The 113,311-nt window shown below is 60.2% G+C and carries 107 protein-coding genes and 3 pseudogenes (1 of these 110 only partly in view); 47 read left to right on the forward strand and 63 right to left on the reverse strand.

Annotated elements, in window-relative coordinates:
• Positions 1-143 precede the first annotated feature (143 nt).
• A complete protein-coding gene (locus tag FHT77_RS12975; RefSeq protein WP_183755415.1) occupies positions 144-1,100 on the reverse strand; it encodes a LysR family transcriptional regulator in 957 nt (318 codons plus the stop codon).
• 98 nt (positions 1,101-1,198) lie between these two features.
• Here FHT77_RS12975 and FHT77_RS12980 point away from each other — a divergent pair, with 98 nt between their 5' ends.
• Positions 1,199-2,026, forward strand: coding sequence for an SDR family NAD(P)-dependent oxidoreductase (locus tag FHT77_RS12980; protein ID WP_183755416.1), 828 nt, complete (start codon positions 1,199-1,201; stop codon positions 2,024-2,026).
• Between the two features lie 134 nt (positions 2,027-2,160).
• On the opposite strand, the gene FHT77_RS12985 is transcribed toward FHT77_RS12980, so the two are convergent.
• Positions 2,161-2,673: an N-acetyltransferase family protein gene (locus FHT77_RS12985; protein ID WP_312859747.1), complete on the reverse strand. Its 513-nt coding sequence runs from the start codon at positions 2,671-2,673 to the stop codon at positions 2,161-2,163.
• An 88-nt stretch (positions 2,674-2,761) separates the two neighbouring features.
• On the opposite strand from FHT77_RS12985, the gene FHT77_RS12990 reads away from it, so the two are divergent.
• Positions 2,762-5,707, forward strand: coding sequence for a PAS domain S-box protein (locus FHT77_RS12990; protein WP_183755417.1), 2,946 nt, complete (start codon positions 2,762-2,764; stop codon positions 5,705-5,707).
• Between the two features lie 74 nt (positions 5,708-5,781).
• On the forward strand, positions 5,782-6,078 hold the full coding sequence (locus FHT77_RS12995; RefSeq protein WP_071224919.1) for a hypothetical protein: 297 nt from the start codon (positions 5,782-5,784) through the stop codon (positions 6,076-6,078).
• Between the two features lie 349 nt (positions 6,079-6,427).
• On the opposite strand, the gene FHT77_RS13000 is transcribed toward FHT77_RS12995, so the two are convergent.
• The 7 genes from FHT77_RS13000 to FHT77_RS13030 form a co-directional block, all read right to left on the reverse strand.
• Entirely contained in the window at positions 6,428-7,513 is a 1,086-nt protein-coding gene (locus FHT77_RS13000) for a patatin-like phospholipase family protein (protein WP_183755418.1), read from the reverse strand.
• Between the two features lie 154 nt (positions 7,514-7,667).
• Positions 7,668-8,417, reverse strand: a complete 750-nt coding sequence (locus tag FHT77_RS13005) for a 2OG-Fe(II) oxygenase (protein ID WP_183755419.1) — start codon at positions 8,415-8,417, stop codon at positions 7,668-7,670.
• On the reverse strand, positions 8,414-9,499 hold the full coding sequence (gene ada / locus FHT77_RS13010; RefSeq protein WP_183755420.1) for a bifunctional DNA-binding transcriptional regulator/O6-methylguanine-DNA methyltransferase Ada: 1,086 nt from the start codon (positions 9,497-9,499) through the stop codon (positions 8,414-8,416). Before ada ends, FHT77_RS13005 begins: the two co-directional genes overlap by 4 nt.
• Positions 9,500-9,733: 234 nt before the next feature.
• Complete coding sequence (locus FHT77_RS13015) at positions 9,734-10,183, reverse strand: ester cyclase (RefSeq protein WP_183755421.1); 450 nt, start codon at positions 10,181-10,183, stop codon at positions 9,734-9,736.
• A 204-nt stretch (positions 10,184-10,387) separates the two neighbouring features.
• Positions 10,388-11,002 carry a YceI family protein gene (locus FHT77_RS13020; RefSeq protein WP_183755422.1) on the reverse strand — a complete coding sequence of 205 codons (615 nt, stop codon included), beginning with the start codon at positions 11,000-11,002 and terminating at the stop codon, positions 10,388-10,390.
• Between the two features lie 39 nt (positions 11,003-11,041).
• Positions 11,042-11,887, reverse strand: coding sequence for an arylamine N-acetyltransferase family protein (locus FHT77_RS13025; RefSeq protein WP_183755423.1), 846 nt, complete (start codon positions 11,885-11,887; stop codon positions 11,042-11,044).
• A gap of 56 nt (positions 11,888-11,943) precedes the next feature.
• Positions 11,944-12,405: a cupin domain-containing protein gene (locus tag FHT77_RS13030; RefSeq protein WP_183755424.1), complete on the reverse strand. Its 462-nt coding sequence runs from the start codon at positions 12,403-12,405 to the stop codon at positions 11,944-11,946.
• A gap of 288 nt (positions 12,406-12,693) precedes the next feature.
• On the opposite strand from FHT77_RS13030, the gene FHT77_RS13035 reads away from it, so the two are divergent.
• Entirely contained in the window at positions 12,694-13,179 is a 486-nt protein-coding gene (locus tag FHT77_RS13035) for a pyridoxamine 5'-phosphate oxidase family protein (protein ID WP_183755425.1), read from the forward strand.
• Positions 13,176-14,543 (forward strand): GAF domain-containing protein, encoded by a 1,368-nt coding sequence (locus tag FHT77_RS13040; RefSeq protein ID WP_183755426.1) that lies wholly within the window; start codon positions 13,176-13,178, stop codon positions 14,541-14,543. Before FHT77_RS13035 ends, FHT77_RS13040 begins: the two co-directional genes overlap by 4 nt.
• A gap of 57 nt (positions 14,544-14,600) precedes the next feature.
• Here FHT77_RS13040 and FHT77_RS13045 read toward each other — a convergent pair whose 3' ends face one another.
• Positions 14,601-14,795 (reverse strand): hypothetical protein, encoded by a 195-nt coding sequence (locus FHT77_RS13045; RefSeq protein ID WP_016555129.1) that lies wholly within the window; start codon positions 14,793-14,795, stop codon positions 14,601-14,603.
• Positions 14,795-14,962, reverse strand: coding sequence for a hypothetical protein (locus FHT77_RS13050; RefSeq protein WP_183755427.1), 168 nt, complete (start codon positions 14,960-14,962; stop codon positions 14,795-14,797). Before FHT77_RS13050 ends, FHT77_RS13045 begins: the two co-directional genes overlap by 1 nt.
• Before the next feature lie 132 nt (positions 14,963-15,094).
• Between FHT77_RS13050 and FHT77_RS13055 the strand changes: the two genes are divergently transcribed.
• On the forward strand, positions 15,095-15,451 hold the full coding sequence (locus FHT77_RS13055) for a DUF982 domain-containing protein (RefSeq protein ID WP_183755428.1): 357 nt from the start codon (positions 15,095-15,097) through the stop codon (positions 15,449-15,451).
• 4 nt (positions 15,452-15,455) lie between these two features.
• Positions 15,456-16,493: a hypothetical protein gene (locus FHT77_RS13060; protein WP_183755429.1), complete on the forward strand. Its 1,038-nt coding sequence runs from the start codon at positions 15,456-15,458 to the stop codon at positions 16,491-16,493.
• Between the two features lie 61 nt (positions 16,494-16,554).
• On the opposite strand, the gene aspT is transcribed toward FHT77_RS13060, so the two are convergent.
• Entirely contained in the window at positions 16,555-18,246 is a 1,692-nt protein-coding gene (aspT, locus tag FHT77_RS13065; RefSeq protein WP_183755430.1) for an aspartate-alanine antiporter, read from the reverse strand.
• Between the two features lie 50 nt (positions 18,247-18,296).
• Positions 18,297-19,922 carry a bifunctional aspartate transaminase/aspartate 4-decarboxylase gene (locus FHT77_RS13070; protein WP_183755431.1) on the reverse strand — a complete coding sequence of 542 codons (1,626 nt, stop codon included), beginning with the start codon at positions 19,920-19,922 and terminating at the stop codon, positions 18,297-18,299.
• Positions 19,923-20,391: 469 nt separating this feature from the next.
• Between FHT77_RS13070 and FHT77_RS13075 the strand changes: the two genes are divergently transcribed.
• From FHT77_RS13075 to FHT77_RS13095, 5 genes are all read left to right on the forward strand, one after another.
• Positions 20,392-22,641, forward strand: coding sequence for a DUF3141 domain-containing protein (locus FHT77_RS13075; RefSeq protein ID WP_183755432.1), 2,250 nt, complete (start codon positions 20,392-20,394; stop codon positions 22,639-22,641).
• 56 nt (positions 22,642-22,697) lie between these two features.
• On the forward strand, positions 22,698-23,666 hold the full coding sequence (locus tag FHT77_RS13080; RefSeq protein WP_183755433.1) for a phosphate acetyltransferase: 969 nt from the start codon (positions 22,698-22,700) through the stop codon (positions 23,664-23,666).
• A gap of 4 nt (positions 23,667-23,670) precedes the next feature.
• Positions 23,671-24,843 carry an acetate/propionate family kinase gene (locus FHT77_RS13085; protein WP_183755434.1) on the forward strand — a complete coding sequence of 391 codons (1,173 nt, stop codon included), beginning with the start codon at positions 23,671-23,673 and terminating at the stop codon, positions 24,841-24,843.
• A gap of 36 nt (positions 24,844-24,879) precedes the next feature.
• Complete coding sequence (fabI, locus tag FHT77_RS13090; RefSeq protein ID WP_183755435.1) at positions 24,880-25,662, forward strand: enoyl-ACP reductase FabI; 783 nt, start codon at positions 24,880-24,882, stop codon at positions 25,660-25,662.
• A gap of 188 nt (positions 25,663-25,850) precedes the next feature.
• A complete protein-coding gene (locus FHT77_RS13095) occupies positions 25,851-26,777 on the forward strand; it encodes a hypothetical protein (protein ID WP_183755436.1) in 927 nt (308 codons plus the stop codon).
• Between the two features lie 53 nt (positions 26,778-26,830).
• On the opposite strand, the gene FHT77_RS13100 is transcribed toward FHT77_RS13095, so the two are convergent.
• The 6 genes from FHT77_RS13100 to FHT77_RS13125 form a co-directional block, all read right to left on the reverse strand.
• Positions 26,831-28,609, reverse strand: a complete 1,779-nt coding sequence (locus FHT77_RS13100; protein WP_183755437.1) for a hypothetical protein — start codon at positions 28,607-28,609, stop codon at positions 26,831-26,833.
• 210 nt (positions 28,610-28,819) lie between these two features.
• Entirely contained in the window at positions 28,820-29,959 is a 1,140-nt protein-coding gene (locus FHT77_RS13105; protein ID WP_183755438.1) for an AI-2E family transporter, read from the reverse strand.
• Positions 29,960-30,012: 53 nt separating this feature from the next.
• Positions 30,013-30,849, reverse strand: coding sequence for a polyphosphate kinase 2 (gene ppk2, locus FHT77_RS13110; protein ID WP_183755439.1), 837 nt, complete (start codon positions 30,847-30,849; stop codon positions 30,013-30,015).
• Positions 30,850-30,883: 34 nt separating this feature from the next.
• Positions 30,884-32,554: a SulP family inorganic anion transporter gene (locus tag FHT77_RS13115; protein WP_210280895.1), complete on the reverse strand. Its 1,671-nt coding sequence runs from the start codon at positions 32,552-32,554 to the stop codon at positions 30,884-30,886.
• Between the two features lie 101 nt (positions 32,555-32,655).
• On the reverse strand, positions 32,656-33,813 hold the full coding sequence (locus FHT77_RS13120; protein ID WP_183755441.1) for an HlyD family secretion protein: 1,158 nt from the start codon (positions 33,811-33,813) through the stop codon (positions 32,656-32,658).
• Complete coding sequence (locus tag FHT77_RS13125; protein ID WP_183755442.1) at positions 33,813-34,154, reverse strand: DUF3302 domain-containing protein; 342 nt, start codon at positions 34,152-34,154, stop codon at positions 33,813-33,815. The genes FHT77_RS13120 and FHT77_RS13125 overlap by 1 nt, the downstream gene beginning before the upstream one ends.
• A 293-nt stretch (positions 34,155-34,447) precedes the next feature.
• Here FHT77_RS13125 and FHT77_RS13130 point away from each other — a divergent pair, with 293 nt between their 5' ends.
• The 3 genes from FHT77_RS13130 to FHT77_RS13140 are packed head-to-tail and all read left to right on the forward strand — an operon-like array spanning position 34,448 to position 37,239.
• Positions 34,448-34,762, forward strand: a complete 315-nt coding sequence (locus tag FHT77_RS13130) for a hypothetical protein (protein ID WP_183755443.1) — start codon at positions 34,448-34,450, stop codon at positions 34,760-34,762.
• 46 nt (positions 34,763-34,808) lie between these two features.
• Positions 34,809-36,269 carry a DUF3300 domain-containing protein gene (locus tag FHT77_RS13135; RefSeq protein WP_183755659.1) on the forward strand — a complete coding sequence of 487 codons (1,461 nt, stop codon included), beginning with the start codon at positions 34,809-34,811 and terminating at the stop codon, positions 36,267-36,269.
• Positions 36,270-36,303: 34 nt separating this feature from the next.
• Complete coding sequence (locus tag FHT77_RS13140) at positions 36,304-37,239, forward strand: DUF2950 domain-containing protein (protein WP_183755444.1); 936 nt, start codon at positions 36,304-36,306, stop codon at positions 37,237-37,239.
• 90 nt (positions 37,240-37,329) lie between these two features.
• Here the strand turns inward: FHT77_RS13140 and FHT77_RS13145 are convergent, their stop codons facing one another.
• Both FHT77_RS13145 and FHT77_RS13150 read right to left on the reverse strand, forming a co-directional pair.
• Positions 37,330-37,782: a tetratricopeptide repeat protein gene (locus tag FHT77_RS13145; protein WP_183755445.1), complete on the reverse strand. Its 453-nt coding sequence runs from the start codon at positions 37,780-37,782 to the stop codon at positions 37,330-37,332.
• A gap of 19 nt (positions 37,783-37,801) precedes the next feature.
• Complete coding sequence (locus FHT77_RS13150; RefSeq protein ID WP_183755446.1) at positions 37,802-38,776, reverse strand: MBL fold metallo-hydrolase; 975 nt, start codon at positions 38,774-38,776, stop codon at positions 37,802-37,804.
• A 301-nt stretch (positions 38,777-39,077) separates the two neighbouring features.
• On the opposite strand from FHT77_RS13150, the gene FHT77_RS13155 reads away from it, so the two are divergent.
• From FHT77_RS13155 to FHT77_RS13180, 6 genes and pseudogenes are all read left to right on the forward strand, one after another.
• Entirely contained in the window at positions 39,078-39,827 is a 750-nt protein-coding gene (locus FHT77_RS13155; protein WP_409527452.1) for a sigma-70 family RNA polymerase sigma factor, read from the forward strand.
• Positions 39,824-40,627, forward strand: a complete 804-nt coding sequence (locus FHT77_RS13160; protein ID WP_246719825.1) for an anti-sigma factor family protein — start codon at positions 39,824-39,826, stop codon at positions 40,625-40,627. The genes FHT77_RS13155 and FHT77_RS13160 overlap by 4 nt, the downstream gene beginning before the upstream one ends.
• 65 nt (positions 40,628-40,692) lie before the next feature.
• Positions 40,693-41,165 (forward strand): annotated as a pseudogene (locus FHT77_RS13165) (BON domain-containing protein).
• Positions 41,166-41,515: 350 nt separating this feature from the next.
• Complete coding sequence (locus tag FHT77_RS13170) at positions 41,516-42,958, forward strand: amidohydrolase family protein (protein ID WP_183755447.1); 1,443 nt, start codon at positions 41,516-41,518, stop codon at positions 42,956-42,958.
• A gap of 14 nt (positions 42,959-42,972) precedes the next feature.
• Positions 42,973-44,019: an AI-2E family transporter gene (locus tag FHT77_RS13175; RefSeq protein ID WP_183755448.1), complete on the forward strand. Its 1,047-nt coding sequence runs from the start codon at positions 42,973-42,975 to the stop codon at positions 44,017-44,019.
• Between the two features lie 136 nt (positions 44,020-44,155).
• Positions 44,156-45,040, forward strand: a complete 885-nt coding sequence (locus tag FHT77_RS13180) for a DUF2971 domain-containing protein (RefSeq protein WP_183755449.1) — start codon at positions 44,156-44,158, stop codon at positions 45,038-45,040.
• A 73-nt stretch (positions 45,041-45,113) separates the two neighbouring features.
• Here the strand turns inward: FHT77_RS13180 and FHT77_RS13185 are convergent, their stop codons facing one another.
• The 4 genes from FHT77_RS13185 to FHT77_RS13200 all read right to left on the reverse strand — a co-directional run bounded on the left by FHT77_RS13185 (position 45,114) and on the right by FHT77_RS13200 (position 50,042).
• On the reverse strand, positions 45,114-45,830 hold the full coding sequence (locus FHT77_RS13185) for a GntR family transcriptional regulator (RefSeq protein ID WP_183755450.1): 717 nt from the start codon (positions 45,828-45,830) through the stop codon (positions 45,114-45,116).
• Positions 45,831-45,976: 146 nt separating this feature from the next.
• Complete coding sequence (locus FHT77_RS13190; protein WP_183755451.1) at positions 45,977-47,449, reverse strand: amidohydrolase family protein; 1,473 nt, start codon at positions 47,447-47,449, stop codon at positions 45,977-45,979.
• Positions 47,439-48,635, reverse strand: coding sequence for an amidohydrolase (locus FHT77_RS13195; protein WP_183755452.1), 1,197 nt, complete (start codon positions 48,633-48,635; stop codon positions 47,439-47,441). Before FHT77_RS13195 ends, FHT77_RS13190 begins: the two co-directional genes overlap by 11 nt.
• Before the next feature lie 42 nt (positions 48,636-48,677).
• Positions 48,678-50,042, reverse strand: coding sequence for an amidohydrolase family protein (locus FHT77_RS13200; RefSeq protein ID WP_183755453.1), 1,365 nt, complete (start codon positions 50,040-50,042; stop codon positions 48,678-48,680).
• A 160-nt stretch (positions 50,043-50,202) separates the two neighbouring features.
• On the opposite strand from FHT77_RS13200, the gene FHT77_RS13205 reads away from it, so the two are divergent.
• The 7 genes from FHT77_RS13205 to FHT77_RS13235 all read left to right on the forward strand — a co-directional run bounded on the left by FHT77_RS13205 (position 50,203) and on the right by FHT77_RS13235 (position 59,064).
• Positions 50,203-51,774 carry an ABC transporter substrate-binding protein gene (locus tag FHT77_RS13205; protein ID WP_183755454.1) on the forward strand — a complete coding sequence of 524 codons (1,572 nt, stop codon included), beginning with the start codon at positions 50,203-50,205 and terminating at the stop codon, positions 51,772-51,774.
• Between the two features lie 204 nt (positions 51,775-51,978).
• On the forward strand, positions 51,979-52,944 hold the full coding sequence (locus FHT77_RS13210) for an ABC transporter permease (RefSeq protein WP_183755455.1): 966 nt from the start codon (positions 51,979-51,981) through the stop codon (positions 52,942-52,944).
• Positions 52,944-53,843: an ABC transporter permease gene (locus FHT77_RS13215; protein WP_183755456.1), complete on the forward strand. Its 900-nt coding sequence runs from the start codon at positions 52,944-52,946 to the stop codon at positions 53,841-53,843. The genes FHT77_RS13210 and FHT77_RS13215 overlap by 1 nt, the downstream gene beginning before the upstream one ends.
• Entirely contained in the window at positions 53,843-55,567 is a 1,725-nt protein-coding gene (locus FHT77_RS13220; RefSeq protein WP_183755457.1) for an ABC transporter ATP-binding protein, read from the forward strand. Before FHT77_RS13215 ends, FHT77_RS13220 begins: the two co-directional genes overlap by 1 nt.
• A gap of 12 nt (positions 55,568-55,579) precedes the next feature.
• Positions 55,580-57,022, forward strand: a complete 1,443-nt coding sequence (locus FHT77_RS13225) for an amidohydrolase family protein (protein ID WP_183755458.1) — start codon at positions 55,580-55,582, stop codon at positions 57,020-57,022.
• Positions 57,023-57,093: 71 nt separating this feature from the next.
• Entirely contained in the window at positions 57,094-57,813 is a 720-nt protein-coding gene (locus FHT77_RS13230) for an aspartate/glutamate racemase family protein (protein ID WP_183755459.1), read from the forward strand.
• 27 nt (positions 57,814-57,840) lie between these two features.
• A complete protein-coding gene (locus FHT77_RS13235) occupies positions 57,841-59,064 on the forward strand; it encodes a cyanate transporter (protein WP_183755460.1) in 1,224 nt (407 codons plus the stop codon).
• Positions 59,065-59,094: 30 nt separating this feature from the next.
• Here FHT77_RS13235 and FHT77_RS13240 read toward each other — a convergent pair whose 3' ends face one another.
• The 8 genes and pseudogenes from FHT77_RS13240 to FHT77_RS13270 form a co-directional block, all read right to left on the reverse strand.
• A complete protein-coding gene (locus FHT77_RS13240; protein ID WP_183755461.1) occupies positions 59,095-60,033 on the reverse strand; it encodes an alpha/beta hydrolase in 939 nt (312 codons plus the stop codon).
• Entirely contained in the window at positions 60,030-60,599 is a 570-nt protein-coding gene (locus FHT77_RS32235; RefSeq protein ID WP_409527453.1) for an ATP-binding cassette domain-containing protein, read from the reverse strand. Before FHT77_RS32235 ends, FHT77_RS13240 begins: the two co-directional genes overlap by 4 nt.
• Before the next feature lie 83 nt (positions 60,600-60,682).
• Positions 60,683-61,654 (reverse strand): annotated as a pseudogene (locus FHT77_RS32240) (ATP-binding cassette domain-containing protein); the annotation flags it as partial.
• A gap of 3 nt (positions 61,655-61,657) precedes the next feature.
• On the reverse strand, positions 61,658-62,491 hold the full coding sequence (locus tag FHT77_RS13250; RefSeq protein WP_183755462.1) for an ABC transporter permease: 834 nt from the start codon (positions 62,489-62,491) through the stop codon (positions 61,658-61,660).
• A gap of 13 nt (positions 62,492-62,504) precedes the next feature.
• Positions 62,505-63,461, reverse strand: coding sequence for an ABC transporter permease (locus FHT77_RS13255; RefSeq protein ID WP_183755463.1), 957 nt, complete (start codon positions 63,459-63,461; stop codon positions 62,505-62,507).
• 11 nt (positions 63,462-63,472) lie between these two features.
• Positions 63,473-64,978, reverse strand: a complete 1,506-nt coding sequence (locus FHT77_RS13260; protein ID WP_183755464.1) for a carnitine 3-dehydrogenase — start codon at positions 64,976-64,978, stop codon at positions 63,473-63,475.
• A 70-nt stretch (positions 64,979-65,048) separates the two neighbouring features.
• Positions 65,049-66,602, reverse strand: a complete 1,554-nt coding sequence (locus FHT77_RS13265; RefSeq protein ID WP_183755465.1) for an ABC transporter substrate-binding protein — start codon at positions 66,600-66,602, stop codon at positions 65,049-65,051.
• 209 nt (positions 66,603-66,811) lie between these two features.
• The gene (locus FHT77_RS13270; protein ID WP_183755466.1) at positions 66,812-67,705 is read right to left on the reverse strand and encodes a 3-keto-5-aminohexanoate cleavage protein; all 894 of its coding nucleotides are present in this window, start codon (positions 67,703-67,705) and stop codon (positions 66,812-66,814) included.
• A 93-nt stretch (positions 67,706-67,798) separates the two neighbouring features.
• Here FHT77_RS13270 and FHT77_RS13275 point away from each other — a divergent pair, with 93 nt between their 5' ends.
• Positions 67,799-68,755: a GlxA family transcriptional regulator gene (locus tag FHT77_RS13275; protein WP_183755467.1), complete on the forward strand. Its 957-nt coding sequence runs from the start codon at positions 67,799-67,801 to the stop codon at positions 68,753-68,755.
• 43 nt (positions 68,756-68,798) lie between these two features.
• Here the strand turns inward: FHT77_RS13275 and FHT77_RS13280 are convergent, their stop codons facing one another.
• Complete coding sequence (locus FHT77_RS13280; RefSeq protein WP_183755468.1) at positions 68,799-69,527, reverse strand: ROK family protein; 729 nt, start codon at positions 69,525-69,527, stop codon at positions 68,799-68,801.
• 164 nt (positions 69,528-69,691) lie between these two features.
• On the opposite strand from FHT77_RS13280, the gene FHT77_RS13285 reads away from it, so the two are divergent.
• Positions 69,692-72,100 carry a glucan 1,4-alpha-glucosidase gene (locus tag FHT77_RS13285; protein WP_183755469.1) on the forward strand — a complete coding sequence of 803 codons (2,409 nt, stop codon included), beginning with the start codon at positions 69,692-69,694 and terminating at the stop codon, positions 72,098-72,100.
• A 39-nt stretch (positions 72,101-72,139) separates the two neighbouring features.
• Here the strand turns inward: FHT77_RS13285 and FHT77_RS13290 are convergent, their stop codons facing one another.
• The 8 genes from FHT77_RS13290 to FHT77_RS13325 are packed head-to-tail and all read right to left on the reverse strand — an operon-like array spanning position 72,140 to position 80,198.
• Positions 72,140-73,072 carry a dihydrodipicolinate synthase family protein gene (locus tag FHT77_RS13290; RefSeq protein WP_183755470.1) on the reverse strand — a complete coding sequence of 311 codons (933 nt, stop codon included), beginning with the start codon at positions 73,070-73,072 and terminating at the stop codon, positions 72,140-72,142.
• A complete protein-coding gene (locus FHT77_RS13295) occupies positions 73,069-74,037 on the reverse strand; it encodes an ABC transporter ATP-binding protein (protein ID WP_183755471.1) in 969 nt (322 codons plus the stop codon). The genes FHT77_RS13290 and FHT77_RS13295 overlap by 4 nt, the downstream gene beginning before the upstream one ends.
• The gene (locus FHT77_RS13300; protein ID WP_183755472.1) at positions 74,038-75,051 is read right to left on the reverse strand and encodes an ABC transporter ATP-binding protein; all 1,014 of its coding nucleotides are present in this window, start codon (positions 75,049-75,051) and stop codon (positions 74,038-74,040) included.
• 5 nt (positions 75,052-75,056) lie between these two features.
• Complete coding sequence (locus FHT77_RS13305) at positions 75,057-75,974, reverse strand: dihydrodipicolinate synthase family protein (protein ID WP_183755473.1); 918 nt, start codon at positions 75,972-75,974, stop codon at positions 75,057-75,059.
• Positions 75,975-75,994: 20 nt separating this feature from the next.
• A complete protein-coding gene (locus tag FHT77_RS13310; protein WP_183755474.1) occupies positions 75,995-76,870 on the reverse strand; it encodes an ABC transporter permease in 876 nt (291 codons plus the stop codon).
• 2 nt (positions 76,871-76,872) lie between these two features.
• Positions 76,873-77,832 carry an ABC transporter permease gene (locus FHT77_RS13315; protein WP_183755475.1) on the reverse strand — a complete coding sequence of 320 codons (960 nt, stop codon included), beginning with the start codon at positions 77,830-77,832 and terminating at the stop codon, positions 76,873-76,875.
• 54 nt (positions 77,833-77,886) lie between these two features.
• Positions 77,887-79,470 carry an ABC transporter substrate-binding protein gene (locus tag FHT77_RS13320; protein ID WP_183755476.1) on the reverse strand — a complete coding sequence of 528 codons (1,584 nt, stop codon included), beginning with the start codon at positions 79,468-79,470 and terminating at the stop codon, positions 77,887-77,889.
• Positions 79,467-80,198: a FadR/GntR family transcriptional regulator gene (locus FHT77_RS13325; protein ID WP_183755477.1), complete on the reverse strand. Its 732-nt coding sequence runs from the start codon at positions 80,196-80,198 to the stop codon at positions 79,467-79,469. Before FHT77_RS13325 ends, FHT77_RS13320 begins: the two co-directional genes overlap by 4 nt.
• Before the next feature lie 446 nt (positions 80,199-80,644).
• Between FHT77_RS13325 and katG the strand changes: the two genes are divergently transcribed.
• Positions 80,645-82,819 carry a catalase/peroxidase HPI gene (gene katG, locus FHT77_RS13330; protein WP_183755478.1) on the forward strand — a complete coding sequence of 725 codons (2,175 nt, stop codon included), beginning with the start codon at positions 80,645-80,647 and terminating at the stop codon, positions 82,817-82,819.
• Between the two features lie 335 nt (positions 82,820-83,154).
• On the opposite strand, the pseudogene FHT77_RS13335 reads toward katG, so the two are convergent.
• Positions 83,155-83,343: pseudogene (locus FHT77_RS13335) on the reverse strand (DUF3175 domain-containing protein); the annotation flags it as partial.
• 80 nt (positions 83,344-83,423) lie between these two features.
• Between FHT77_RS13335 and FHT77_RS13340 the strand changes: the two are divergent.
• A complete protein-coding gene (locus FHT77_RS13340; RefSeq protein WP_183755479.1) occupies positions 83,424-83,675 on the forward strand; it encodes a BON domain-containing protein in 252 nt (83 codons plus the stop codon).
• A gap of 43 nt (positions 83,676-83,718) precedes the next feature.
• Here the strand turns inward: FHT77_RS13340 and FHT77_RS13345 are convergent, their stop codons facing one another.
• The 4 genes from FHT77_RS13345 to FHT77_RS13360 form a co-directional block, all read right to left on the reverse strand.
• Positions 83,719-83,868 (reverse strand): hypothetical protein, encoded by a 150-nt coding sequence (locus FHT77_RS13345; protein WP_183755480.1) that lies wholly within the window; start codon positions 83,866-83,868, stop codon positions 83,719-83,721.
• Between the two features lie 433 nt (positions 83,869-84,301).
• Positions 84,302-84,784 carry a ProQ/FINO family protein gene (locus tag FHT77_RS13350; RefSeq protein WP_183755481.1) on the reverse strand — a complete coding sequence of 161 codons (483 nt, stop codon included), beginning with the start codon at positions 84,782-84,784 and terminating at the stop codon, positions 84,302-84,304.
• Positions 84,785-85,065: 281 nt separating this feature from the next.
• Positions 85,066-85,422, reverse strand: coding sequence for an RT0821/Lpp0805 family surface protein (locus FHT77_RS13355; protein ID WP_114713645.1), 357 nt, complete (start codon positions 85,420-85,422; stop codon positions 85,066-85,068).
• 177 nt (positions 85,423-85,599) lie between these two features.
• On the reverse strand, positions 85,600-86,493 hold the full coding sequence (locus FHT77_RS13360; protein ID WP_183755482.1) for a LysR substrate-binding domain-containing protein: 894 nt from the start codon (positions 86,491-86,493) through the stop codon (positions 85,600-85,602).
• A gap of 129 nt (positions 86,494-86,622) precedes the next feature.
• On the opposite strand from FHT77_RS13360, the gene FHT77_RS13365 reads away from it, so the two are divergent.
• On the forward strand, positions 86,623-87,327 hold the full coding sequence (locus FHT77_RS13365; protein ID WP_183755483.1) for an SDR family oxidoreductase: 705 nt from the start codon (positions 86,623-86,625) through the stop codon (positions 87,325-87,327).
• Between the two features lie 69 nt (positions 87,328-87,396).
• Here the strand turns inward: FHT77_RS13365 and FHT77_RS13370 are convergent, their stop codons facing one another.
• From FHT77_RS13370 to FHT77_RS13380, 3 genes are all read right to left on the reverse strand, one after another.
• A complete protein-coding gene (locus FHT77_RS13370) occupies positions 87,397-88,185 on the reverse strand; it encodes a DUF481 domain-containing protein (RefSeq protein WP_183755484.1) in 789 nt (262 codons plus the stop codon).
• Positions 88,186-88,388: 203 nt separating this feature from the next.
• A complete protein-coding gene (locus FHT77_RS13375) occupies positions 88,389-89,846 on the reverse strand; it encodes a CHAD domain-containing protein (RefSeq protein ID WP_183755485.1) in 1,458 nt (485 codons plus the stop codon).
• Positions 89,847-90,007: 161 nt separating this feature from the next.
• On the reverse strand, positions 90,008-90,754 hold the full coding sequence (locus tag FHT77_RS13380) for a sulfite exporter TauE/SafE family protein (protein ID WP_183755486.1): 747 nt from the start codon (positions 90,752-90,754) through the stop codon (positions 90,008-90,010).
• A gap of 97 nt (positions 90,755-90,851) precedes the next feature.
• Between FHT77_RS13380 and FHT77_RS13385 the strand changes: the two genes are divergently transcribed.
• Positions 90,852-91,736: a LysR family transcriptional regulator gene (locus FHT77_RS13385; protein WP_183755487.1), complete on the forward strand. Its 885-nt coding sequence runs from the start codon at positions 90,852-90,854 to the stop codon at positions 91,734-91,736.
• Positions 91,737-91,763: 27 nt separating this feature from the next.
• On the opposite strand, the gene FHT77_RS13390 is transcribed toward FHT77_RS13385, so the two are convergent.
• The 3 genes from FHT77_RS13390 to FHT77_RS13400 all read right to left on the reverse strand — a co-directional run bounded on the left by FHT77_RS13390 (position 91,764) and on the right by FHT77_RS13400 (position 93,851).
• Entirely contained in the window at positions 91,764-92,642 is an 879-nt protein-coding gene (locus FHT77_RS13390) for an aldo/keto reductase (protein ID WP_183755488.1), read from the reverse strand.
• A gap of 124 nt (positions 92,643-92,766) precedes the next feature.
• Positions 92,767-93,048: a hypothetical protein gene (locus FHT77_RS13395; RefSeq protein ID WP_183755489.1), complete on the reverse strand. Its 282-nt coding sequence runs from the start codon at positions 93,046-93,048 to the stop codon at positions 92,767-92,769.
• Positions 93,049-93,053: 5 nt separating this feature from the next.
• Positions 93,054-93,851: a thioredoxin family protein gene (locus tag FHT77_RS13400; protein ID WP_183755490.1), complete on the reverse strand. Its 798-nt coding sequence runs from the start codon at positions 93,849-93,851 to the stop codon at positions 93,054-93,056.
• Positions 93,852-93,973: 122 nt separating this feature from the next.
• On the opposite strand from FHT77_RS13400, the gene FHT77_RS13405 reads away from it, so the two are divergent.
• Together FHT77_RS13405 and FHT77_RS13410 are read left to right on the forward strand one after the other, a co-directional pair.
• A complete protein-coding gene (locus tag FHT77_RS13405) occupies positions 93,974-95,194 on the forward strand; it encodes a helix-turn-helix domain-containing protein (RefSeq protein ID WP_183755491.1) in 1,221 nt (406 codons plus the stop codon).
• 9 nt (positions 95,195-95,203) lie between these two features.
• Complete coding sequence (locus FHT77_RS13410; RefSeq protein ID WP_183755492.1) at positions 95,204-95,836, forward strand: PQQ-binding-like beta-propeller repeat protein; 633 nt, start codon at positions 95,204-95,206, stop codon at positions 95,834-95,836.
• A 43-nt stretch (positions 95,837-95,879) separates the two neighbouring features.
• Here the strand turns inward: FHT77_RS13410 and FHT77_RS13415 are convergent, their stop codons facing one another.
• The 4 genes from FHT77_RS13415 to FHT77_RS13430 are packed head-to-tail and all read right to left on the reverse strand — an operon-like array spanning position 95,880 to position 99,548.
• On the reverse strand, positions 95,880-97,022 hold the full coding sequence (locus FHT77_RS13415; RefSeq protein WP_183755493.1) for an ABC transporter permease: 1,143 nt from the start codon (positions 97,020-97,022) through the stop codon (positions 95,880-95,882).
• Entirely contained in the window at positions 97,019-97,969 is a 951-nt protein-coding gene (locus FHT77_RS13420; protein ID WP_183755494.1) for an ABC transporter ATP-binding protein, read from the reverse strand. Before FHT77_RS13420 ends, FHT77_RS13415 begins: the two co-directional genes overlap by 4 nt.
• Entirely contained in the window at positions 97,966-98,931 is a 966-nt protein-coding gene (locus tag FHT77_RS13425) for an HlyD family secretion protein (RefSeq protein ID WP_183755495.1), read from the reverse strand. The genes FHT77_RS13420 and FHT77_RS13425 overlap by 4 nt, the downstream gene beginning before the upstream one ends.
• Complete coding sequence (locus FHT77_RS13430; protein ID WP_183755496.1) at positions 98,928-99,548, reverse strand: TetR/AcrR family transcriptional regulator; 621 nt, start codon at positions 99,546-99,548, stop codon at positions 98,928-98,930. Before FHT77_RS13430 ends, FHT77_RS13425 begins: the two co-directional genes overlap by 4 nt.
• A gap of 439 nt (positions 99,549-99,987) precedes the next feature.
• Between FHT77_RS13430 and FHT77_RS13435 the strand changes: the two genes are divergently transcribed.
• Both FHT77_RS13435 and FHT77_RS13440 read left to right on the forward strand, forming a co-directional pair.
• Positions 99,988-100,644: a hypothetical protein gene (locus FHT77_RS13435; RefSeq protein ID WP_183755497.1), complete on the forward strand. Its 657-nt coding sequence runs from the start codon at positions 99,988-99,990 to the stop codon at positions 100,642-100,644.
• Positions 100,645-100,867: 223 nt separating this feature from the next.
• Positions 100,868-101,626 carry an adenylate/guanylate cyclase domain-containing protein gene (locus FHT77_RS13440; protein WP_183755498.1) on the forward strand — a complete coding sequence of 253 codons (759 nt, stop codon included), beginning with the start codon at positions 100,868-100,870 and terminating at the stop codon, positions 101,624-101,626.
• Between the two features lie 152 nt (positions 101,627-101,778).
• Here the strand turns inward: FHT77_RS13440 and FHT77_RS13445 are convergent, their stop codons facing one another.
• Positions 101,779-102,039, reverse strand: a complete 261-nt coding sequence (locus FHT77_RS13445) for a YMGG-like glycine zipper-containing protein (protein WP_016555051.1) — start codon at positions 102,037-102,039, stop codon at positions 101,779-101,781.
• A 186-nt stretch (positions 102,040-102,225) separates the two neighbouring features.
• Here FHT77_RS13445 and FHT77_RS13450 point away from each other — a divergent pair, with 186 nt between their 5' ends.
• Positions 102,226-102,540 carry a DUF2934 domain-containing protein gene (locus FHT77_RS13450; protein ID WP_183755499.1) on the forward strand — a complete coding sequence of 105 codons (315 nt, stop codon included), beginning with the start codon at positions 102,226-102,228 and terminating at the stop codon, positions 102,538-102,540.
• Between the two features lie 139 nt (positions 102,541-102,679).
• Here the strand turns inward: FHT77_RS13450 and FHT77_RS13455 are convergent, their stop codons facing one another.
• The 3 genes from FHT77_RS13455 to rpsU form a co-directional block, all read right to left on the reverse strand.
• The gene (locus tag FHT77_RS13455) at positions 102,680-102,937 is read right to left on the reverse strand and encodes a DUF982 domain-containing protein (RefSeq protein ID WP_183755500.1); all 258 of its coding nucleotides are present in this window, start codon (positions 102,935-102,937) and stop codon (positions 102,680-102,682) included.
• 140 nt (positions 102,938-103,077) lie between these two features.
• Positions 103,078-103,272, reverse strand: coding sequence for a hypothetical protein (locus tag FHT77_RS13460; RefSeq protein WP_183755501.1), 195 nt, complete (start codon positions 103,270-103,272; stop codon positions 103,078-103,080).
• A gap of 60 nt (positions 103,273-103,332) precedes the next feature.
• Positions 103,333-103,569: a 30S ribosomal protein S21 gene (rpsU, locus tag FHT77_RS13465; protein WP_016555047.1), complete on the reverse strand. Its 237-nt coding sequence runs from the start codon at positions 103,567-103,569 to the stop codon at positions 103,333-103,335.
• A 798-nt stretch (positions 103,570-104,367) separates the two neighbouring features.
• Here rpsU and FHT77_RS13470 point away from each other — a divergent pair.
• Positions 104,368-105,453 (forward strand): DUF3095 family protein, encoded by a 1,086-nt coding sequence (locus tag FHT77_RS13470; RefSeq protein WP_183755502.1) that lies wholly within the window; start codon positions 104,368-104,370, stop codon positions 105,451-105,453.
• A gap of 114 nt (positions 105,454-105,567) precedes the next feature.
• Here the strand turns inward: FHT77_RS13470 and FHT77_RS13475 are convergent, their stop codons facing one another.
• Positions 105,568-106,074 (reverse strand): MarR family winged helix-turn-helix transcriptional regulator, encoded by a 507-nt coding sequence (locus FHT77_RS13475; protein ID WP_183755503.1) that lies wholly within the window; start codon positions 106,072-106,074, stop codon positions 105,568-105,570.
• Positions 106,075-106,221: 147 nt separating this feature from the next.
• Here FHT77_RS13475 and FHT77_RS13480 point away from each other — a divergent pair, with 147 nt between their 5' ends.
• The 3 genes from FHT77_RS13480 (at position 106,222) to msrB (ending at position 108,591) form a co-directional block, all read left to right on the forward strand.
• Positions 106,222-106,617, forward strand: coding sequence for an organic hydroperoxide resistance protein (locus FHT77_RS13480; protein ID WP_183755504.1), 396 nt, complete (start codon positions 106,222-106,224; stop codon positions 106,615-106,617).
• 124 nt (positions 106,618-106,741) lie between these two features.
• On the forward strand, positions 106,742-108,028 hold the full coding sequence (locus tag FHT77_RS13485; protein WP_183755505.1) for an epoxide hydrolase family protein: 1,287 nt from the start codon (positions 106,742-106,744) through the stop codon (positions 108,026-108,028).
• 80 nt (positions 108,029-108,108) lie between these two features.
• Complete coding sequence (gene msrB, locus FHT77_RS13490; RefSeq protein WP_016555041.1) at positions 108,109-108,591, forward strand: peptide-methionine (R)-S-oxide reductase MsrB; 483 nt, start codon at positions 108,109-108,111, stop codon at positions 108,589-108,591.
• Positions 108,592-108,623: 32 nt separating this feature from the next.
• Here msrB and FHT77_RS13495 read toward each other — a convergent pair whose 3' ends face one another.
• Positions 108,624-109,574, reverse strand: coding sequence for a LysR family transcriptional regulator (locus tag FHT77_RS13495; RefSeq protein ID WP_183755506.1), 951 nt, complete (start codon positions 109,572-109,574; stop codon positions 108,624-108,626).
• Positions 109,575-109,670: 96 nt separating this feature from the next.
• Here FHT77_RS13495 and FHT77_RS13500 point away from each other — a divergent pair, with 96 nt between their 5' ends.
• The 4 genes from FHT77_RS13500 to FHT77_RS13515 form a co-directional block, all read left to right on the forward strand.
• Positions 109,671-110,546 (forward strand): dioxygenase, encoded by an 876-nt coding sequence (locus FHT77_RS13500; protein ID WP_183755507.1) that lies wholly within the window; start codon positions 109,671-109,673, stop codon positions 110,544-110,546.
• On the forward strand, positions 110,543-111,604 hold the full coding sequence (locus FHT77_RS13505) for a maleylacetate reductase (protein ID WP_183755508.1): 1,062 nt from the start codon (positions 110,543-110,545) through the stop codon (positions 111,602-111,604). Before FHT77_RS13500 ends, FHT77_RS13505 begins: the two co-directional genes overlap by 4 nt.
• 32 nt (positions 111,605-111,636) lie before the next feature.
• Positions 111,637-112,920 (forward strand): ABC transporter substrate-binding protein, encoded by a 1,284-nt coding sequence (locus tag FHT77_RS13510; protein ID WP_183755509.1) that lies wholly within the window; start codon positions 111,637-111,639, stop codon positions 112,918-112,920.
• 62 nt (positions 112,921-112,982) lie between these two features.
• Positions 112,983-113,311: the start of an ABC transporter ATP-binding protein gene (locus tag FHT77_RS13515; RefSeq protein WP_183755510.1), read on the forward strand. 391 nt of this gene lie beyond the right edge of the window; only the first 329 of its 720 coding nucleotides appear in the window; its start codon is at positions 112,983-112,985; its stop codon lies off the right edge, out of view.

Genomic DNA, 113,311 nt, shown 5'->3' on the forward strand with positions numbered 1-113,311 from the left:
GGTCGTCTGCTTTCGGTTCGAAGTGGTCATCCGGCCGTTAGAGCATAGAGAAGATTGAAGCGATCGACTTCCAATATGCGTCTGCGTTACCTTCACTCGACGGCGGTCGCACGTCGAAGAGGCGCGCAAACTCGTCCGTTCGCTCAAACGACAACCTTTGCTTCTCGTGATAGGCCAGCATCGGGACCTGATCTGACGGCATCAATGAACGCTCGCAGGGCAGGCGCCATCTGCCGCTGCTGCGGGTAGCAAACAAACCAACCCGGGAACGGTGCGGACCAAGCTTCGAGGCAACTGACTAGCCGCCCTTGCCCAATATAATCCGCTACCGTGTCCTCGACCGCAAATCCTATTCCTACCCCTTGAAGCGCAGCATTCAACGCCGTCTCCTTGTCGCTCAAGATGAGGGGACCGTTGACGGCGACGCTGAACCACGCGTCGTTTTCGAAGAATTCCCAGGCATAGGGCGCCTGATGTCCAGGCCAGCGCCACCGTACGCATCGGTGGTGGACAAGGTCACGTGGATGCTCGGGGCGACCATGCTGGCTGAAATAGTCGGGTGTCGCGACAGCCAGTTGCCGCAATTCGGGCCCCAGACGGACGGCGACCATATCTCGTTCGATGACCTCGCCGATCCTCACCGCGACATCATAGCCGCCAGCCACAATGTCAACCGTCTCATCATCGATCGTGATGTCCAGCACGATGTCGGGATAGCGTTCGGCAAAGCTCTTGAGGATTGGTTGGATATGCTTCTGCGCGGCCGAGCGGAACGCGTGCACACGGACAGTGCCTGCCGGCCGCTCGCCAGCAATCCTTGTCTGTGCGAGGGCGTCCCCCAGTTCGAACGCCGCCGGTCGCACCCGTCGGAAGAGGTTCTCGCCAACCTCCGTCAATGACACGTTGCGCGTCGTTCGGTGAAGAAGGCGCATTCCGACCCGCTTCTCGAAGCTGCGGATCATCTGGCTGAGTGCCGACGGCGATACGCCGAGCACCTCAGCGGCACGGCTGAAACTCAAGTATTCGGCAACGGCGATGAAAGCGCGCATTTGGTTGTAGTCGTTCCCCGCCGGGAGCCTGTCTGCCAACATGTCTTGCATTGTTAAGTCCACCTAACAAGGACATTTACTTTTTTGCGGATTATACAGCGCCAGGCGGTGTGGCAAGCTCCTTCCTACCGAAAGCAAAGGAGCATTTCATGACCACTTGGTTCATTACCGGCATTTCACGCGGGCTTGGAAAAGCGCTGGCCGAGGCAGCGCTGGCAAAGGGCGATACTGTCATTGGCACGGTCCGGGGAACCGATCGGCCGGTAGAGGACGGTTCGGGTCGTTTGCACGTTCTTTCAGCCGACCTGAGCGATGGTGGGACCGCGGAGACTGTCACCCGCCAGGCGTTTGAGATCGCGGGTCAGATTGATATCGTCGTCAATAACGCCGGTTACGGCCTGCTTGGCGCGCTCGAGATGGCCGCCAACGAGGATGTCACAAGACTTTTCGCCGTCGACGTCTTCGCCCCATTTCGCATCATCAAGGCTTCCCTGCCATATCTGAGAGCGCAGGGACGTGGTCACATCATCAATATAACGTCCGTCGCAGGCCGCGCGCCCGGTGTCGGGACCGCGATGTACTCCGCCGCCAAGGCAGCCCTTGAGGGCATGTCCGCAGGTCTTGCCTCGGAGGTCAAGCCTTTTGGCATTAAAGTCACCGCGGTCGCTCCGGGTGCCTTCCGAACCGATTTCCTGTCGGCCCACTCAATCCGCAAGAGCGACGCCGCCGGTGAAGCCTACGCTGAAACAATCGGGAAAAGTTCGGCGGCCTTTGACGCTGCCGATGGCCGGCAGGCCGGCGATCCGGTCTTGGCCGCGGAGGCGATCCTGGAACTCGTGAACTCTGACAACCCTCCTCTTCATCTCCTGCTGGGAAGCGATGCTCTGCGTCGCGCACGAAGCAAAATCGATCAGGTCGTCGAGGAGATCGACGCATGGGAGGCCATCACACTGCGCACTGATTTCGTAGAGGCATAAAGAGGCAGTTTCAACCCGATCCGCCATGTAACGCATGGCGGTACAACAAATAGTTCGCCCGTGCTCAAGTGGAGGGCGACGAAGGCCGCGACGTCACTCGTGTCGCGCTCCGTCAGCGGCTTTGGAATTGCGCCTTAACGGGTGGAGAGCGGCGGGGGAGGTGGCGGCGCGGTCGAGCCAGGACCGAGCGAGCGCTGAACCATAGCACTGTCTGCCCAACGGCCGTAGCGATAGGCGACTCCGCGCAGCAGGCCGACGCGAACGAAATTGAACCGTTCGTGCAGCATGAGCGAAGCAGTGTTCTCGGCGTCGATATAGCCAATCATCTGCCGGAAGCCGGCGGCGGCACAAGCGTCGATCAGGTCGTGCATCAGCAGGCGACCGATGCCTTGGCCGAGGTGGTCGTGATGAACATAGATCGAGTGCTTGACGGTGTGGCGGTAGGCAGGTCGCTTGCGAAACAGGACGACGTAGGCATAGCCTACAACCGCGCCGTCCTTGATAGCGACACGATGCGGAAAGCGGCGGCTCTTCAAGTTCCTGCGCCGCTCGCGCAAATCGTCCGGCTGAGGTGTGTCGCCGTCGTCGTTTGGCTTGATCCGTGCTGCCCAGCGCGGAATTGCGATCCGACTTCTCGCCTGCCTCACGAAGTCTTTGAGTGACGCCCCGTTCGCTCAGGAACTGCGGAACCATTTGGAGCAAGTAGCGTTGTATATCGTTTCGATGGGGGACTTCATGGTTACGGAGGCTTGCTCGGTTCTCGATGCTCAGGAACAGCGCGCCGCTTGGAAGGTTTTTGATGAAAGCGAGGCGCATTATCGTCGGATTTTCGATGGTGCCCATGTTGCATTGTGGGATCAGGACTTCTCTCGCCTGGTAGCACGATTGGAAGAGCTTCGCGCAGACGGGGTTGACGACATACGTGGCTACTTTCAAATGCATCCCGAAGCGACAGCGGATGCGGTCAAATTGGTTCACGTGCGAGACGTAAATGTCTACGCCATGGAGCTCTTCGAGGCTCACGACAAAGTCGAGCTTACCGGTGATCTGGGCGCAACTTTCCTCCCAGAAACGTCGGAAGTTTTCCTCGACGAGATCGTCGCCCTCTGGGAGGGCCGCAAGCGCTTTGAGAGCGAGGCTCATGTCCGTACGCTCAAAGGGCAGCATCTCGAGATCCTCCTGACGATCGCCTGGGAGGGCAAAAACTGCGAGCATTCGCTTGTCAGCATTCTCGATATTTCCCGGCAAAAGGCGGTACAGCGACGCTTTCAAACGCTCAACAATGTAGCGCACATTGTGTCGAGCGACCTCGAACTGGAACGAGTTGTCCAGGCAGTGACTGACAACGCAACGAGCCTCTCGGGTGCCGAATTCGGCGCCTTTTTCTACAATCTCAATGACGCAAAAGGCGAACGATTGACGCTTTACACGCTCTCAGGGGCGCCGAGGGAAGCGTTCGAGAGGTTCGGAGTGCCGCGTAATACAAGCGTCTTTGAGCCTACCTTTCGCGGGGAGGGCATCGTTCGCTCTGACGACATCAGGAAGGACGCGCGTTACGGGCACAACGAGCCGCATCACGGCATGCCCAGGGGACACCTACCAGTCGTGAGATACTTGGCGGTTCCGGTGGTATCACGCAGTAGCGAAGTCCTGGGCGGTCTTTTTTTCGGCCATAGCCGGCCGGGTGTCTTTACCAAGGAAACTGAGGAGATCGTGGCCGGGATCGCTCCACATGCTGCGATGGCAATTGATAACGCCCGCCTCCTGCGCACCGTTCAAAATGAACTTGAGCATCGCCAACAGGCGGAACTCGCGGCCCGGCGGCTGGCTTCTATCGTGGAGTCTTCGCAAGATGCAATCATCAGTAAGGGCCTCGACGGCATCATTACGAGTTGGAATCAAGGAGCCGAACGGCTGTTTGGTTACACGGCCGCGGAGATCGTTGGAAGACCGGTTACAACGTTGTTCCCCGATGAGCTGATTGCTGAAGAGGCGGATATCATCGATCGCATCCGACGCGGTCAGCGGATCGAGCACTATGAAACCGTTCGCGTGCACAAGGACGGAACGCCTGTCGACATCTCGCTCACCATCTCTCCCGTTAAGGATGCGGAGGGTCGGATTGTCGGCGCGTCGAAGATCGCCCGCGACATCTCCGATCGGAAGCGCGCCGAGGAAGCTTTGGCGCAGCGAACGGCGGAGCAGGCGGTGCTCCATCGCATGACGGACCGCCTGTATCACGGGTCAGAGCTGCAGCTTGCCTTTGATGCTGCCCTCGATGCAATCACTAGCGCGTTGGGATGCGCTCGAGCGTCGATCTTGCTTTTCGATGACCAGAAGGTGATGCGCTTCGTCGCGTGGCGGGGCTTGTCACAGGCATACAGGCACGCTGTCGGCGGCCATTCCCCATGGACGGCAGAAACAACCGATGCGACGCCGATGTATGTGTCGACCCTCGACGAGGCCGATCTGACAGCGGAGTTGCGAGCGACTATCGAGGCGGAGAAGATCGGCGCGCTCGCATTCATCCCCTTGTTCGGTGAGGGGAGGGTGATTGGGAAATTCATGGCCTACTACGACCAACCGCATACGTTCAGCACGGAGGAGGAAACTGTCGCCGTAGCGATCGCTCGGCAACTCGGCTTCGCCATACAGCGGGTTAGTTCCGAGCAAAGCCGCCTACGTGCGGAAGAAGAACTGCGGGAGAGTGAGCAGCGACTGCAGTTGGCCCTTGAGGCTGGAGGTATGGGCGCTTGGGAATGGGATCTCACCTCTGGCAAGATCATCTGGTCGCCAGGATTGGAGTTGATCCATGGACGTCAACCTGGTTCTTTCGACGGGTCGTTCTCTGATTTCAAGCGAGACATCCATCCGGAGGATATCGCCGAGGTCGAGTCCGCTATCCATACCGCCGCGGCGAAACGAGAGCCCTATCACGCCATTTACAGAGCGCTGCTTCCGGATGGAGAGCAACGGTGGCTGGAAGCCTTTGGTCGTTGCTTCGAGGAAAGCAACGGCGCGCTGAAGAAACTTAGTGGCATTTGCATGGACATTACTGCGCGAAAGCAGGCCGAAGAGCAGCGAGAGATACTCATTGCCGAGCTCAGCCATCGTGTAAAGAATACGCTCGCTACGGTCACTGCTATTGCGCGGCAGTCTTTCTCCTCCAGTGCAAGGGAGGACTGCCGCTCCTTCGAGGCCCGGATCAGGGCACTTGCCCAGACACATGGAAGGCTTGCTGAGACAGAGTGGTCCGGCGTGTCGTTGCGGACCATCCTTGATGACGAGCTATCACCCTTCCGGCGCGAGGACGGCCAAAACATACGTATGGCTGGTCCACTCGTTTCCCTACCGCCAAAGCCCGCTCTGGCACTTGGTCTCGCCTTCCACGAACTAGCCACCAATGCGGCAAAGTATGGCTCGTTCAGTGATGCGAGTGGTTATGTTTCGGTCGACTGGGAACTGCACGACGACGGGTTGCGGATCCAGTGGACTGAGCATGGCGGACCTTTGGTCGATCCACCGACGCGGTCGGGATTTGGCCGACTACTGCTAGAAAAGATCCTTGCCGCTGATCTGAACGGAAAAGTGGACATCGAGTACGACAGGCAAGGAGTTCGGTGTTCATTGTCGCTGCCGGTTCGCGATCGTCTCCAAAGCCGCCGGCGAGCAGCGGGTTAGGGTGTATTGTGCCGAAGTCTAGCGATACACCACGGCGAATACTCCTAGTCGAAGACGAGGCGATCCTCGCCCTGATGCTCGAGCAGGATGTAGTGGAGGCCGGCTACGTGGCGGTTGGCCCGTTCCGAGATCTCGAGACTGCTTTTCGTGCAGCCATCGATGAACCGTGCGACGCCGCGATCCTCGACATCAATTTGGATGGTGAAAGGTCGTATCCCGTTGCCGAGGAACTGGCAAAACGGGGCATCCCTTTCCTATTTCTCAGCGGATATGGGGCCGAAAGCATGCCTGAGAAATTCCGAGGTTGCCTGCGTCTTGCAAAACCCTACGACCCCGTAGATATCGTGCGGATGTTAGACCGAATTGCTTAGCGCCCCCAATGGTCAATCGAGTTTGCTTAGCGCTACTGCTTTCGGGCCGTCAGAATGATCCGAAGAGATTTCCGATCGTGATCACGGCGACAAGGGCGACAAGCGCACTTGCGATAGCCGCCATAGCGAGATCGACATAACCGTCCCCCCGCAGACCGCCAAGAGCGTTACCACCGCACCGTTATGTGCGAGACTGTCCAATTGGCAAGCAAGGGCTCGCCAGCGAGCCGTGCAGCCAGCATCGCGCAAAACGGCGCCAGGAGAAGGATACTCCAGCCGCGATACGCGAGCGCGACCAAGACACCAAGGGCAACCAGGACGCCAACGACATCATGACGGTTCCTAGCGCCTATTGCAGAACCGTATCGAGCAGACTTTCAATATCGAAGGTCGCCCGCGTCCCAATATCTGCCCCATGCAGCGCTAGAAATTCGTGCGCGGTTGCTTGCCCTTCTTGCCGGAGCATGGATAGAAACTCCCATTCGCCATTCATCTTGGATGACGCGTTCAATTCCGCCATGCTCGGCGGCGTGGCTATACGGTGGAGCCGGACACTCGACCATTCCTTTGCCCAGGCAATCTCATCCGGTGCAACGCCGCTCTCCGAAAGCATCCGCTGAAGTATGGCCATCGCTCGCAGTTCCTTCTTCAGGCTGGAGTTGAATGAGATTTCGTTGACGCGGTTAAGAATTTCACGCGCGGTTTTGGGAACGCCTGCGCGCTCGACCGGATTGACCTGAACAAGCACGAGGTCACGCGCCGCACTCTCGCGAACCACCGGCGTGAGAAGCGGATTGCCTGAGAAGCCGCCATCCCAATAAGGATCGCCGTCTATTTCGATCGCCTGATGCACCATCGGCAAGCACGCGGATGCCAGCACGACATCGGCGTTCAGTTCAGCGTTGCGAAAGACCCGTGGCAGACCCGTCCGCACGTTGGTCGCGTTGATGAACAGTTTGATGGGAGAGTGTTTCAGAAGCTCGAAATCAACACTTTCCTCGAGGATATCCCGAAGCGGATTGATATTGCCCGGATTGATCTCATAGGGCGAAAACAGCCGACTCATCACGTCGAAGAAAAGATAGGCCGGGGAATTGTCGAGCGACCAGTTGCCGGTCAACACGTCAAGTGCGGTGCGTTGAAACGGGCTGAAGCGCGCAACCTCACTGACGCGGCTCCAGAACGCCTCCAGCGCCAATTTTGCCCCCGTCTCTCCATCCACTGCAAAGCCGTGGGCAAGGACGACCGCATTCATCGCCCCGGCGGATGTGCCGCTGATGCTTGAAATGATAAGTCCGGGCTCGTCGATAATCCGCTCAATGACCCCCCAGGTGAACGCGCCGTGCGCTCCACCACCCTGCAGGGCGAGATCAATAGCGATTGGCTCTTTGCCGGATCGCGCGGGGCGAGAATTGCTGCGTGGTCTTGGCGGCATACGGACCTTCCCATTTCAGCATCTCTACCCTATGGCGATTATTGCAGCGCAGCAATAGGCAATTCATAGGAGTTCTGTCGCAGAAAGTCAGATGTAAGCGTTTTGCATTCGCAACGATCGCTGCCGTTGACGGGCCGCCGCCGGAATTGTGAGATCAACGCGCGTCGTGAAAGATGATCCCAACGGTGTGACGCATGCCGGAGCGCACACGGCTGACACCATGGCGCAGGTTTACGCGGTAATTCCCCTTGGTGCCCTGGACCGGTCGATTGTGGACAGCGAAGGCGACAGCGTCGCCCTGGCGAAGCGGTACGACCTCGACGCGGCTCTGCATGCGCGGTCGTTGTTCGGTCAGTGCAAATTCGCCGCCTGTGAAGTCACGGCCCGGCTCTGCGAGCAGGATCGCCACCTGGATCGGGAACGCGAGGTCACCGTAAAGATCCTGGTGAAGGCAGTTGAAGTCGCCTGGGACATACTGCAGCAAAAGCGGTGTCGGGCGCGTCTGCCCGGCGTCGTGGCATTGCTGCAGGAATGCGGCGTGTTCGTCTGGAAACCGCTGCTCCAGTCCCATTCGCTCGTTCCATGCGTTGGCGACAACGGCAAGGCGGGGATACAGCGCCGTGCGGATGCCGCCGATGAGATCGGGCAGCGGATATTTGAAATAGCGATACTCACCCTTCCCGAAGCCGTGCCGCGCCATGATGACATGGCTGCGGAAGTGGCTTTCGTCGGGATAGAGCGACGCAATGTTGCTGCATTCGTCGGGCGTGAGAAGGCCGGGAAGGACGGCGCAACCGAAGCCGTCGAGTTCGTCGGCAAGCGCTGTCCAGTCGTAGGCGACAATTCGTGCTTCCGCGGATGCAACCGTTGAGGCCGGTACCATGTCGATCGCGTTCTTGTTCATGCCTTCGCTTCCTTCTGGATGAGGGCACGCTTGCGCTCGATGCCCCAGCGATAGCCGGCAAGCGCGCCAGTGCCGCGCACGACGCGATGGCAGGGAATGGCCACCGCGATACTGTTTGCAGCGCAGGCACCGGCGACCGCCCGGGTGGCGCGCGGCGCGCCGATACGGCGGGCGATTTCCGAATAGGACACGCGCTCGCCGACCGGAACCTCCTGCAAAGCTTGCCATACCCGGCGTTGAAACGCCGTGCCGCGAACGTCGAGCGGCAGATCGAGGCCGATGCCGGGATTTTCGACGAAGCCGCAGACCTGGGCGACCAGCGCCTCGTAGTCGCGGTCCATGCCGATCAGGCGCGCCTTCGGGAAACGATCTTGAAGATCGCGAACCAGCGCGTCCGGGTCGTCGCCGAGTAGGATCGAAGCCACGCCCTTCGTGCTGGACGCCACCAGGATCGCGCCGAGATAGGATTGGCCGACTGCAAACTTGATGTCCTCGTTGGTGCCGCCGTCACGATACCGGGTCGGCGTCATGCCAAGCATGCCGTTCGATTTCTCATAGAAGCGGCCACTGGAATTAAAGCCGGCGTCGTACATCGCTTCGGTGACGCTCGTCCCGGTCTCGAGGCCTTCACCCACTTTTTTGGCGCGCTGGCCAACCGCATAGGCCTTCGGGGTCAGCCCCGTCGATGCTTTGAACATGCGATGGAAATAGCTCGGACTGCGATCGACAGCAGTTGCCAGATCCTCCAGCGAGGGCTCTCCCTCGCTGTCCTCGATGATCCGGCAGGCCTTCGCGACGAGCGTGGCCTTCTCGCGTTCGAGTGTAGGACCGTCGGGATTGCAGCGCCGGCAGGCCCGGAAGCCGGTCGCGCGGGCGCTTTCGATCGTGTCGTGCAGGGTGACATTCTTCGGGTTCGCCGTGCGCGACGGGCACGAGGGCCGACAATAGACGCCGGTCGTCGAAACCGAGTACCAGAGCTGACCGTCGGCGGACTTGTCGCGAGTGACAATACGCGCCCAGCGAGGATCGTCCGCTACAAGCGGGTGCGACGTGCGAAGGGTTGGCGCGGGGCGGATGTTCATGTTCATGGTTTCTACCCGAATTCGTTCCAGATCGACCGTGCCTTGGATCCGCAAGGGGCCACACTCCGATCCTCGCTCTCGAATGAAACAAAAACCACCCGGATCTTGCGCAGGTTGTCGACAGAGCGCCTGGCTCGCTTGGAGGCGAACGCAGATGAGGCTCGCACAGGGGCTGTGCGAGCCTTGGTTCTCCTGACCAAGATTAGCAGCCACGTGGGCTAGCGCTGTCAGGTTTCAGGCCTTATCGATCAGACCGAGCTGCATCATTGCAGTCAGGCCATCGTCGAGACCATTTTCCTCGACGATCATGCCATCGACGACCTTCAGCACGGTCTTGCCAGTGAAGCGCATCTTGCGGCCGGTTGCGGCTGGCAAGCCGCCGAGAAGGAAGTCATCAAAGGCCGGGCCGGTGTGCGTGCCGCCGCCTTCCCACTGGCCGACGACATAGTCGCCCTCGGCGATCAGGTCGGCGGTGCCCCAGAAGTTGAGATCGGGGAAGGCGGCTCGGAAGTCGGTCATGAACGCCTTGATGTCCTCGCGGCCGCGGCGCGGTTCATGCAGGGAATATTGCAGGAGCATGTCGGGTGCCGCGATGTCATCGACAACAGCAAGATTGACCTCCTTGCCCCAGAATTCGGTGAACCAGCGAACCACGACGGCCTTGTTGTCCTCTTCCTTGCGCATGGGAAGTCCTTTCTTCAAATCGTGCGATCATCGAAACCACTCGATGACCTGATGAAAGGGATATTTGAGCTTTCCGGCGACCAAACTCCGGTTCTTACCTTCGAATTGGAAACGGATGTGCTGGGCGATCCCATCAAAGGCGAAAGGTGCGCCCGCCCAGTGAAGAGATGCAGATCCGGCCGGACCTGCATCGCATTCGTTTCACTAGAATGAGTGATCAGCAGGCACCATCTGCGTTTCGATGGCGATGGTGATGATGTCGCCGAGTTCGGGGATTGCGAAATCCAGTCCCCATTCGCTGCGGCGGATCCTGCCGGTTGCCGAGAAGCCGATCTTCGGGACACCCATCCTTGAGTGCTTGGCCATCGAGCCGTTGAAGGTGACGTCGAGTGTTGCCGGGTGTGTCTCGCCGCGAAAGGTGAGGAGGCCTTCGACAGTACCCGTGTTCTCGCCGGTCACGTGGATCGTCCTGGAAACGAAAGTGATCGGCTTGGCTGCCAGGAAGGTCTCCGCTGTGCCGATTTCCGCGTCGAAGTCGACCTTCTCCGGCCAGGGATAGTCGGTGCGGACCGAGAGCGGATCGATCGCAACCGAGAGCGTGGAGGTTTCCGGCTGTTCCGGCTTCCAGTCGAGTCGCGCATCGACTTTGGTGAATCGCGCGGTGTAGTGCGACAGGCCGGAGTGGTCGAAGGACCAGCTGAGACTCGAATGCGAGGGGTCGGTCTTATAGGTCCCGGTCGGCGCCGGATCGGTGGCCACGGCAAGGGCGAGCGTCGTGCTCAAACCAAGAGCAAGGGCGAATGTTGTTATGCGAAGCATGGATGTTTCCTCGGATGTGGGATGATGCGGGGCATCGGCTCAAGCCGCCTTGTCGCGGCTGATGGCCTGGAGGCGCTCCCAGACGTGACCGGGTTGTGGGATCTCGAGATCGAATACGGTTTCGAACGTGTCGGAGAGATGCTCGGCGCTCGTGATGCGCTGCTCGGTGACGCTGTTCGCCGTCACATGGCTCAGACGGTCGTTCTGAAGTGCGACATAACCGTCCGCCGTGTGACGCAGGACCGCGAGTGCATTTGTGAAGGGGGAGCCTGGATCCTGCATCAGCCAGCCATGCGTTGCGACCATTGCGGACTCGTCGCTATGGTCGGCCTGGAAATCGAAGCTTTTCGCGATGCCGCGCACATGGTTGTTGAAGCGGAGCCAGCCGTCATCCGTTGGCATAATCGAGAAGTCGAAGCCGCGCTGGCTGAATGGTCCTGCGGCGAGTGGCACCGGCTCGATGATGGCGTCCGCCACGCCGACTTCGGCAAGATAGGGCCGATCGAGGTCGATACGCAGCGTCAGATGATTGCCGATGGCGATGTCGCCGAGCCTTTCCCGGTCGACGCCGCCGCACAGGCGGGTCACGCGGAAGCCAAGTGCGGCAAGCGCGGCACCGAAGAGGCCGTTCATTTCGTAACACCAGCCGCCGCGCCGCCGTTCGACCATCTTGGCGAAGGCCGCAGCCGGTGTGATCGTTGAGGGCCATCCCATGAAGGCGTCGAGCGCCTCCCATGTAAAACTCATGAGATGGGCACGGTGCAGCTGCGATAGGCTTCGGATGTCAAGACGCGACGGCCGCTCGACCGCGATCCGGGTCAGATAGGCATCGAGCTGCATGGCTGTCAGGGGCATAGCGGTTTCGTTCGAAGGCACGTGTGTCATCCTTCGGTATCCTTTCAATGGACCGTTGTTCAGTTCCGGTGTTGTGCTTGGGGTGGTCAGGCGACCTCGCGGTCGTCGTCGGGCGGGAAGGCCAGACCGAAGTCCTTGGCGACCGAGGCGATCTGCTCGGGTGTTTCGGGTTTGCAGAGCTCGACGATCGGAAAGAAGCTTTCGAACCCGCCCGGTGTGACGACGCCCATGAGGCGGCCCTCCGTCTTCCCGACGTTGCGAAAGCGGTGCGGCACGCCGCGCGGCAGTGCGATGCAGCCGCCTTCGGCAAGTTCGATATAGTCGCCGCCGCACCAGAAGCCGAAGCGCCCGCTAAGGACGCGGAAGAACTCGTCCTCGCGCTCGTGTATATGCAGTGGCGACCCTTCGCCGGCCTGCAAATAGGCCTCGTACATGCCGAGGGAACCGCCAGTGTTGTCCGCCATCATGCGGATCACATACTTACCGAACGCCATTGCTCGCGTCCCATGCCTCGGCGGCGAAACCGCCGCATAGGTAAAATTTTTCATCTTGCTCTCCAGGTTCGGAATGCATCGATCGTCGATGCTTTCACTGTTGCGGCAGGACGCAGAAATCCGAGCCTCGCTCCGACTACGGGGGCGCGGTGCCAATGTCTTTTGCCCGGCCGCACGAGGCCGCCGATGGCGTGCAGATGACAATTGTCCGGGCCGTCCAGCCTGTACGGCATTTCTATAGCGCACCGCGAAAACCGGCGTTCCTAAATGAATGTGCAAGCCATGCCGAATATCCTAAAAGTTTGCTAAGAAGATCGGGGATGCGCGCAATGGGGGACGTTAGTGAGGTTCGACGACAGGCTTCTCGATTTTTTCAATCGGCCGCTGATGTGCATTATCGCCGCGGCTGACGAGACCGGCCGTCCTTCGGCGGGACGCGGTGTCGGCTTCCATCCCCTGGAAGACCGCGAGACAGTCGACGTCATCTTTTCCGCCTGGCAGTGGCCACGGCTCGAAGCCTGTATCCGGCAGACCGGGCGGCTCGCTGTCACCTTCGTCAGCCCGTCGGATTATGTCAGTTTTCAACTGAAGGGGACCGCCCAGATGCGGGAGATGGAAACACCCGACCTCGATCGCGCCGACCGCTTTATAATGGCAGCGACGGACGAGCTGGAATCCCTCGGGGTGCCGCGGCGCCTTATCGCTCCATGGTTGACGGCACGAGAGGCGCGTGTCGCTCGGCTCATGATCAGTGAAATCTACATTCAGACGCCCGGCCCGCTCGCGGGCATGTTGGCAGGCACGCAGACCGGCGCGAGGTCTCAATGAATCTGCGGCTTTCCGATCTTTCCGCCTGCTTCGAGGGCGTCATCCCGTCCATCATCGCCACGGCGTCGGCCGATGGCATGCCGAACATCTCCTATCTATCGCATGTGGTGCGGGTCGATGAGGAGCATGTCGCGCTTTCCAACCAGTTCTTCGCCAAGACGGCGGCGAATGTACGCGCCAATCCCAAGGTCACACTGATCGTGGTCGACGGCTTCACCGGCGATCAGTTCCTGCTCGACATCGGTTTTGTTCGTTCCGTTGATACCGGTACACTGTTCGACAGGATCGCCCGCCAGCTCAAGGCGAGTAGCGCGCAGGTCGGCATGTCCGATGTCATGCGGCTCAGAAGCGCCGACATTTTCCGAGTGCACGGAATAGAAAAGGTTCCATCGCCGGCGGAAACAGGCTCACCCGCGACGGGCCGCGCGCCCGTCAGCCTTCCCGCCCTTTCTGAGGCGATCAAGGTCATCGAGCGACAGGCGGAAGCCGATGAGATCATCGACAGTCTGCTCGGCGGCGTCCAGCGCGTCCTCGGATACGATCATGCGCTCGTGCTCATCCACGACAGCCATCGTGGCTGCCTCATCACCACCGGTAGCATAGGCTACGAGCGCTCGGGTCTCGGATCGGAAATCGCCGGCAGCGAGGGATTGATCGGCGCAGCTGCGACGAGCGGCCAGACGATCAAGGTTAGCGACATGAGCCGCGTGCGCCGGTTCGGAGAGGCGATCGGTCTGGAGGCAGAACGGACCGAAAATGCCACGCGTACTGTTGCTTTCCCGCAATTGTCGACGGCCATGAGCCAGATCGCCATTCCCATGACCGCCCAAGGAACGGTGACAGGTGTACTCTTCATCGAGAGCGCCGAGCGCCTCGCCTTCCGCGAAGAGGACGAGGCTGCTCTCGAAATTCTGGTTGGACAGGCGGCCAGCGCCCTCAGGGCCAGCGAGCGGGAAGCGGCGGCGGCCGAATTGAAGCCGGCGGTCGGCATGCCCGAGTCTGTTATCGCCGGGCGGGAAGTCCGCGTCGTCCATCACCGCTTCGACGACAGTGTGTTCGTCGACGGAACCTACATAGTGAAGGGCGTTGCCGGGACCTTGCTGCGCCTGATGCTCGATTGGCATTTAAGCGACGGCAGGACCGAATTCACGAACAGAGAAATGCGGCTTGCGGTCGGTTCCCGGATGCCGGAGATCAAGGACAATCTTGAAACCCGGCTTCTGCTGCTGCGTCGCCGACTCGACGAAAAGCAGGCGCCCGTACGCCTCGTCCGCGTCAGCAGAGGCCGCGTCAGGCTGAAGGCGGAAGGACCGCTCATCCTCGAGGTCACCGCCTCCGACGAGACGACCTTCGAGAGGCTCTAGCCGGTCGGCCAATCCTTTCAAGGCGTAGGTCGATCTCAGTTGACAAACTTTGCATGCTCATTTGCGTTCAAACTGAGGAGCCCAACCGCGCGTTATGCCCCGGCTCATGGCGCTCTTGGCCAGTGACAGTTGCTGCCGCAAGTGCCTGATGTCCTCAAGCAGTGTGGCAATCGTCGCATTCACGTCGTCGTCATGCCAGGCGAGGGCTGCCTGCACTTCGAAATCGACGTCTTCCTTGGCCACGGGCAGCATCAGTGTAAATCCAAGCTCAGTTGCTGGCCTTTCACAACGGGCAGGGGGCGACCGATCTCGATGTTGCCAAATACGCGTTTGCGGCGTTCGGCATCGCGTTCGCGCTCAGCCTTACTCGCGGCTACGGCTGCCAGGGCATTTGCAATGACTTGCTCTGTATGGGTCATAGGAGCCTCCATGGGAATGTTCTTATTTTGTTCTAATTCAATCAAAAGTCAAGGACGTGCGGGCTCAGTGCTCTGGACGAAAGCGAATCGGCTTCCATTTATCAATACGGAAAAGTCAAGGGAGTTAGGGGCATGGTTGGCGAAATCCCCGTCTTTATCAGTCCGATGGACGTCGAAATTGAAGGCAACGGCCGATATCGACATGCTGATACAGTCGCAGATCTCGCCGCCATGCTCCTAAGCAGCAAATGGCCGAAAAGCCGTCCGTCGTTTCACAGCGCTCTGATGGCGTCCCTGGAGGCGATGGAATTTTACACTGACGCAGCGACAGCTCGGGCAGCTTTCGTAATTGCGGCGCACGAAGCGGGGCTTCGCGTTCTTCCGGACGACGGAGAAAAATCGCAAAAGAACTACCCAAGAAATGATGAGCAACGCCCCAGAGCGCGTGCCGGGGGGAAGGTCCGCCCTTTAGAGGACGGCCCAAGGTAAACAGATGATTGCCGCTCCTCGACGGTACACGCGATGGCGGCCGCCCTTCATCGCAGTGACGCTAGCGCTGTTCTTTTTTACCTGCGGATTGCCAAAAGTTACATTCGCAGATCCCGTTACCGATGATGGTCGCGCTTTGATAGCAGCTATACGGGCGAACGATTTTCTTAGCGCTCGCGAAATCTTACGCCGCGGGAATATCGACGGAAATGGATTTGCCGATGGGCGTTTTAAGCGAAGTTTTGTAAAGGAAGCTCTACAGGCGCAGGCTGATGACCGTATGGTCGATCTATTGCTGGAGAACGGCGCGGACCAGAAGGGATGGGACTATTTCGCAGGTCGCGCCTCAGGCGCTTACGTGGTGGCCGTCGGGGGCGTCAAAAGGCGCGGTGCTGATTCGACGGTTCGGATCATCAGGGCGCTAAGAAGCAAAAACTTCGACCATATTCGTGGTGTAAAGGAGAACATCAGCCTCCTTTCGATTAATGGGCTTCCCTATCCAGATTTCGTCTCCATTGTTGACGAGCTGTCCGGCGATGGAATTGACCTGAAGGGTGAGTTTCGTAACGGGACGCTCAAAATGGTGCGAGTTTTCGATACTGGCGTTGAGACCACCTGGCCGTATCTTCTTAAAATCATTGATGTGAATGAGGCCGATGCATGGGGAAATACCATTATGAGCGTTTACGCTGGGGCCAGTTGCACGGTGGAGAGCTGGCAGCAAGACGATCCTGTTTGGTTTTGCAACGAGGATCCTGCCAGGTTGAGGAAAATTGAAATTGCCGCCCATTCGCCGGGGTTTAAGGGAGACACACTTCTACAAAAGGCCGGTGGCTGGACCACGTTCGACTATCTAGACTTCACATCTGGCCAAACTGGGAGTTGCTTCAGCCTCCCACGCGAGATCAGTCCGGTTCAGGACGAAATTCGGGACTTCGTGAAATCCACCTTCTCCGGAGAACTGGCGCAGTGGACACCGGTGAACGACCCGTCATGTTCGGTACGCGGTTCGACCGTCGTTTGCAAATGCCTGAGGCCGTAAAAAGTTGCTCAGTGCATGGGTCCGCTATGCCGCTTAGCTCGGATACCGCGCGGGTCGCCAACTAGCCAAGCAGCATAACGACGACCATGCCCCAGATCGTCAGCAGCGTGTTGCCGATGGCGTATGTCACGGTATAGCCGAGGGCCGGAACCTGGCTTTTCGCAGCGTCGGTAATCATGCCAAGGGCCGCGGTCGTGGTCCGGGCGCCAGCGCAGGCGCCGAACAGGATGGCCGGGTCGAACTTGAACAGATATTTCCCGGTGTACATCGCGAGGATCAAGGGGATGGTGGTCGCGACGACGCCCCAGAGGAACAGGCTGACGCCGAGCTCCTTGAGACCTGCGACGAACCCGGGCCCGGCGGTAAGGCCGACGACCGCGATGAAGACGTTCAGGCCCACCGAATTCATGAACCACACGGTCGACGATGGAATCCGACCGAATGTGGGGTGCACCGATCGCAGCCAGCCGAAGACAAGGCCCGAGATCAATGCGCCGCCGGCGGTCGAGAGGGTCAGCGGTATGCCCGCAACATTCAGGACGAACGCGCCGACGAGCCCGCCCAATACGATTGCAGCGCCGATGAAGGCGACATCGGCGACGTCGGTGGCTCGGTCGGCATAGCCGATGTGTTTGGTGGCGGCCGCAATGTCCTTTGAGCGGCCGACGAGTGTCAGGATGTCGCCGCGGTGCAGGACGGTGTCGGGCAGGATGGGGATGACGACCGCGGTAGCGCCGCGCACAATCTTGCGCAGGAATACACCACGCGCGGCTGGCGACTTGGCAATCTCGGAGAGCTTCTTGCCATCGATCTCCTTGCTGGTAACGAATACGTCGACGCCTTCAGCTGGGACATTCTGCAGTTCGGGATCGTTGACTTCCTCCGCTTCGTGACCAAGCACGTTGACCAACACATCGGTTGGACCAACCACGGCAACGACATCGCCAGCTTGCAGAACCGTATCGGCCGTCGCCTCCTGGATCACGCCGTCCCGACGGATGCGCTCTACGAAAACCCGTGCGTTTGGGATAAGCGCCTCAGCCTTCGCGGCCGTCAGGCCAACCACGGGCCCACCGGGCTTGATCCGGTATGCGCGCAGTTCGAAACGGTGCCAGGCCGAACCTGCCCCACCAAGTTCTGCCGCGGCGCTGTGGCGGGTTTCATAGTCCTTGCAGGCGGCGACGAGGTCGATTCCAAGAAGTCTTGGACCGACAAGCGCGAGAATGACTGCCGATCCCGCCGTGCCGAAGATGTAGGTCACCGCATAGGCGATGGGCATCGCGTTGAGCGTCGCAGTTACTTGGTCGGGCGGTAGGCCGGCGCGGTTTATCGCGTCCGTCGCTAGGCCCATGGAGGCCGAGATCGTCTGAGACCCGGCATAAAGACCGGCCGCGGAACCGATATCATAACCCGCCAACATCGCAAGGATCACCGGAACGGCAAGGCAGTAGATGCAGACGATCACCGAAAAGGCAGCCTGCGGCAGGCCATCGGTTGCGATGCCACGCACAAATTGCGGGCCGACGCCGTATCCTACCGCAAAAAGGAACATGAGAAAGAAGACCGATTTTACGTTCGGCGACACGGTAATTCCGAGCTGACCAATGACCACGGCCGCAAGCAAGGTCGAGGTGACGGCCCCAAGGCCGAGACCCTTATAGGTGAACTTTCCGACGAAGTAGCCGATCGCAAGCGATAGGAAGATCGCGATCTCGGGATATTTTCGAAGCGTTTCGGCGAACCATTCGAACATGACGGCGTGATCTCCTGAGTAGAACTATGCGACGGAGTGTTCGTCGCCCGCTAGGGCTGCGCCAATTCGCCCTTTGACGCGCGATAGGCCTGTAGATAGCCGCGCGCAACCGCGCGTATTGCGCGCCCGATCGAGTCGTAAGCCTCGTCGGGTAGGTTGGCGAACGATACGCGCACCGACCAGTTGGGGGCATCGAAGCCCGATCCGTTCAGAACCACGATGCCGTGGTCTTCGGCGAGCTTGAAGGCGATGTCGAGCGGATGGACGTTCTGCTTGACCCAGTCGGTCACCTCGTCGCCGACATACTTCCGCGCCCAGAATTCGTAGTCGATGATGCCGTAGTAGCGGTCGAAATAGGGGCGGGCGTGAAACTCAATCCCCATCCCGTTCATCAGTTTGTCGAAGCGCCGTTGGCAGATGGCCATGCAGGCCTTTTGATAGATCTTGTCCTCGTCCATCATCTCGACGAGGCCGAACAGCGACATCATCACCTGCTGCGGCAGCGACAGGCCGGCGGTGTGGTTCAACGCTACATCGCGGCTGTCAGCGACGATGCGATCGATGAATTTGATCTCTCGCGGATGCGGAGTGAGTGCCTTGTAGCGGGCGTCCATCAGCTTCTGGGCAGATTCCGGCAGCGCGCGGATCGCCTTGTCGAAGATGTTGTCCTGGGCGACGGCGACGACGCCTAGGCGCCAGCCGGTGCAGCCGAAATACTTGGAGTAAGAATAGACGCCGATCGTGTTGTGCGGCAGATGACCCATCACCGACTCGAAGTTCGGCACGAAGGTTCCGTAGACGTCATCCGTCAGGATCATTAGATCCGGGCGTTTCGTCTTCACGAATTTCACCAGACGTCCCATCGACTCGGGATCAAGCGCAACAGCCGACGGATTGCCGGGATTGACGATGAACAGCGCCTTGACCGACTTGTCCTCGAGCGCTTTCAGGTCTTCATCGGTGAGCTGGAAACGGTCCTCAGCCTCCGCCGAAACGTGGACCTGTTTTAGCGCGTAATCTTCGAGATGCGGCATTTCGAGGTAAGGCGTAAAGATCGGCGTGACCAGCGCGATCGTGTCGCCGGAATTCAGCAGCCGGGCGTTTTTCAGCGCCTTGAAGATATAGCACATGGCCGCGGTGCCACCCTCGACCGGGTATAAGTCGAATTTCGCGCTCGGACGATGGCCGGCGCACATGGCCCACATCAGGTATTCGTGCGTGATCGCTTCGTTGTGGACAAGCGCACGGTCGGGGACGGGGTAGTGGTCCCCGATGATTGAATCCGTCAATTCATTGACGAATTTGTCCGGCTCGAAGGCGAATTTCTTGATGGCAAAATCGACGACCGCCTCAAGCGTGTCCGCGCCGGGGGTATCAGGGTCGCCCTTGCGTTTCTGCACCCAGGCTTTCAGGCGGCTGTAGCAACCATCCGTCGGAGGCATGCCTGCGAGACCAGCTGCTTCGTCATAAGAGACCCGCTTGGCTTCGGTGAGCGCGAACTGCCCGAGCAGGAAGAACGCCTCGCGCGCCCGCGTTGCGATCCAGTTCGGATTGCCTCGCCCGGCGTTGAGATAAACGCGCCCTGCCTTGTCGGCCTGCGCCAGGCGGATCAATTCGTCCTTGATCTCAAACGGGCTAAGGTCCTCGAACTTGGCGTAAATACCAGCGTCTGGCATGACCATTCCTCCCCGTCACGCAGCGCTCGCCAATTGCGTGGACGCCGCCGTTGTGCTTACGTTCGGGGGATAATCGGCCGAACTCTCCCGACATGGAAGTAAGTTACGCCGCAAGGAAGAGTAGAATCCTGTAATCTACGCACACTTCACCCCTTTTTCGTAAACCCATTATGAATGGGTGCGAGAACCAGCATTGATGTGTCACGAACGTGCGCCCGACAGCGCTGGCGGCCGATCGACACTTCGTTCCGGATGAAGTCGCCCGCCGCTCCGGTGATATCTGCTCACCAACAGCGTATACTACCGTAAGATACGTAGGTGCAGCCGTCGGGCGCTGTTATGCTGCAACTGCTAACAAACAGGTGGCTGGCCGCCGGGCAGTTCCTTCACAGAGCGGACGCAGATCGAGAATATCATTCAAGCATAGATCTTCGGTCTCTCGCTGAGAGCGTGAATGAGGAGATTTGGCATGCGGTATCCTTCCTATCTTCCGAAAGCCGATTTCGCCGCTCAATTCGGTCCTGCCGGCTTCTTCTTCGATTACGCCTTGGATGCTGCCCAGCGTAGCGTGCTGTTCTGGGATGTGATGCGAAAGCGCGGCAATCAGTATCGGACCCATGCCGAAGCGACGGCTCCGCACGTACTGAGCTTCACGCCCGAGATTGTCCTCGATGGGCGCTCCCTCGAGAAACCCGTCAACTACGCATTGGCTCGGATCATTCCTCCCACTGGGATCGAGGTCGACGAGATGCGCCGGCCGTTCGTGGTCGTGGATCCGAGGGCCGGACACGGGCCGGGCATTGGCGGGTTCAAGGCGGACAGCGAAATCGGTGTCGCGTTGCGAGCCGGGCATCCCTGCTATTTCATCGGCTTCCTTCCGGAGCCTGTCCCGGGGCAGACGATAGAAGACATTACGCTTGCCGAAGCCGTGTTTCTGGAGAAAGTCATCTCTTTGCATCCGCAGGCCGACGCCAAACCCTGTGTGATCGGAAATTGTCAGGCAGGCTGGGCGGTCATGATGCTGGCCGCAATGCGGCCTGAGTTGTTCGGCTCGATCATCATTGCCGGGGCGCCGCTGTCTTATTGGGCGGGTGAGCGCGGCAAATACCCGATGCGCTACACCGGCGGGCTGTTGGGCGGTACCTGGCTCACCGCGCTCACGAGCGACCTCGGCCACGGAACCTTTGACGGCGCCTGGCTGGTACAGAATTTCGAAAACCAGAACCCGGCCAACACGCTCTGGACCAAGCAATATAACCTCTACTCGAAGATCGACACCGAGGCGCCGCGCTATCTCGGCTTCGAGGAGTGGTGGGGCGGACATGTTAGCCTGAACGCGGAGGAGATCCAGTTCATCGTCGACGAACTCTTCGTCGGCAACAATCTCGCCGCCGGTCGCATCGAGACATCGAAGGGGGAGGCCCTAGATCTTCGCAACATTCGCGCCCCGATCGTCGTCTTCTGCTCGAAGGGGGACAACATCACGCCGCCCGCACAAGCGCTGGGCTGGATCTTGGACCTTTATGACGATGTGAACGAGATCCGGGCGCACGGGCAGACGATCGTTTACACCGTCCATGAAACAGTCGGCCATCTCGGCATCTTCGTGTCGGCGAGCGTCGCACGCAAGGAACACGGGGAGTTCTCCAGCAATATCGACCTGATCGATGCGCTGCCGCCCGGTCTTTATCAGGCGATCTTCGAGCCAAGGACCGATGAGACCATCGGCGGGGATCTCGTTGAAGGCGATTGGATCATGCGCTGCGAGACAAGAACGCTCGACGACATCCGTGCGCTTGGTTGCAATGACGCCGAGGACGATCGCCGTTTCGCGACTGTTGCAAAGGTGTCGGATATCAACCTCTCGCTCTATCGTACTTTCCTCCAGCCTGTGGTCCGCGCGATGGTGCCCGAATGGACGGCGAACCAATTGCGCGACGCGCACCCGCTCCGGTTGCAATACGAACTGTTTTCTGACGTCAATCCATTGATGGCGCCGATTGCGGACCTTGCCGTCGGCGTAGAGGACGAACGGCGTCCGGTTGCCGCGGGCAATCCCTTCCTGGCGTTGGAGCAGGCATTCTCCCAGCAGATTGTTGCGGGGCTGGAGGCATGGCGTGAAGGAATGGAGGCGCTAAGCGAAGCGACGTTCCTCTCCGTCTATGGCTCTCCGCTTTTGCAGGCAGCCGTCGGGATCGATCCGTCCGACACAAAGCCGCATCGACGTGCGAGCAAGACCGGCTTTCATCGTCAGGTCCTCCAGACAAGAGTCGACGAACTCAAAGCGCAGATCGGCAATGGTGGCCTTCGCGAAGGCCTGGCGCGCAGTCTGCTCTACGTCGCCATGGCAAGCGGCGCAGCCGACGAGCGTGGGTTTGCTGCGATCCGTCGGATGCGCAACGCCGAGGACGGAATGCCGGCAATGACGCTGGCCGAGTTCAAGGCGTTGATCCGCGATCAATTCCTCATGCTGGTGATCGATGAGGAAGCTGCCGTTAGTGCGATCCCCCGTCTGCTGCCGGCAGAAGCGGATGTTCGCCGCGAAGCCTTGTCGTCTCTGCAGCAGGTCTTGAACGCGCGCGGGGCCCTTTCGGAAGAAGCCGAGCGGCGCTGGCAGAGAGTTATCGGGCTCTTCGACCTCTCCGGCGAGCCGCTTGCCGGACCCGCATCGGAGCCGCGGAAGCCGACGCCCCTCAAGGCAGTCAGGCGCGCGAACTGAACGAGAGCCAACTACCGTCGAGCTTGTACTCGTCCTTCAACATGGAGCATGTGCAGATGTCGGATCTGGACAACATCGGGGAAGAAGCCGGGCGTCACGAGAAATATGAACGGCTGGTCGCAAAGGCAAAGCAGGTGCCGCAGATGCAGACGGTTGTCGCCCATCCTTGCGACGAGACATCGCTGCGTGGAGCGGTCGAGGCGGCCGAGGTCGGGTTGATGCGCCCGATCCTTGTCGGGCCAGCAGAGAAGGTGCAAGCGGTCGCCCAGTCACACAACCTCGATATCTCGCCATTCGAACTGGTCGACACACCGCATAGCGACGCAGCGGCGGCGAAGTCGGTGGAGATTATCCGGGAAGGTGGCGCCGACCTCCTGATGAAGGGAAGCCTGCACACGGATGAGCTCATGCGGGCGGTGGCCTCATCCACGACGGGGCTACGGACGGCACGCCGGATCAGCCACGTCTTTGTCATGGATGTTCCGCACTACTCGGAGACCTTGTTCATTACCGACGCGGCAATCAATATCGCGCCGGATCTCGATGCCAAGCGGGACATCATTCAGAACGCGATCGATCTGTTCACGCAGATTGGTCTGGGAGTGCCACGAGTGGCAATCCTTTCGGCTGTCGAAACAGTGACGTCGAAGATCCCTTCGACCATCGACGCAGCAGCGCTTTGCAAGATGGCCGAGCGTGGGCAGATCACCGATGGCATTCTCGACGGGCCGCTTGCTTTCGACAACGCGATCGACCCGGAAGCGGCACGGATAAAGGGCATCCAGTCGCCGGTCGCCGGCCGCGCGCAGATCCTGGTCGTGCCCAATCTCGAGGCAGGCAATATGCTGGCGAAGAACTTGACCTTCCTCGCAAGGGCGGACGCTGCGGGCATTGTTCTCGGCGCCCGTGTGCCGATCATCCTGACATCCCGGGCGGATTCGGTCCGGGCGCGTCTTGCCTCCTGCGCCGTCGCAGTCTTGCTTGCCGATGCACGCCGCCGCACAGCACCGATACAGGGTAGTTGATGCCATGGATACCATCCTCGTCGTGAATGCCGGTTCGTCGAGCCTGAAATTCGAAGTGTTTTCGGTTGCGAGTTCGCTGGTGCGGCTGATCAAGGGCCAGATGGAAGGGATTGGCACGTCGCCACACCTCACCATCAAGAGCGCCGGCGGCGAGCGGTTGGCGAACGAAAACTATCCGCTTGACGCTGTTCCCGACCTGGTGGCGGCGATGCGCCTGGTCGGCGAGTGGCTGCGGCAGCGGCAGGAGGGGCGACTGATCGCGGTCGGTCATCGCGTCGTCCATGGCGGTCCGAACCATTCACGTCCGGCGCGGATCGACGCGACGTTGCTTCGCGAGTTGGAGCAGTATGCGCCGCTGGCACCGTTACATCAGCCCAACAACCTCGCGCCTATCCGCGTGCTTTTGGAACGGCAACCCGAGCTTCGGCAGGTCGCTTGCTTCGACACGGCCTTTCATCGAGGCCACGACCCGATGACGGATCACTATGCTATTCCGGCGCATTATTTCGAGGAGGGTGTTCGGCGCTACGGTTTTCACGGGCTGTCTTACGAATATGTGGCCGGAAGGCTGACGGACATTGCACCTGCTGTCGGAAAACGACGAGTTATCGTTGCCCATCTAGGGAGCGGCGCATCGATGTGCGCGTTGCACCAGGGTGTGAGCATCGAGTGCACGCTCGGCTTTACTGCACTCGACGGCCTGCCCATGGGCACGCGATGCGGCCAGATCGATCCCGGTGTGCTGCTCTATCTCCTTCAGCAGCATGGGATGACGGCACCGCAACTGCAGGACCTGCTTTACAAGGAGTCAGGCCTCAAGGGGCTTTCCGGCAGCAGCAACGATGTTCGCGACCTGCTTGCCAGCGACGAAACGGGCGCAAGGCTCGCGCTTGACCATTTTGTCCACCGCATCGGCCTCAATGCCGGCGCGCTGGCAGCCGCACTCGGCGGGCTGGACGCTTTTGTGTTTACCGCTGGTGTCGGTGAAAATTCGCCGGTGATGCGTGCACGGATTGCAAAGAAGCTGGAATGGCTTGGCGCGTCGGTCGACCCGGCGCGGAACGAGGCCGGCGAGCTACTTGTCTCCAGCGACGACAGCAAGGTCGCCATCTATGTCGTGCCGACTGACGAAGAACTGATGATTGCGCGCCATACGCTGGCGCTGATCGCGGCCTAGGCGGCGCACTGGACGCTTAAAAGGAGAGGGGTGGATATGATTCCAGAAGTAAAGGCCAAGCTTCTCGAAGGAAAACGCGGGCTGGTGGTCGGCATTGCCAACGACCAGTCGATCGCGTGGGGCTGTGCCCGAGCATTTCGCGCCTTGGGCGCGGAACTCGCGGTGACCTATCTTAACGACAAGGCCAAGCCTCATGTCGAGCCGCTGGCCGAGGAGCTCGAGGCGCCCATTGTTATGCCGCTCGATGTTGCCGTGCCCGGACAGCTCGAGGCCGTCTTCGACCGTATCTCGGAGCAATGGGGTGAACTCGATTTCGTCGTGCATTCGATTGCATTCTCGCCGAAGGATACGCTGCAGGGACGCGTCGTAGATGTGCCGCAGGATGGCTTCCTGAAGACGATGGACATCTCCTGCTGGTCGTTCATCCGCATGGCGCATCTTGCCGAGCCATTGATGAAGCGCGGCGGCACGCTGTTCACCATGACCTATTACGGCAGCCAGATGGTGGTGAAAAACTACAACGTCATGGGTGTGGCCAAGGCTGCGCTGGAAAGCGCCGTCCGCTACATAGCCGCTGAACTTGGGCCGAAGGGTATTCGTGTTCATGCCATCTCGCCAGGTCCCTTAGCGACGAGGGCAGCCTCCGGTATCCCGGAATTTGACGAGCTGTTGAACAAGGCCCAGGAAACGGCCCCAACGCGCAGCCTCGTCTCGATCGACGATGTCGGTATGGCAACGGCCTTCCTGGCCCATGACGCCGCGCGCCTGATCACTGGCGATACCATCTACATCGACGGCGGCTACCACATTATCGATTGACCGATCGAGGTGAATCTCAGGAATTGTACTGGGAGTTGCTGCTTGATCCTTGCGGGCCTCCCGGGAATCGACTTCAACTATGCGGAGCTACCGAGTGGACGTTGCGAGTTTGTTGCCGCTTGCTCGGATACCGTGCGTTCCAAACTGGTTAGATGCAGCGTACTTGCAGTTGCTTACGGGAGGAAGCAATGAGTTCGCCGGGTGGACAAAATCTCTCACCCGAACCCGCAAGGGTCCGGGATCAACTCGACCGCATCTTGTCGAGCGCAGAGTTCCAGGTTCCGGATCGCAGCCGAAGGTTTCTAGCGTACATCGTCGACGAAGCCTTGGCGGGGCGGCTGGAGAATCTGAGAGCCTATGCCATTGCCCAGGCTGTCTTCGGCCGTGATGCCTCCTTTGATGCGCAAAACGACCCGGTCGTTCGTATCGAGACCGGGCGTATTCGCCGCGCGCTGGAGCGTTACTATCTGGTGGCCGGGCAAAGTGATCCCATCCAGATTACCATTCCCAAGGGCAGATACGTACCGAGTTTCATTTCGGGCCAGCTGGACGTCGGACCGGAAACCCGTTCGATGCGAGCCGAGCCCGCGGTGGCGCAAGAGAAGCGCCGCCTTGCGTATCGCGAACTGGTGCTGCCGATTGGGTTGCTGGTTGTCGTTTTTGCAGTAGGCGTCTTCGCGCTGATCCGTCCAATCGAAGGATTGTTCGCTTCGCTTCGCCCCATATTCGTCGCGACTTCGCCTGATCGCGATGTATTGCGACCGCAGATCGTCGTCGAGCCTTTGGTCGGCATAGGTCGGGGCGATGGCGACGCGGATTTTGCCAAGGGGTTGACCGACGGAATTATCGTGCAGCTGACAAAGGTCAACTCAATCGCGGTTAAGGCGTTAGGGACAGACACCTCTCTCGCTGCAGGTCAAGCGCGGCTCTTTTTGCAAGGTAGCCTAGAGACAGAGAATGGCCGGCTGCACGTCCAAATTCGGTTGGTTGATCGAGCCGACGGAGCCGTGGTCTGGACGGGCGCTTATGACAACACTCTTCGCGAAGGCGGCATCCTCGACATCCAGGATGAGATCGCACGGAAGGTTGCCGATGCGATATCCATGCGGCAGTAATCAGAAGGCGGACGGAAGGCCCCTGCCGGAGGGCGTCCAAAACGAGTCCGCCGTCAACCTTGCCCCGCAGGTTCTACTACGATACCCACGGCTCGTAGACCCCTGAAAAATCTCTCCTGATCCTCCGGCCGTTGCAGGCGCAAGGAGACCTCCCGGCGGATGTCCTTCATCAATCCTGGTGCGTGGGCACTCAGCCAATTCTCTTCCTGCTTGGCGTCGGCTGTTTTCCCGGCTGCGCCGAGGATCGAAAGCAGCACGAGATGATGCATGGGATTGTATTCCAGGTCGGACATGCGAGACCAAAGTTCTGCCGCCTGGATGTCGTTTCTCATGAGGGCGCACAATGCCATGCCGATTTCATAGTATCCCTTCGGTCCCACACCCCGGTTGACAACGTTCGAAATCAGCTCGCAGCCCGATGCCCATTTCCCGGACATCGCCAGTCGCAGACCGTATTCGCCCGCGACTTCCGTGTCGTTGGGGTTCACGGCGTAGGCGGCTGCGCCCGCCTGCAGCGCCTTGTCGATGTCGTTTCTGAAGAAACTTACCAGCATGAGAGCCTGAAGGACGCGCGCGTCGTTGGGGGCGAGCGATGCTGCTGTCTCCGCGGCGGCAGTGGCGAGTTCCAATGTTTGGGGTGTGGGCGACGTGCCGAGCTTGTAGCGAAACCGCATTTCATCCAGATAGGTCAGAGACAGCAGTGCCCAGGAAGCGGCACTCTTTGGAAACATTTCCGTCGCTCGCTGGAGGCAATCGCGCGCTGCTTGGTGACTCTGAGCATCCATCGACCGGCGATAGCTGTAGTAGGCTAGTCTGCAGGCATAGGCATCAGCACTTCCAGCCTGGGGTTGCTGGACGATTGTGTCGGTGTCGGCCCTAAAGACCGCACCGTATGGCTCAGCGACGGCGCTGGCGATCTGTTCGGCAGCGTAAGCCTGAATCTCGAGTTTGCCCTGCACGCGAACATCCGCATCGTAGTTGTTGGCCCAGATTACAACCCCGTCTGACTGACGTACTAGCCGAGCGGCGAGCCGCAGCCTGTCCCCGTCGAGCTGGACATTGCCCTCTAAGCCATAAGCGGTCTGGCTTCGCTCTTCGGTCTTTGACGAATCCGCAATCACGACGATGTCATCGAACTTCGCGAGCTTGCCGATGATTTCGTCTCGCAGGCCATGCGCGAGGTTGGCGGCGGTGCTTGAAAGGCCGCCGCCGTCGAACGTCTCGACAATGATTCGCGGTTCGGATGGTATTATTGGCGATGTTCCAGACGGATCATTGCCGAACAGCGAAAATGTCGGCGTGAGGAAGACATGAAGCGAGGTGGCTCCGACCAGCAAAGCAGCGCCCAGCGTCAGGCCCATCAATTGTTGACGGATGGGGCGTCCGACCTGGGGAAGCGACCGCTCAGTCTCGTCCTGTTCCGCAGATGGCGTCGAACCGACGGGCGCCGTCTGCAACGTCGGGCTTGGCGGGCAATCAGTATACTCGAAATACGGCCTGTATCCGCCCTTCGGTATGGTGATCGTTACGCTGTCCATCTGTCCGGCGACGAGGTAGTAGCGTTCGAGGGCCCGTCGAACGCGACCAGCTTCGATCCTGACAACGGGATCGTTTTGGGCGTCGAAGTTGACTTGGCGCCCGAAAACCTCGTTGGCAATCGTGAAGGCCTTCAGGAACTCCGATCGTCCCTCCAAGGTCTCGTTTATGATGAATTCCAGAAACCTCCGACCTCGCTCCGGCGAGTGGAACTCTTCGCTCGAGAGTATTCGTTCAAGTTGCTGGTAGACTTCCTCGGCCGTCGGCCTCATTGGCTTGATTATTGCGCTGCTCATGATGACGCCCTAACGAGATCACGCAAATATTTAGCTACATCTGATACTAGCGCATAACTACCGAAGGCTGCAACCGCTGCGTCAGACCCATCCTGAAATGGTTGCCTGCCGATAGCACGGGATACAACAAGCCGACACGTAGCGCTGCAGGCTTCTCGGCGTTTTGCAGAGAATGGTGCACCGAGCCGCGCGGCGCTGTGCTGGCAGGTGTCAATCTACCTTCGCGCGCTCCGGGACTGTTGGAGAACTCATCGCTGCATCTGGCGCCTCCGAAGGCCAAGCCCAGGCACGCAGCAACTCATAGAAGACGCTGAGGACGATCGGTCCTAAGAACAGGCCGAGCAGGCCATGGGAAAGGGTTCCGCCGATGACACCGATGAGGATTACCGGCATTGGGGTCGATAGTCCCCGAGACATCAGGATCGGCTTCAAGACGTTGTCGACCACCGTGATCGGGATCGCCACGACGGTAAAGGCAAACGCGATCGACGTCGGCCAGGAGAACCATGCCCAGACGATGGCCGGGATAAGGACAAGACCCGGGCCAAGTTGCATCAGGCAAAGCATGAACACGAGAAATGTCAGGGCTCCGCGCGCCGGGATATCGAAAAACGCGAAACACAGGCCGCAGAGGAGTGTCTGAAGCAGTGCAACACCGATGACTCCGCGCGAGACGTTGCGAACGGTTGATCCCGCCAGCCGCGCGAAGCCCACACCCCTCTCACCGCCAATGCGGCCGGCTAGTACCTGAATGGTTGAGGCGAGGCGGGGAGACATGGTGAGGAAGATGCCGGAGAGAATGATGGAAGCAACGAAACTCAACACTCCACCGCCGATCGACGCAAGCTTGGCGAGGATAACACCCATCACTTCGCGAAGAGGCGCCTGGAACTTCATGATCGCCTCAGCGAGATTGCCTGCCACCTGGTTCCAGCCGGCATAGAGGCGCTCGCCGACCACAGGCCAACCGCGTATTGCTTCCGGCGCTGCGGGCAGCGTGAAATTGTCGGACTTCAATTGAGCCACGAGGTCCTGCGTCGCGTCAGCGAAATTGACGGCGACCAGCGCCAGCGGTGCGATGATCAGCACAAGGCAAGCGATGACGATAACCGTGGCCGAAAGCACGGGCCGATCCCCGAGCAGCTTGGACAGGCCATTGAACAAGGGAAAGAGCGCCACCGCAAGGATCGCCGACCAGATGACGATCAGCGCGAATGGCGCAATCAGTTGCAGGCTCCAATAGGCGAAGAGCCCAATGATGCCGATCCGAACCAGGTCGCTGACCCGGGCTTCCACTGAAATCTGCGCGGGACTGGCTCCAATCGCGGTCCCGCTCGTCTGTTGCTCCATCGTGTGTGCCTATCCCAAGAGTTTCGCCAGGACGTGGCCGAATGGATCAGGCGTCATCGCGTCGTCTCCGGCACGATGTTTCTAAGGCTCTGATCCTCCATGTAATTCGACGGCCGCTTCTGCCGTTTGCCGAGATCCGGTGCTTGGAACTTTACCCGCTCGTAAGGGATCGACTGCAGGATGTGAGAGATGCAGTTGATCCGGGCGCGCTCCTTGTCGTCGGAAGGCACGATCCACCATGGCGCGTGGTTGCTGTCCGTCATCCGCAGCATCTCGTCGTACGCCCGCGTATAGTCCCACCAACGCTGGTAGGACTCCACGTCCATTGGGCTGAGCTTCCACTGTCTGACCGGATCATCGATCCGACGCTTGAAGCGGCGTTCCTGTTCTTCCTCGCTGACGGTCAAGAAGTACTTCAGCAGAATGACGCCGCTTTCGACGATCGCCGCCTCGAAGCGGGGCGCCAGTTCGAGGAAGCGCTGCGCCTTCTTCTCGCTGGCGAAGCCCATCACGCGATCAACACCGGCGCGGTTGTACCAGCTGCGGTCGAAGATCACGATCTCGCCGGCTGCCGGCAGGTGCGCAATATAACGCTGCATGTAGATCTGGGATTTCTCGCGATCGGTGGGTGCGGGCAAGGCGACGACGCGGAATACGCGTGGACTGACCTTCTCGGTGATCCTCTTGATCATGCCACCCTTGCCGGCGGCGTCACGGCCCTCGAAGATAATGACGATGCGGGCGCCCGACTTCTTTACCCACGCCTGCAGATGCGACAGTTCAATCTGCAGCCGCTTGATCTCCTTGTCGTAGTCCCAGGACTTGGCCTTCTTGTGTTTGCCTTTGCGTTCCGCTGAAGCCTCTTGTTTCACATCGTATGCTTCGTCCATCGTTCCCTCCATTGTTCTATGTCGCTGAGCACTTTCACTGTTCTGCAGAATTGCCTATCAGCGCGCGCAACGCCTCTTCCCGACCATTGAAAAGATTATGGGTGCCGATCTTCTTGATGACGCCGGCACGCTCGAGGACGTCGCGGCTTTCCTGGCTGAGATCGGCGATGGCAAAGACGATGTTCCGTTCCGCCAAGGCATCCGCCACGGCATCGAGCGCGACGGCGCCGGTGCTATCCACGTGCGTGATCGCACTGGCGTCGAGAACGAAGCACTTGGTTCCGGCGGCGAGCTCCTTGGCAACCGTTGTCAAGCGCGTGCGTACATAGTCGGCGTTGTAAAACAGGATGTTGCCCTGGATCGCGAAGACGGCAGCGCCTTCGACAGGGCGAGCATCCGGGAAGCGAGTGAGGTCAAAAAAACCGTGCCGACCTTCAATGTGGCCAAGGAGGCCGTCGCGCGGAAACATCGTCTTACGCAGGAGGTAGACGAAGGTAGCGGCCACGGCGACGACCACGCCGTTGAGGACGCCGAAGCTGATCGCGCCCCACATGGCGATCAGCGCAAAGACGAACTCCATGCGACTGATGTGCCAGATCTTCTTGAGTTCCTGAACGTCGATCAGGCTGATGGCTGCGGTTGCAAGGATGGCAGCGAGTGCGGGGATCGGCAGGATCCGCAGGGCGCTGTGGAGGAATACAAGAGCTGCAACCAGAGTGGCGGCGGAGACCAGTCCCGCCAGTTGGGAAACGCCGCCGGTCGACAGATTTATGGCGGTTCTCGAGTCCGACATGCTGATGGGAAATGAACCGAACAGACCGGGTGCAATGTTGGCTGCGCCGAGGCCTATCAGTTCCTGGTTCGCATCGACTTCTTCGCCGGTGCGCGATCCGAAGCTTCGCGCGGTTACGATGCCTGCGCCGAAGCTCACGAGAAAGATCACAGCCGAACCAAGAACGAGCTGACTAAGCGGCATCTGATGGACTGCCGGCAGGGAGAAGCTCGGGAAGCCACTTGGAATATCGCCGACGACGGCCATGCCGTGTCTGCGGAAGTCGAAGAGCGCGGAGAGAACGACGGAAATAACAACCACGAGAACAGGACCCGGGATCTTGAGGTCCAAAGCCTTCACGATCCAGAGCAGCGCGAACATAGCGAGTCCGAATAGAAGTGACGGCCAATGGATCAAGGCGGCCTTGCTGAGAATCTCGACGACCGGCGCAAGGAGACCGTCGGATTCGATCTTTACTCCGGTGAAACGGCTGATTTGTCCGACAAGGATAGACAGCGATACCCCTGCAAAGAAGCCGACCAAGATTGGACGTGACAGGAAACTCGCGAGGACACCGAGCCGCAGCAGCTTTGCCAAGATGCAGAACACGCCGACGCCAAGGGCGAGGGCCGAGGCGATAGCGACGCGGTCGACGCTGGCGGCCGCAGGCTCGGCTGCGATGATCGCTGCCATCGCCGCGGCAAGCACCGTCATCGTGGCGGCATCAGGGCCAACGATTAGAAGCTTCGAGGGACCGAAGATTGCGTAGGCGATCGGAGCAACGATGCTGGCATAGATGCCTGTCTCCGGCGGCAGGCCGGCAATCGCGGGATAGGCAATGGCGCTCGGCAAGCCCACCGCAGCGATCGACAACCCAGCTGGGATATCGCTACGAAGCCAGTCCTTGTTGAAGCCGGCTAAGCCGCGCAACATTGGTAGGCTGCCTATCACCTCGGGCTCCTTTGTTTTTTTGTAGTCTCCGAGAGTCTGGCCGGCCGCCACACTCAAGCGGCGACCGGAAAAGTTGATGCGTATTAATGTTCGAGGAAGACGTAATTCATCCAGCTGCTCATGCGCAGCAGGACCTTGCGCAAGACGGCAACGTGGTGCCAGTAATGTGTGTAGACGGCAACTTCGGCGACGACGCCTCCGGGCAGTTGGTACCCGTCGGTGCTTTCCAGGAGTTCGATGCGCGCCAGCGTTTGTCCCGGTGAAACTCGTTCGGGTGATTGCGGATCGATCAAGGCGCCGCTCGGCTGCAACTGGCCCTGCGCCATAACGTCGATGACCTCCTGGACGCGCGCCTTGAAGATCTTGCCGGGTACCGCTTTGAAGGCCACCTCGGCATCGTCGCCGACGCGTACGCGCTGGAGCGAGTTCTGGATGAAGGCGGCTGCCAGCATTCGATCCTCGCTGTTGATGAAGACCATCACCGGCCGCAAGGGCAGGGGATTTGCCATCATGCCGGGCCGGAGAAAGACCTGCGTCACATAACCGTCGCTTGGTGCCCGGACGGTGGTCTGGTCGAGGTCGTATTCGGCGTTGAGCAACTCGGCCTGCAGTCGTGCCACAGTGGGGTTTGTGCCGTTGATCTCCGATTCATAAGCGAGTTGGGCTTGTGCCGCCTGTGCGCGCGCCGTATCGACGGCGGCCTCGGCCGTCAGGTAGATGCCGCGCCGGTTCTCGACTTCCAGTTCAGAGTACACGGCGCCCCTGCCGCTCGACTTCGCGTTTTCGTTCGAGGCCTGGAATTTCTCAAACGCCTGCAACGACCTGTCTCTTGATGCTTCCGCACCAGTTACGGCCGAGTTGGCGGCGTCCAGAGCCGCCTTCAGTTGCAGGACAGTTTGCTTGGCTTCAGCAAGCGACGCCTTTTTCTGATCGACGGTATATTGGTAGGGGCGAGGATCGATCCTGAAGAGGACGTCGCCCTTCTTCAGCGGAGCGTTTGGCGTGACGGGTACTTCCACGACCTGACCGCCGACCGTCGGAATGACCGGAGCGGAGGTAAAATAGATGCGCCCGTCGCTGGAATAGGGGTGGTTGTAGCTCATGAGCAGCAACAGGGTGGAAATCAGGAAGATTCCGCCGAGAACTGCCGTTGCAAGCGTCCACTGGTTCACGGGAATGCGGAAGACCTTGAAGATCACCCAACAGATTGCGGCATAAGTGAGTATGAGGAGCAGATCCATCAGGCGTTCTCCTTCTCCGGCGACTGCGCCTCGAGTTCCGCGATCCGCGCGTGAAGGCGCGCAATTTCGGCATTGGCTTCGGCCTCGGGGGACAACTTGCCATCCGTCCGTATCCCCCAGCCGCGATCTTCGCGGTAGAGCGTGGCCCAGATGAACAGGAAGGGCCAGATTGCGTGCAACGTGAACAGGCTCACCCAACCGGCAACATGGATGGCGTCCTGGTGCGGATGGTTTCTGGCCTTGGCGATTAGATGCGGAATGTCGTGGATGGCAATCACCGCATAGAAGAGGGTGACCACCACGAAGACCAACACTCCCAGTGCAAAGTAGTCGAGAAACACGGTCCCTCCTTTTCGGCTGTTTGCAGCGCCCATCCGGTCACAGCCGAGGACGGAATACTAGACGTACTTTGGGGTAAAGGCCCGTAGCATCGCGTAACCTCTATCGAATCCGCAGGTTCACCGCTGCTGGAGACAGTTCTCGGGCGGCTGTCATGCTTGGCTGCGGGGCAGAAAATGTCCCTCCAGGTCGAAGGCCATCACGCCGTAGGATCGCGTAAGTTACGCTTACGCTCCCGGCAATCGTTATATGATGCCGCCATCTGCTTGACGCGACTACGACAGCGGGGGGCGGCATGACGTCGGGAGAAAGCAATTCGGCAGAACTGTCCGCGCTCGCGATCGCCGAGGCGCATTTTTCGGGGCAGGTCGAGCGGGTGCGGCAGTTGTTTCGCGCAAGCGAAACCTTTCGCAGCATGTGTGAAGACCTGGCCGCCGCTGCCGAGACATTGGCGAATGTGGACGGTCTTCCGGATGACGTGAGGGAAGCTCGGCGCCAGGAATATGCGAGCCTTGTCGAGGCGCTTGTCGCCGAGATCGGCGAGGCGCTGTCCCAATCGAAAATCGTGACGCTCAGTCGATGGGGCCTGGCAAAGCCCAAGCTGCGGTAGGTCTGAACATTCAATCGAAGGTTTCATGCAAGGAGGTCAATGCGTGATGAAAGCAAGATCCTTCAAGCTGCTTGCGGGGCTTTCTGCCCTGGCAATCATCTCGATGCAGGCGGTGCCGCCGGTCTATTCGCAGACTGCGACGCCCACGCCGAAGCCTGCGGCGACAGAGACGACCGCGCCGACGCAGCCTCAGCCGGAGACGGATCTCCTCTCCGAGGACGAAATGGAAGTGCTTGTGGCGCGCATCGCGCTTTATCCGGATGAGCTGGTAGCCGCGATCTCGGCTGCCTCGCTGTTTCCGCTGGAGATTATCGAGGCGCAGCGTTTCCTCGAGGCGAAGAAGAAGGACACCAACCTCAAGCCGAAGGACGACTGGGACGGAAGCGTCATATCGCTTCTGAACTACCCTGATATCGTCAAGATGATGAGCGAAGACCTCGATTGGACGCAATCGCTGGGGGATGCGATCACCAACCAGCAGAAGGATGTGCTGATCGCCATCCAGCAGCTTCGTGACGAAGCGGTGGCGAAAAATGTCATCAAATCGGACGACAAGATCACGGTGGTGACAGAGAACGAGAACGTCGTCATTCGGCCGACCAATCCGGAGAAAATCTATATTCCGCAATATCCGCCCGAAATGCTCTACGAGCCGGGCTATGCGGTCGAGCCGATCTCCTATTATCCGAACTCGTATGACAACTATTATTATCCAGGCGCAGCGTTCTTCGCTGCAGCCGTTACGGGCATTGCGTGGGGGGCCATCGTCAACTGGGACGATTGGGGCGTATGGGGCGGCAATTGGGGCGGCGACCTCGATCTCGACTGCAACAACTGCTTCAACGACCGGAATTTCAGCGGCAAGGTCAACTGGAACGACGTCGACTGGACCAAGGTCGATCGCAGCAAGCTGAACATCGATAGAAATCAACTTGCGAATATCGACCGCTCGGCGATCAAATCCAGCCTGCAGTCCGATAACCGCAACCAGCTAAAGAACAAGGTCAGCGACCGGCAGGCAAATCGTGGACAGGGAACCAGAAATGTCAGCGCTCGCGCAGACGACATCCGCAAAAGCACGGCGGAGGGCCTGAAGCAGCGACCCGGTGCGGGAGATCGTGCCGCCACCCGGCCAGGGGCGGCGCGTCCCGATGCTCGCCCCGGCAACGTGGCCAATCGTGTGGATGCACGTCCGGGGAATGCGGCCAATCGGCCGGGTAACGCTGCCAACCGTCCGTCAAGGCCGGCAGCCAAGAACAGGTCAAGTGCGCCGAAGATGGCGGCGCGGCCCGACAACCGTTCGCGCCAATCGAGCGCCCTCGGCAATGTCCAATCCGGCCGGCGTGAGGCGGTGGCTTCCAGGCGAGGCGGACAGAGCATGGGCGGCGGGCAGCGCGGTGGTCCACGTCCCTCTGCCCAACGCTCGCGCCCGATTCCCCATGGCGGCGGCGGCCGTGGTGGTGGTGGTCGTGGGGGCGGCGGTCGCGGCGGCGGCGGTCGGCGATAGGGTGTCCAGCTATTCAGATTTCCGGAGATAAACCATGAGACTACAGTTGAAATTGATCCCGCTGTTGCTCGGAACGGCTCTCTCCCTGGCCTGGGCGGCCCCATCGATGTCCCAGGGTCAGACGAATCTTCAGGAATTCGAGGCCGGCACGCCGCCGGCCTTCGATGACCCAGCAGCGGCGCTCGAACAGCTCAAGACCGTGTTGGGCGCCAATGACGTTGGCGGCTTGGCTAAACTTCTCGGGCTGGATGCTGCCAAGCTGCAGGCCAGCAACGAGGCGATGATAAGCTACGCAACGATCCGCGAGGGTGCTGCACGACAACTGAAATTGCAGGACCTCGGCGATCGAAAAGTTGTTCTGATTGGTGACATCCTGTGGCCGCTGCCCTTTCCCCTGTCGAAGAACAAGGACGGCAAATGGGCATTCGATACGGAAGTCGGCCTGCAGGAGATCGTCAATCGACGCGTTGGCCAGAATGAACTCTCGACGATCCAGACCATGCATGACTATGTGAATGCCCAGTACGCCTACGCGCAAATCGACGAGGACGAGGACGGTCTCTTCGAATTCGCACAGAAGCTGATCAGCACTCCGGGACAACGTGACGGCCTCTACTGGGAGCCCGGTGCCTTTGACGAAGAAAGCCCGGCCGGGCCGCTGATAGAAACCGCCGCCTTCAGCAAGGCGAAGCGTGGCGAAGGCTATTACGGCTACCGCTATCGCATCCTGACCGCCCAGGGCCCCAACGTGATCGGTGGAAAGCAGAGCTACATCGTCAACGGCAACATGACGGGCGGCTTTGCGTTGATCGCCTGGCCAGTCACGTATCGTGTGACCGGGGTTCAGACCTTCATCGTCAACGGTGCCAATATCGTCTATCAGCGCGATCTCGGACCGGAAACCGAACAACGCGCCGCGGCGATCAAGGAGTTCAACCCCGACGACAACTGGACGGTCGTGCGGGACTGAAACCGCAGAACTACGGAGCACGCGCCCGTCCCCACTCGCAATCCTGAAAGCAGGCGGCTTGTCCGCCCGCTCTCATGCTCGTTTGATGGGTCAGTTACCGTACTTCGTACTGATCGCCTTTTGTAGGTCTTCGAGCTCCTCGCAACCGCCAGGGCAGAGTTCTTTCAACAATGCCACCTGCTCCTCGGCTTTGGGTAGGTCGCCTGTTTCGACATAGAGCTCGCCGAGATATTCGCGTGCCGCCCTGTGGTCGGGCTGCAGCTCCAGTGCCTTCGTATAGTAGGTCAGCGATGTCCTGTAGTCGCCGGTCTTGCGAAGCGTGAATCCCATCAGATTGTAAACATCGGCCTGCTGGTTGTTGTCGGCGAGGTCGCGAAGCTCGGCGAGGGCGCCAGCATAGTTCCTGGCTTCAATCTTGGCACGTACCGAGGTCAGGTCAGGAGCCGTCGCGGATTCGATGTTGTCGACAGCAAAGGCCGGGAATGTCGTAAGGTAGACGGCTGCAGCGCAGAAGTGGGCGAAGCCTGAGAGCATGCGTTTCATGTTAGTCTCCTTTGAGCCTTTAGGCATGGATTGTCGGAGTAAAGCCGTAGGCGCTTCCGTCCTTGACGAAGGTGCCTGAGCCAGGGAAGGGGAAGTGCGATCCGCAAATGGCGATGTCGTCGGCGATGATGCGGTCGATGAGGCGACGGCGCGTATCGATTGCCATCGGCCCGTCCTGATCGTAGCTGCCCTGCCATTCGGGATGGGGAGCGAGCAGCGCCGGCACGTACATTATGTCGGCGGAAACGAGCAGTTGCTTGTCGCCGGAGGCAACAAGGTAAGTGGAATGGCCTGGCGTGTGACCCGGCGCCGCGAGAAGCCGGACGCCGGGCGCAACCTCCGCTCCGTCGTCAACGAGTTTCCAATTTTTCCATTTGGGAAAGACATCGGCGATACGCTTGCCTGCCGGCTTGCGGCCTTCGGCGAGTTTTTCGACCCGACCAGGCTCTGTCCACCAGTTGTATTCCACAGCATTGACCACGATCTCGGCGTTCGGGAAGACTGGCGTATTGGTTTCCTTTTCCATCAGGCCCCAGACGTGATCGGGGTGGAAATGTGAGAGCATGATCGTATCGATGTTCTTGTAATCGATGCCGGCGGCAGCCATGTTTGCCGGCAGGTGCGTGGCATTGCTTTGCCATTGGCCGACGCCGGAGCCGGCATCCATCATGACAAGATGATCGCCGAGCTTCAGGACGACGACCGTCAGCGGAATCGGCATGAATTCGGTGGTAAGCCCCGCGTTTGAGAGCGCCTGTTTGGTATCGTCGATCGAGGCATTCTTGATGAACTTCGGATCGTGCGGTTTTTTCCAGATACCGTCATAGATCGCCGTGACCTCAACATCGCCGACCTTGTATTTGTAAAAGCCGACTGCTGGCTCCAGCGGCGTTGCGCCGAGTGCCGGCAGGACGAATTCGAGCTTCGACGAGAGGCCGAAGGCCGCAGCGGCGGCTGCCGATCCCAGGACAGCGCGACGTGACATGGTGAGCATGAGCATGCCTCCTCTTGTTGATGGCATTTCGGGTAGCGAAGGCCGCAGGCAAAGTGCTGCCCATCGCTAACGAACTAGATCGGCTCTCCTCGGTGCTTATTCCCGGTACTGGACTGTGGTTTCTCAAGTGTCTGGAAATGTTGAGAAGTTTTTGCCACCAGCGGCTGATGTCCTTCCACGGGCAAATAAAATCGGTGCAGCGGTGGAATAAACACGTGCGGCGGAAGGTCTTGATGGCAGATGGCCGCATTGCGTGGATGTGGGTGTCGCGCTTAGAATCCCTTGCTGCTGAGGCTGGAAAATGATGACCGACGCCCAGACCGCCTATTCATCGGAATCAGACGACGTGTTGGGATGGTTGGCCCTTCGGCGGTCTCAGACGCTATCGTCACCATTTGCGGTGCTTCATAAAGCTGCAATGCAGCTCTTTCACCTGATGGCTCCGGCAAGGGTGGGTGCAGAGCAGAACGCATCCAACGCCGAAGCGAGTGCGCAGCACGAACTCATGCAGCGCTTCCAGCAGACGATCCTTCCCCATCTTGACGCGGCCTACAATTTCGCTCGCTTTCTAAGCCGCGACGCGGATGCAGCACAGGATATCGTTCAGGAGGCGTTCCTGCGCGCTTACCGCAGCTTCGGCGGATATCGCGGCGGCGACCCGCGTTCCTGGCTCTTTGCCATCGTCCGGAACTGCTGTCACGCTTGGCGCCAGCAGGATCGGCGCAAAGCGCGGTTCGAGCGGCAGCTAAGCGATGGCGGCGGCGCGGACGCCGACGACATCGCAGAGGACGAGATCGCCTCGGAGGAGGACACGCCGGAAACGGCGACGATCCGTCGTAGCGAGCAGCAGCGTGTGCGTGATGTCATCAACGGCCTCCCTGAGGCAATGCGGGAAGTCCTTGTTCTGCGCGAACTGGAAGATCTGTCCTACCGGCAGATCGCCGACGTTATCGATGCGCCCGTTGGGACCGTCATGTCTCGGCTTGCTAGAGCGCGGCGCGAATTTGGCGAGGCTTGGGACCAATGCGATAAAGCCGGGGTAGTCAGATGAGCGACGAAGCCGATCAGAAGCACTGCGAATGGCGCACCATGCTGCACGGCTTTGCCGATGGCGAGCTTGATTCCGATCGTGCGGCGCGGTTCGAGGAACATCTGGCCACCTGCTCGGATTGCAAAGCGGAGATTGAAAGGGTCCGGGCTATAAGACAGATCATCGATCAGGACGGCGTCAAATGGCGACCACCGGATGGATTGCACTCACAGGTCATGTCGATGCTGTCCTTCGAGCATGGGGCGTTATCCAGTCTGCCGCTAGGACGGCGGTCGGGCTGGCGTCAGGCTCTCGATTTCCTGCGGTTATGGAGTTTTGTCCCATCGCTGGCCGCACTTGCAGCAAGTCTGATAATCTTTGCGAGCGTGCCGTCCCCGACCTTGCTCTTGCAGGATCAGATTTTGGCAAGCCATGTTCGCTCGATGATGGCCGATCATCTGACCGACGTGCAGACGTCAGACCAGCACACGGTCAAGCCTTGGTTCAACGGCAAGATCGATTTTTCGCCACCGGTCACCGATCTTTCAAAGGACGGCTTCCCGTTGGTCGGGGGGCGTGTCGACTACATTGGCGGTCGAGCCGTCGCTGCCCTTGTTTTCCGACGTCATGGGCACGTCATCAACCTCTTCATCTGGCCGGTTGTGTCGTCCACGCAGGCCGCGGATGTGCTTGATGGATACAACATGGCTCTGTGGTCGGACGGCGGTCTCGCCTTCTGGGCGATTTCCGACGTCGCGTCCGGCGATCTTGCCGAGTTCGAGAAACTGTTTAGGGCGTCGACGCACGTCGGTACGGAGTGACACCATCCCTAAACCATTTCCAGGCCGATGAGTTTCTCCCAGAAGCTCAACCGGCGGAGATCATCATGCCTGGGAAGGATAAAGAACTGTCGCGTGAAGAAGATTATCGCGATTTTGAGGAGCGCAATATCGACGACGGCTGGCCTTATGCCGACAAGGGACAGACGGGCGCCGATTCGGCAAACGGTGCCTATGGCGAAGCTTCTGGGCGAGAACCCAACAGCGGCTTCCGGGTGGATGGCGTCGATGAGGATGGCAACGAGAATCCTCTCAGGGACTCGCTACGCCCCGGGCTCATCGACCGCGACGACAGCGATGAGCTGGAAGCGAAAGTGGCGGAAAACCTAGAGAACATCCCCGACGTTGATGTCGGCGGCATTGAGGTTCACGCAGATGGCCAACCCTCGAAGGAGAGGTCGAAACAATCGGAATGGCCCGGAAAGCCGAGCTCGCAGCGCTTGCGGTCGAGGGCGTGCATCATGTCCGTAACAAGATCGAAACAACCGGGGTCGACTCGCATATTCCCACTGACAATTGATACAACGGCAGTTGAGCTTGTGATCGCTTGCCCTTGTCAGTCACTCGAATGGACGCCTTTCACCAGGCGTTCATAAGTTGACCTTCGTCTTTCCTACAATCTTGATGTCGGCCAATGTCGTGCCGACACGCCGTCCCTGCACGTCTACATGGAGATTGCGCAGGCGGATTGTTCCGCTGTCAAGTTGACGATTCACGCGTCGACAACCAGCGTTTCAGGCGCTTGACGATCGGCAAAGATATCGCGGGCATCTTCGAGACCAGACTGCGCCACTCACGTGTAGCGTCCGCTCATATACAATGTTAGGTTCCTAGCCATAGTCGGGGTGCCGCTGGTTAGGAGGAATGCGAATGTTCCGATTGGGCAGAAAGTATCGACACCTTGTTCATGACGCCGGTTGCGGCTGCGCAAATCCGTTTCTGCAGCGACGATCTGGCTATCTCAGCGACTATTCGCGACGAACCTTTCTGGCCGGGATCGGATCGGCCACGGTTGCCGGGATGCTTCCCGGCGTGGGTAGCGCACAGACGCCAGCGCCACCGTCCCGGCTACTTCTTACTCAGGTGCGGCTGTTCGATGGCAAGTCGGATACACTGCAGACGGGCGTTCAGGTGCTGGTCGAAGGCAACAAGATCTCTGCCATCGATAAAACCAACAGTGCACCGCCTTCTGATGCAACGATCATGGAATGCGGTGACCGCGTTCTGATGCCAGGTATGATCGATGCGCACTGGCATACGATATATGCCGCGGTGCCGCTGCAAACATTGATGGTCGGGGATCCAGGCATCATTTTTGCGTCTTCAACAGCCGAAGCAGAGCGCACCTTGATGCGAGGCTTCACGACCGTGCGGGACCTGGGCGGACCCGTCTTTACCTTCAAGCAGGCAATCGATGAAGGCACTATTCCGGGACCTCGAATCTTCCCCTCAGGGGCGATGATTACAACGTCCGGCGGTCACGCCGACCTGCGCAAACCATTCGAAATACCTGCACGAGATGGTCAACTCAGCCTCAGTGAAATGATGGGTAGCTCGGCTATTGTCGACGATGTAGGCGACCTGAAACGACGCGTGCGTGAACAGCTTCTCCAGGGCGCCTCACAGATCAAGCTCGTCGGAGGGGGAGGCGTTTCGTCGCCCCGCAGTCCTCTAGACATGACCACTTTCAGCGAGGACGAAATTCGGGCGGCAGTCGATGTGGCGCGGGACTGGAATACTTACGTCACCGTTCACGCTTACGCGCCGAAGACAGTGCAGCGCGCCCTCGTCGGCGGAGCGGCGTGTGTCGAGCATGCGCATCTGATGGATGAAGACACGGCAAGGATGTTCGTGGACAAGAACGTCTGGCTGAGCACGCAGCCTTTCCTGACCATGGACGATGCGGCCTCACAAACTGGCCCGGGTGCGGAGCGTATCAAGCAACTATTTGCCGGAACCCCTAAGATCTACGAGTTTGCGAAGAAACATGGCATCAGGACCGCCTGGGGTTCCGATGTGCTCTTTTCTCCGGCGCTGACGCCCCGCCAGAATACCATGCTGACCCATCTCGCCAACTGGTATACCAATGCCGAGGCGTTGCGCATGGCGACGTCCGGTAATGCGGACCTTCTGGCGCTTTCAAGTCTGCGGACGCCTTATGGCGGCAAACTCGGCGTTATCGAAGAAGGGGCGTTTGCCGATATCCTGGTTTGGGACGGCAATCCGCTTGATGACCTGCAGATGATCGAAGATCCGCAAAAGAATCTGAGTGTCGTCATCAAGGACGGACGGATATTCAAGAACACACTCTAGGCTATGAGGAAGCGATGCGGGAAAGTGGCGAGAGGGCGGTTTCCGCAACCTGGGTTCTGATTGCGGTACTCCTCGTCCTTGCAATGCTGCCGATGGCAAGGACTGTCCTTGCTCCGCTGACGTTTGCCCTCTTGGTGATTGCTCTTCTCTGGCCTGTACAGCAGAGGATGCAACGGATCGTTCCACGCTACGTTGCGCTCCTTGTGAGCCTGCTTGTTGTGGTACTGGCCTTTGTGGTGTTCGCGTGGATTGTGGCATGGTCCTTTGGGCAGGCGGGGCGGTGGGTCATAGCCGATGCCTCCCGCTTCCAGCAGCACTATGAAGAAATCCGTGCCTGGCTAGAGGACAAGGGCATAGCCGTTGCGGTGCTCTCGGTCGACAGCTTTTCAACGACCTCCATTCTACGCGCCGTTCAGACCGTGAGCAGCCACGTCAACAGCGCCTTGAGCTTCTGGCTCATCGCGCTGACGTACGTTGTGCTTGGGATGATGGAGGTCGAGGATTTTGCCCGCAGGATTGCCGCGATGCGAAGCCAGTCGGCGAGAGAGCTCCTACTGAACGGGAGCCGAGAAACAGCACAGAAACTTCGCCGCTACATGTCAATCAGGACGGTGATGAGCATCGCAACTGGTCTGCTTGTCTGGATCTTCACACGCGCACTCGGTCTGCCCCTCGCCGAAGAATGGGGTATCATAGCGTTCGCGCTCAACTACATCCCGTTTGTCGGTCCGCTCGTGGCAACGTTGTTTCCCACGATGTTTGCCCTCATCCAATTCGACAGTTGGCAGTCGGTATTGGCGGTCTTCATCGGGCTGAATCTCATACAGTTCGCCGTCGGTAGCTACATCGAGCCACGCGTCTCAGGCAGTGCGCTGTCGCTTTCTCCTGTTATCGTGTTGTTTTCAGTATTCGCCTGGGGCTATCTCTGGGGAGTATTCGGCGCGTTCATTGGCGTGCCGATCTCGATCGCCTTGCTGACGTTTTGTCGTCACCATCCCTCAAGTCGGTGGGTCGTTGAGCTGTTCGGAACGGGCCGCGACGGTAACCCGCGACCGCCGTAGGGTAAGATTTGGCGATCCTGTCTTTAGGTGTCTTGATTGTCTCTGGAAGATCAACCGGTGGGTTCGCTGGTGATAGGCGGATGCCTATCTGTATTGTAGACGAGTAGCGTGGTTATGCCTTAACGGAGCTCGACCTATGCCAAACCTGATCGAAAGTCACCTTGCCCTTTTGCCGGAATCCACCGGGAGGGCCACAGCAACTTTGCAGCCGCGTCTCTTCCACTACACAACGCTTCAGGGCTTTATCGGTATTGTCGGCTCGAAAATGATGTGGGCGACAAATATTCATTACCTCAATGATTCAGAGGAGTTCGTCTACGGCCTTGGCTACCTGAAAACGGAAGCCGAGACCCGCGCAAAGGACGCGTCCGCTGGACATCAGGCCGTATTGCTTCGGGTCGCCTCTCTCGTTGACTACTTCAAGCAGGGATATGTCTACACGGCATCCTTTGCGGAGGACGACGATCTGCTCAGCCAGTGGAGGGGATATGGTGTTGGAGGAGGCCTATGTCTGGGATTTTTGGTCCGCGACCTGCAAAAGATTGCGGAGCGGTCGGGCTTCCGCCTCATCAAATGCATCTATGAGCAGAGCCAGAAGGCTGCGCTCGCCAAGGAGTTCATAGATCACTCCTTAACGGCGATCGATGCCACCACTGCCTTGGGCAATGAGCGGGTCGAAGAGTTGGCAAACCAGATCGTCACCCGCTACCAACAACTCGCCTGTGCGTTCAAGGATCCTTCGTTTCGCGAGGAGTGTGAATGGCGCATTATTTCCAAGTTTGTGCCGGTTGACCACGAATCCGTGAAAGTCCGCGGGACGGCAACGATGCTGGTGCCGTACTTCGAGGTCGACCTCGATCTGGGGCAAGATGATCGCGGACGAACGAACATCGGAATTGACACCTTGATTGCCGGCCCGAGCCTGCAGAAGGAGCGAATTCTCCAGGCGGCTTCGATCGCCACCAAGCACTTGACCATTGAGGCTTCAAGGCCGTCAGAGATTCCATACCGTTCGCTGTAATCGCACTTTCTTCTGGATATGATCGCGGGCGGTGACGGCTGTTGAACCCTTCCGCGCTGGCGCCTTGCCTGCCTTACAATCCCTCTTCCCTCGCATACGCCGCAAGCAAATCGGGGAAATCCTTCTCCGAGTTGCCTTTGAGCAGCGCCCGAGTGGTGATGGCATCGATATGATGCCGCATCAGCGAGCAGGCCTGTTCCCGCTCACCCTTGTCGAGGGCGGCGATCAGTTCCCGGTGCTCCGACACCGCGCAGTCAGGCGAATGCGGACGCCCGTAAAGCGACAGGATCAGCGAGGAGCGCGAAACCAGTTCGGTGACGTAGCGCAGGAGCACATCGTTTTCCGTCAGCTTGGCCAGCAGCACGTGAAATTCGCCCGCCAGCTGGATGGACGCCGACGTGTTGTTGGTGCGTGCCGCGTCCTCCGCATCCACATGGGCTTCGAGCTGTCGGATCTGCTGCGGGGTCAACGTCCCGATCAACGTGTCGACAACCAACGTTTCGAGCGCCTGACGCACCGCGAAGATATGGCGAGCGTCCTCGAGACTGGGCTGTGCCACGCACGCCCCCTTGTGGGGGCGCAACTCGATCAGGCCTTCGCCGTTAAGCCGGGCGAGCGCTTGCCTGACGATGGTGCGGCTTACACCAAGCCGCTCGCCGATCGAGTCCTCTGGCAGCTTTGTGCCGGCCGCAAGCGCCTGATCGAGGATCGCACGCTTCAAGGTGCGGTACACGGCATCGGACTTGGATACCGCCGATTTCTGATTCTTATCGCGAAGTGTCGAGGCCATGACCGTCCTAATCTAAAATCCAAGCGTGCAATGACGTAAAGTGTGTGCAGACCCAGAGAATGGGGACGCTACCACTGCGTCGTTGAGCACGTAAAGGCATGGAGCGGCAGGATTGTCCTCGCTCATCCCAATGATCCCAGCGTTTTTCATGCCCGTAGCCTCCGATAGGTCGGAGGAAAGATCTCGTCGACCGAGGGATGACGCCAGGTTCGCTCGGGATAGCGCGCAACGAGGCGGTTAAATTGTGCTTGCGCGCGCTGATGTGCCGCCTCGAAGTCGAAGCCCGGGATTCGGCCTTCCGCCATCACTGTGCGCCCATTGATGATGACGGTGTGGACGTCGCGCCCGCATGCGGACGTCATGAGGCACGCGATGGGGTCGATGATCTGTCCGAGCCGATCGTTCGACAGGTCAAAGACGACGATATCCGCCGCGGCGCCAGGTTGCAGCCGCCCAAGATCAGGGCGGTGAAGTGCGTCGGCGCCGCCGATTGTTGCTGCATCGTAGAGGTCTGCCGACCTCGGCGTGTCGATTTCACCTGCCATTACGCGACCGAGCATCAGGCCGAGCTGCATGTTCAAGATCATGTCGGGTGGCCAAGTATCGGTGCCCATGCCGATCCGCAAGCCGCTCCCGCGGAGACGGGAAAAATGATCAAGGGCGGCTCCATGTCTTGCCATCACCAGGGGACAGTGGACCAGCGTTGCGCCGGCTCCGGCGATGATGTCGAGATCGTTACGATCGGCGTGGGTCCCATGCGGCAGCAGCGCTCGTTCGGAGAGAAATCCGATCTGCTGGAGCCAGCTCGCACTCGTCATGCCGAAGCGACGCCGGATTGTCTCAACCTCGAATGATGACTGGCAGCAGTGAAGGCGAACCGGCACATCAAGATCGCGTGCTGCCTCTGCCGTTCTCCTCAGGAGTTCGGCTGTCCAGAACTCGATCCGATCAGGCGATAGCATCGTGCGGACGAGTCCGCCGCTGCGGTTTTCGTGCGTGGCACAGAACTCGATTGCTGTCTTGAGCCCTTCGACGCCGCGAAGTTCGTCTATCTCGACGACGATACTGCCGTCGGGTTCGACGACGGAATGACCTGCCCGAAAGGCCGGCCCGAGATAGACGCGAAGTCCCAGGGATTCCGCCGCCTCGGCCGCCGAGGAGAATTCAGCCGCGGTTTCGTTCCACTCGCGGTAGAACAGCGAAGCGATGGGAAGCGCGGTGGTGATGCCGTTCCGGATCAGTTGGGCGAAAGCATACCGCTTCTGAAACGCCAACTCTTCGGGGTCGAGCATCTCGACTGGCCCCGCATCGACGTAGTCGCGCGGCCAGACGCGCCCCTTCTTCCAGCCGGGCTGATGATCGAGGCCGAGCACGCCGGTATCGAGATCCGAAAGCGCGTCCAGGTCGATAAAACCCGGACCGATAAGGGCCATGCCGTGGTCGATGCGGCGCGCGACCGGGCCTTTGTAGTGATGACCGACAAAGACGATCCGGCCATTATCGTAGACGACTTCACCGTCCTCGAAAAGGACACGGCGGCCGTTCTGATGCCCGACGACCCAGCGTGCAGTCAAAAGCGTCGGGCCGGCCTCTTTGGTCCTCCATGCGTCATTCGACATTCGGCAGTTCCTCGCTCATCACGCCGTCACGCACGACGACCCGTCCGCGACGGATGACTGTGCGCTTCTGCGGCGTCAGTGCGACCGCTTCGGCGAGCGTTTGGGCTCGAACGAGCACAAGATCACCCCGGCAGCCCGCGGAGAGGCCGTAGTCCGCCAGTCCAATACCTTCGGCGCCACCGAAAGTGCAGACGCTCGCCGTGTCCCTGAGGTCCGCGTCGTTGGTCATGCCGTTGCGTTGGGCAAGATATTTGGCGCGCTCCAGCATGTCGCCGTTGCCCCACGGCTCCCAGGTGCCCTGGATACCGTCGGAGCCGGAGGCCATGATGACACCGGACTGGCGCAGGATGCGGAGTGGCAATGCCGGCGCCGACGGGCTTCCGACTGTCATCACCGCTATACGCTCCGCTGCCAACGCATCGATGAGCGAACGCTGCCGCTGGCTGTCGAGCATGCCCAGGCAATAGGCGTGGCTCACCATCACCCGGCCCTGCAGGGAAAGTGTGCGCGTACGCTCCAAGATCAGTTCGAGACAAAAGGCGCCCAAATCTCCCGGTTCATGCAAATGAATGTCGATTGGCTTCTGATAGCGTTCGGCAAGCGCGAAGATTGCGTCGAGATGGCGCACGGGATCGCGGTCGATGCTTGCCGGATCGATCCCGCCGACGACGTCGGCTCCGGCTTTCAGCGCCTCTTCCATCAGTGCAAGCGTGCCCTCGCGAACCAGCATGCCGCTTTGCGGGAAGGCGACAATCTGCACGTCGACAAGGTCCTTGAATCTGTCGCGGGTTTCGATGACGCCCTCGATATTGGCGATGCCGATTTCCGTGTCCACGTCGACATGGCTGCGGATGTGCATGACTCCGAACGCCAAAGTCTGCATGATCTGGCGTGCAGACTGGCGGCGCGCATCGATGCCAAGCTCCCGCTTGGCCCGCCGGTCGGCCAGAATCCGGTCGTTGCGGGTCGGGCCGACACTGTTCTCGAACCAGTCCATGCCAACCAGGGTTTTGTCGAGGTGGGCGTGTGCCTCTACAAGACCGGGCAGGGCAATATAGCCGCTCCCGTCGATTTCAATCGCCGGCTTCTGCGCGGAGTTCTGCGCAAGCCAACCGTCACGGATATAGAGGTCAGCCGGTGCGCCACCGAATGGTCTGACGTTGCGGATAAGAATGTCTGCGGTCACGGTCGTCTCCCTGGTCTGCCTGCCATCGCCGATGTTGCCCCTTCAGGCAAGCTGCGCTCGTCCCATCATCGTCCGGAAAGCCCTACCTGCACGATCGAGGATCGCGTCCTCGTCATGATCGACGAGCTTGCGTGAGCGCATCAGAACACGACCACCAACGATCGTTGTGTCCACGTCAGCGCCGTTTGCGAAGCGGGCGATCCTCTGCACGGGATGCACAGGTGGCCAGAGGTGTGGTTGACGCATGTTGACGAGGATGATGTCGGCGCGCTTGCCGGGCTCAAGTGAACCGATTTCGTGCTCCATCGATAGTGCTCGCGCGCCCTCGATCGTTGCCATTTCGAGCACCTGCATCGGCGGCAGCACACGGTCGTCTCGGAAATGCCGTGCATGGTAGCGATGAGCCTGAAACATGTTCCGGAACATATCGAACGAACGGTCGGGGGCGGCGGCATCCGTGCCCAGCGACACGGTGATCCCTTGCTCGATCAACTCCGGGGCAGGGCAGCGACCGGATACCGACATCAGTGCGCTCGGATTGTGGGCCACCTTCGCGCCGCTCTGCTTCAAGACGGCGATGTCTTCCTCTGTCAGGTCGATGCAGTGGGCAAGAAGCGAGCGTTCGTCGAAAAGCTCTAGCGCAGCTGCATTGGCAGCAATGGAGCCGGAGCGATGACCGTCTTGAACGAGCAGTGTACTCTTCTCGCGTGCAAGATCTCGCAACTGTCGTGACAGATTGTATACAGTTTGATTCTGCAACTCGCCGGCATCGAAGACGGGAAGGGACATTGCAATCCGGATGCGATCGTCGCGTTTTGCCCACTCCTCGGCTAGCTCCGCGCATACGGCCAATTGCGCCTCGGTAGAGACCGGGGTCTCAACGAACGCATCCCCGGTGTATGTGCGATAGACATGCGGTTGCGGTCGGTTTGGCCCGATGGCGAGGACCTCGCGCACACCCATGTCGAGGATCGTGGCAAGATGAGCACGGGCGGCTTCGGGTGCCTCCGTGCGCATGATATCCGGGCCGCCGCCGAAGAGGAGCGCGGCCGTAGTGGTCCCGCATTTTATCCGCTCCAGGGCCGATAACGCCGCTTCGGCGGCCCAGAATTCGGTATCCGTTGCCTGCGCGTAGACGCGTCCGGTCGCCTCCATCCATTGTTCAGAGCCATTGCCCAGCCCTTTGGTCAAGGTGTGGCCGGCATGCGCATGCGTGTCGATGAGGCCGGGCATGACCACCATGCCCGTGGCGTCCATGCGTTCAGCGTCCGCGGGCGCGGCGATCCCGCCGTCCGATATGACCGAGATCCGTCCGTCTTCGATCAGCAGATGTGCCTTTTCCAGGACGCGCCGTTCCGGATCCATGGTGATGACGACACCATTCTCGATCAGCAAAACCTTCGACATTGCGACTCCTCCCTCAAGAATATTTGCGAGCATTTTGTACACAATCAAGCAAAATCGAATATTGGCGCTTGATATTGTGCACATCATATGTACTTTAATGATCGGGAACAATCGTATCCAATAAAATGACAAATATGTATACCAAAAATGGGAGACTGATGTGAAAGACTATCTGAAGACCCTCCTGGCAGGGTTGGTAATCTTGGTGCCATTGGCGACGCCGTCGCTTGCAAAGACCCTGCGTTGGTCGTCGGCGGGCGATGTCATCTCGTATGATCCGAACGCGCAGGTCGACAGCTTCACGCAGAGCGTGCACCACATGGTGTTCGATCCACTGGTGCGTCGTAACAAGGATCTCGTGCTCGAGCCCGCGCTCGCAACGTCATGGGAAGTCGTCGAGCCGACACGTTGGCGCTTCCATCTTCGCCAGGGCGTGAAGTTCCATGAAGGGCAGACCTTCAACGCTGACGATGTCGTCGCCACGATCCAGCGCCAGATCGATCCGGGCGCACGCAACCGCGAGAACCTCTCCGCCGTCATCGGCGTCGAGAAAGTCGATGACTACACGGTCGATCTGATCCTGCGCGGCCCCTATCCGCTTCTGCTGAACGATCTCGCTGCGATCTACATCATGAGCAAGCCGTGGATGGAGGAGCACCAGGCGCTGAAGCCCGGCAATGCCTCCACCGGTGTTACGACCTATGCCAGCAACCATGCCAACGGCACCGGCGCCTTCAAGCTGGTGACCTACGAGCCTGATTCTCGTTCCGTCTTTGCCGTCAACGAAAACTGGTGGGACAAGCCGCAGCATAACCTGACCGGCGTCGAGTTCCGCCCCATCGCGTCGGACGCAACCCGCGTTGCCGCTCTGCTTTCCGGCGAACTTGATATGATCGCGCCGGTTCCGTTGCAGGACATCGACCGGATCGGCAGTACTCCGGGTCTGAAGGTGGTCGAGAACCCGTCGCTGCGCGAGATCTTCCTCGGCTTCAATTTCCGGCCGGAACTGCATGCCGCACCCGGCAAGCCCAATCCGCTGCTCGACGTGAAGGTCCGCCAGGCTCTCTGGCACGCGGTCGACGTCAATGCGATCCAGAAGCGATTGATGCGTGGCAAGTCACGCGTCTCCGGCATGCTCGTGGCCCCCGAAGTCACCGGTTACGATCAGTCGATCGACGTGCCTTTGCCCTATGACGCGAAGAAAGCGAAAGCTCTGCTGGCGGAAGCCGGATATCCTGACGGTTTCAAGGTCGGCTTGGCCTGCCCGAACGACCGCTACATCGCCGACGAGCAGATCTGCCTGGCGATCGCGTCCATGTGGGCCAAGGTCGGCGTGCAGGCGGATGTCGCTGTCGAAAGCAAGACGACGTATTTTCCGCGTATGGATAAGGGCGATCTCGACGTCTACATGCTCGGCTGGGCCTCCCTGCCTCCGATGGACGGCTATAGCGTCCTGCAGGCGCTGCTGGCGACCAACGACGGCAACTACGGCGGCAGCAACCCTAACGGCCTTTCCGACGCAAAGATCGATGCCCTGACCAAGTCAGCGTCTGTCGAGCTCGATGAAGGCAAGCGCGTCGGCATGCTGAAGACCGCCTTCCAGATCGCCCATGACCAGGCGTTTTACCTGCCGCTGCACCAGCAGCCGGTTGCCTGGGCGATGAGCGACAAGGTGGAGCTTCCGCAGTTCGCTGATGAGTACGTGCGCCCCTGGTTCGCACAGCTGAAGTAAGCCAGCCGCTTCCGTGATCCCGAGTGACGCAAGGACCTCGGGATCACGCGTTGAATTGGGTGATAAGCCCAATCCAATGGGACGACGCACCATGGCGTTCGTCAGGCCGGTTCGATCCGTTCCGCGCTCGGACGAGGGAACGGAATACGCAAAGCAGCGCAGTTTCGCCGATCGGCCGAGCGCGCTCCTGCAAGGTACTTTCTGATGTTCAGGATTCTATCGGTAAGGCTGCTTCAGGCCATTCTGGTGATGGTGGCCGTCACGGCCATTGCTTTCATCATGTTCCGGTTCGTCGGCGATCCTGTCGCCGCGATGGTTCGGGAAGGCGCAACCCAGGCCGAGAAGGACGCGCTTCGCGCCACCCTCGGCCTCGACAAGCCGCTCGTCGTGCAATTCATCGAGTTTGTCGGTCGGGTGCTGCAAGGTGACTTCGGCACGAGCTTCCGTTACCAACAACCGGTTGGTGTTCTGCTGCTGAGCCGGCTTCCGGCGACGCTGGAACTCGTGCTTGTCGCCACCGTCATGTCGCTTGCGGTCGGCATCCCCCTCGGTGTCGTCTGTGCGCTGAAGCCGAACGGTTTCTGGTCGCGGCTGACCCAATCGCTGACGCTTGTGGGCATTTCCATGCCGACCTTCGTCACCGGGTTGCTGCTCATTCTCATCTTCGCGGTCAATCTGCGCTGGCTGCCCTCATCGGGGCGCGGCGATCTCGTCGATCTCGGCTTCTGGCAAACCGGCTTCCTGACGATCTCCGGCTTGAAGTCCCTGATCCTGCCGTCGATCACGCTCGCCCTGTTCCAGTTGACCCTGATCATGCGTCTCGTCCGCTCCGAGATGATCGACGTGCTCTCGTCGGACTACATTCGTTTCGCCTTCGCGCGCGGACTACCGCGCTCTCACATCTATGGGCGTCTGGCGCTGCGCAACGCGCTGATGCCTGTCGTCACCGTGACGGGCCTGCAGATCGGCCAGCTCATCGCCTTCGCGATCGTCACGGAAACGGTGTTCCAGTGGCCCGGCATGGGCCTGTTGTTCACCAATGCCGTTGGCTATCCGGACATTCCCGTTCTTTCGGCCTACCTGCTGTTTGTCGGCTTCCTGTTCGTGCTGATCAACATGGTCGTCGACATTCTCTACACCTTCATCGACCCCCGCTTGAGGACACGATAATGGCCACGCAAGCTCGTCTACTGCATAGGCTCCCGCCGGTTTCCGTGATGATTGCCTGCCTCGTTCTGGCGATCATGCTGGTGCTTGTGATCTTCGCGCCGATAATCGCGCCAATGGATCCCCGCGATGTCTCGTCCTACTCGCTGATGGACATGGAAATCCCGCCGATCTTCATGGAGGGCGGCGACCCGCGCTTCCTGCTCGGCACGGACAACCAGGGTCGCGACCTGGTTTCCGTCATCCTCTTCGGCCTGCGGATCTCGATCCTCATTGGTATCGGGGCGGTGTTGTTCGCTGCTGCCGTCGGCGTCGCGCTCGGCCTGATCGCGGGCTTCTTCGGCGGCCTTGTCGACAGCATCGTGATGCGCATTGCCGATATTCTCGTCAGCTTCCCGACGATCCTCGTCGCGCTTCTGATCAGCGGTATCGCACGCGCACAGCTGGACGCAGATACCGTTCTGACCTGGGCGCCGCTCATCCTGATCGTCGCGATCGCGATCAACGAGTGGGTTCAATATGCCCGCACAGTGCGCGCCTCCAGCATGGTCGAGATATCGAGGGACTATGTGCGCGCCGCCAAGGTCATCGGTCTGCCGCCACGCCGCATCATGCTGCGCCATATCCTGCCCAACGTGATGAGCTCGGTGATGGTCATTGCGACGATCAATCTCGCCGGCGCGATCCTGACGGAGGCGACATTGTCGTTTCTCGGCGCCGGCATGCCACCGACTTATCCGTCGCTCGGCACGCTGATCCGCATCGGCAATCAGTTCCTGTTCTCCGGCCTGTGGTGGATCGCCGTGATGCCGGCCACTGTCCTCGTCATTCTCGTTCTGGCGGTCAACATCATTGGTGACTACCTGCGAGATCGCTTCAATCCCAAACTGATGGCACGCTGATGAGAAACGCAACGCAACCTGTCCTGGAAATCAGGAACCTGCGGGTCGAATATCCTCTCGCCAACGGTGAGACCCTCGCAGCCGTCAACGATGTCAATCTGACGATCGAGCCCGGCGAAATTCACGCCTTGGTCGGTGAGTCCGGTGCCGGCAAGACGACAGTCGGTAACGCGCTGATGGGCCTCCTGCAGGCTCCCGGCAGGATCGCATCCGGCTCGATCGCCATCGCCGGCAAGCCGATCGATGTTCGTACCGGTCGTACCGCTGGCATCATCCCCGGCCGCGATGTCGGCGCGATCTTCCAGGATCCGATGACGAGCCTCAACCCGCTCTTCACGGTCGAGAGCCAGCTGTGCGAGGGCATGCTGACCCATCTGAAAATCGGCCGGCGAGAGGCACGCGCCAAGGCCCTCGACCTCATGAAGGCCGTTGGCATTCCGGAGCCGGAGCGCCGGCTCGGCAGCTATCCGCATCAGCTGTCGGGTGGCCAGCGGCAACGTGTGGTCATCGCCACGGCGCTCGCCTGCGATCCGCAACTGATCGTTGCCGACGAGCCGACGACGGCGCTCGATGTCTCTGTGCAGGCTCAAATCCTTAGGCTGATCCGCGATCTCGCCGACGTGCGTCGGGTGGGTATTCTGCTGGTCACGCACAATATGGGCGTGGTTGCAGAGATCGCCGATCGCGTCACGATCATGCAGAACGGCCATATCATCGAAAGCGGACCAGCACGCGATGTGCTCACATCGCCGAAGGCGCCCTATGCTCGCACCCTGATATCGGCCGTGCCCCCGATCGACACGCGGCTGAAGCGTCTGCCGGTTCCGAGCGAGGAGACCGAAACCACGCTCAAGGCCCGCGAGGCGGTCCGCACGAAGAGCACAAGCCGCGGCGGCGCCAAGCAGACAGACGTCGTTCTCGACGTTCGTAACATGTGTGTCGAATATGGCAGCCGTTCCTTTATGCCTGGCAGCAAGTCGTCTGTCTTCCGTGCGGTCAAGGACGTCTCATTCGATGTCAGGCGAGGCGAGATCTTCGGCCTTGTTGGCGAATCCGGGTGTGGCAAGACCACTGTCGCCAATACGATCGCCGGGCTTGTTACCCAAACGTCCGGTAAGATCGAGTTCCAGGGCACAGAGCTTGGCGCGCGCCGCGACAAGTCGGTTCGGCAATCACTGCAGATGGTGTTTCAAGATCCGTACTCCGCGCTCAATCCGCGGCTGCGGATCAACGCCGCCATCGCTGAGCCGATCCTGTTCTACAAGCTCGCCTCGACAGCGGAAGAGGCGCGCCTTGACGCGAAGACTCTGCTGCAAGCGGTCGGTTTGCCGGGAGACGCCGGTGCCCGGTTCTCGCATGCCTTTTCGGGAGGACAGCGGCAACGCATAGCCATCGCAAGAGCGTTGGGGCCGTTGCCATCCATGCTGATCTGCGACGAACCAACCTCGGCACTCGACGTCTCGGTCCAGGCGCAGATCCTCAATCTCCTCAAGGATCTGCGTGATCTCGCCGGCCTCTCTATGCTGTTCATCAGTCACGATCTGGCGGTGATCCGCCAGATGTGCGACCGGGTAGCCGTGATGAAGGCGGGAGAGATCGTCGAGTTGGCCGATACGGAGACCCTGTTTTCGGCACCGCGACACGACTACACGCGCGAACTTTTGCGCCTGGCTCCTTCCCTTGATCGCATTCTCTCCAAAGAGAATGCCGTCGCCAGTCTGTGAGAGTTTGAAGCAATGGCAGACATTCTGATTAGAAACGGCACCGTGATCGCCATCGACAACGAGCGGCGGATCATTCCCGATGGGGCCGTGGCCATCGAGGGCGACCGCATCGTCGCTGTCGGCCCCTCGGAGGAGGTTGCGAGGGATCATCCGGCGCGGGAAACGATCGATGCCGGTGGTATGGCAATCATGCCCGGGCTGGTCGACAGCCATGCGCATGCCGGGCATGGCCTCATCAAGACGATGGGCGGCGGGCGAAGCGACCTCTGGTATCGCGCATGCCAGGGCGCCTACACGGTCGGTTCGACGCCGGAATTCTGGTTTGCCGAGGCGCAGCTTGCCGCCTTGGAGCGCTTGCGCTTCGGTGTGACGACGGGCGTTTCTTTGCTCGGCGGCGGCGATTCTGTCATGCGCACCGATGAGCCGGTATACGGCGACGCCCATATGGAGGGCGTGCTTGGCGTCGGCACGCGCTCGGTCGTTGCCGTCGGCACGACAAGGCCCCCGCATCCTCTGACTTATGCGCGCTGGGAAGACTCCGTTCGCTTGGACCATGCTGTCTCGTTCGAACAGCAGCTATCAACGTGCCAAACCCTCGTTGATCGCTGGCATCGCACTCACGAGGATCGTCTGCATGTCGCGCTGCTGACGCCAACGCTGCATCAGGAACACCTCGATGCTCGCGGCGCCGAGGATGCGATCGCGCAATCGCGCAAGGTCAAGCGCCTGGCAGACGAGCGCGGTTTGCTCTTCACCCAGGACGGTCATACCAGAGGCAGCGTTCGCATAGCTCGTGAGATCGGGATTCTCGGGCCGCGCACGCTTCTCTCTCACGCCACAGGACTTGATGACGGCGAAATCGCAATCTGCGCAGAGACAGAGACGCGCATCGTTCACAATCCAAGCGCGGTTGCTTCTATCCTGGCTCGCTGTCCGGTTCCCGAGCTTCTCGATGCCGGTGTCGTCGTTGCAATAGGCTCCGATGCGACGGCGCCTGATCGTTCGGCGGACATGTTCCGGCACATGCAGCAATGCATGCATTACCATCGGACCCATTTCCACGATCCGAGCTGGCTACCGCCGGGCAAGGTCCTGGAAATGTGCACGATCGATGCGGCACGCGTTCTTGGTCTCGACCATGAGATCGGATCGCTGGAGCCCGGCAAGAAGGCGGATATCATTCTCGTCGATCTGCGGCGCCCACACCTCTATCCGGCGAACATGCCGGAGTTCCGGGTGACCTATTTTGCCAACGGCAACGATGTCCACACCGTTCTGGTTGGCGGTCGCGTGCTGCTCCGCGACCGCAACCCCGTGGGCATTGACCAGGATGCCGTTCTCGATGCCGCGCAGCGCGAGACAGAGCTGTTGATCGACCGGTTGGGGCTGCGGGATCTCTTGGTGACACCTGACATGTTCTGGCGCCACAGCCGCGATACCAGCCTCATCGAATAGGGCGCCCCGGCAGTCCGTTCGACGGGTTGGCGACGGCAGTCTCCGGCTTGAGCGACATCAGGAATTCTCTCATGACACGCATCGGCATTATCAATCCCAACTCGACATCGTCCATGACGACCGCCATCGGCGCTGCGGCCTTTAGGGCCGCGCATAAGACGACTGAAATCATTGCTATGCAGAACGATCGGGGCCCGGCTTCCATCGAAGGCGCCGTCGATGGGGCGAGGGCTGTCCCCGGCCTTCTCGATTGCATTGAACGGGCCGAACGCAGCGGCGCGATGGATGCCTATATCATCGCCTGTTTTGACGACACCGGCCTTGATGCCGCGCGCATGCTCACCCGCAAGCCGGTGATTGGCATCGGCGAGGCTGCCGCGCGGATCGCCGCGATGATTTCCAGGCGCTTCACCATCATCACGACGCTGCCGGTCTCGATCCCTGTGCTTGAAGACAATCTCGTTCGCTACGGCCTTGCATCGGTTGGAACGGTGCGGGCGAGCGGCATTCCGGTGCTGGGACTGGAGGCGGATCCGAGTGCGGCACTCTCGACCATAGGCGAGGGGATCCGTGATGCGCTTCGTGTGGACCGCTCCGGTGCGATCGTTCTGGGATGCGCCGGTATGGCCGACATGGCGCAGCAACTATCCGACCTTCATTCGCTCCCGGTGGTAGAAGGCGTATCCGCGGCGGTCCGACTCGCGGAGCTGCTGACAAGCCTTGGATTACAGCCGCGAGCGACTCCACACGGCGCTACCCTACATTGCAGTCACGATGTCGGCCCGAGGTAAACCGTCTTTGCACTATTGGAAGATCAAATGCTGAAGGTCACCCAGGCTGCCGGCGATCGGCATTGGCCGATGCTACTCCTTGTCATGTTGATTGCAGTGAACCTGCGGCCGTTCCTCACCGCGCCGGCGCCGGTCGTTGCGAATATCGTGGCCGACACCGGAATGGGCTACAGCATGCTTGCGATGCTGACCTTGTTGCCGATGTTGCTGATGGGCGTCGGCGCATTCGTGGCGCCTGGCATCCAGGCTGCGATTGGCACACGCCGCGGCATCCTTGCCGCCCTCGCGTTGTTGACGGTAGGCTCTCTGCTGAGGCTCGTCGCACCCGGGGGCCTTTCGTTCATCCTGACGGCGGCGCTCTGCGGCGTCGGGGTGGCATTCATTCAGGCCGCGTTCCCCGGCATCATCAAGGCAAAATTCCCGGGCAGCGTGCCTGCTGTCACCGGCCTCTATTCGGGTATGCTCATGGGCGGTGGCGCGGTCGGCGCGCGGCTGACGCCGGCCCTCGTCGACAGTGGATACGATTGGCGGACCGCGCTTGCCTGGCTGGCGGTACCCGCTGCGATCGCATTTTGTGTGGCATTCCTTGTGCTGTCGGACTCCAAGGCGTCCAAACCCGACAAGGATCTGACAGGTCTGTTGCTGCGCCGTCCGCGCACCTGGACATTGATGATCGCGTTTGGTCTGGTAAACAGCGGGTATTCGTCGATGGTCGCTTGGCTCGCGCCCTACTATCAAGCGCACGGCTGGTCGAACGCTGAGAGCGGCAATCTGGTCGCGATCATGGCGGTCAGCCAGGCCGTCTCAGCCCTTCTTTTGCCCAACCTGGCGCGCCGCAGCATCGATCGCCGCGGCTGGTTGCTGCTGACACTTCTGATGCAGGCCATCGGTTTTGCGGGGCTGGCATTTCTTTCGGGAATGCTGCCGGTCCTGTGGGTGGCGATTTGCGGCGCTGGGCTCGGGGGAAGTTTCTCCCTTGCCATTGTCACGGCGCTGGATCATCTGCCACGGCCGGCGCAGGCCGGCGTTCTCGTCTCGCTGATGCAAGGAGGTGGCTTTCTGATTGCATCGCTTGGACCCTTTGCCACATCCTTCCTCCACGGCATGACCGGCAGCTTTGCCAGCGGGTGGATCATGCACCTGGCGTGCCTCGTGGTCGTATTTGCTCTCTACGCACGCTTCAGTCCCCGGAGCTATGAGGATGCCATCGGCCCGACTTTTCCGGCCCATGCCAGCATTGGCTCGACATAGGACCGGAGGCGTACTCGCAGCGAGCCTCGCCTAACCGGCAAAGTCGGGCGTGAGGGAAACGTTCTTTGCCATCTCTTGTAGCGCGCGGCAGATTTCCTCGAATGCAACGCGAATTCGGCGGCTCATGATGCGGCCGCGCAAATAGCCGTGCACGAGTTGCTGGTGGTTGCGCCAATCGGCATCGACGCCTGCGGCTATCAGGCGCTCGACATAGACCTTCCCGTCGTCGCGCAGCGGATCGACATCAGCGGTGAATACCCGTGTTCGCGGCAGGCCCGAGAAGTCCTTTGCCTCGAGAGGCGATACTTCCTCCAACTCCTGATCCGATGGCTGCTCGGAGCCGGAATAGGCGGCGCGATAGCCCGCAAGATCGGCAGTGCGCAGCAGCGGCGCTTCCGCGTTCTCTAGGTAGGACGGCCAGGAGTGGTCTCCTCCGAGGCCGGGATAGATCAAGAGCTGCGCTATCGGCATCGGGCCGGTGAGGCGCCGCATGCGCAGGGCGAGCGCCGCGCAGAGATTGGCGCCGGCGCTGTCGCCGACCGTAATCAGTCGCGGCGTTTTCACCGCAAGATGACGCCAGACCGTTTCAACGTCATCGATCTGAGCGGGATAGCGGTGCTCCGGCGCAAGACGGTAGTCGACGGCGGTCAGATGCATGCCGGTGCTGCTTGCGATTTCGGCACAAACGTCGTCGTGGCTTTCCAGGGAACCGACGACGAATCCGCCGCCATGACAATAGAGTATTGAAGGCCGGCTATCGCTGGCATGAGCCGGTATGTAGTGCCGCACCGGGACATGATTGACGGTGGTGTCGATGACGCTGATATCCGTGGGACGAGGCTGGCGAAAGACAGCACACATCGCATCATAATGGCGGCGGTTGTCCGCGGCCGAAGCGACATTCGAATCCGCGGGATAGGATGCTTCCGTTTTGGCGATGAAGGCCAGGATTTCAGGGTCGTCGATCATTTCGGAGATGCTCCTGCTTCCAGGCGGCGGGTCAGCCAATCCGGATCCATGTCCGGCACCGAGGCCAGCAAGGTCTTTGTGTAGGTTTGCGCCGGCCGTTGCAGCACATCCCTGACCTTCCCCTGTTCGACAACCCGTCCGCCTTGCATGACGGCGCAGTCGTGCGAAATGGCGCGAACCGCCGCCAGATCGTGAGTGATGAACAGGTAGGAGACGCCGGTCACTTCCTGGATCTCTCTCAACAGCCGCAGTATGCCTTCGGCGACGAGCTGATCCAGTGCCGACGTCACTTCATCGCAGATGATGATCTTGGGTTCGGCCGCCAAGGCGCGCGCAATGCCGATGCGTTGCTTCTGCCCTCCTGATAGCTCTGACGGAAGGCGATCCGCGAACTTGGCGGGGTCGAGCTCCATCCGGTGCATCAGTTCGTCAACCTTGTGGTTCCGTGCCGCGCCCGTGAGGCCGAGATAGAATTCGATCGGCCGGCCGATGATATCACGGACCCGTTGGCGCGGATTGAGCGCGGTGTCGGCGTTCTGATAGATGATCTGGATTTGCCGCAACATATCCCGGCTGCGTTGCTTGAAGCCGGGGGAAGAGGTTGCCCATCCAGCAACACCTGGCCGCCGTTAGGCTCTAGAAGGCCAGCCACGACGCGAGCAGTGGTGGATTTGCCTGATCCGGATTCGCCAACGAGTGCAAGCGTGCGACCGCGATGGAGTTCGAGGCTAACATCCTGTAGTACCTTCAATCTGCCGTAGGATGCTATGACGGAGTCGATCTTCAACAACGGCTGGACGTCGATTGCCGGCGAAGGTTTATCTTCCGCCTCCATCGAGCGGACTGACCACAGGCTCTTGGTATAGGCTTCCGTCGGCTCCGCGAGCATGTCGCGTGTGGATTGGTCTTCCACCTCGCGTCCGTGCAAAAGCACTTTAATTCGATCCGCCATTTGCGCCACAACGGCCAGATCGTGGGTGATATAAATCGCCGCCGTACCGAACTGGCGGACTGCATCGCGGATCGCGGCCAACACTTCGATCTGCGTGGTCACGTCGAGCGCCGTTGTGGGCTCGTCGAAGATGATGAGATCAGGCTTGCAGGCCATCGCCATCGCGGTCATGGCGCGCTGCAACTGGCCACCGGAAACCTGATGCGGGTAACGCCAGCCGATGATGTCGGGTTCGGGCAATCGCATGCGGCGGTAGAGGTCGACGGCCTGCCGTTCCGCGTCATGCCTGGTCAGAAGGCCGTGTGCCACCGGCGCTTCGGCATATTGATCGATGAGTCGATGCGCTGGGTTGAAGCTCGCTGCCGCCGACTGCGCAACATAGGCGATGCGCCGGCCCCGAAGCTTGCGCAGGAAGGTTTCGCTGCGGCCGACGAGTTCCTCTCCATCGAAACAGACCGAGCCGGCGCTGATACGACAGCCGTTGCGGGCATAGCCCATGGCCGCAAGTCCGATCGTCGACTTACCGGCGCCGGATTCGCCAATCAGGCCCAGCACTTCGCCTCGCCTCAGATCGATATCGACACCATGGACGATCTCGGTCCACGCACCGTCGATCTGTGCTTCCATCTTCAGGCCGCGAATTTCCAAAAGCGGTTTTGCGTTGCCCATCGTCTAGTCCTTCAAGCCGCTGGAGCGATGCAGCATCCAATCGACGACAAAGTTGACCCCGACTGTGAGCAGCGCGATGGCCCCGGCCGGCAACAGCGGCGTGATGTCGCCGAAGCTGATCAGGGAGGCCGTTTCCTTGACCATGCTGCCCCAGTCCGCAGTCGGTGGCTGCAACCCGAGTCCGAGGAAGGACAGGGCAGAAATGCTCAGGAAGACGAAGCAGAAACGCAGGCCGAATTCCGAGATAAGCGGCGGAAGGATGTTGGGCAAAATCTCACGACGGATGATCCACCATAGGCTCTCGCCACGCAAATTCGCCGCTTCGACGAATTCCATGACGACCACGTTCATCGAAACGGCACGTGTCAGACGAAAGACGCTGGTCGAGTCGAGAATGGCGATGATGAGTATCAGATTGACCATTCCGGTGCCGAAAATGGTCAGCAACAACAACGCAAAGATCACCCGCGGTATCGCCATGATCACATCGACGATGCGCGACAACACCTCATCCGTCCAGCCTCCCAGAGTCGCGGCCAGCATTCCGCCTGCGCCGCCGATCAGGAAGGCGAGGGCGGTGGTCACGAACGCCACGCCGATCGTATTGCGGGCACCGAAGATCAGCCGGGACAGCATATCGCGCCCCAGGCCGTCGGTTCCGAGCACAAACATGGAACTCCATGGTTCAAACTCGCCGCCGGCAACTTCAGCTTCGCCGTAGGGAGCAAGCCACGGCGCAAAGACCGCGACGACGATGTAGAAGGCGATGATAAGAAGGCCTAGACGCGCCGACCATGGGACGGTCGAGAGGCGGAGCGATTTTACAATGGCAGTCATGCGTACTCCCTCCTCATCGCGGATGCAGCAAGCGCGGATTGGTCGCGATCGCGATGATGTCCGCAAACATGTTGAGGAAAATGTAGATCGCAGCGAAGATCAGACAGCAGCCCTGAACGACCGCGAGATCGCGTTTGGCAGCGGAATCGACGAGCAACTGTCCCAGGCCCGGATAGACAAAGACGACCTCGACCACCAAAACGCCCGTTACGAGATAGGCGAGGTTGAGCGTAACGACCGTGACGATCGGGGCGAGCGCGTTGGGCAGGGCGTGACGGCTTATCACCTTGAAGCGCGATTGTCCTTTCAGCCGCGCAGTCTCGATATAGGGGCTGGCGAGCAGGTTAATGATCGACGCTCGTGTCATCCGCATCATGTGTGCGGCGATGACAAGGGTGAGGGTAATGGCCGGCAGGAAACAGATGTAAAGCCGCTCAATGAGCGAGGTCGTGGCGTCCACGGTGGCGAGCGATGGGAACAGGCTCGTTCGCACAGCCAGAAACAGGATGAGGATATAGGCGACGAAGAACTCCGGAAAGGAGATCGAGGTCAACGTCAGGAGGCTCGAGAGGCGGTCGAACAGGCTGTTGCGCCAGAGGGCGGCCAGAAGTCCCAGCGTCAGTGACAGGGGAATGGCAAGTGCTGCAGCATAGGCGGCGAGAAACAGCGTGTTGCCAAGCCGCCCGGCGATCAGTTCCCCCACCGGGCGGTTGTTGGCAAGAGACATGCCAAAGTCGCCGGTGGCGACGCCGCCTAGCCAGTGCACATAGCGCATGACCACTGGCTGGTTCAATCCGAGCTGTTCGCGCAGGGCCGCAAGCGTTTCTGGCGTTGCGCTCTGGCCGAGCAGCTGCTGAGCGGCATCGCCCGGAAGAAGTTCGATCGCGAAGAAAATGATGATCGATACCAGGAAGAGCGTCAGCAGACCGGTCGAAAACCTCTTGAGTATCAGCTTCGGTATGGGCCCCATTGTGATATCCCTTAGCTGGCGGCGGCGGATTCCATCATGATTTCACGCACCGGCTTGCCTGCATAGGCCGGAGCCTCCAGATGCCGATGGTGTTTCCACACCTCTCCCAATTTGATCGATAGAGTCAGATCCATCGGCGCCGCGGTGGACTTTGCGGTATCGACGTGCAGGAGCATGTGCTCGCCGGTCGCCAGGAGTTCGTCCTGGGGGCCGCCGTAGAGTTCGTGCACGATTCTTACTCTCTTTTGGTCGAAGCCGAGCAGCAGCGTTTCTACACGCAACGGCGCTCCCATCTTCACTTCGCGCAGGTGCCTGATGTGCGTCTCGACCGTGTAGAGCGAACGGCCGCTGGCCAGATAATGCTTGTTCATGCCGATAAAGTGCAGGAAGGCATCGGTTGCGTCCCCGAAGACCTGCAGATAGCGGCTTTCGGTCATGTGGCCGTTGTAATCCACCCAATCCTCCCGAACGCGATCGGCGTGCAGCGCCAAAGGCTTTTCCGGATCGACCGTTGACTGACGCGCGTGGCTGTGTGCTTTGGCATAGAGCGCGGACTCGTATTCCTTGAGGAGGGCGCCAGCGCCCCAGTCGTTGCCCTTCAATGCCTGCATGATGGCGACGAGATTGTCGTCGCGAATGCGCTCGAGTTCGCGGATGCTGTGCTTGCCGGATTGGGCATCCGACTGCGCGGCGATGATATCGATCAGTTCGTCGGTCAGATCGGGGACGTCCATAAGCTTCGTCCAGGGCCATTTCAGCGCCGGGCCGAACTGGCTCATGAAATGGCGCATGCCGGCCTCACCACCCGCGATACGGTACGTTTCGAACAGGCCCATCTGCGCCCACCGAAGCCCGAAACCAAAGCGGATGACGTCATCGATTTCCTCAGTCGTCGCGACGCCGTCATGGATCAGCCACAGTCCTTCGCGCCACACCGCTTCTAGAAGCCGGTCGGCGATATGGGCGTCGATCTCCTTGCGGACGACGAGCGGTTTCATGCCGATGGCGGTGAGGAAGGACTTGGCACGATCGAGATTGTCCGGCGATGTTTGGCCCGGTACCACTTCGACCACCGGAAGCAGATAGACAGGATTGAAAGGATGGGCGACGAATAAGCGCTCCGGCGTTGCGAAGCCCTCGATGAGTTCCGTCGGCTTGAACCCCGAGGTGGACGACCCGATCAACGTACTTTCTTTGGCGTGCTTCTCGATTTCAGCATAGACCTTGCGTTTCAGATCGAGCCGCTCCGGCACACTCTCCTGCACATAATCGGCATCGCGAACTGCTTCTTCGATGGATGATACGAAGCTCAAGTGGCCCTTCGGCGCCATGGGAGCGAGGGTCAGCTTGCGATAAGCGCGTTCGGCGTTGGCGAGAACTTCTCCCACCAAGCGTTCGGCCTGCGGATGCGGGTCGAAGACCTTGACATCGTAGCCGTTGAGCAGAAATCGAGCGATCCAGCCGCCGCCTATGACGCCGCCACCGATCGCTGCGGCGGATTTCACCGTGCCAGTCATGTTCACCTTGCCAGATTTGAGATGGAGCAGGCGCCGCCCTCCGGACGGCGCCGACAATCAATGAAGAGCCTTAAGCGGCGCTCCACCAGCGGTCGATCAGCTTCCAGCCGTCGAAGAAGCGGTTCGACGCCAGCTTTCCATGCGCAACCTTGTCGTTGCGGGCATCGATATAGTTGCTGAACATCGGAATGATCGCGCCGCCGTCATCGCTGACGAGTTGCTGCATCTCGTGATACATCTCGCGGCGCTTGTTTTCGTCGAGGCTGGAGCGCGCCTCGAGAAGAAGCTGGTTGAAGCGGTCGTTGGACCAATGGCTTTCATTCCAGTCCGCGCCTTTTGCATAGACCAGCGAGAACATCGAATCTTCGGTCGGCCTGCCGTTCCAATAACCGGTGACGAATGGCTTCTTCAGCCACACGTTCGACCAATAGCCATCGTCGGGCTCGCGCTTGACGTTGATGTCGATGCCGCATTTTGCGGCACTCGCCTGGAACAGTGTCGCGGCGTCCAAGGCGCCGGCGAAGGCGGCGTTTGCCGCCGAAAGCTCGATCTTCAACGTATCGTGGCCAGCCTTCTTGAGGTGGAACTTGGCCTTGTCAGGGTCATAGGCGCGTTGCGGCAGATCGGCGGCGTAGAAGCGGTTGGCTGGTGCGATCGGGCTGTCGTTGCCGAGGTGACCGTGGCCGCGGAGGATCTTCTGCAGCAGCTCCTCGCGATTGACGGCGTATTTCAGCGCCAGCCGCACGTTCACGTCCTTGAACGGCTCGCTATCGCACCACATGGGCCAGAGGTAGTGGGCGGTGCCAGTCACCTCTTCAATGGTAATGCCGGCCTTCCGCTGCAGCAGCGGCAACGTCTTGATCTCGACGCTGTTGATGACGTCGACCTGGTCCGTCAGCAGGGCATTCTGGCGGGCGGTTGCGTCGTTGATCGTCAGCAACTCGACCTCGTCGAACCAGGCGTGATCGGTCTTCCAGTAGTCTGACCGGCGCTTCAGCTTGATGCGCACACCGGGCTCGTGCGATTCCAGCGTGTAGCCGCCCGTACCGACGCCGGACTTCCAATCCAGCGTACCATCGCTGTTGGCCGGCATGATGACGAACTGATACTCGGCCGTCAGGAACGGGAAGTCGGCATTGCCGGATTTCAGTTCGAAGACAACGGCCTCGCCGTCCTTGCGGATATCGACGACCTCCGAAAGGATCGCCTTCGCGCCGGAGGTCGAATCCTTGGCGCGGTGATGATTGAAGGAAGCGATGACGTCTTCGGGTGTCAACGGCTTGCCGTTGGAAAACGTGACGCCCTTGCGAAGCTTGAACGTCCACACCTTGGCATCGGGACTCGGATCAATGCTTTCGGCAAGTTCCGGCACGATCTTACCGTCGGCATCGACTTCGGCGAGGTTGTTACAGACACCGCCCAGCATGGCCGTCACGACGGGGCCGGCTGCATAGGTCGCCGGATCGATGGAGTCGGAGGTGGCGCCGCCGGAATGGCCGATGCGGAGCGTCCCGCCGCGTTTCGGCGACGATTGAGCATGGGAGCGCGAGGGTATTGCGGATATGAGCGCCGCAGCTGCAGTCGCCTGCAGCAGGCCTCTTCTGGTCATGGAATTCTGAGACATTGTTGTTCCCCTTTTTTGCTTTCTCATTCATCGATTGACAGGCTGCTGGTCACGCACCTCCTTGTCTGGATCGAAGCAGATGGAAAGGGGATACAGGTCGCGGCAAGGCAAGCGCATAGCCAAGTTCCGGCCGGCGGCACCGTAAGCCGCAGCCAAAATTCTCCGCTGTCCTGCCCGCTTCAGTCAAATCAATCGGTCCTGCCTCATTCCTACCAACGCTTCTTCAGTTTCAATTTCTCTCGCACATCCTGGGGCCTCAGAACGTTAACGTTCATTGCCGAAAGGATCGAAACGGCACGCTCCACCAGCTGACCGTTGGAGGCTAGGACACCCTTTGAAAGAAAGAGATTGTCCTCCAGACCGACTCTGACATTTCCACCCGCGAGTGCCGCCATCGCAACGTAGGGCAATTGATTTCGGCCGATGGAAAATGCGGAGTAGGTCCAGCCCGCAGGGACATTGTTGACCAAGGCCATCAGCGTGCCGGGATCGTCAGGCGCGCCGTAAGGGATGCCCATGCAGAGCTGGATCATCACTGGATCGTCGATCAGCCCTTCCTTGACCAGCTGCTTCGCAAGCACGAGATGGCCGGTGTCGAAGACCTCGATTTCCGGTTTGACGCCAGCCGCTTGGATGCGGGCTGCCATTGCCCGCAGCATGCCTGGCGTATTGGTCATCACATAATCGGCCTCGGCAAAGTTCATCGTGCCGCAGTCCAGCGTGCAAATTTCTGGCAACAGTTCCTCGACATGGATAAGCCGCTCGGTCGCGCCGACTATATCCGTTTGCTTCGGATTGAATGGCAGCGGCTGTTCCGCGGAACCGAGTACCAGATCGCCGCCCATGCCGGCTGTCAGGTTGAGGACGACGTCGACTCCGGAATCCCGCACCCGCGCGACGACTTCGCGGTAGAGAGCGGGATCCCGCGAAGGCGCACCCGTTTCAGGGTTGCGCACGTGAATGTGAGCGACAGCCGCACCAGCCTTTGCGGCCTCGATGCTAGCCTCGGCAATTTGCTTGGGAGTTACCGGGACCCTGTCGCTCTTGCTGACGGTGCCGCCTGAACCGGTGACTGCGCAGGTAATGAATACGTCCCAATTCACGGTGCGGCCTCCTAACTCGATGAGGCCACTATACGAATTGCCGCCCTGCGCTTATTGGCATAAACTGCCAAAGAGTTTGCAGGAATTGACAGAATGGGTTTGAGCTGTGGCTTTCTGATCTTCGACGGTTTTTCCAATATGGTGTTGGCCAGCGCGATCGAGCCGCTGCGCGCGGCCCGCGACTATGCGGGCCCTAATACGTTTGCGTGGCGGTTGCTGTCGTCCGAGGGAATGGATGTCCGCAGCTCGAGCGGTCTCCTCATGCGGTGTGACGGCGAGATCGAGACCGCCCTTGATCTCGACATCCTGTTCATCGTTGCGGGATACGGCGCACGCGAACACGCGCAGAGCTCGATCTTGAGGCGACTGCAGCGTCTGAGCAGGTCTATCGGCATCGTTGGTGGGCTCGACTGCGGCGCCTGGCTGCTCGCGCAGGCAGGTCTTCTGAGCGGTTACCGAGCGACGATACACTGGCAGGATCTTTCGCAATTCGCCGAGATCCATCTTGATGTTGAGGTGACGTCGGACCGGTTCGTCATCGACCGAAACCGGATCACCGCCGGCGGCGCCACAACAGTGGTCGATCTCATGCTCAAGCTCATTGGTGATCATGGCGGTGGAGCGCTCGCCTTCGATGTTTCCAACATGTTCGTTTACGATGCCCGATTGCGGGCTCCCGAGGAGCGGGGGGCGCGCAGCCTTTCCTTGGCAACGCGCGTTCCGCAGCTTCTAAAAGCCGTCGCCTGCATGCGCGCGCATGTCGAAAGCCCGCTCAGCCTCGACGCGATCTCGGATGCGACCGCGACGTCTCCGCGTACGCTGGCCCGGCTCTTTCAGCGAGAGTTCGGGATGGCCCCCGGCCACTACTATCAAAGCATCCGGCTCGACGTCGCACGCAGCCTTGCCGAGGAAACGTCGCTCGCCGCGCACGAGATCGCCGCGCGTAGCGGCTTTGCCTCGGCGGCATCTCTCTCCAGGGCCTTCAGTGGTCACTTCGGATCGACACTGCGGGAGACGCGGCGCAACCGGCGAGGCGCGCCACCCAATTGAGCGGCGAGAGGCCTTGCTCGCCCGGTCGCTCGAAGCCCCTGACTCAAATTCGCAGGCTGTCATCCAGCCAAACCCGGAAGCCGCCACGGAAGGCGTTGTCGTTGTTGCCGCGCCGGCACTTCGGCGGCAGTTCCTTGAGCCGATCGACATTGCCGCCGCCGATGACGATGTAGTCAGGCAGCAGCGCCGCGCTTAGGCGATCAACGACATCAACGACCGATTTCCGCCACTTGCTCTTGCCTCGACGCTTCAGTCCTCGCTCGCCAACATAGTCTTCGAAGGTCGCCTTGCGGTAGGGCATGTGCGCCAGTTCCAGAGGCATGCAGACATTCTCGGCGATGATGGCTGAGCCCAAGCCGGTGCCCAAGCCGAGGAAGAGCATCCGGCCGTTTTCATAGCTGCCGATTGCCTGCATCAAAGCGTCGTTGACCATTCGGACCGGCCGGCCGAGGGCGGCTTCGAAATCGAAATCCTTCCATCCCGGCCCGAGGTTGAAGGGATCGGCCGCGGCACGATTGGCGGCGACGGGACCGGGGTAACCCATCGTGACAACGTCGTAGTGCCAGTCGTGGGTAAGATCGCGTAGCGCACCTACCATCTTGGTCGCGGTCATCTGATCACCGGAATCGACCGCGCGTCGTTCGCTGCCGCTGCTGAGTTCGACTTTCACGTGCGATCCGCCGATATCGACGGCAAGCACAGTGCGGCCGGCCGGCGCTTTGGCGTGCTCGCGCTTCCGTTCGGCTGCAGATGTGTTGACGGTGTCTGCCATATCTTTGCGCTCCTCTGCCGGCCTATGCTCTCATCCCTGCCGCACCACGTATCGGGGCAAGATCGGCAGCTTCTGTCAAGCGCCGGGCGAAAATGCGGTGTCGCTTGATTTAAACGCCAGGATGGCTCACTGAAAAGAGCGCACACTAAGCGGAGGATCATCACTTGACCTTTCCGAGCTTGCCTCCCGGTTCCATCGACCCACCCGGCGCTCCCGGGATCGAGCCGCGCTGGACCTCAAGTGACAAGAGCGCGGTCGGCACCGCCGTCGGCCCGGCAAGTCCCGTTTGGTTCACGGCAAGCCACGGTATCCTCAACGAGATCTATGCGCCGCGGCTGGATATGGCCTGTGTCCGCGATTTCGGCTTCATCGTGACAGGCGATGGTTACTTCTCAGAAGAGAAGCGTGATGCCGATCATCGGGTGCAGGCAATCGAGGATGGCGTCCCGGCCTTCCGCCTTATCAACACCGCCCGCGATGGCCGTTATCGCATCACCAAAACGATCCTTACTGATCCTGAGCGCGAGGTGGTGCTGCAAGAGTTACGCTTCGAGGCGTTGATCGGCGGCCTCTCCGACTACCAACTGCACGCCCTCGTGGCGCCGCATCTCGTCAACGGCGGCGCCGACAACACCGCCTGGTGCTCCGATTTCAAGGGCAGGCCGATGCTTTTTGCCGAGGGTTCTGGCCGAGCGCTTGCGGTTGCCGCTTCGGTGCCTTGGCTTGCGCGTTCGGCCGGGTATGTCGGTTTTTCGGATGGCTGGCAGACGTTGTCGCGGGGCGAAGGGCTGAAGGAGGAGTATCGCTGTGCCGTGTCCGGCAATGTTGCGCTATCGGGGACGCTCGACCTGCAGGCGGGCCAAGGGCGGATATTGGTCGCCATCGGTTTCGGCGCGGAGCCGGAGGAGGCTGCTTTCCGTGCCGTCCTCAGCCTGGAACAGGGTATCGAGCCGGCGCTGAGGTACTATCAGAGCGGATGGCGGGGGTGGCAGGCCGGCCTGCTTGCGTTGGACGAGCCTCATGATCCCAACCAGTTGAACCGTTACCGGGTCAGCACCAGCGTGCTCGCCAGCCACCGCGACGATGCCTCCGGCGCCATTATCGCGAGCCTTTCCATCCCCTGGGGCTTCAACAAAAGCGACGACGATCTCGGCGGGTATCATCTGGTCTGGACACGCGATCTGGTGGAAACCGCGGGAGGGCTGCTTGCCGCTGGCGCCAAAGCCGATGCGCGGTCGGTGCTCGACTATCTCTCGGCGATCCAGGAGGCGGATGGCCATTGGGTGCAGAATGCCTGGCTCGACGGCCGACCGTATTGGAACGGCATCCAGATGGACGAGACGGCCTTTCCTGTCCTGCTTTACGACATGCTTCTTCGCGCCGGCGTGATCGGTTTGTCGGAGACAGGCAGATACGTGGCGATGATCGAGGCTGCTGCGGCCTACATCGTCACCAACGGTCCTGCCACCCAGCAAGATCGCTGGGAAGAGGATGCTGGCTACTCGCCCTTTACGCTGGCCGTCGAGATCGCGGGGTTGCTCGCGGCGGCCGATGCGATGGAAGCGGCCGGACGGTTGCCTCAAGCGCAATATTTGCGGGAGGTGGCGGATGGTTGGAACGAGCGCATCGAGGAGTGGACCTATGCCAGCGATACGGAGTTGTCGCGCCGACTTGGCATCGACGGCTACTACGTTCGCATTGCCACCGCCGCGGAAGACGTCTCCTCGCTCGGCCGGGACTTTATCCCGATCCGCAATCGCGACGATGGCAAGGCCGTGCTCGAAGCAGACCTTCTTATTAGCCCGGACGCGCTTGCCTTGGTGCGGTTCGGACTTCGCGCCGCCGACGACCCACGCATCCTAGGCACGATCGCGGCGATCGATGCCGAGTTGCGACGTGACCTGCCAACCGGATCCTACTGGTACCGGTACAACGACGACGGCTACGGGGAGCGCGTTGGTGGTGCCCCGTTCGCTGGCCGCGGTGTCGGGAGGCTTTGGCCGCTTTTGACCGGCGAGCGCGCCCATTACGAACTTGCCGCCGGACGACGCGGTGAGGCGCAACGCCTCTTGGCAGCGTTGGAAGCCTCGGCAAGCGATGGTGGACTGCTGCCGGAGCAGATATGGGATAGCGACGACGTGCCGGAGCGCGAGCTCTTTCTCGGTCGTCCGTCCGGCAGCGCCATGCCCTTGGTCTGGGCTCACGCGGAACATATCAAGCTCCTGCGCTCGATCCGCGATGGCGTCGTCTTCGACATGCCGCCTCAAACATTTGCCCGGTATGTCGCAGCAAAGCTCGGTCGTCCGCCATTCGCATGGCGCCTAAACGCCAAGCGCACCCGTATGGCTGCCGGCCGCAAACTGCGGATCGAACTGCCCGAACAGGCCCTGGTGCATTGGTCTACCGACGGTTGGGCAACCGTTATCGACAGTCATGCCCACGATACGGGTTTTGGCACCTATGTCTGCGACCTGCCGACGGAAGGGCTGAGTCCAGGCACAATTCTGTTCACAATCTTCTGGACGAACACCCAGCGGTGGGAAGATGCCGATTTCAAGATCGATGCGGTTTGAGCGCGACCGCCCGTCCGTCACGGCCGCATTTGGCTCCGCTCAATCGAAGAGTTCGGGCAGTTCCGCTCGCGCGATCCGTCTTAGACGCTCGGCTTCGGCTTGATCGATAGAGCGGTATGGCCATCGGAGCTTCGGTCCAACCGGCCCCCAGCCTCCGATCGCGCACAGCAACTTGTCGAGGGCGGCATTCGAGTAGCCTTGCGCTTGGCGGAATGGAACGATGTGGTTATCCATGAACGCGCAAATGCGTTTCTCGATTGCTAGCGCGGCTTCGATGTCTTCCGCCATCAAATCTGTCCACCACTGGGCGCCTTGCGGGCTGAGGCAGGCCACGTTGGAAAAGGCGCCTGCGGCAACGCCGTGGCTCATGCCGGTCGCGAGATGATGGCCAGGCACAAAGAGCGCGAACTCGGCAAGGTATTCGCGGGCGGCGGCATACCAATCGGCGTCGCCATCGGCGAGCTTGATACCGACGACGGCAGGCGATGGGCCACAGACGGCGGCAAGTTCCCGCGGCGTCAGAACCCGCTTGGCATGTGGCGGATTGTAGAGGATCAAGGGGGTCCCCTCGGCGCGGTCCGTCGCGCGTCTCAGGAAATCGATTGCCTCAAGATCGGTGACCGGCCACCAGTCCGGCAGAATGATCTGGATCGCCAGCGGCTTCAGCGCGGATGCGCGGGCAACGCGTGACAGAGCGATGTGCGGATCCGGCTGGCATGCGCCGATCACGAATGGCATGCCGGCACTCGTGCAACGCTCCGCGAGGATAACCTGGATCCGCTCGAACTCGACGTCCGTCTGATTGTGGAACTCGCCGGCCGTACCGTTCGAATAGATGCCGCCGACCCCGGCTTTGATCAGGATGTCGATCTCTTCGCCGAGGGCAGCGAAATCGATCGCGTCGTCCTCCACGATCGGGAGAAGAAGGCTTGCCCAATTGCCGGCGATTGAATGTCGTCTCTGCGTCGTCAAGGCATGGCTCCCAAAGGTATATCGTCGCGAATGCACGCCTTGAGGTGCCCCGGCGCGACTTCCCGCAGCTCAGGAACGGCCTGGCTGCAAGCTTCGATGGAATGCGGACAGCGGGTGCGGAAAACGCAGCCGCTCGGCGGATTCGCGGGGCTCGGGATTTCACCCTTCAGTACCTGCCGCTGGCGTTTGGCACCGACATCGGTGGAGGGGATGGCGGACAGTAGCGCGCGCGTATATGGATGCCGTGGCCGGGCGTAAAGTTCGCTGCTCGCCGCGATTTCCATGATACGGCCGAGGTAAAGGACGATCACCCGGTCACAGATATACTCCACGACCGCAAGGTCGTGCGAGATGAACAGCATGGTCAGCCCAAGCCGCTGCTGCAGATCGCGCAGCAGGTTTATGACCTGCGCCTGGATGGAGACATCGAGCGCCGACACCGGCTCGTCGGCGACAATCAGTTCCGGGGCCAGTGTCAGCGCGCGCGCAATGCCGATGCGCTGACGCTGCCCGCCTGAGAACTCGTGCGCGTAGCGATTAATCGCTTCTGCCGGCAAATCGACCTGCTCAAGCGCCACACGGGCGCGTTCGAGCCGTTCCCGGCGGGTTCCGATGCGCTGAATTTTCAGGCCTTCGGTCAGGATCTCGCCGATGGTCATGCGCGGCGAGAGGCTGGCAAAGGGGTCCTGGAAGATATACTGCATCCGCGGACGCATGCGTCGCATCGCCGTGGATGAAAGCCCCGTCAGATCGACGCCATCAAAATGCACGTTGCCTGATGACGGCTCGACCAGGCGAAGGACCGAGCGGCCGATTGTCGTTTTGCCGCTGCCGGATTCGCCAACCAGCCCAACGACTTCGCCCTTACCGATCTCGAAGGAAATGTCCTTCAGGATTGTCAGTTGCGTGCCGTGGGAAGTGTAGCTTTTCGACAGGTCGCGAACGGAAAGCAAAGGCTCGGTCATCTAAATCTCCCGCCACCGAATGCATCGGCTCTTATGAAGCGGTCCAACGGCTTCAAGCGCCGGCACCGCCTTGCGACAGGCCTCGATCGCAAATTGGCAACGCGGTGCGAAGGTGCAGCCAGAAGGCATGTTCATCAGGCTCGGAACGACGCCCGGAATGGCTGCGAGTTTTTCCCCCGATTGTTTCATCCGTGTCGCATCGCCAAGCCGCGGCATCGAGGCGAGAAGGCCCTTCGTGTAGGGGTGTTTTGGATTGCTGAAGACCTCGTTGACCGGGCCTTCCTCGACGATGCGGCCGGTGTACATAACGGCGACGCGATGGGCGATCTGGGCGACGACGCCGAGATTGTGGGTGACGAACAGCATTGCCATTCCGCGCTCGCGCTGAAGCATCAGCAGCAGGTCGAGGATCTGCGCCTGGATCGTCACGTCGAGTGCGGTTGTCGGCTCATCCGCAATCAGCAAGGTCGGGTCGCAGGCAAGCGCCATGGCGATCGTCGCACGTTGGCGCATGCCGCCGGACAGCTCGTGCGGATACTGACGGGCCTGGCGCTTGGCATCTGGAATCCCGACGTTTTCCAGCAGCGAAATGGCAGTGGCCATTGCCGCTTTCCGGCTTGCTCCGCGATGAATGCGAATTGGCTCGGAGATCTGGTCGCCAATCGTATAGACGGGGTTGAGGCTGGACATCGGCTCCTGAAACACCATGCCGATGTCGTCGCCGCGAATGTCGCGCATCTCGTCTTCCGTTAGCGAAACCAGATTGCATCGGGATCCGTCCTTTCGGCGAAGCCGGATGCTGCCTGCCGCGATCGATCCAATGTTGCGGGTCAGAAGGCGCATGACGGAAAGGCTGGTCACCGATTTGCCCGAACCGGATTCTCCCACCAGGGCCACGGTCTCCCCCGCGCCGACGGTCAGGTCGACATCGTTGACTGCCGTGACATCGCCTCCGCGAATGCGGAAGATGGTCTTGAGGCCCTGAATGGAGAGGATCGGTTCGGCTGACTGCATATTGGTCACCCAAGCAGACCGGTTGCGCGCAGGATCTCGTTGATCCTGGCGGTCTCGGCTTCATTGAGCGCAGTGCGCGGGCGCGGCATGACCGCGCTGTCGATGATACCGAGGCTCTTCATGGCAGTCTTGAAGCCACCGATGCCGGAGGCGCCGCCGCTGACGCGGCCCTGGGCAACCCAGACGATTTCGAAGAGGCGGCAGAGCCGCTCCTGCTCCTTGCGTGCGGCGACCCAGTCGCCACGCTGGGCGGCGTCCCAAAGGCGCACATAGCCGTGAGGATCGACATTCGCGATGCCCGGAACGACCCCGTGCGCGCCCATCAGCAAGGCATTGTCGACGACAATCTCCGAACCGGTCATCAGGAACACATCCGGCCGATCAGCGAGATCGAGCAGGGCATAGCGGAAGTTGCCGTCATCGCCGCTGGAATCCTTGAGGCCGATGATCGTGCCTTCTTTTGCCAAGGCCACCGTCGTCTGGCGCTGCAGCTTGACGTGGACGCAGACCGGAATGTCGTAGGCGACGAGCGGTACGTCGACCGCGTCACGGATAAAGCGGAAATGGTCGAGGATCTCGGATTGGCTGGTGACCGTATAGAACGGCGCGGTGGCAACCACGGCGTCGGCCCCGGCACGCTTGGCAACGTCCGCATGATGAATGACGCGATCCGTCGTCGGATCGATGACGCCGACGATCAGAGGCACGCGTCCGTTCACCACTTTTGCCGAGTGCTCGATGATCTCGCGGCGCGTCTTGTCGTCGTGGAAGATCACCTCGCTTGTCGAGCCGAGCACGAAAACACCGTGGCAACCGCCTTCGATGAGATGCTCCAGAACCCGCGTGTAGGACGGATAGTCGACCGTGAAATCGGCATTGAGCGGCGTCACGACTGGAGGAATTACACCTTTGAATTTTGTCATAGTCTCTTTCTTTCGAGTGATCAGTTTAGTTCAGCGCGAGGGTCGAAAGCGTCCCGAAGACCGTCGCCGATGAAGTTGATGGCAAGCACCGCCAGGATGAGCGCCCCGCCTGGGAACAGCCATTGCCAAGGATACTGTTCGAGGACCGCCGTCGAACGGGCCGCGTTCAGCATGTTGCCCCAGCTGGCGGCCGGCGGTGCGATGCCGAGGCCAAGGAAGGAAAGCCCGGCCTCGAGCAGGATGGCGTTGGCGATCTGCAGCGTGGCGTAGACCACCAGGATATCGACGGAGTTCGGCAGCCCATGTCGGAAGAGGAGATGGGGCAAGCCGGCGCCCATTCCCCGAGCGGCGACGACGAAGTCACGCTCACGCAGTTCCAGCAGCCGTGCGCGCACCATTCGCGCCAGAAGTGGCCAGGACAACAGTGAGATGACGAGGACCGTCGGCCAGATGCCCGTGCCGGCGATCGAGGCGAGCACAAGGAGAAAAATCACCGGCGGCAGCGTCATCACGAGATCGACAAACCGCATACCGACCGCGTCTGCCCAGCGGCCGGAAAGGGCGGAGACAGCGCCGAAGAGAAAGCCGATGACGGCCGAGAGCAGTGTCGACGCAACAGCGACGAGGAGTGAGATGCGGCCGCCTTCCATCACGCGGGCAAACACATCGCGGCCGACGCCATCGGTACCGAACCAATGTTTCAGGCTTGGGCCAGAGTTCATCGCCAAAAGGTCGATGTCGTTCGGCTTGAAGCTCCACCACAGGGGATAGGTGAGGATCATCGCCAGGACAGGAAGAGCCAGGCAGATACCGAAAACGGCGGCGCGGTTGATCAGGAAGCGGTCGAGTGCACGGGCGAGGGGGCCGGGACTGCGGCTAGGGGTTCTGGCCAGCATGCTCACGCCACCTTGATGCGCGGATCGATCACCGCGTAGGTGACGTCCGTCAGAAGGTTCACGACGATCACGCAGGCTCCGATGATGAGCGTGGCGCCCATAATGACCGGGTAGTCGCGGGTCTCGACGGAATCCACCAGCAGCAGGCCCATGCCCGGCCAGTTGAAAACGCTCTCGATGAAGATTGCACCACCGACGGCAAGGCCGATAGTCGAGCCGATGAGCGTGACAACAGGCAGCAGCGCATTGCGCAACGCATGCTTGACGATCACCCAGAACTCGACGACGCCCTTCGCCCGTGCCGTGCGGACATAGTCCTGATTGAGCACTTCAAGCAGGGAGGCGCGCATATAGCGCATGATCAGAGCCGCTTGAGCGACCGCAAGGAGCGAGGCAGGAAGGATCAGGTGATGCAGCAGATCGAGGACCGAGAAAGCCTCGCCCGGCGTCAGCATTCCACCCGATGGCATCCATTTGAGCCGCACGGCGAAGACGTAGAGTCCGATCAATGCGCTGAGGAAGGCCGGGCTGGAAATGCCTGTGAGGGCAATCACCGAGAACGAGAGGTCGGCGATGGAGTTACGCCGTACGGCGCTGATGATGCCCGTGGCGATGCCGACGACAGTCGAGATAACGAGAGCCGTTCCCATGAGCAGGACGGTGGGACCTATGCGCGACAGGACGAGACCGAGCACCGGCTGATCCATCCGCTTGATCGAGTAGCCGAGATTGCCGGCCAAGGCTTGCTGCAGCCAGGCCAGATACTGCACGGGCAGGGGCTGGTCGAGACCGAGGCTGCTGCGCAGCTCGGCCAAGTCGGCTGGCGACATCGGGATGTTCGGATCGATATAGGCGTCGATCGGATCGCCAGGGGTGAGGCGCAGCAGAAGGAAAATCAGCATGCTCAAAGCAAGCAGCATGCCTATTCCGATCGCTAGGCGCCGGAGACTGTATCTCAGCATTGCAACTCCGTCCTGAAAGGGTGGCAACGCCACCCTTTCGTATCCATGGCGGTCCTATTCGGTGATGGACCAGCGCTGCGGATCGGCCTGATAGGGGCCGCCGCCAGGGGCGGGAGTCCACACAAAATCCTTGACCTTGGAGGATACCACGCCATAGCGATTGGCTACCCAGAGGGTTCCCCACGGGAGCTGGCTATTCATGACCTTGCAGACCTGCTGATAGCGTTCGTCACGCTTTGCCGCGTCAGGTTCACCCAGGGCGGCGTCGAGCGCGGCCGTCAGATCGGGCATGCGGGCGCGAACGACGTTCGGGCCGGCCGGCGGGATCTGCTTTTCATTCAGCCCGACATTGATACTGCCTGCATCTGGTCCGTTTTGCAGGCCGGCATAGACCAGCTGAAACTGCGAGATATCTGCGTCGGGCTTCAGGACGATGCTGTTGTATGTTGGGGCATCGACCGCACGCGGCACGACGTTGATGCCAACCTGAGCCAGCATTGCCTGAACGGCGGCCAGCACATTGGTCGCCAAGGGCGTCGTGTAGTAGGTCAGGAGCGTAATCGGCTTCCCGCCGTTGATCTCGTCCCAGCCAGCTTCCTTCAGAAGCGCTTTCGCCTTTTCGGGATCGTAGGCATAGTCATCAATGCCCTTCGGGACGAGTTGATCGGCGACGTAGGCGCAGTTGGCGGGCTTGGCGGCGCCGCCGTAAAGGCTCTGGATAATCGCGTCGCGATTGATGGCGTGCATCACCGCCTGTCGGACACGCAAATCCTTCCAGATAGGCGATTCATGATTGAAACCCAGATAGTTGACGACGAAGGAATTGCCTTCGATCACCTGGAAAGACTTATCGTCCTTGAATGTCGGAACATCATTGGAGTCGACATAGGTGAACTGGATTTCACCGGCTCGAAGCGCGGCGATCGCAGCCGCCGGATCGGCGAAGTAGCGATTGATGATCTTTTCGAGGGCCGGTTTGCCGCCTCTATAGTCCGTGTTGGCAATGAGCTCGACATACTGGTCGTTGACGTACTTCGAGAATTTGAACGCGCCGGTGCCGATCGGTGACGTCGACCACCATGCGTTCTTGGCGAGCTGGTCGGCCGGTATTGCGGCCAGTGCGTGCTCGGGGAGCATCATGACCTTTGTCAGGGTATCCATGAGACTGGCCGATGGCGCGCTTAGCTTGATGACGAGCGTGTGGTCATCAGGAGCTTCGACGGATGACACCGGTGTTAGGCGAGCGGCCAGGACAGATCCGGTCTTTGCATTCTTGGCGAGTTCCATCGTGAACTTCGCGTCCTTGGCCGTGAATGGCTTTCCGTCGTGCCACTTCGCGTCAACGAGCTTGAACGTATAGGTCAGCTGGTCAGGGCTCACGTCATAAGACGATGCAAGTACGCCGACCGTCTTCTGCAGCTTCGCATCATAGGTCACGAGCGGTTCGAAATAGATGCTGAGCCAGGTGAAGCCCGCGGTTGCGGCGAGCGGATTGAAATTGCCCTGAAAGCCTCCGGGGCCAACATCGAAGCCGCCCGACAGGGTTGCAGCTTGCGCGGGGCGGGTGAAGCCCGATGCGACTGTTGTTGCCATCATCGCGGCGATTGCGATAGCCGAAAGTCGAGACAGGGTGTTCATTGCGTTCCTCCCACATTTGAACTTGTCTTATTGGTTGCGATAACTCGGGCGATGCCTTCGTAGTGGTGGTCGAGGCGCCGGCGGGCCTCCTCCACGTCCCGGGCTTCTACGGCATCGACGATGGCGGCGTGATCGCGCCAAGTGGCCATCGGATCGACGTTGTCGAGATTCACGAAATCCGAGGCCTTGTAGAAAGCGAGCCAGAACACGTCGATCAGCCGGCTCAGCGTTTCGTTCTCCTGGCAGCGGAAGAGCAGTCGATGGAAGAGCTGGTCGTCCTCGGCGAAGGATTCGCCGCGTTCGGCGTGCGCCTTCATACGGTTGACGGTGGCGCGGAGCTCGGCAATGTCGTCCTTGCCGATCGTTTCCAAGGTCTTGCCGATCAGGCCGACTTCGAGCGTCCGACGGATCTCGATCACTTCCTCGATCTGGCGGAGCGCGCCGCCAAGGCCGTAGGCAAGATTGTCGAGCAATGGCTCGAACGAGAACGCCTTCACGAAAATTCCGACGCCGCGCCGTGATTCCAAGACGCCAAGCGATTCAAGTGCCTTGATGCCTTCGCGCAGCGAGTTGCGGCTGACGCCAAGTTGTGTCGCAAGCTCGCTCTCGGCGGGCAGCAGTGTTCCCGGCTTCAGCCCGTTGTCGTTGATGTAGGCGCGCAGGCTCTCCTGCACGGAAACATGCAGCAACGGGGCTCTTGTCAACGGCTTCATGGTCTTTAGGGGCATGCCGATCTCGCTGCGGAAAATTCCTGATGTCGAGACACATATCCACTTGTAGGATATCTGTCAAATGAACATGTGTGCATGCTGGTACGGATTTCGGATCGAGCAGGCAGCGGGTCGTTCTCCTGACCATTGGGAGCGCTGCGTCAGCTACGAATAGAGGGGTGCCAGAACCACGAGTTGCGGGACCTTCGTTTCAGCGCGGTTGGCAAACTTTTGCTGCAGCCGATGTCGAAAGCGTCATAGCTTTTAATTATCGTAACGATCAGTAAATCCAACTTAGAATTATCGTCTAGTTCCGATAAGAAGAAGCAAAGGGAGGATGCGCGTCGACCGGTGTCTTCGCCGCAAGCACCGAACCTCATTCGGAAAGTGCCTCGGCTCGACCGGATGATTTGGAAGAGTTCCCTTTGGACGGCAGAAAATTCAGAGCAATCAAGGAGAACGTTATGGACCAGAAACCCGACAGCGCCGGCAAATGTCCCGTTGCGCATACGCCCCGTGGTCGATCCAACCGCGACTGGTGGCCAAACCAGCTGGACGTTCAGGTTCTTCATCAGCATTCCAGCCTCTCCGATCCGATGGGCAAGGCGTTCAACTACGCCGAGGAGTTCAAGAAGCTCGATCTCGACGCCGTGAAGACGGATCTTCATGCGCTGATGACCGACTCGCAGGATTGGTGGCCAGCCGACTTCGGCCACTATGGCGGTCTCTTCATCCGCATGGCCTGGCATAGTGCCGGCACCTACCGCATTACCGACGGCCGCGGCGGCGCCGGTGCCGGTCAGCAGCGTTTCGCTCCGCTGAACAGCTGGCCTGACAACGTCAACCTCGACAAGGCCCGCCGCCTTCTCTGGCCGATCAAGCAGAAATACGGCAACAAGATTTCCTGGGCGGATCTCTTGATCCTTACGGGCAACGTCGCGCTCGAATCCATGGGCTTCAAGACCTTCGGTTTCGCCGGCGGCCGCGCCGATGTCTGGGAACCGGAAGAGCTTTATTGGGGCCCGGAAGGCACTTGGCTGGGTGATGAGCGCTACAGCGGCGAACGCGAGCTGTCCGAGCCACTCGGCGCCGTGCAGATGGGTCTGATCTACGTCAATCCGGAAGGCCCGAACGGCACTCCGGATCCGGTCGCTGCTGCCCGCGACATCCGCGAAACCTTCGCCCGCATGGCGATGAACGACGAAGAGACCGTCGCGCTGATCGCTGGTGGTCATACCTTTGGCAAGACGCACGGCGCGGGTGATCCGTCTTTTGTCGGCGTCGACCCGGAAGGCGGCGAACTGGAAGCGCAGGGCCTCGGCTGGACGAGCAAGTTCAACACCGGTGTCGGGCGCGATGCCATCGGCAGCGGCCTTGAAGTGACGTGGACGCAGACCCCGACCCAGTGGAGCAACTACTTCTTCGAAAACCTGTTCGGCTTTGAATGGGAGCTGACCCAGAGCCCGGGCGGTGCGAAGCAGTGGAAGGCCAAGAACGCCGAGGCTTCCATTCCGGACGCGTTCGACCCGGCGAAGAAGCAGCTGCCGACCATGCTGACGACCGACCTCTCCCTCCGTTTCGATCCGGTATACGAGAAGATCTCGCGCCGCTTCCTCGAGAACCCAGGCGAGTTCGCCGATGCCTTCGCGCGCGCCTGGTTCAAGCTGACGCATCGCGACATGGGCCCGAAGGTGCGTTACCTCGGTCCGGAAGTCCCGGCCGAAGACCTGATCTGGCAGGACGTTATCCCGGCCGTCGATCATCCGCTCGTCGATGACGCCGACATTGCGGACCTGAAGGAAAAGGTTCTCGCGACGGGCCTTTCAGTGCGAGAGTTGGTTTCGACCGCCTGGGCGTCCGCTTCGACCTTCCGTGGCTCGGACAAGCGCGGCGGCGCGAACGGTGCGCGTATCCGTCTTGCGCCACAGAAGGACTGGGACGTGAACCAGCCTGCGCAGCTCGCCAAGGTGCTCGGCGTGCTTGAAGGCCTCCACAAGGACTTCAATGCCGCCCAAACGAGCGGCAAGAAGATCTCGCTCGCTGATCTGATCGTGCTCGCCGGTGCCGCTGGTGTCGAGAAGGCTGCAAAGGCTGGCGGTCATGACGTGACCGTTCCATTCACGCCTGGCCGTATGGATGCCTCGCAGGAGCAGACGGATGCGGCGTCCTTCGCCGCGCTCCAGCCGCGCGCCGACGCGTTCCGTAACTATGTCGGTGGCCGGCAGTTCATGCGACCGGAAGAGGCTCTCGTCGACCGCGCCCAGCTGTTGACGCTGACCGCTCCGGAAATGACTGTCCTCGTCGGCGGGCTGCGGGTGTTGAAGGCCGGCGTGCCTGAGCATGGCGTCTTCACCTCGCGTCCCGAAGCGCTGACGAACGATTTCTTCGTCAACCTGCTCGACATGGGCACGGTGTGGTCGCCGGTTGACGGCAACGAAGGTGTTTACGAGGGTCGTGATCGCAAGACGAACGAACGCAAGTGGACCGGCACGCGGGTCGACCTGATGTTCGGTTCGCATTCGCAGCTTCGTGCGCTTGCGGAAGTCTACGGCCAGTCCGATGCAAAGGCGAAGTTCGTCAAGGACTTCGTTGCAGCGTGGACTAAGGTCATGAACGCCGATCGTTTCGATCTCGTCTGATCGGTAAAATCTGGCATGGACGCGGCCGGTCAGCGGCGTCCATGCTTCCTCCCCTCCACAAGTGCATCAGAAGGGATGTGCTTGCACATCAAGTCTTGACGATGATTTACGCTTGAGGCGACCTCGGACTAACCTTCGTAAGTCTCGAAACCGGCGAGCACGAGGTCCATTTTGTCGGCACTACCCGTCGGATCGGCCGTCACGTGTAGAAAGCCGCGGTTGGGTATTCGATCCAGATGTCGATTGCTTCCCGCTCACGCTTATGGACTTTCCGGGAATTATAAAAATTCCTTCGATCGTCGCGCGTTCAATATCATGCCAGATGATTGCGGCTCCTATGCTTCGGGCTCTCGCCCGAAGTCCTTTCGGAGTTCGTCCTTGGCGTTTTCCAGTTTCGCGCGCTGCGCTTTGGTCAGTTGCTGCCCGGCGCGGTTGATATGGAAGTTCAGCATCGACATGGCGGCTGATCGTCGTCCAGTGGAGGCTGGAACAGTGCGCCAACCGCTTCGTTCCAGAATTTTTGGGCACCGGGCCTCGGGAGTTTTGATGAACAACAGATGAACGAAACAGGTTTGGGCGCGTTCCTTCTCCAGGAGATGGAACAATGTTCATGCCACAATTCGATGGATATGCCTCTATTGGCGAACGCGCCCCTTTGGCTTCTCTTGCCGAGGAGATTTGGTCAGCAATTGCTTATTGCGGCTGTGCGGAAGACCTGCAGTTATCGGTTGTCGAGTCGGCTGGACTGTTCTTTCTGGAAGGCCAGGTTCCGACCCAAGCCGCAGCCGAGCAGATCCTTCAGGTCGCGCGCCGCTGCGCCGGTTCGATTGTTCTTTCCCGAATTTCTATAGGCTGATCGCGTTGCAACGTGCAGGTGGAGTGTGGGACGAGCGCCAAGGTTAGTCTCGTCGCGGGCGCAAGCAGCCACGGCGATCCAGGGCGAGGATGTGGCCGACTCGATCAGCTTCCTGCTGAGCCATCGGGCCCGGCATATTACCCGGACGCCAATCTTCATCGATGGCGGCGAAGAGTTGCTGCGCGAAGCGCATTGTCTCCTCCTTTGGAGCTTTGCTTGGTTGCACGTCCTTTGAAACTGCAGGGCTTCGTCATTGTTCCACGCCTGCCAGGGGCCGAATGATCCTTTTCAAGGGTGACACTGGAACTTCGACTGCGCGTTGGCAGGAGCGGCAACAACACGAAATTCACCGAAAAGTAGGCCGCCTTACCGCCAATGGGGTACGTGCAGTCAATGCGCGGTTGTGATTTTATGGTCTCGGCCAGATGCGGCCATTGTATTGCGTCGAGGGCCCGTCAGGAAACTGGCGGGCCCATGCATATGGTGGCGTGGGTGGTCGCAGGCGAGGCGGAACATCGAACGTTTCGAATGGTTCTCCGACCCAGGCGGTTTGGTCGAGCGCCGCAAACAATGCGATTGATCCGACGATCACCCAAACCAAGGGATTGCATCCGCAAGCAGCGGCTTTAGCTCTTCAACGGCGAGGTCTTGCGGCGTTCGAGCAGGGCTGCCCGGATCAAATCCGCTTTCGTAGGCGCTGGCGAGGCCATCGGTGCAGGAGCGTCGGCATCCGCACGCGCCACATTTTGCCGCTTGAGGCCGAGATATTTTTCCTGCGCCGCAATCCGGTCACCCTCTGAGACCGGCTCGCGCGGTTTGCCATCGATGCCGTAACGCAAGGAGTCGGGCTGTGCGGTGGCGAAATAGTAGCGCTTGGAGTGAAGGTAGGCACCCGTCGCGCGGCGCAGCGTGGTGATGCCAACGTCGGGCTTGAGAAGCGGCCTCAGCTCGTGCCAGAGCCCAAGCGCAAAAGGCCGGATAGGCTCGCCGACTGCGTTTGGCAGAACAGCGACGGGTTGCATGAGCAAGTCGCTGATTGCCTGGGCTTTGCGGATATCCGCTTCATTTGCAACAATCGGGCCGCGGCTGGTGGTCCAGGGTTTGCTCATCTCACAACTACCTCTGCGGACCTTTTAGGCAGGAACTGTGAACGCAATTTGACGAAAGCTTTTGGCGCGCCATGCTCGACCGCCGCTGGAGGAGAGCAATACAGCTTCCGCCATGCTCGCAGGCGAGGCTGCGTGCCTCCGCGACCTTTCTGTCGGCGTGTCGTCTTGAGGCTGACGATGCTGTCTATGCGCCGGAGCTCCGGGTGATTGCCGGTGGTTGAGGATGAGAAACGTCTCGAGCGTCTAGACGTTGTTGCCCGGGACAGCGCGGGCCATCATGCTTATCGTGCGGGTCCGAGCTTCCAGTCGGAGTCACCGGACGGGCAGGCGAGGCCTTTGAAGCGGGTTTCGCCTTCGAGCGTGCGCTGTGTTGTCACAAATGCCCGGCATGAGCTTTCAGGGTCGACGCCAATTTCTTCAATCACGCCGGCACTTCCCGTCGATGGATTCGCCCAGGCAAGCGGCTTCACGCCGACGTCGCCGCGGCTGACAGTGTCTGCGATAACCGCTTGATCAGTCTTTGCGACTGGGGCCGACTGTGGAACGGCGGCGGTTTCCAGGGGCTCGACCTTCGTACATCCCGCCAGCACCAAGGCTACAAAAGACAGCTGCAATACGCCTATGTTTTTTCGCGTCATCCGGACGTCCCGATGATTATGGTTCTGCATAGTAGCATGCAATCCTGACTTCAAACTGAGGGCTACTATAGAAATGGGAGCTACACCAGTCAGTTCCGTTCATCGGGGTATTTTTGCCGGCCCGTTCCCACAAAATCCGGTTCCAACGATGCCTGGAGCGCGGAACGCATCCTTGCCTTATTGCCTGCTTGCGGCGTCTGCGAGCCAGCTCCTTACGGCAATCACCGAGGTCGGATGACGTGGCTTGCGCGGCGAGACGACGTAAAAATCCGAGCCAATCGTCAGTTCGTTCGGAAACACACGGAGGAGGCGGCCAGACGCAATGTCATCCTCCACGAAGAACGTGCTCGTAAGCGCGAGACCTTGGCCAGCAATCGCGGCCTCGATCGCCAAGGACGTCTGATTGAATCTGATATTTTTGGAAATGGTCGGCAGATTGTCCGGAAACGCCAGTTCGAGAAATTGTGGCCAAGAATCGTGGGCGTCGTGAAGAAGCGGATAGCGCCCGAAATTGCCATCCTGGCCTGGCGGCCCAAGCTTCTCGACCAGCAGGGGGCTGGCGACGGCGACGAGCACGTTGTCGAAGAGAAGTTCCGCATTCAGCCCCGATCCGAAAGGAAGCCGGCCATAACGCACGGCGAGATCCACAGCATCCGTCTGGAAATTGGCAATGCGATCGGTGGCCAGGATGCGCAGATCGATGTTGGGGTGGACCGCGGTGAAATCCGGCAGACGAGGGATCAGCCATTTCGAGGCGAAGGTCGGCGTGACGCTGATGGTCAGGTGAAGTGGTTCCGGCTTCAGCGTCTCCGTTGCGTCGGCGATCAATTCGAAGGCGCGTCGGATGTTGGTGATGTAGCTCTGTCCCGCCTCGGTCAGCGCCAATGTTCGCGGGAGTCTGTCGAACAGCTTCAGGCCCAATTCCGCTTCTAGGCCGCGTATTTGTTGCGCAACGGCTCCCTGTGTCACCCCAATTTCCTCGGCGGCCAGCCGGAAGTTCAAGTGCCGGGTGACGACCTCGAAGACACGGAGGCCGTTCAGGGAGGGAAGACGCCGGATACCTTCTGCCATTCGATAGTTTTTCTACTGCTTGATGAGAGAGGAATTGGTTCGCGTAGCCGATGCCGGAATGATATCACGCTTTCCGTGTGTGACAGAAGATGGCAATCGGTGCCGATCTTTTTGAAGCAGGAGAGTTTGATGTCAGTAGAAAAGGTAGCGGTGATTACGGCAGGCGGCAGCGGGATGGGCGCCGCGGCGGCGAAGCGTCTTGCGGTGGATGGGTTCAAGGTCGCAATCCTGTCGTCGTCGGGAAAGGGCGAGGAACTTGCGAAGACCCTGGGCGGTCTCGGGGTGACCGGCTCGAACCAGTCCAATGACGATCTGCGCAGGCTCGTCGACCTTGCGATCTCGGCGTGGGGACGCATCGACGTGCTCGTGAACAGCGCCGGCCACGGTCCTCGGGCGCCACTCCTCGACATATCGGATGACGACTGGCACCGGGGCATGGAGGTCTATCTGCTGAACGTCATCCGCTCGACGCGGCTGGTCACGCCGCACATGCAGAAGCAGAAGGCTGGCTCCATCATCAACATTTCCACAGCCTGGGCTTTCGAGCCGAGCCCGATGTTCCCGACATCGGCCGTGTTCCGGGCCGGACTGGCATCGTTCACAAAATTGTTCGCCGAGACGTATGCGGCCGAGAATATCCGTATGAACAACATTCTTCCGGGCTGGATCGACAGTCTTCCGGCTACCGAGGAGCGCCGCGACAGTGTTCCGATGAAGCGGTATGGCACGAGCGAGGAAATCGCCGCGACCGTTGCCTTCCTCGCATCACCGGGGGCGGGATATATGACGGGACAGAACCTTCGGGTCGATGGTGGATTGACCCGCTCGGTGTGATGTCACGAGGATACTGCGGAGCGCGCCGTCCCATGGGCAGGCGTGCTCCAGCCCTCCGTACGTCATCGATCAGAAGCGGAAGACAGCTCCCAAGATCGGGCCGTGTTCGATCGTGTCATAAGTGAAGCCGTCGTTGCTGTAATTGACGCCGAGGGCACGATAGCCTGCAACTGCAGAGATTCGATCGTTGAATTTGTAGCCAATCGCTCCCAGCACGTCCCAGTCGAGATCGGCGCCGCCGGCGCCGATCATGGCGGAACCGGTCAAAAAGGCCTTGTCGGTCAGCAAGTAGTTGCCTCTGAAGCCGACAAGCCCATCCACCCAGTTTCCGGTGTCGCTGCGCGACAGGTTGCCGACAAGGCCACCGTTCAGGGCGATCGTGGTTTCGACATGCCAGTATCTGGCACCCCCAACCACATCAATGCGGGCCTTGGGATCCTCATAGACCGTGTAGCCGACGCCGAGCAGCGATGTGAACGTCACCGATTTGAGATTGACTTCGTCAGCGATGACGCCGCGTGGCGTGGCGGCATCCGTCGATATGCGCGCATAAATTATGTCGGTGAAAATGCTGAACCGGTCATAGCGAGCATCGCCGGCGGCCATGAAGGCAAAGTCGAGATCCTCCAAGATATCGCTGAAACTCTGATTTATGTCGACGGTCGGAAGGCCAAACACCTGGGTTTTGCCGTCGAGCCCCGCGACCCAGAAATAGGGTGCAAACGAAAACGTCCAGCCGTTCGGTTCCGAAGCCTGAGGCTGAGGCGCCGTGGCCGGCAAAAGATCTGCTGCATGCAACGGCGTGACAAATGCGAACGCGGCGGCAGCGCAAGCGATCAGCGAAATCCTGCTACTCATAGTGAACCTGTCCCCTCTCGCGTTCAGGTCACAAATGGCCCCGATTCACCGACCTGAACTTATATCGCAGATTGCACTAAGTTCTGTTCGCCGCAAAGTGCTTATATGTCGCTTCTCATATATCTAACGTCGGAAATCTCGGACACCGTTGCCAAGCCGCTTCAGCCTCGAGCGAAATCGGTGCATGTCAGTGCCGTACTGCTTCATCCGCGCCAGAATCTCTTCCGTTCCATCAGGTCATCCAGGGACGACTGTGCGGCGCTCAGCAATTTTTCGCGGTTGCCAACGGCGACCAACGATTCGGCGTCGGGATGCGAATCCAGTTCCAACTCGTGAACGACAGTCGGGGCCGTTGCCATATCGTTCAGCAGACCAAGTTCGTCCTGCAATTCCTCCATCGACTTGATGAACTTGGCGTACCTTCGCTCCGCCTGCTTGCTGGTAAACAATGAGATCAAGAACTCGCACGCGTATCTGAGCTTCTTCGCCGCCTTGCGCGCTCCGTGCCGGTGCTCGTCGTCAGCCTCGACGAGGGACTTGCCGCGCTTCTTCAACTTCTTGCGGTGACGGTCGAGAGTCTCGATCGCGAAATCGACCACCGGGCCGTTGCGGATCTCCGTGGTTTCCGACAACGTGAGATATTCCCCGCAACGGAGCCACTCGTTAACGTCGAGCATCAGGGCTTTGGCGCGCGAGCTGTAGAGGGCATTCAGCACATCGTCATAGGAGCTATCGCGGGCCTCAAGCAGCCGGCCCCGGACGTCGCTGCTTCCTGCCCTGGCAATCAAGACATCTATGTTGCGCGCCGTTCCGAGAACGCCGGTCAGCCATTTCAGCTCGTCCTTGAGCCGCCGCGATTCCGCATCAACCAGGATTGCCTTGTAGAGTGAGAAGGCAGACCGCAGCCGCCTCAGGGATACCCGGGCTTGATGAAGCGCCGACGGGTTTGCCCGGTCGAGGAGAATTGACTCGTTCAGACGGAATTGCCGGAGGCACGCTTCGGCAATGATCTGGAACGACGCGGACACTCGCAGCTCGCGATCGAGGTGCACTGCTTCGGCCTTGTACGCCGTCGTCTGCTCGCCGAGGAGACGGTAGCCTCTCTCTGCTTTTGAGGCGACACCGAAATGGATTGGGACAATCGCCTCGATTCTGCGGGCAAGCACAAACAGGGCGTTTGGCTTGCCATCCTTCAGCTCCAGTTCCAATTCCCGTATCTGCGTCTGGCGGTCGCCGGCGATGACAAAGCCCGTATCCAGCGCAACTTCTATTTTGCTTCCATCCTGATCGACGTTCCATCGATGCCGCTTTACGGATGTAGAGAACTGTGGGATGGGGGCGGTCGCGTCGATATCAAGCTCTGCCTTCAATGGCGTCGAATAATCGATCACGGGTGTGTTGCCGATGACCGGCGCTTCCCATTCGGAACGCGCGAAGATCGCATTGTTCGGGCCGGTCGCCTTTACCGTTTGGATGTGCGCTTCGCCGACACTGCGAATTCTTAGCGAATAACCGCCTTGCCATGCCTGGTGGTCGGGTGTGTCAAAATAAATCGAAGTCAGCGGCTCCACGGAGACTGGCTCGCCGAGCAAGCCGGATCCCAATAGTGTATCCGCGGCGTCGGCACTCAGCTCAAGCTTCAGTTCTGTTTCGGTTCCCAAATGGCGGTCTCCGCTCGGTCGCATGATGATCGATGGATGCAATTCCTTTGACGAGAGATAGAGCGGTGCCATCCGGACAAAACGCCTTGATGACAAAAAACTAGGGCAAGGGGAACTGCAAAATAATCCCACAGAAAAAACGGCCTTTGAACTCTGCCATGCTACAGTAGAGCCCGCAGGAACATTTCCAGACCAAGCAGAAACAGGCCAATGAGGAACCACGCTCGGAAACGGGCAGGATTTATTCTTGTGCGGATAGCTTGTCCGGCGATCATGCCGACAAGTGCAGGAACGACGGCGATTGCGGACATCATCAGGGCGCTCGCCTGGTATTCTCCATGCCAAGCAAGTCCGCAGGCAAGCGCAATCGTCGAGACGGTGAAGGACAGTCCGAGAGCCTGTATGAGATCGTCTCGGCATAGATTAAGCGATTGCAGATAGGGGACCGCTGGGACGACGAAGACGCCTGTTGCACCAGTGACCAGGCCCGTCACGAGGCCGATTGCCGGAGAAAGCCACCGCTCCTGCCATGCCGGGATGCTAAGCGGCCGGGCGACGAGAGTGTAGATCGCGTATAGCATGAGCACCGCACCGAGCGCGGCGGTTGGCCCCTTGCTGTGCCCGCCGGTTATGAAGGCGCTGCTAGCGATCGTAGCCACGGCAATCGCAGCCATCATTGGCCAGAGGCGTCGTGTCGCGGGAAAAACATTCGGTCCTGCCGCCAATTGCCAGATATTCGTGATCAGCGAGGGCACCACCAACAAAGCGGCTGCGGCAAGCGGCGAGACGAGTGCTCCCAACAGGCCCATCGCCACGGTTGGCAAGCCCATGCCCGTAATTCCCTTGACGACCCCGGCAGCAAGGAAGATCACGATGACGAGCGGGAGGGAGGCAAGTGTCGTTTCCATTGGTTGCGGATAGCAGAACGATCATCGCGCACAATGCGGATTGCCGGAACACAGACTTCGGCTGGTCCGAAGGCTGGCCTTAGTGTAATCCTTTAGAATGCGCTTTGACCTTACCGATCTTCGCCTCTTTCTCGCGGTTGCCGAGGCGGGCAACATCACGCGCGGCGCGGCGGAAGTCGGCTTGTCGCTTCCTGCGGCCAGTGAGCGTTTGCGGTCGATGGAAACAGTCTGCGGCGTCTTGCTCTTGGAGCGCGGACGCAGAGGCGTATCTCCGACACCGGCAGGAGAGGCCTTGGCCCATCACGCGCGGCTGATCGAACGTCAAATGGCGCATATGCGCGGTGAACTGAGCGAGCACGCAAAGGGACTGCGGGCGACAATCCAGGTTCTGGCCAACACTGCAGCGATCATGGAGTTTCTTCCGGCGCGGCTTGCGCCGTGGTTGGTCAAGCATTCCAATATCGATCTCGATCTTAAGGAGCGACAGAGTGCTGAAATCGCGCGGGCGATTGCGGCCGGGCACGCTGAAATCGGCATCTTCTCCGATGCCGTGGAAACAGGCGACCTGCACCTTCGCGATTTCGCCACGGACCGGCTGGTGGTCGTTGCGAGCAAACAGTGGCATCTTGCGGAACAGAAGAAAATCAACTTCCGCCAAGTCCTGGAGGAAGACTTTATCGGCCTCATGGACGGCGCGCTGCAAAGCCACGTAGAGGATCATGCCAGACGATTGGGCGCGAAGCTGAAGATGCGTGTCCGGGTAAGAAGCTTTGAAGGGATATGCCGTCTCGCTTCCAGCGGGGCCGGCATAGGCATTATTCCCGGCACGGCTGCAAAGCGATTTCGGAGATCATTGCCGCTATCGGAGGTGCGCATTGCCGACGCATGGGCCGTCCGGCGCCTGGTCTTATGCTGCCAGTCGCCGGATTGGTTGACGAGCCAAGCACGAGACCTCTTTGATCACCTGGCCGTCGATGTTTGATAAAACGTGTTTGTGGCCGGTGCGCGTTCACGAGCCGGATTCGCGAGCAGCTTTGTCGAGGGCAGCAAAATCCTCTCCATCCAGCGTGATGTTCGCAGCCGCAACGTTCTCCTCAAGGTGTTTCACCTTCGAGGTTCCGGGAATCGGCAACATTACAGGGCTGCGTTTCAGCACCCATGCAAGAGCGAGCTGGCTTGGCGTCGCATCATACTTCCTGGCCAACCTGTCGAGGATGGAGCCGGGGCGGGCAAGCTCGCCGGCCGCCAGCGGATACCATGGAATGAAACCGATGCCCGCGCGTTCGCAGTAGTCAAGAACGTCTTCGCTACCGCGATCGACGAGGTTGTAGCGGTTCTGGACGGTCGCGACAGGAAATACCTCGCGGGCTGCCTTTATGTCGTCGACAGAAACTTCGCTGAGGCCCGCATGGGCAATGACGCCTTGGTCAAGAAGCATCTTGACGGCATCGAACTGCTCGCCGGCGGGAACCCGCGGATCTATGCGGTGCAGCTGCCAAAGGTCAATCCGGTCGACACCGAGCTTCTTCAAACTGCCTTTCGCCCGCTCGATAAGATAGTCCGGCCGTCCGTTCGGCGTCCAGATATCCGGTCCCTTCCGAGTCAGGCCCGCCTTGGTCGCGATCAACAGTCCTTTGTAAGGATGCAACCCTTCCCGGATGAGTTCTTCGGAAACATCGGGGCCGTAGGAATCGGCCGTGTCTATGAAATTGACGCCGATCTCCGGCAGGCGACGCAAAGTTGCCAATGCCGCGGCCTTGTCTGCCGGCGGTCCCCAGATGCCGGCCCCCGTGATGCGCATGGCGCCGAAGCCGAGACGATTGACGGTGATATTGCCGATCGAAAATTGACCCGATGCGGCTGCTGAAATCGTGGAACTGTCGGGCACGGACCTTCTCCCGGTTGCCTGGTTTGGGGCTTGTTCGGGTGTTAAAGGTGGAGCGGGCAAGCAACAATGCAAGTCACTTTGCCCGCAATCTCGGCCGTTCGCGACACCTCCGGTGCCGCAGAGGTCAAGGGTGCTCAGGTCCGACCGAACGACCGGAAATGAGGCGCAGCCATGGCGGAAGGTGGAAAGCACACATCAGTAGGTACATGGTCGTCATGCCGTCCACCGGAAAGGCGTCCGGCATGGCGGAGCAGATCATCTCTGCTCCGCTGTTCGCCATCGTGACGATCGCCATGATGGCGAAGGTGGGCGCAGCGCCCAGGCATAGCCAGTCGGCGATGCTTGCTGCCGTGTCGGTCGGGGTCTCGATTGGCGCGCTGCGCTTCGTCTGGTCGTAGGAACGCATAAACGTCATCCCTGGCCATACTCGTCATGACGACGCCACCAGATGCCCTCCTCATTGCGGCCCCTGGGTGCCCGGTCGAGCAACTGATAGACACCCCAAATGCCGTCCAGCCCGCGGGCGTAGCTGGAGTAGGTGTGGTAGACAACGCCATCCTCAAGAACGAAAGCACTGAGGCCGGGCCGATCGCGCGTGTAGGTGGCAACGTCGGTTCCCGTCATCGAGGCGATCTGGGCGACGGGGCTCTCGGCGCCGCGCAGTTTCCATTCCTGCACGGTTTGACCTTCGAGTGGCACCCGGGCAGGTGGTTCACGGCGGTAGTTATACTCGATCCCGCCTTCGCGCTGCTGCTGTTCGCTGAACAAAACGCTGAAGTCGAGGTTGAAATCGCTGCCGAACGAGGAAGCCCAGTCGAATGTCCATCCCATCCGCTGCTTGAAAGCCTGCAGCTTCGGGAAGGGCGCGCGGGAGACGGCAGTGAAGGCCACGTCATGGTTTTCGAGATGAACGACGACGCCGTTATAGCCATCTGCGATCGAAGAGCAGGACGGGCATCCGGCGGTGTAGTCGGGGCCGAACATGAAGTGATAGATCAGCAGCTGCGAACGACCCTTGAAGAGGTCGACCAGCGAAGCGCTGCCGTTGGCGGTCTCGAACCGGTATTCCTTGTCGATCCGTACCCATGGCAGCTCCTGGCGGCGTTGTGCCAGCATGTCGCTGCGTCGCGTCAGTTCTTTTTCTTCACCCAGCAGGTCGAGCCGGGCCGCAAGCCATTCTTCACGTGAGCCTGTTTTATGCATCGTCATCCTACTTCTCCTTTTGCTGTCTGTTGCGTAGCATCGCCGCCGCGAGTGGCCGCTTTGCTGGTGGGGAAGAGACTAGGGCCAGAGCGGGAGAAGGTGGGAGTTACAAGTTTGACGGGATTTCAATGGACTCGATGATCGTCGCTGCGGCGAGGCTGCTCGCGACCGGCGATCTTCTCGGCGCCTTGAAAAGGGTTGCGCTGCGCAACGATGCGCCGGCGCTCGCGCTTCGTGGCATCGCAATGGCACAGCTCGGCGATCTCGTGAGGGCGAAAATTCTGCTGAAGGCGGCGGCGCGTTCGTTCGGATCAAGGGAACCGGTTCCACGAGCGCGCTGTGTCGTCGCCGAGGCGGAAATTGCCCTGGTCTCGCGTGATCTCACCTGGCCGGCCAAAACGCTCACCGCTGCGCGCGAGGTGCTCGAAGCGCATGGCGACCGATTGAACGCCGCCCACGCCCGACATCTCGAAGCAAGACGACTGCTCCTGGTCGGGCATCTCGACGAGGCCGAGCAGCTGCTTGCGGGCGTCGATCCGACACCGTTTCCACCTCCGCTGCGGACCACTCACGAACTGGTCGTTGGCGGGATTGCCATTCGCCGCCTTCGCACGGGTGCGGCGCGCGCGGCCCTGCAGCGGGCGGAAAATGCCGCGCGCGAGGCGGGAATTCCTGCTCTCGACGCCGAAATCGAAGGCATCTCCCAGGTTCTGAAAACGCCGGCAGCACGTTTGATCGGGCGAGGTGAGGAACGGTTCCTGCTGCTGGAGGAGGTGGAGGCGGTTCTAACGTCAGACGCACTCGTGATCGACGCATGCCGGTACGTTGTGCGCAAAGAGGACATGCTCGTTTCGCTGACGACGCGTCCGGTCCTGTTCGCGCTCGCGCGTGCGTTGGCGGAGAGTTGGCCGGGAGACGTATCGCGAAACACCCTTGTCTCCCGAGCCTTCGGGGCAAAGGAAGCCGATGAATCGCATCGCGCCAGGCTGCGCGTCGAAATCGGACGGTTGCGCGGCGAGCTTCATCGCATCGCGGATATCAATGCAACGAGGGACGGCTTTGTATTTGTGCCGCGTCACAGCCACGAAGTGCTTATCCTCGCGCCGCCCGTCGAGGAGCGGCACGGTGAGATTCTCGCATTTTTGGCCGATGGCGAGGCCTGGTCGAGCTCGGCACTGGCGATTGCCATTGGTGCGAGCCCTCGCACCGTGCAGCGGGCACTCGATACCTTGTCGGAAAAAGGCAAGGTGCAATCCTTCGGACGCGGACCGGCACGTCGATGGACGATCCCGTCGCTGCCGGGATTCCCGTCAACTTTGTTACTCCCAGGTCCTTTGCCCAACGACTAGGATAGGCGCATGAAACATTCCAAAGCTGAAATCCTTCGCGAATATGGTCCCTTTGCGGATGTGAACCAGGTGGGCGGCGTCACCTATGACGGGCGACATGTGTGGTTTGCATCCGGCGACAGGCTCAATGCCTTCGATCCCGATGCCGGTGAGCTGGTGCAAACGATCGACGTGGCGGCTCATGCAGGGACTGCCTTCGATGGACGCTACCTGTTTCAGATTGCCGAGGATCGCATCCAGAAGATCGATCCGAAAACCGGCGCGGTGCTCACGACGATCCCGGCACCGGCGAACGGCGGTGATTCCGGGCTCGCCTGGGCCGAAGGAACGCTCTGGGTTGGAGACTACCGCGGCCGAAAGATCCATCAGGTCGATCCGGAGACCGGCGCGGTTCTTCGCAGCATAGAGTCCAACCGGTTCGTGACCGGCGTGACCTGGGTGGATGGCGAACTCTGGCACGCGACTTGGGAAGGCGATGAGAGCGACATCAGGCGCCTGGAACCCAAGAGCGGGCGCGTGCTGGAACTCCTCGATATGCCGCCCGGCCTTACGGTGTCGGGGCTTGAATCCGATGGCGGTGATCGCCTGTTTTGCGGCGGTGGTAACAGCGGCAAAGTCCGGGCCGTTCGCCGGCCCCGGTAGTTCGTGCAGCCCGCGCCTGCTCGGTCGGGGCTTCACTCGACTCCTAGTCCAAGGTCCGGCGGAAGCGGCGGACGGCGATGAGCATGGCCACGCCCATCAGACAGGCGAGGGCGATGGTGTCATAAGCAAGCGTTTCGATACTGGCGCCCTTCAGCATGATCGCCCTGACGATGCGGATGTAGTGGGTGAGGGGCAGGGCCTCACCGATCCATTGCGCCCATTTCGGCATCCCGGCGAACGGGAACATGAAGCCAGACAACAGAATATTCGGCAGGAAGAACATCATCGCCATCTGCATAGCCTGCAGCTGATTGGCCGCGATCGTCGAGAAGGTGTAGCCGATCGAGAGATTGGTGATGACGAAAAGCGTGGTCGCGGCTGCCAGCGAAGCAGGATTGCCGAGAATTGGCACTCCGAAGACCAGCAGGCCGGCCGTGATGATCAGCAACGACTGGACAAGGCCGATCAGCACATAGGGCGTGATCTTGCCCAGCATGATTTCCAGCGGCTTGATCGGCATCGAAAGCAGGTTTTCCATCGTACCGCGTTCGACCTCCCGGGTAACCGAGAGGGCCGTGAAAATCAGCAATGTCATGGTCAGGATGGTACCAAGCAGGCCAGGCACGATGTTCAGGGTGGATGAACCGGCTGGGTTGTAGCGACGGTGCTGGACGATGGAAAAGGCGGGCTTGGTCGGCTCGGTGAACTCGACCTGCCGGTCGTTCACCAGCGCCGACGTCACGATGCCGGAAAGCGCACCTAAAGCTGAGCTTGACGCGACGGGATCGGTCGCATCGGCGGCGACCAGCAGTGAAGGCGTATCACCGCGGCGAAGCGAGCGTTCGAATCCCTCGGGAATCTCCACGACGAACAGCACCTTGCCGGATTCCAGAAGCCAATCCATGTCTTCGGCTCGGGTTACGACGGAACGGATCTCGAAGAAATCGGTGTTCGCAAGGGCCGCCAAAATCGACCGGCCGACATCGGTGTTTTCGCGCATCAGCACTGCGGTCGGCAGGTTGTGCGGCGTCGTGTTGATGGCAAAGCCAAATAGGAACAGCTGCATGATCGGCAAGGCAACCATCGTTGCCAGCGTTATGCGGTCGCGGGTCATCTGGATGAATTCCTTGATGGTCATCGCCCAGAAGCGCCCGAATGAGATGCCGTTGCCGTTCGTCGTTGTCATTGGAAATTGTCCTCGGAGCGGCGCATCAGGTCGATGAAGGCATCCTCCAGCGTCGCTTCGCCCTTTTGCCACTTGAGATCGGGCCGTTCCCGATAGGGCGCGATTGCATTTTCGAGCGCCTGTGGGTCCCGGCCGGCAACATGCAAGCTCGTCCCGAACGGGGCGATCATGTCGACGCCTGGCTGGTTCTCGAGTTCTGATTGAAGGCGGTGCACGTCCGTTCCCGAAACGGTCCAAGTGACGAGCCCGGTGCTGGCGATCACCTCGTCCACCGTTCCCTGCGCAAGCAATTTGCCATAGGCGATATAGGCGATCTCATGGCACCGCTCTGCCTCGTCCATGTAGTGGGTGGACACCAGGACCGAGAGGCCTTCGGCGGCAAGCGCGTGAATCTCATTCCAGAAGTCACGGCGCGCCTTGGGATCAACGCCTGCCGTAGGCTCGTCGAGGAGAAGCAATGCCGGTTCAGGTAGGATACAGGCGCCCAGCGCGAGCCGCTGCTTCCAGCCACCGGAGAGCTCTCCAGCAAGCTGCCCTTCGCGGCCCTTCAGGCCCAAACGTTCAATCGCAGCGGTGGCTTTGCCGCGAGCATCGGCAAGGCCGTAGACGCGGGCGACGAACTCGAGGTTCTCCCGGATCGAGAGATCCTGGTAGAGCGAAAATTTCTGCGTCATGTAGCCGACGCGGCGGCGGATGCGGTCGCTCTCGGTGAGGATGTCGAAGCCAAGGCACGTGCCGTCACCGCTATCTGGCGTCAGCAGGCCGCAAAGCATGCGGATCGTCGTCGTCTTGCCGGAACCATTCGGTCCGAGAAAGCCGTGAATCCGGCCCTTTTTTACCGACATCGATACGTCGTCGACGACCTTTCGGCTGCCGAAAGTCTTGGTGAGATGATGGACATCGATCACAGTCTCAGGACTGTCGACGGCCGGTGCCGTGTCGCTCATGGGCGGACTCCCGCAGTGACATCCACCGGCTGGCCGGGGCGCAGTGCCTTTGCATCGGCGGGGATCGCCTCGACGCGGTAGACGAGTTTGGCGCGCTCCTCGAGACTGTAGATGACCGGCGGCGTATATTCGACGGTCTTTGAGATGAAGCTGATCTTCGCATCTGTTGGCTGGCAAGCATTGCATGTGACCCGGATCGATTGATCCAGCGAGAACAGCGCGATCTCGGTCTCGGGCACGAAGAAGCGAATGCGGATGTTCTCGGGCGGCAGGAGCGCGACGATCGGCCGGCCGGCAGGGACAACCTCGCCAGCGCGGTAATAGATGGTCTCGATACTGCCTGTTGCCGGAGCCGAGACGAAACGGCGGGCGAGCGCGGCTTCTGCTGAGGCGAGATCCGCTTTCGCCGCGGCAACGGCCTGCCGCGCCTGGCGCAGCATCTCGACGCGGGCAGGCATGTTGCCAAGCGTAATTTGGCTGCGGACATTATCGAGGGAGGCACGATTGGCAGCCTCGGTGGCCGTTGCGGTATCGAGACGGGCCTGTGTCGCCGTACCACGTCCGACCAGAGCGCGGGTGCGGTCGAGGTCCTGCGACGCAAGCGCCAGCCGTGCGACTGCCTCGCGTTCGCTGGCGCGCAGCATGTCCATTTCCTCCGGCCGTTTCTGGGCGGCCTCGGCGAGTTCGAGTTCGGCTTGCAGTCGGGCCAGCGACGCGCGTGCCGAGCCAACAGCGGCCTCCTCGGTTTGAGCATCCAGGCTGAAGAGCGGTTCGCCGGGAGCAATGCCCTGGCCCTCGGCGACGTCGAGCTTGACCACGCGACCGCTCGTGTCGGCGCCAATGAACAGCGTGTCGGCCTCAACCCAGCCTTGGTAGGCGCGTTGCGACTTGTCGGAGAACAGAAGAGGCAGGGTGGCGAGCGCCGCAGCGGCCACGATCGCGACAATAAGGAGCCGTTTCATTTCGCGCCTCCTTCCGGCACGAAGAGTGTGTTGAGGAACGTATCGAAAAGTTTCTGCGCGTCGAGGTGCTCGTACCCCTCAAAAAGCGTTGCCCAAACGACCGTCATCAAGGCGGGAGCCATGACCAGTTGCGGCACTTCTGCGACTGCAGGATTGCGCAATTCACCGCGAGCTGCAGCGCGCCCAAGCACGACGCGCAGGATCGCGAGACCCTTGGTGATGATTTCGCGATGGTAGAACTCGGTTACGACAGGAAACATCGGGCCTTCGGCGAGGATCAGCCGCAGCATGTGGCGACGCTCGGTCTCGAGGACTTCGCGCTTGAAGAGGGAATAGAACATGGAGACCACGGTGCGCGCCGGGATCGTCTCGTTCTGGATCATGCCGCCGACCTCGCCGAGGATCGGTGAGGCGATGCCGGACACAAGCTCGATAAACAGCCGCTCCTTGTCGGGGAAGTGCAGGTAGACCGTACCCTTGGCGATGCCGGCCCGCGCAGCGACATCCTCCATGCGTGTTGCTGCGAACCCGCGTTCTGCAAAACAGGCAAGGGCGGCCTTCAGGATCTCGGCCCGACGTAGCTCAGGGTCTCGTCTCTCGCGTTTTTTCTCTGGCATTCGTTCTTAGCCTTCAATATGACTGACTGGACAGTCATTAACACAATGGGCTGCTGTTTGCAACGGTTGTCCGACGGAGCGCATCTGCTCGCAGTCTCGAAACCAGAAGGAACAGGATATGGAAAAGTCCCCGAGACGCCGACTTCAGCGATTGCCGATCGGTTGGCTAGGAGGGGTGTCGCACGGATAGGGCGCAGCGCGGTATTCGAGCGGAAACGATATCGACTCAATCCAAAGGAGGTGTTTAGAGGCGTATGAAGAGAAATAATTAACCTATACGCGAATTTGGGGGAACGTTAGGGGGTTCGAATGTTTTTATAGGTCTAGATCGGCAGATGGACACCCACTCTTGGTTGCTTAACCGCCGAGCATGAAGTGCGCGCTTCATTTCTTCTTTGCCGAAGCATTGGGCCTCGGCTGGAGACAATGGAGGATGACAATGCAGTGCTATAAATCGGCCGTTGCCGCGGTGGCGCTTGGCTGCGCGGCCATTATCGTTCCGATGCAGGCAGACGCCTTGGATATCGGCGGCAACAATGGAGTCAGTATCGGCAGTAATAGCAATGGGGGCCTCGGCGTGTCCGTCGGGGGTGCAAGTGGCATCAACGCCAACAACGGCGGCAGATCCAGCGGTGGACTTGGCGTCGATGCTTCGGTGGGCGGGGCCAGTGGCATCAATAGCAATACATCTGTCGGCGGGAGCAGCAGCAGGATCGGTGTCAGTACGACGGCCAGTGTTGGCGGCTCCGGCGGCATCAATGCTGATGTCAACGCGAATGTCGGCGGCTCCAGGCTTGCGACCGCCAACGCGACGGTAGGGGCGGGCGGAAATACGCTGCTCGATGCCAGGCTTGGGGTGCCTTCGGTAAATGATCCCAATTCAGTCGGGTCCGGCGGTCCTGGCGGTTCCGTTGGCGCGAATGGAGCGAGCGGTTTCGGCAGTTCATCGCCTACCAAGCCGGCGTTGATGGCTATCAACGACATGTCGGCCATGGATCGGGCGAAAGCAAAGCTCCGTTGCAAGGACGTGCTACGCTCGGGCGGATATGAGGCGAGCCTCACGAAACTCTGCAAGATGGTCGTGTCGATGCCTTAGCGGAATGGCACAGGATTTCAGTGGGAGGGCGCGAAGCGGCGCCCTCTTCCGTCCGAGGACCATTGCCTCGATAAACCCGGCGAGCGTTGCCCCGGCGTCGCCGCAGAGGCGGCCCTTGCGCTGTCGTGGTAGCCGTTTCCTCCCTAAGTTGCCAAATGCGCGCAAATGTCAGAAGTTTGCGAATGCAAGGGAATAGCGGACGTCTGCCGGGACAGCCTAGACCATGACAATAGCCTCCGATTCCACTGATCCGACCAATCACCGGGACGCGCAAATCTGCCGTGGGTGCTGGGATCAAATGCGCGTGCCGATCCCGATCCGGGGGGCGCTCGCGCTGCCGTTCCGCATGTTTGGTGTTACCCGCAGCAAGATGAACCCGAACATCTGCACGATTTGCGAGCGCTCGTTTCGCTATGTCAAGAAACAGCGCCATATCGCCGCCACGGTCACCATTCTGTTCGCCGATATCAGAGGGTTCACGGCTCTTTCCGAGCAGATCGAACCGGTCAGATTGAGTGATATCGTCAGCTTGTTTCAAGATCGATGCGCGCAGGCGGTCTGGGCTCATGACGGGATCGTCAACAAGCAGATGGGCGACGGATTGATGGCGATCTTCAATTTTCCCATCTTGAGAAAGGATCACGCGGCTGCCGCTGTCATGGCTGCGATGGATATACAACGGCGCTGCAAGACGGCTCTCGAAGCTTTGGATGTGGCTCACCACGTGGGTGTGGGAGTTGGTGTCCACAGCGGCGAGGTCGAGATCGGTGAGTTTTCGAGCTTCCGGAGCGATTTCACGGCGATCGGCGGCGCTGTCAATTTGGCGGCCAGACTGGAATCTCAGGCGGGCGCAGGCGAGATCGTCATGTCGCCGGAAACCGTCGTTCAGGCCGGGCCGCTAGCGTCCGAGGCGCAGGTCCGTCCGCTCACCCTTAAGGGGATAGAACTGCCGGTGCAGGCGAGCGTACTGGTTAGGACTTAATTTGCACTCGTGCACCTCCCGCGCCCACCCATCGCGCAGCTATCGCGACCAAGGTCAGGTTGCTAGAGCCACGGTCGCGATCCGAGGCGATTGGATTGGAGGGCACGCGCGAAGCCGGCGCCTTGACGTATCGATGCTATGCTGCATTGTCCTCAGCGCGGGCAGGAGGCGACATATCGACGGCCATAGCGATCCCGATAGTAGCACTGGCCAGGCTGCCCGGCGACGTTGCCGATGACTGCGCCAGCGGCGCCACCGATTGCGGCGCCCACTGCGGCACCGCGGACGTTTCCGGTCGCCACGCCGCCGATGACTGCGCCCGAGGCGGCACCAATGCCTAAGCCCTGCTCAGTCGGGGTGCATCCGGCAAGCGTCACTCCTGCCAGAAGCAGCAAAATCGATAGACGTTTCATGTCGTTTTCCTTCTGATTGAGGTCGCACGCGCATTGGTAGATAGGTGCATTTCGGAAAAGACAATCGCTGCTTTAGCCGGCTGCCCACGCCGGCTTCTTTCGATCAATCGATGCCGGACCTCCATTGCCTAATGGGCTGCTTGCGCCAGTTAAGATCGGGTTGCAACGAAGAGCAGGATCCCTGTGATGAACGAGCGTGAAGAGAAAATCCGTCACCGCGCCTACGAGATCTGGGAGCAGGAAGGCCGCCCCCACGGCCAGGACATGAAGCATTGGCTGCAAGCTTTCAAGGAATTCGGCGAGCAGGTCGATGCCGCGGCCGCTCGCGTTTCGACAAAATCGACTGCCAAGGCTAAATCCGCCAAGCCGCGCGCACCGGCGAAATCCGCGGCCGAAAAGCAGCCAGGAAAGAAGACAAAGGTGGCTGCCATCGCAATAACCGCGGCTCCGGGGGACAAGCCCCGTCGCGCTCGGTCTCCGAAGTCCGTGACGACACACTAGATCATACCCCGCAGCGTTGGTCGCTGTAGGAGGATGTATCCGTGCCATATGACGTGCGCCGCCGGGGCGTGTGATGGGATTTGCGCGTGATCTGCGGAAGGTGGCCAAATCATCTCAGCCACCCTCGCCCAAAGCGGGGCTACGCTAGCACCTTGGCCTCCACTGCGGCTGCAACGAAAGCGTCTCTGGAGGCTTCCAGGTGCGCGAGATAGTTCATGGCTTCCACACATCTGCGCTTCGCCGCTTCCAGATGCATGCTGTTTTCGATCGGCCACCTGTGTTCCAGATAGTCAACCGCTTCTGCCGGACCATGGATATGCTCGGAGGGGCGCGCGCCAATCCGGATAGCCACCGGCGCGGCCCATCTTGGTTCGGTTGCGTGGCTGATAGTGTTCATGATGAACCTCCTCGTTGCCAACAAACGATACCGGGGATGTAGGTATTCGTCGCAACCGATCAACACCCGTCATGTTGGAGTATCTTGTTCCTCATGCACATACTGGCCGAGGCAACCGTCGACCAGTCGGCGCGGACTAATCAGTGGACACTCGGCAGCTTGGCTAAGACCGCGTAGTCCTCGGCCACGAGTTCGCTAATTGCGATCAGTACCTCTTCGGCGCTAAAGCCGGAGGCAATTGTCGTTCGGATCAGATCCTGGAGATCCGGTTCGATCACATCGCGGCAATCTTCCAGCCGTTCATCCGAAACAGTCAGGCTATGCAGTTCTTCCATCATTGACCCTTCTCGGGTTGGGGCTGTCACCGACGACGTCGGCGACAGCATCGTGACAAATTATCGGGCCGACGGGCGCCGTTTGGGGGAGGCCAGGAGGCCCTCCCGCTGCAATCTCTTCCGGGCGGCTTTGCGCTGTCTGGCGATAGCCTGCGCCCGTTCGCGTACGCGGCGCTCCGATGGTTTCTCGTAGGCTTTGCGTGCCTTCATTTCGCGGAAGAGCCCCTCGCGCTGCATCTTTTTCTTCAATGCGCGCATGGCCTGTTCGACGTTGTTATCTCTGACGATGACCTGCATGTTTTTCTCCTTGTTCTTGAGGGTCGGCATGCCTCTCAGCCAAGCTGTTCGGCAATCAATTCCTGCAATTCACGACGCGTGAGTAGGCAGGGGTAAGGTTTCCAGTTCTCGTCCGGGTGGCGAGCAGCGTCATCGCGCTCGCGCGGACACGCTGCCGGAGCAGCAGGCGTGTTTGGTTTGTTCAATTAAAGTCCTTTGCCGCGTAGGCGGCATTTCGACATGGCGCCCTCGGCTTCCATCACGCGAACGGAGGAAACACAGCAAAATGCGACGCTGTCGCGTCGACCATGTCAGTTAGAGTTTTGGGTGACCGACCTAAGATGGGAACACGGAACGCGCGTTGCAAGGCTTCCGTTCGAAGCGCCGTTTAGGTGCCGGTCGTGTCGAGGGTTTTGGCGAGGTCACCGCAAAACAGACGATGTGAGTTTTGCAGTGACCTCTTGATGACTAGGAAATGTAATCATCCAAGCACATGCTACTCGAAGTGACGGAACATGGAATTTACCAGATACGGTAATCCACATGTACTTTGGGGGCACGGGGGCGGTGCATATGAGCCTTTCGGTGGTATCGTGCGTTTGAACCACGAAAACGTGGCTCGCACCGACCCCATTTCGGATGATGTCTCTATCGCGCTGCCGGTGTCACAGCAGTGATTCGCCCACGTATTACGATCGTATCCGATTAAATCGCATATTGACATTGTTGCCCCTTCCGTTTATTTACGGCGCATACGAGTTACTGGCGCGCGAATTGAATTCAGCGAGGGATTTGTCTATGTGGCACGGGAACAGGTTCATGCCGTCGATGGAATCGGGCACTACAATCGCGCAAGCTGATGCCCTGACGGCCGGCAATCATCCGAACGCGTCCCCGGCCTATGGCGAGTTCACGATGATGCTCGATCCCTCCGTCTACGAAGCGTTGCCCGATGATTGGCTGATCGGCATCACCGACGTGGTCAGTTCGACGTTGGCGATCAAGTCGGGGCGGTACGAAGACGTCAACTACGCTGGTGCGTCGGTGATCGCCGCAGTCGGAAATGCCTGGGGCGACTTCGATTTTCCCTTTGTGTTTCGCGGCGACGGGGCTGCGTTCGCGCTACCGCCGCATGGGATCATGACCGCGATTTCGGCAATGCGGCAGGTCGCTAACTTCGCACGGAGCAGTCTTGACCTTGCCCTTCGCGTCGGTTTGCTGACTGTCGGCGAAATCCGTTCGAACGGGCATGATGTGCGCATCGCACGGTATGCTGCCTCTGAAAGTGCAACTTACGCGATGTTTGCCGGCGGTGGTCTCAAATGGGCCGAGCGGCAAATCAAGAGGGGGCGGTACCTGGTGAAGCCGGGCAGCTACACGACGGAGCCTGATCTGACCGGGCTGACCTGTGATTGGAAGCCGTTTCCCAGCCAGCGAGGCGAGATCCTGTCGCTGTTGGTCGAACCATATGAACAGGCCAGTCCTGAGGCCTTTGCGTCGGTGGCCGGATGCGTGCTTTCCGTTCTGGAGGCCGGCGCGCAGCACGCGCAACCTTTGTCCCGGGATACAGCCGTTCCCAGGGACGGTACTAGGTCATTGGATCTCGAAGGATGGTCGACGGTGGCTTCAAACTCGGACTTTCGCAAGTACGACGATGGCCTGCGTCTTACGCTCGACTGCACGCCTGAGCAGATCGAAACTGTCGAAGCCATGCTCGTTGCCGCAAAGGCGCGTGGCGAGATTAACTTCGGACTGCACCGCCAGTCTCACGCGTTGATGACCTGCTTCGTGCCTTCCGGGCGACCCGAGTCGCACTTGCACTTCCTGGATGGCATGGGCGGCGGGTATGCCAAGGCAGCCGAGATGATGGAGGCAGAACTGCTTCCCTTGGTGTCATCGCGGTAGGACGAGGGCTCCTGTCGCAACGGGCGTCGGTCCAAGGGCCGGCGCTTTTTATCGCGCGAACATTTGCGCAAAGGGGGAGTTGAGCGCCGAAACAGGCGCTCAATTGCATTGAAATCAGCGCTTCGTGGCGTTGTCCTGCGTTCTCTTCAGCAGGTTGTTGCGTAGACGCACGACGGATTTCTGAACGACGGGAAAATCCTCCCCGAGGCCCGTGGCTTCGACGAGTGGTGCGCCGGGATCAGCCGCGACGAGATCGCGTCCAGCCGGCGTCAGGCTCAGGCGCACTTGCCGCTCGTCAGCGGAATCACGTTTGCGCTGGATATAGCCGAGAGTTTCAAGTTTCTTCAGCATCGGGGTCAGCGTGTTTGACTCCAGGAACAGCTTTTCGCCGAGCGCTCCCACGGTTTGGTCGTCCTTCTCGGAAAGCGCCACCATCGCGATGTACTGCGTATAGGTCAGATTCAGCTTATCCAGAATCGGCTTGTAGGCGCGCCCAAAGGCAAGGTTTGCCGAGTACACGGCGAAGCAAAGGAAGTTCGAGAGCTTCTTGTCGTTGCTCTTGGTCTCGCCGGAGGAGGGCATCCCAGTCTCTAGGGTTTTTGCGGTTTTGGACGTGGACATAAGGATATCCTGTTCGATTGTTTGTTCTATATATAAATCGCATCCGATTAAATCGCAATGCTATTGACATCGACTTTCTGTTTAACTACTTCAATCGCATTCGATTTAAGCGGATGCGATCAACAGAGTAAAGCGAAGGATTTTACGATGACTGAGAAGCTTCTTTTTTCCGGCAAGACTCACAACAAGGGCGGTCGCGACGGTTTCACGCGCAGCAGCGATGGCGAACTGGATCTGCAGCTTTCGCAGCCGCATCCGGCAGCCGAGCGTCTTTTTGGTGGAGCATGGTCGGCCTGCTTCATTGGCGCGATCGAGCTCGCGGCGTCACAGAGGAAGATCAAGCTGCCCGTCGATCCTGAGATCGATACGGAAATCGATCTGAACGTCGACGGAGGTTCCTTCTTTCTGCGGGCGCGCCTCAATGTGAGCGTGCCAGGCATCGAGCGCGGTGTCGCAGAGGAGCTGATGCATGCAGCGCACGAGATCTGCCCGTACTCCAAGGCAACCCGCGGCAACATCGACGTGTCGCTGACCCTCGTCTGAGCGAGGCTCGTAGCGACGCCGATATCAAGGCATCGCCGATCTTAACCATCGTGCATGGAAGTGCCCGGCCTTTGCGAAGAATGCGCCAGGCACCCGAATGAACCTGAACACTTAGGAGGACGTCATGTCAGCTCTATTATCATCGGTCACTCGACGGAGCCTGCTCGCTTCTGCGGCGGTTGCGGGTGCAGTCAGTCTCTTGCCGGCTTCGTTCGTTGCTGCGGCCGGCAACGGCAACGCAATCCGGCCCTTCCAGTTCAAGGCAACCGACGCGCAGCTCGCAGACCTGCGCCAGCGCATCAACGCCACCCGATGGCCGGAACAGGAAACCGTCAACGACAGTTCACAGGGCGTCCAGTACGCAACGACGCGAAAGCTGGCGGAATACTGGGCAAACGACTACGACTGGCGCAAAGTCGAGGCTAGGCTTAACGCCTTGCCACAGTTCGTTACCACCATCGACGGACTGGATATTCACTTCATCCATGTTCGCTCGAAGCACGAAGACGCTTTGCCCCTGATCGTCACACATGGGTGGCCGGGATCGATCATCGAAAAGCTGAAGATCATCGAACCGCTAACCAACCCGACGGCGCATGGGGGCCAGGCTTCGGACGCGTTCCACCTGATCATTCCGTCGCTGCCCGGTCACGGTTTCTCTGGCAAGCCGACGCAGACGGGTTGGGACCCCATTCGCATTGCGCATGCCTGGATCGAGCTGATGGATCGGCTTGGATACACGCGCTATGTCGCCCAGGGCGGTGATTGGGGCGATGCAGTCTCGGAACAGATGGCGGTGATTGCACCGCCGCAATTGCTCGGCATTCACGTGAATATGCCGGCCACCGTTCCCGATGACGTTGCCGCGGCATTGCAGCTCGGCGGCAAACCGCCGGCAGGTCTCTCGGCGGATGAACAGCACGCCTACGCGCAGCTCGACGATTTCTACAAGCATGGCCTTGGCTATGCGCTCGAAATGGCGAACCGCCCGCAGACGCTTTATGGAATCGCGGATTCGCCTGTTGGCCTCGCCGCATGGATGCTCGATCACGATATCCGCAGTTACGAAATGATCGCCCGTGTCTTCGACGGGAAAGCGGAAGGCCTGACGCGAGACGACATCCTCGACAACGTCACGCTCTACTGGTTGACGAATACCGCCGTCTCGTCGGCGCGACTCTATTGGGAAAACAAGCTCGCCTTCTTCGCAGTCAAGAATCTCCAGATACCGGTCGCTGTCAGCGTCTTCCCGGATGAGATCTATGCTGCTCCGCGCAGTTGGGTGGAGCGGGCCTATCCCAAGCTCATCCACTTCAACAAGCTCGACAAGGGCGGTCATTTTGCCGCCTGGGAACAGCCAGAGGCCTTCTCCGAGGAGGTTAGGACCGCCTTCCGGACGTTGCGGTCATAGCCACACCCGGATGGCGTCATCCGTCCTCTCGTAACATTAAACTGTGTTCCGGAAATCACCGGAACACCCAGGAGACCAAGATGCGTGATGTCGTCGATTTTGGATTCGATCTCGCTCCTCCCACGCGAGAGCAGATGCGAGAGCTTGTGGCGGAGCTCAGCGAGGAGGACCGCCATTTGCTGCTCGAGCATGGGGAGGAGGCGCCGTTCTGTGGAGTGTTCCTGCATGAACACCGCGAAGGGCTTTACACATGCCGCCTTTGCGGCCTTCCCCTGTTCAAGGCCGTCGAGAAATTCGAGAGTGGCACCGGCTGGCCGAGTTTCACCGCCCCTGTCGAAAGCGATCATCTGCGGCGTATTCGCGACACTCGCTACGGCATCGTCAGGACCGAGATCGTTTGCGCACGGTGCGGTGCGCATCAGGGGCACGTCTTCCCGGATGGCCCGCCTCCGACGGGCGAGCGTTTCTGCATCAATTCAGGATCACTCGAATTCACACCGAAGGGCGAGCCGCTTCCTGACAAGCTTGGCCGCGGCGGTCCAGAAGGCAAACCTGCGCGGTAGTTGATTGCCACCACGGCGGTAGCGGTAAGCCGCTACCGCCCCCAGACCACCGCTTCCTCATGCCGTTTGATGAGGTGGCGCAGGCTTTCGAAGCCTGAGCGGATATGTTGCACGAATTGGTCGACTGCTGGTGACCGCACCGAATCCGCACGCGTGAGGATTGCCAGCGCCCTCTCCGGATGCGGGATCGTCAACGGCAGGGCGGTGATGGATTTTTCCTTGCGCAATGCGAAGACGACGCTGTGTGGCATCACAGTGAGCGCGTCCGCAGCCTTGAGATAGTTGAGGACACTCATCAGCGAACCGCCGGAATAGCGGACCTTGATCTCGGTTCCCCCAAAGGAAAGCAGCAGGGCTCTGAGATCGGCCAGGAGGGGGCTGCCGGGCGGCGGGGCGACCCAGGGATAATCGAGAAGCTGACTGGGCTGCAGGCGGCGCTTGAGCAAGAGGGGATGTGTGACGCGGCAGGCGATCACGTTGCGCCCGGGCAGGATTTGCTGGAACTCTAGTCCGGATCCTTCGTCGAGAATGTCGATCGGGCAGATGGCAAGATCGATCTGGTCGGCCTTCAGTGCGGCACGGAGATCCGGAAAGTAGCCGTAGGTTTGATCGATCCGAACATCAGGGCGAGTAACCTGAAACTCGGCGCAGAGCCCGGCGATCAGCGCATCCATGAAGAAGGGCGTGCCTCCGACGCGCACTACACCGCTTTTGCCGACGCGAAAGCTTTCCACGAGGTCCGACGCCTTGCGAGATGCCGCCAGCATTACCAGCCCTTGCTCCGACAGCGAGAGGCAAAGTGGTGTCGGCTGCAGCGGCCTGCGGCCTTTGATGAACAGTGGTTCGCCGAGACGCATTTCAAGCATCGACAGCGTGCGTGATACAGCGGGTTGCGCGAGCCCGAGAAGGGCTGCTCCCTCGGTCACGCCACCGGTCTTGACCACGGCGGCAAGCTGGATCAAGTGTCGTTCGTCTATCATCATAACGATCCGTTATATTAAAGCTGAATCAAATCATCAATCGGCCGCTGCAGGACTGCTAGCTTACTCTCACCAACGATGCGGTTTTGGGAGAGACGCATGCCGACGGCAGCCGATGCGCTTATTTTCAGTGAGGCGACGTCTTCGGACGTGTTTGCCGAGCGCATGCCCGCGGGAAAAAGCGGCCAGTTGCCACGTCTCATGGCTGCGGTCGCCAGGCACGCGCATGAACTGATCAAGGAATTCCGGCCCACCCAGGACGAGTGGCGCAACGTCATCGCGTTTCTGACGGAAGTCGGGCATGCCACCGATGAACGTCGTCAGGAATGGGTGCTGCTTGCCGATCTGATTGGAGCCTCCGCCCTCGTGGAAGAGATCAATTCGAGACGGCCGAAGGGCGCAACCCCCAACACCATTCGAGGCCCATTCTTTCGCAGCGATGTGCCGGAGCGCCCGCTGGGGAGCTCGATTTCGCTCGATGGGGCGGGAGTGCCGCTTTGCGTTTCGGCACGGATCATCGATCTCGATGGACAGTCGATCTCTTCGGCCGAGCTCATCACCTGGCAGGCGAACGCCCAGGGCCTCTACGAGAACCAGCAGCCGGATCTCCAGCCGGAGCATAACCTGCGCGGCCTCTTCCGCTCCGATGCCAATGGATGCGTCAACTACCGGACGGTCATGCCGAAGGGGTACAGCGTTCCGGACGATGGCCCTGTCGGGCATTTGTTGGCGGCGGCGGGCTATCCCCTGCATCGCCCAGCGCACCTTCATTTTGTCGTGCGGGCGGCAGGGTTCGAGACGATCACCACCCATGTCTACGATCGCAATGATCCGCATCTCCATGAGGATGCGCTGTTTGGCGTCAAGCCTGAGCTCGTCCGCGACTTTCGCCCGGCCAACGGAGATGTGTCGCAGATGAAGCAGGTCGATTTCACCTTCGTGATGGTGCGCGCAAGACCGGAGAAAACACGATGAGCCTGTCATTCCACTATGCTGGCAGCCCGGCCCACATCGTCTTCGGCGAAGGCGCGAGCCAAGAGGTGGGAAGCTGGATCGAGAAGATTGGCTGCCGGAGGGCACTAGTCCTCTCCACGCCGCAACAGAAGGGCGATGCCGAGGCGCTGGCCGCAAGGATCGGGCCGCTGGCCGTCGGCGTGTTCAGCGGTGCGGTGATGCATACGCCTGTCGATGTAACCGAAACGGCCATGAGAGTGGTTGAGGAAAGCCGCGCCGACTGCGTCGTGTCGCTCGGCGGCGGCTCGACGACAGGCCTGGGAAAGGCCATCGCCTACCGCACCGACCTGCCGCAGGTTGTCATTCCAACGACCTACGCAGGGTCAGAGGTCACCCCGATCCTTGGTCAGACCGAGGGCGGTCGCAAGACGACAGTGAAGGGGGCGAAGATCCTGCCTGAGGTGGTGATCTACGATGCCACGCTGACAACCGGCCTACCGGTCGGTATGTCGATGACCTCCGGTCTGAACGCCATGGCCCATGCCGTCGAAGCGCTCTACGCGCAGGACCGCAACCCGATCTCGACGCTCATGGCCGTCGAAGGCTTGCGTGCCTTCCGGTCAGCACTTCCGAAGATCGCGACGGTGCCAAACGATATCGAGGCACGCGCGGAGGGGCTCTATGGCGCCTGGCTTTGCGGCACGGTCCTCGGCACGGTCGGCATGGCGCTGCACCACAAGATTTGCCACACGCTTGGCGGCACCTTCGACACGCCGCATGCGGAAACGCATGCGATCATGCTGCCGCATACCGCGGGCTTCAATGGCGTTGCAGTGCCGGAGCTTCTTCAGCCTGTCGCGGAGATTTTCGGCGGCTCGGTCGGTGGGGGGCTCTGGGATTTCGCAAAGTCGATCGGCGCGCCGCTGGCTCTCCGTGACCTCGGCCTGACCGAGGCCGATCTCGACAAGGCAAGCCAGATCGCTGTCGAGAATCCTTATTGGAATCCGCGACCGATTGATCGGTCGTCGATCCGCGCGCTGCTGCAGCAGGCCTGGGAGGGCCGCAGGCCGGAGAACTGACATTACACAAGGGGGAATGGGAGGAGAATGAAATGACAACCAGACGCGATTTCCTGAAACAGACGGCGGCCACCGGCGTACTCGCCGCCACGTCCGGGCTGGCCTTGCCTGCGCTTGCGCAGAAGAGCGCCATCAAGCTCGGCTACGTCAGCCCGCAAACGGGGCCGCTCGCCGCGTTCGGCGAGGCCGACAAGTTCGTCATCGAGAACTTTCTCGCGACGACAAAGAAGATGGGTCTCGACTATCAGGTTGTCGTCAAGGATAGCCAGTCCAATCCCAATCGCGCCGCCGAGGTGACCAAGGAGCTGATCGTCACCGACGAGGTGAACCTGGTGCTCGTTTCCTCGACGCCGGAGACGACCAATCCGGTGTCGACCACCTGTGAAGCGGAAGAAATGCCGTGCATTTCGACGGTGGCACCGTGGCAGCCATGGTTCATTGGCCAGCAGGCCAATCCCGGCGACCCGAATTCCTGGAAACCGTTCAACTTCGCCTATCACTTCTTCTGGGGACTCGAGGATATCATTGCCGTCTTCACCGGCATGTGGGGCCAGGTCGAGACCAACAAGAAGGTCGGTGGGCTCTTCCCCAACGATGGCGATGGCAATGCCTGGGGGGACAAGGTCGTCGGCTTCCCGCCGGTACTCGAAAAGCTTGGCTATACGCTGACCGATCCCGGCCGTTTCCAGAACCTTTCGGACGATTTTTCCGCGCAGATCAACGCCTTCAAGCAGGCGAACGCCGAGATCGTCACCGGCGTCGTCATCCCGCCAGACCTTACAACCTTCTGGAACCAGGCGAAGCAGCAGGGCTTCAAGCCGAAGGTCGCCTCGGTCGGCAAGGCACTGCTTTTCCCGCAAACAGTGGAATCGCTCGGCGATGCCGGCCACAATCTTTCGACCGAAGTGTGGTGGACGCCAAGCCATCCCTTCAAGTCGTCGTTGACGGGCGAGACCGCAGCGCAGGTCGCCGACGCCTTCACCAAGGCGACGGGCCGTCCCTGGACGCAGCCGATCGGCTTTGCCCACGCCCTGTTCGAGCTCGCGGTCGATGTCATGAAGCGCGCCGACGAACCCGGCGACGGCGAGGCGGTTGCCAAGGTCATCGGCGAAACGAAGCTCGATACGCTCGTTGGGCCGGTCGCCTGGGGCAACGACAAGCTGCCGCCGTTCGCCCAGAAGAACGTTGCGAAGACACCGCTCGTCGGAGGCCAGTGGCGACTGAAGCAGGGTGGCAAGGGTTATGATCTGATCATCGTCGAGAACGCTACCGCCCCGAACATTCCGACTGGCGGAAAGATGGAGCCGATCGCCTGAGCGCATCGGCGCTTGCGGATCGAGGGAGCCGTGGAGGCGGCTCCCTAATGGGAGAGAGATGGATGCCAATACTGGAACTGGAAGGTGTCTCGAAGAAGTTTGGCGCGTTGACGGTCGCCGAGCAGATTTCCTTTGCCGTGGAGGAAGGGGAGGCGCTTGGAATCATCGGCCCCAACGGCGCCGGAAAGTCGACCCTCTTCAACCTGATCACCGGGAATATTGCGGCAGACAACGGGACAATCCGTTTCATAGGCTCCGACGTAACCAAGACCCCGCCGATGGCACGGTGCTTTGTGGGCATGGGCCGCACGTTCCAGATCCCGCAACCCTTCGATCAGCTGACCGTGTTCGAGAATCTGCTGGTGGCAGGGTCCTTCGGCGCGCGAAAGCG

It is taken from the genome of Rhizobium sp. BK181 (assembly GCF_014193305.1).
Taxonomy (GTDB): Bacteria; Pseudomonadota; Alphaproteobacteria; order Rhizobiales; family Rhizobiaceae; genus Rhizobium.

Excerpts from the sequence above, each read along its gene's own strand:
- FHT77_RS13240 (WP_183755461.1), bottom strand. The coding sequence starts at position 60,033 with ATGATCGACGACCCTGAAATCCTGGCCTTCATCGCCAAAACGGAAGCA.
- FHT77_RS13180 (WP_183755449.1), top strand. The coding sequence starts at position 44,156 with ATGCCAAACCTGATCGAAAGTCACCTTGCCCTTTTGCCGGAATCCACC.
- FHT77_RS13365 (WP_183755483.1), top strand. The coding sequence starts at position 86,623 with ATGTCAGTAGAAAAGGTAGCGGTGATTACGGCAGGCGGCAGCGGGATG.
- FHT77_RS13250 (WP_183755462.1), bottom strand. The coding sequence starts at position 62,491 with ATGACTGCCATTGTAAAATCGCTCCGCCTCTCGACCGTCCCATGGTCG.
- FHT77_RS13005 (WP_183755419.1), bottom strand. The coding sequence starts at position 8,417 with ATGAACAAGAACGCGATCGACATGGTACCGGCCTCAACGGTTGCATCC.
- FHT77_RS13235 (WP_183755460.1), top strand. The coding sequence starts at position 57,841 with ATGCTGAAGGTCACCCAGGCTGCCGGCGATCGGCATTGGCCGATGCTA.
- FHT77_RS13445 (WP_016555051.1), bottom strand. The coding sequence starts at position 102,039 with ATGAAACGTCTATCGATTTTGCTGCTTCTGGCAGGAGTGACGCTTGCC.
- FHT77_RS13305 (WP_183755473.1), bottom strand. The coding sequence starts at position 75,974 with ATGACAAAATTCAAAGGTGTAATTCCTCCAGTCGTGACGCCGCTCAAT.
- FHT77_RS13420 (WP_183755494.1), bottom strand. The coding sequence starts at position 97,969 with ATGAGCGACACGGCACCGGCCGTCGACAGTCCTGAGACTGTGATCGAT.
- FHT77_RS13455 (WP_183755500.1), bottom strand. The coding sequence starts at position 102,937 with ATGAACACTATCAGCCACGCAACCGAACCAAGATGGGCCGCGCCGGTG.
- msrB (WP_016555041.1), top strand. The coding sequence starts at position 108,109 with ATGCGTGATGTCGTCGATTTTGGATTCGATCTCGCTCCTCCCACGCGA.
- FHT77_RS13020 (WP_183755422.1), bottom strand. The coding sequence starts at position 11,002 with ATGCTTCGCATAACAACATTCGCCCTTGCTCTTGGTTTGAGCACGACG.
- aspT (WP_183755430.1), bottom strand. The coding sequence starts at position 18,246 with ATGTTCGAATGGTTCGCCGAAACGCTTCGAAAATATCCCGAGATCGCG.
- FHT77_RS13130 (WP_183755443.1), top strand. The coding sequence starts at position 34,448 with ATGACGTCGGGAGAAAGCAATTCGGCAGAACTGTCCGCGCTCGCGATC.
- FHT77_RS12980 (WP_183755416.1), top strand. The coding sequence starts at position 1,199 with ATGACCACTTGGTTCATTACCGGCATTTCACGCGGGCTTGGAAAAGCG.
- FHT77_RS13030 (WP_183755424.1), bottom strand. The coding sequence starts at position 12,405 with ATGAAAAATTTTACCTATGCGGCGGTTTCGCCGCCGAGGCATGGGACG.
- katG (WP_183755478.1), top strand. The coding sequence starts at position 80,645 with ATGGACCAGAAACCCGACAGCGCCGGCAAATGTCCCGTTGCGCATACG.
- FHT77_RS13080 (WP_183755433.1), top strand. The coding sequence starts at position 22,698 with ATGTCGGATCTGGACAACATCGGGGAAGAAGCCGGGCGTCACGAGAAA.
- FHT77_RS12995 (WP_071224919.1), top strand. The coding sequence starts at position 5,782 with ATGCTCGAGCAGGATGTAGTGGAGGCCGGCTACGTGGCGGTTGGCCCG.
- FHT77_RS13480 (WP_183755504.1), top strand. The coding sequence starts at position 106,222 with ATGACTGAGAAGCTTCTTTTTTCCGGCAAGACTCACAACAAGGGCGGT.
- FHT77_RS13505 (WP_183755508.1), top strand. The coding sequence starts at position 110,543 with ATGAGCCTGTCATTCCACTATGCTGGCAGCCCGGCCCACATCGTCTTC.
- FHT77_RS13280 (WP_183755468.1), bottom strand. The coding sequence starts at position 69,527 with ATGGCAGACACCGTCAACACATCTGCAGCCGAACGGAAGCGCGAGCAC.
- FHT77_RS13075 (WP_183755432.1), top strand. The coding sequence starts at position 20,392 with ATGCGGTATCCTTCCTATCTTCCGAAAGCCGATTTCGCCGCTCAATTC.
- FHT77_RS13470 (WP_183755502.1), top strand. The coding sequence starts at position 104,368 with ATGCCGTCGATGGAATCGGGCACTACAATCGCGCAAGCTGATGCCCTG.
- FHT77_RS13000 (WP_183755418.1), bottom strand. The coding sequence starts at position 7,513 with ATGCCGCCAAGACCACGCAGCAATTCTCGCCCCGCGCGATCCGGCAAA.
- FHT77_RS13230 (WP_183755459.1), top strand. The coding sequence starts at position 57,094 with ATGACACGCATCGGCATTATCAATCCCAACTCGACATCGTCCATGACG.
- FHT77_RS12975 (WP_183755415.1), bottom strand. The coding sequence starts at position 1,100 with ATGCAAGACATGTTGGCAGACAGGCTCCCGGCGGGGAACGACTACAAC.
- FHT77_RS13435 (WP_183755497.1), top strand. The coding sequence starts at position 99,988 with ATGCAGTGCTATAAATCGGCCGTTGCCGCGGTGGCGCTTGGCTGCGCG.
- FHT77_RS13405 (WP_183755491.1), top strand. The coding sequence starts at position 93,974 with ATGGACTCGATGATCGTCGCTGCGGCGAGGCTGCTCGCGACCGGCGAT.
- FHT77_RS13385 (WP_183755487.1), top strand. The coding sequence starts at position 90,852 with ATGCGCTTTGACCTTACCGATCTTCGCCTCTTTCTCGCGGTTGCCGAG.
- FHT77_RS13400 (WP_183755490.1), bottom strand. The coding sequence starts at position 93,851 with ATGACGATGCATAAAACAGGCTCACGTGAAGAATGGCTTGCGGCCCGG.
- FHT77_RS13045 (WP_016555129.1), bottom strand. The coding sequence starts at position 14,795 with ATGCTGCCCGTGGCCAAGGAAGACGTCGATTTCGAAGTGCAGGCAGCC.
- fabI (WP_183755435.1), top strand. The coding sequence starts at position 24,880 with ATGATTCCAGAAGTAAAGGCCAAGCTTCTCGAAGGAAAACGCGGGCTG.
- FHT77_RS13310 (WP_183755474.1), bottom strand. The coding sequence starts at position 76,870 with ATGCTGGCCAGAACCCCTAGCCGCAGTCCCGGCCCCCTCGCCCGTGCA.
- FHT77_RS13155 (WP_409527452.1), top strand. The coding sequence starts at position 39,078 with ATGATGACCGACGCCCAGACCGCCTATTCATCGGAATCAGACGACGTG.
- FHT77_RS13395 (WP_183755489.1), bottom strand. The coding sequence starts at position 93,048 with ATGCGTTCCTACGACCAGACGAAGCGCAGCGCGCCAATCGAGACCCCG.
- FHT77_RS13100 (WP_183755437.1), bottom strand. The coding sequence starts at position 28,609 with ATGAGCAGCGCAATAATCAAGCCAATGAGGCCGACGGCCGAGGAAGTC.
- FHT77_RS13380 (WP_183755486.1), bottom strand. The coding sequence starts at position 90,754 with ATGGAAACGACACTTGCCTCCCTCCCGCTCGTCATCGTGATCTTCCTT.
- FHT77_RS13485 (WP_183755505.1), top strand. The coding sequence starts at position 106,742 with ATGTCAGCTCTATTATCATCGGTCACTCGACGGAGCCTGCTCGCTTCT.
- FHT77_RS13500 (WP_183755507.1), top strand. The coding sequence starts at position 109,671 with ATGCCGACGGCAGCCGATGCGCTTATTTTCAGTGAGGCGACGTCTTCG.
- FHT77_RS13210 (WP_183755455.1), top strand. The coding sequence starts at position 51,979 with ATGTTCAGGATTCTATCGGTAAGGCTGCTTCAGGCCATTCTGGTGATG.
- ppk2 (WP_183755439.1), bottom strand. The coding sequence starts at position 30,849 with ATGGACGAAGCATACGATGTGAAACAAGAGGCTTCAGCGGAACGCAAA.
- FHT77_RS13300 (WP_183755472.1), bottom strand. The coding sequence starts at position 75,051 with ATGCAGTCAGCCGAACCGATCCTCTCCATTCAGGGCCTCAAGACCATC.
- FHT77_RS13085 (WP_183755434.1), top strand. The coding sequence starts at position 23,671 with ATGGATACCATCCTCGTCGTGAATGCCGGTTCGTCGAGCCTGAAATTC.
- FHT77_RS13200 (WP_183755453.1), bottom strand. The coding sequence starts at position 50,042 with ATGTCGAAGGTTTTGCTGATCGAGAATGGTGTCGTCATCACCATGGAT.
- FHT77_RS13475 (WP_183755503.1), bottom strand. The coding sequence starts at position 106,074 with ATGTCCACGTCCAAAACCGCAAAAACCCTAGAGACTGGGATGCCCTCC.
- FHT77_RS13220 (WP_183755457.1), top strand. The coding sequence starts at position 53,843 with ATGAGAAACGCAACGCAACCTGTCCTGGAAATCAGGAACCTGCGGGTC.
- FHT77_RS13015 (WP_183755421.1), bottom strand. The coding sequence starts at position 10,183 with ATGCGCAAGGAAGAGGACAACAAGGCCGTCGTGGTTCGCTGGTTCACC.
- FHT77_RS13170 (WP_183755447.1), top strand. The coding sequence starts at position 41,516 with ATGTTCCGATTGGGCAGAAAGTATCGACACCTTGTTCATGACGCCGGT.
- FHT77_RS13460 (WP_183755501.1), bottom strand. The coding sequence starts at position 103,272 with ATGGAAGAACTGCATAGCCTGACTGTTTCGGATGAACGGCTGGAAGAT.
- FHT77_RS13140 (WP_183755444.1), top strand. The coding sequence starts at position 36,304 with ATGAGACTACAGTTGAAATTGATCCCGCTGTTGCTCGGAACGGCTCTC.
- FHT77_RS13175 (WP_183755448.1), top strand. The coding sequence starts at position 42,973 with ATGCGGGAAAGTGGCGAGAGGGCGGTTTCCGCAACCTGGGTTCTGATT.
- FHT77_RS13495 (WP_183755506.1), bottom strand. The coding sequence starts at position 109,574 with ATGATGATAGACGAACGACACTTGATCCAGCTTGCCGCCGTGGTCAAG.
- FHT77_RS13120 (WP_183755441.1), bottom strand. The coding sequence starts at position 33,813 with ATGGATCTGCTCCTCATACTCACTTATGCCGCAATCTGTTGGGTGATC.
- FHT77_RS12990 (WP_183755417.1), top strand. The coding sequence starts at position 2,762 with ATGGTTACGGAGGCTTGCTCGGTTCTCGATGCTCAGGAACAGCGCGCC.
- FHT77_RS13070 (WP_183755431.1), bottom strand. The coding sequence starts at position 19,922 with ATGCCAGACGCTGGTATTTACGCCAAGTTCGAGGACCTTAGCCCGTTT.
- FHT77_RS13275 (WP_183755467.1), top strand. The coding sequence starts at position 67,799 with ATGGGTTTGAGCTGTGGCTTTCTGATCTTCGACGGTTTTTCCAATATG.
- FHT77_RS13040 (WP_183755426.1), top strand. The coding sequence starts at position 13,176 with ATGAATCTGCGGCTTTCCGATCTTTCCGCCTGCTTCGAGGGCGTCATC.
- FHT77_RS13025 (WP_183755423.1), bottom strand. The coding sequence starts at position 11,887 with ATGACACACGTGCCTTCGAACGAAACCGCTATGCCCCTGACAGCCATG.
- FHT77_RS13105 (WP_183755438.1), bottom strand. The coding sequence starts at position 29,959 with ATGGAGCAACAGACGAGCGGGACCGCGATTGGAGCCAGTCCCGCGCAG.
- FHT77_RS13135 (WP_183755659.1), top strand. The coding sequence starts at position 34,809 with ATGAAAGCAAGATCCTTCAAGCTGCTTGCGGGGCTTTCTGCCCTGGCA.
- FHT77_RS13370 (WP_183755484.1), bottom strand. The coding sequence starts at position 88,185 with ATGAGTAGCAGGATTTCGCTGATCGCTTGCGCTGCCGCCGCGTTCGCA.
- FHT77_RS13360 (WP_183755482.1), bottom strand. The coding sequence starts at position 86,493 with ATGGCAGAAGGTATCCGGCGTCTTCCCTCCCTGAACGGCCTCCGTGTC.
- FHT77_RS13355 (WP_114713645.1), bottom strand. The coding sequence starts at position 85,422 with ATGACGCGAAAAAACATAGGCGTATTGCAGCTGTCTTTTGTAGCCTTG.
- FHT77_RS13115 (WP_210280895.1), bottom strand. The coding sequence starts at position 32,554 with ATGTTGCGCGGCTTAGCCGGCTTCAACAAGGACTGGCTTCGTAGCGAT.
- FHT77_RS13060 (WP_183755429.1), top strand. The coding sequence starts at position 15,456 with ATGATTGCCGCTCCTCGACGGTACACGCGATGGCGGCCGCCCTTCATC.
- FHT77_RS13260 (WP_183755464.1), bottom strand. The coding sequence starts at position 64,978 with ATGACTGGCACGGTGAAATCCGCCGCAGCGATCGGTGGCGGCGTCATA.
- FHT77_RS13350 (WP_183755481.1), bottom strand. The coding sequence starts at position 84,784 with ATGAGCAAACCCTGGACCACCAGCCGCGGCCCGATTGTTGCAAATGAA.
- FHT77_RS13430 (WP_183755496.1), bottom strand. The coding sequence starts at position 99,548 with ATGCCAGAGAAAAAACGCGAGAGACGAGACCCTGAGCTACGTCGGGCC.
- FHT77_RS13145 (WP_183755445.1), bottom strand. The coding sequence starts at position 37,782 with ATGAAACGCATGCTCTCAGGCTTCGCCCACTTCTGCGCTGCAGCCGTC.
- FHT77_RS13450 (WP_183755499.1), top strand. The coding sequence starts at position 102,226 with ATGAACGAGCGTGAAGAGAAAATCCGTCACCGCGCCTACGAGATCTGG.
- FHT77_RS13325 (WP_183755477.1), bottom strand. The coding sequence starts at position 80,198 with ATGCCCCTAAAGACCATGAAGCCGTTGACAAGAGCCCCGTTGCTGCAT.
- FHT77_RS13160 (WP_246719825.1), top strand. The coding sequence starts at position 39,824 with ATGAGCGACGAAGCCGATCAGAAGCACTGCGAATGGCGCACCATGCTG.
- ada (WP_183755420.1), bottom strand. The coding sequence starts at position 9,499 with ATGAACATCCGCCCCGCGCCAACCCTTCGCACGTCGCACCCGCTTGTA.
- FHT77_RS13320 (WP_183755476.1), bottom strand. The coding sequence starts at position 79,470 with ATGAACACCCTGTCTCGACTTTCGGCTATCGCAATCGCCGCGATGATG.
- FHT77_RS13050 (WP_183755427.1), bottom strand. The coding sequence starts at position 14,962 with ATGACCCATACAGAGCAAGTCATTGCAAATGCCCTGGCAGCCGTAGCC.
- FHT77_RS13185 (WP_183755450.1), bottom strand. The coding sequence starts at position 45,830 with ATGGCCTCGACACTTCGCGATAAGAATCAGAAATCGGCGGTATCCAAG.
- FHT77_RS13510 (WP_183755509.1), top strand. The coding sequence starts at position 111,637 with ATGACAACCAGACGCGATTTCCTGAAACAGACGGCGGCCACCGGCGTA.
- FHT77_RS13295 (WP_183755471.1), bottom strand. The coding sequence starts at position 74,037 with ATGACCGAGCCTTTGCTTTCCGTTCGCGACCTGTCGAAAAGCTACACT.
- FHT77_RS13095 (WP_183755436.1), top strand. The coding sequence starts at position 25,851 with ATGAGTTCGCCGGGTGGACAAAATCTCTCACCCGAACCCGCAAGGGTC.
- FHT77_RS13215 (WP_183755456.1), top strand. The coding sequence starts at position 52,944 with ATGGCCACGCAAGCTCGTCTACTGCATAGGCTCCCGCCGGTTTCCGTG.
- FHT77_RS13190 (WP_183755451.1), bottom strand. The coding sequence starts at position 47,449 with ATGTCGAATGACGCATGGAGGACCAAAGAGGCCGGCCCGACGCTTTTG.
- rpsU (WP_016555047.1), bottom strand. The coding sequence starts at position 103,569 with ATGCAGGTCATCGTCAGAGATAACAACGTCGAACAGGCCATGCGCGCA.
- FHT77_RS13265 (WP_183755465.1), bottom strand. The coding sequence starts at position 66,602 with ATGTCTCAGAATTCCATGACCAGAAGAGGCCTGCTGCAGGCGACTGCA.
- FHT77_RS13340 (WP_183755479.1), top strand. The coding sequence starts at position 83,424 with ATGTTCATGCCACAATTCGATGGATATGCCTCTATTGGCGAACGCGCC.
- FHT77_RS32235 (WP_409527453.1), bottom strand. The coding sequence starts at position 60,599 with ATGTTGCGGCAAATCCAGATCATCTATCAGAACGCCGACACCGCGCTC.
- FHT77_RS13225 (WP_183755458.1), top strand. The coding sequence starts at position 55,580 with ATGGCAGACATTCTGATTAGAAACGGCACCGTGATCGCCATCGACAAC.
- FHT77_RS13150 (WP_183755446.1), bottom strand. The coding sequence starts at position 38,776 with ATGCTCACCATGTCACGTCGCGCTGTCCTGGGATCGGCAGCCGCCGCT.
- FHT77_RS13410 (WP_183755492.1), top strand. The coding sequence starts at position 95,204 with ATGAAACATTCCAAAGCTGAAATCCTTCGCGAATATGGTCCCTTTGCG.
- FHT77_RS13255 (WP_183755463.1), bottom strand. The coding sequence starts at position 63,461 with ATGGGGCCCATACCGAAGCTGATACTCAAGAGGTTTTCGACCGGTCTG.
- FHT77_RS13425 (WP_183755495.1), bottom strand. The coding sequence starts at position 98,931 with ATGAAACGGCTCCTTATTGTCGCGATCGTGGCCGCTGCGGCGCTCGCC.
- FHT77_RS13415 (WP_183755493.1), bottom strand. The coding sequence starts at position 97,022 with ATGACAACGACGAACGGCAACGGCATCTCATTCGGGCGCTTCTGGGCG.
- FHT77_RS13440 (WP_183755498.1), top strand. The coding sequence starts at position 100,868 with ATGACAATAGCCTCCGATTCCACTGATCCGACCAATCACCGGGACGCG.
- FHT77_RS13315 (WP_183755475.1), bottom strand. The coding sequence starts at position 77,832 with ATGCTGAGATACAGTCTCCGGCGCCTAGCGATCGGAATAGGCATGCTG.
- FHT77_RS13055 (WP_183755428.1), top strand. The coding sequence starts at position 15,095 with ATGGTTGGCGAAATCCCCGTCTTTATCAGTCCGATGGACGTCGAAATT.
- FHT77_RS13345 (WP_183755480.1), bottom strand. The coding sequence starts at position 83,868 with ATGCGCTTCGCGCAGCAACTCTTCGCCGCCATCGATGAAGATTGGCGT.